Source organism: Streptococcus sp. k-402, assembly GCF_013277515.1.
In the GTDB taxonomy this organism is placed as follows: domain Bacteria; phylum Bacillota; class Bacilli; order Lactobacillales; family Streptococcaceae; genus Streptococcus.
Genome location: NZ_VMNB01000005.1, coordinates 28650 through 143992, shown reverse-complemented (window position 1 = coordinate 143992; position 115343 = coordinate 28650). Strand labels below are relative to the sequence as shown.

Annotated in this window: 116 protein-coding genes, 1 tRNA gene and 1 pseudogene (1 of these 118 only partly in view); 13 read left to right on the top strand and 105 right to left on the bottom strand. The window is 40.4% G+C overall.

Translation table 11 applies throughout. From position 1 onward, the window contains the following. The 39 genes from HT724_RS05035 to HT724_RS04840 all read right to left on the bottom strand — a co-directional run. Window positions 1–582: the 5' portion of a CTP synthase gene (locus HT724_RS05035; RefSeq protein WP_173275387.1), read on the bottom strand. It extends 1026 nt beyond the left edge of the window; only the first 582 of its 1608 coding nucleotides appear in the window; it begins with the start codon at window positions 580–582; the stop codon falls past the left edge of the window. A 236-nt stretch (window positions 583–818) separates the two neighbouring features. Next, entirely contained in the window at window positions 819–1406 is a 588-nt protein-coding gene (rpoE, locus tag HT724_RS05030) for a DNA-directed RNA polymerase subunit delta (protein WP_173275384.1), read from the bottom strand. A gap of 201 nt (window positions 1407–1607) precedes the next feature. Next, on the bottom strand, window positions 1608–3185 hold the full coding sequence (locus HT724_RS05025; RefSeq protein WP_173275381.1) for a hypothetical protein: 1578 nt from the start codon (window positions 3183–3185) through the stop codon (window positions 1608–1610). 70 nt (window positions 3186–3255) lie between these two features. After that, entirely contained in the window at window positions 3256–4476 is a 1221-nt protein-coding gene (locus tag HT724_RS05020) for a DNA cytosine methyltransferase (protein WP_173275378.1), read from the bottom strand. A 26-nt stretch (window positions 4477–4502) separates the two neighbouring features. After that, on the bottom strand, window positions 4503–5378 hold the full coding sequence (locus HT724_RS05015; RefSeq protein ID WP_049550474.1) for a DNA adenine methylase: 876 nt from the start codon (window positions 5376–5378) through the stop codon (window positions 4503–4505). A gap of 17 nt (window positions 5379–5395) precedes the next feature. Further along, window positions 5396–7081 carry an AAA family ATPase gene (locus tag HT724_RS05010; protein WP_065427104.1) on the bottom strand — a complete coding sequence of 562 codons (1686 nt, stop codon included), beginning with the start codon at window positions 7079–7081 and terminating at the stop codon, window positions 5396–5398. Window positions 7082–7151: 70 nt separating this feature from the next. Further along, a complete protein-coding gene (locus tag HT724_RS05005; RefSeq protein ID WP_173275375.1) occupies window positions 7152–9803 on the bottom strand; it encodes a valine--tRNA ligase in 2652 nt (883 codons plus the stop codon). Continuing rightward, the gene (locus tag HT724_RS05000; RefSeq protein ID WP_173275372.1) at window positions 9796–10374 is read right to left on the bottom strand and encodes an AAA family ATPase; all 579 of its coding nucleotides are present in this window, start codon (window positions 10372–10374) and stop codon (window positions 9796–9798) included. Before HT724_RS05000 ends, HT724_RS05005 begins: the two co-directional genes overlap by 8 nt. Further along, on the bottom strand, window positions 10374–11108 hold the full coding sequence (locus HT724_RS10230; RefSeq protein ID WP_345890309.1) for a GNAT family N-acetyltransferase: 735 nt from the start codon (window positions 11106–11108) through the stop codon (window positions 10374–10376). Before HT724_RS10230 ends, HT724_RS05000 begins: the two co-directional genes overlap by 1 nt. Window positions 11109–11321: 213 nt before the next feature. Beyond that, the gene (locus HT724_RS04985) at window positions 11322–12563 is read right to left on the bottom strand and encodes a hypothetical protein (protein ID WP_173275370.1); all 1242 of its coding nucleotides are present in this window, start codon (window positions 12561–12563) and stop codon (window positions 11322–11324) included. A gap of 297 nt (window positions 12564–12860) precedes the next feature. Next, window positions 12861–14291, bottom strand: a complete 1431-nt coding sequence (locus HT724_RS04980) for a beta-carotene 15,15'-monooxygenase (RefSeq protein WP_240156722.1) — start codon at window positions 14289–14291, stop codon at window positions 12861–12863. Window positions 14292–14317: 26 nt separating this feature from the next. Continuing rightward, the gene (locus HT724_RS04975) at window positions 14318–14875 is read right to left on the bottom strand and encodes a GNAT family protein (protein ID WP_173275367.1); all 558 of its coding nucleotides are present in this window, start codon (window positions 14873–14875) and stop codon (window positions 14318–14320) included. Further along, the gene (locus HT724_RS04970; RefSeq protein WP_173275364.1) at window positions 14862–15440 is read right to left on the bottom strand and encodes a flavin reductase family protein; all 579 of its coding nucleotides are present in this window, start codon (window positions 15438–15440) and stop codon (window positions 14862–14864) included. The genes HT724_RS04975 and HT724_RS04970 overlap by 14 nt, the downstream gene beginning before the upstream one ends. Before the next feature lie 283 nt (window positions 15441–15723). Beyond that, window positions 15724–16119 carry a helicase gene (locus tag HT724_RS04965; protein ID WP_173275361.1) on the bottom strand — a complete coding sequence of 132 codons (396 nt, stop codon included), beginning with the start codon at window positions 16117–16119 and terminating at the stop codon, window positions 15724–15726. Between the two features lie 95 nt (window positions 16120–16214). Next, window positions 16215–16469: a DUF1912 family protein gene (locus HT724_RS04960; protein WP_173275358.1), complete on the bottom strand. Its 255-nt coding sequence runs from the start codon at window positions 16467–16469 to the stop codon at window positions 16215–16217. A 9-nt stretch (window positions 16470–16478) separates the two neighbouring features. Next, on the bottom strand, window positions 16479–17813 hold the full coding sequence (locus tag HT724_RS04955) for a DUF438 domain-containing protein (RefSeq protein ID WP_173275355.1): 1335 nt from the start codon (window positions 17811–17813) through the stop codon (window positions 16479–16481). After that, window positions 17813–18046 carry a DUF1858 domain-containing protein gene (locus HT724_RS04950; protein WP_000368739.1) on the bottom strand — a complete coding sequence of 78 codons (234 nt, stop codon included), beginning with the start codon at window positions 18044–18046 and terminating at the stop codon, window positions 17813–17815. The genes HT724_RS04955 and HT724_RS04950 overlap by 1 nt, the downstream gene beginning before the upstream one ends. A 265-nt stretch (window positions 18047–18311) precedes the next feature. Then, a complete protein-coding gene (locus HT724_RS04945) occupies window positions 18312–18494 on the bottom strand; it encodes a hypothetical protein (RefSeq protein WP_173275352.1) in 183 nt (60 codons plus the stop codon). Window position 18495: 1 nt separating this feature from the next. After that, entirely contained in the window at window positions 18496–19275 is a 780-nt protein-coding gene (locus HT724_RS04940; protein WP_173275349.1) for a hypothetical protein, read from the bottom strand. A gap of 260 nt (window positions 19276–19535) precedes the next feature. Next, window positions 19536–20645, bottom strand: a complete 1110-nt coding sequence (locus tag HT724_RS04935; RefSeq protein WP_173275346.1) for an SPFH domain-containing protein — start codon at window positions 20643–20645, stop codon at window positions 19536–19538. A gap of 12 nt (window positions 20646–20657) precedes the next feature. After that, a complete protein-coding gene (locus HT724_RS04930) occupies window positions 20658–21215 on the bottom strand; it encodes a hypothetical protein (RefSeq protein ID WP_000386258.1) in 558 nt (185 codons plus the stop codon). A gap of 20 nt (window positions 21216–21235) precedes the next feature. Further along, window positions 21236–21739, bottom strand: coding sequence for a hypothetical protein (locus HT724_RS04925; RefSeq protein ID WP_001067003.1), 504 nt, complete (start codon window positions 21737–21739; stop codon window positions 21236–21238). A gap of 171 nt (window positions 21740–21910) precedes the next feature. Beyond that, a complete protein-coding gene (gene rbfA, locus HT724_RS04920; protein WP_001273601.1) occupies window positions 21911–22261 on the bottom strand; it encodes a 30S ribosome-binding factor RbfA in 351 nt (116 codons plus the stop codon). A 165-nt stretch (window positions 22262–22426) separates the two neighbouring features. Next, on the bottom strand, window positions 22427–25312 hold the full coding sequence (gene infB, locus HT724_RS04915; RefSeq protein WP_173275344.1) for a translation initiation factor IF-2: 2886 nt from the start codon (window positions 25310–25312) through the stop codon (window positions 22427–22429). Window positions 25313–25328: 16 nt separating this feature from the next. Beyond that, window positions 25329–25628, bottom strand: coding sequence for a YlxQ-related RNA-binding protein (locus HT724_RS04910; RefSeq protein ID WP_001041390.1), 300 nt, complete (start codon window positions 25626–25628; stop codon window positions 25329–25331). Next, window positions 25621–25914: a YlxR family protein gene (locus HT724_RS04905; protein WP_000857562.1), complete on the bottom strand. Its 294-nt coding sequence runs from the start codon at window positions 25912–25914 to the stop codon at window positions 25621–25623. Before HT724_RS04905 ends, HT724_RS04910 begins: the two co-directional genes overlap by 8 nt. 21 nt (window positions 25915–25935) lie before the next feature. Next, complete coding sequence (gene nusA / locus HT724_RS04900) at window positions 25936–27072, bottom strand: transcription termination factor NusA (RefSeq protein ID WP_173275341.1); 1137 nt, start codon at window positions 27070–27072, stop codon at window positions 25936–25938. 43 nt (window positions 27073–27115) lie between these two features. Beyond that, on the bottom strand, window positions 27116–27595 hold the full coding sequence (rimP, locus tag HT724_RS04895; RefSeq protein ID WP_173275339.1) for a ribosome maturation factor RimP: 480 nt from the start codon (window positions 27593–27595) through the stop codon (window positions 27116–27118). Window positions 27596–27720: 125 nt separating this feature from the next. Continuing rightward, entirely contained in the window at window positions 27721–28356 is a 636-nt protein-coding gene (gene trmB, locus HT724_RS04890) for a tRNA (guanosine(46)-N7)-methyltransferase TrmB (RefSeq protein WP_173275337.1), read from the bottom strand. Beyond that, window positions 28353–29147: a phosphotransferase family protein gene (locus HT724_RS04885; RefSeq protein WP_000363006.1), complete on the bottom strand. Its 795-nt coding sequence runs from the start codon at window positions 29145–29147 to the stop codon at window positions 28353–28355. The genes trmB and HT724_RS04885 overlap by 4 nt, the downstream gene beginning before the upstream one ends. Before the next feature lie 160 nt (window positions 29148–29307). Further along, window positions 29308–29919: a type II CAAX endopeptidase family protein gene (locus HT724_RS04880; protein WP_173275335.1), complete on the bottom strand. Its 612-nt coding sequence runs from the start codon at window positions 29917–29919 to the stop codon at window positions 29308–29310. 26 nt (window positions 29920–29945) lie between these two features. Further along, window positions 29946–30194, bottom strand: a complete 249-nt coding sequence (gene blpZ, locus HT724_RS04875) for an immunity protein BlpZ (RefSeq protein WP_173275332.1) — start codon at window positions 30192–30194, stop codon at window positions 29946–29948. 41 nt (window positions 30195–30235) lie between these two features. Beyond that, window positions 30236–30925 (bottom strand): CPBP family intramembrane glutamic endopeptidase, encoded by a 690-nt coding sequence (locus tag HT724_RS04870; RefSeq protein ID WP_000716527.1) that lies wholly within the window; start codon window positions 30923–30925, stop codon window positions 30236–30238. Window positions 30926–30988: 63 nt separating this feature from the next. Then, window positions 30989–31372: a hypothetical protein gene (locus tag HT724_RS04865; protein WP_000877393.1), complete on the bottom strand. Its 384-nt coding sequence runs from the start codon at window positions 31370–31372 to the stop codon at window positions 30989–30991. A gap of 82 nt (window positions 31373–31454) precedes the next feature. Then, the gene (locus HT724_RS04860; protein WP_000642960.1) at window positions 31455–31859 is read right to left on the bottom strand and encodes a hypothetical protein; all 405 of its coding nucleotides are present in this window, start codon (window positions 31857–31859) and stop codon (window positions 31455–31457) included. A 452-nt stretch (window positions 31860–32311) separates the two neighbouring features. After that, complete coding sequence (locus HT724_RS04855; protein WP_004269601.1) at window positions 32312–32431, bottom strand: PncF family bacteriocin immunity protein; 120 nt, start codon at window positions 32429–32431, stop codon at window positions 32312–32314. Window positions 32432–32720: 289 nt separating this feature from the next. Next, window positions 32721–33077 (bottom strand): hypothetical protein, encoded by a 357-nt coding sequence (locus HT724_RS04850; RefSeq protein WP_001036312.1) that lies wholly within the window; start codon window positions 33075–33077, stop codon window positions 32721–32723. A 68-nt stretch (window positions 33078–33145) separates the two neighbouring features. Then, window positions 33146–34495 (bottom strand): sensor histidine kinase, encoded by a 1350-nt coding sequence (locus tag HT724_RS04845; protein ID WP_004269600.1) that lies wholly within the window; start codon window positions 34493–34495, stop codon window positions 33146–33148. Between the two features lie 13 nt (window positions 34496–34508). After that, window positions 34509–35246, bottom strand: coding sequence for a response regulator transcription factor (locus HT724_RS04840; RefSeq protein ID WP_001219150.1), 738 nt, complete (start codon window positions 35244–35246; stop codon window positions 34509–34511). 295 nt (window positions 35247–35541) lie between these two features. On the opposite strand from HT724_RS04840, the gene HT724_RS04835 reads away from it, so the two are divergent. Next, window positions 35542–35871, top strand: coding sequence for a helicase BlpT (locus HT724_RS04835; RefSeq protein ID WP_173253706.1), 330 nt, complete (start codon window positions 35542–35544; stop codon window positions 35869–35871). Between the two features lie 61 nt (window positions 35872–35932). Here the strand turns inward: HT724_RS04835 and HT724_RS04830 are convergent, their stop codons facing one another. Both HT724_RS04830 and HT724_RS04825 read right to left on the bottom strand, forming a co-directional pair. Next, entirely contained in the window at window positions 35933–36982 is a 1050-nt protein-coding gene (locus HT724_RS04830) for an ABC transporter permease (protein WP_173253707.1), read from the bottom strand. Beyond that, a complete protein-coding gene (locus tag HT724_RS04825) occupies window positions 36979–37710 on the bottom strand; it encodes an ABC transporter ATP-binding protein (protein WP_173275329.1) in 732 nt (243 codons plus the stop codon). The genes HT724_RS04830 and HT724_RS04825 overlap by 4 nt, the downstream gene beginning before the upstream one ends. 67 nt (window positions 37711–37777) lie before the next feature. Between HT724_RS04825 and HT724_RS04820 the strand changes: the two genes are divergently transcribed. Together HT724_RS04820 and HT724_RS04815 are read left to right on the top strand one after the other, a co-directional pair. Continuing rightward, window positions 37778–38188: an HIT family protein gene (locus HT724_RS04820; protein WP_173253709.1), complete on the top strand. Its 411-nt coding sequence runs from the start codon at window positions 37778–37780 to the stop codon at window positions 38186–38188. Window positions 38189–38197: 9 nt separating this feature from the next. Beyond that, on the top strand, window positions 38198–38485 hold the full coding sequence (locus HT724_RS04815; protein ID WP_173275326.1) for a hypothetical protein: 288 nt from the start codon (window positions 38198–38200) through the stop codon (window positions 38483–38485). 279 nt (window positions 38486–38764) lie between these two features. Here the strand turns inward: HT724_RS04815 and dnaJ are convergent, their stop codons facing one another. The 12 genes from dnaJ to HT724_RS04755 all read right to left on the bottom strand — a co-directional run bounded on the left by dnaJ (window position 38765) and on the right by HT724_RS04755 (window position 50070). Beyond that, entirely contained in the window at window positions 38765–39904 is a 1140-nt protein-coding gene (gene dnaJ, locus HT724_RS04810) for a molecular chaperone DnaJ (protein WP_050275809.1), read from the bottom strand. A gap of 263 nt (window positions 39905–40167) precedes the next feature. After that, complete coding sequence (locus tag HT724_RS04805) at window positions 40168–40800, bottom strand: DJ-1/PfpI family protein (RefSeq protein ID WP_173275324.1); 633 nt, start codon at window positions 40798–40800, stop codon at window positions 40168–40170. A gap of 215 nt (window positions 40801–41015) precedes the next feature. Then, window positions 41016–42839 (bottom strand): molecular chaperone DnaK, encoded by a 1824-nt coding sequence (gene dnaK / locus HT724_RS04800; protein WP_000034661.1) that lies wholly within the window; start codon window positions 42837–42839, stop codon window positions 41016–41018. A gap of 253 nt (window positions 42840–43092) precedes the next feature. Then, window positions 43093–43617 (bottom strand): nucleotide exchange factor GrpE, encoded by a 525-nt coding sequence (grpE, locus tag HT724_RS04795; protein ID WP_000046038.1) that lies wholly within the window; start codon window positions 43615–43617, stop codon window positions 43093–43095. A gap of 26 nt (window positions 43618–43643) precedes the next feature. Then, a complete protein-coding gene (gene hrcA, locus HT724_RS04790) occupies window positions 43644–44678 on the bottom strand; it encodes a heat-inducible transcriptional repressor HrcA (protein ID WP_173275321.1) in 1035 nt (344 codons plus the stop codon). Between the two features lie 160 nt (window positions 44679–44838). Beyond that, on the bottom strand, window positions 44839–45351 hold the full coding sequence (locus HT724_RS04785) for a DUF2812 domain-containing protein (RefSeq protein ID WP_023943403.1): 513 nt from the start codon (window positions 45349–45351) through the stop codon (window positions 44839–44841). A 34-nt stretch (window positions 45352–45385) separates the two neighbouring features. Further along, entirely contained in the window at window positions 45386–45961 is a 576-nt protein-coding gene (locus tag HT724_RS04780) for a DUF2812 domain-containing protein (RefSeq protein ID WP_173275408.1), read from the bottom strand. Continuing rightward, entirely contained in the window at window positions 45961–46281 is a 321-nt protein-coding gene (locus HT724_RS04775; protein WP_173275318.1) for a PadR family transcriptional regulator, read from the bottom strand. The genes HT724_RS04780 and HT724_RS04775 overlap by 1 nt, the downstream gene beginning before the upstream one ends. A gap of 113 nt (window positions 46282–46394) precedes the next feature. Beyond that, window positions 46395–47741, bottom strand: coding sequence for a type I glutamate--ammonia ligase (glnA, locus tag HT724_RS04770; protein ID WP_001122878.1), 1347 nt, complete (start codon window positions 47739–47741; stop codon window positions 46395–46397). A 36-nt stretch (window positions 47742–47777) separates the two neighbouring features. Then, complete coding sequence (gene glnR, locus HT724_RS04765) at window positions 47778–48134, bottom strand: transcriptional repressor GlnR (RefSeq protein WP_081529909.1); 357 nt, start codon at window positions 48132–48134, stop codon at window positions 47778–47780. Window positions 48135–48210: 76 nt separating this feature from the next. After that, the gene (locus tag HT724_RS04760) at window positions 48211–48738 is read right to left on the bottom strand and encodes an aromatic acid exporter family protein (protein WP_000119915.1); all 528 of its coding nucleotides are present in this window, start codon (window positions 48736–48738) and stop codon (window positions 48211–48213) included. Window positions 48739–48873: 135 nt separating this feature from the next. After that, window positions 48874–50070 carry a phosphoglycerate kinase gene (locus HT724_RS04755; protein WP_173275315.1) on the bottom strand — a complete coding sequence of 399 codons (1197 nt, stop codon included), beginning with the start codon at window positions 50068–50070 and terminating at the stop codon, window positions 48874–48876. Window positions 50071–50309: 239 nt separating this feature from the next. Between HT724_RS04755 and HT724_RS04750 the strand changes: the two genes are divergently transcribed. Further along, the gene (locus HT724_RS04750) at window positions 50310–51941 is read left to right on the top strand and encodes a Na/Pi cotransporter family protein (RefSeq protein ID WP_173275312.1); all 1632 of its coding nucleotides are present in this window, start codon (window positions 50310–50312) and stop codon (window positions 51939–51941) included. Between the two features lie 97 nt (window positions 51942–52038). On the opposite strand, the gene HT724_RS04745 is transcribed toward HT724_RS04750, so the two are convergent. Next, window positions 52039–52335, bottom strand: a complete 297-nt coding sequence (locus HT724_RS04745; RefSeq protein ID WP_173275308.1) for a bacteriocin immunity protein — start codon at window positions 52333–52335, stop codon at window positions 52039–52041. A gap of 21 nt (window positions 52336–52356) precedes the next feature. After that, window positions 52357–53421, bottom strand: a complete 1065-nt coding sequence (gene pepA, locus HT724_RS04740; protein ID WP_173275306.1) for a glutamyl aminopeptidase — start codon at window positions 53419–53421, stop codon at window positions 52357–52359. A gap of 294 nt (window positions 53422–53715) precedes the next feature. Between pepA and galE the strand changes: the two genes are divergently transcribed. The 5 genes from galE to HT724_RS04715 all read left to right on the top strand — a co-directional run bounded on the left by galE (window position 53716) and on the right by HT724_RS04715 (window position 58573). Then, window positions 53716–54714, top strand: a complete 999-nt coding sequence (gene galE, locus HT724_RS04735; RefSeq protein WP_173275303.1) for a UDP-glucose 4-epimerase GalE — start codon at window positions 53716–53718, stop codon at window positions 54712–54714. 143 nt (window positions 54715–54857) lie between these two features. Further along, a complete protein-coding gene (locus HT724_RS04730; protein ID WP_173275300.1) occupies window positions 54858–55817 on the top strand; it encodes an ABC transporter permease in 960 nt (319 codons plus the stop codon). Beyond that, window positions 55807–56763 carry an iron chelate uptake ABC transporter family permease subunit gene (locus HT724_RS04725; RefSeq protein ID WP_173275298.1) on the top strand — a complete coding sequence of 319 codons (957 nt, stop codon included), beginning with the start codon at window positions 55807–55809 and terminating at the stop codon, window positions 56761–56763. The genes HT724_RS04730 and HT724_RS04725 overlap by 11 nt, the downstream gene beginning before the upstream one ends. Next, on the top strand, window positions 56760–57512 hold the full coding sequence (locus HT724_RS04720; RefSeq protein WP_173253197.1) for an ATP-binding cassette domain-containing protein: 753 nt from the start codon (window positions 56760–56762) through the stop codon (window positions 57510–57512). Before HT724_RS04725 ends, HT724_RS04720 begins: the two co-directional genes overlap by 4 nt. Before the next feature lie 95 nt (window positions 57513–57607). Beyond that, window positions 57608–58573 carry a siderophore ABC transporter substrate-binding protein gene (locus HT724_RS04715; protein WP_173275294.1) on the top strand — a complete coding sequence of 322 codons (966 nt, stop codon included), beginning with the start codon at window positions 57608–57610 and terminating at the stop codon, window positions 58571–58573. A 217-nt stretch (window positions 58574–58790) separates the two neighbouring features. Here the strand turns inward: HT724_RS04715 and yidD are convergent, their stop codons facing one another. The 18 genes from yidD to HT724_RS04625 form a co-directional block, all read right to left on the bottom strand. Continuing rightward, a complete protein-coding gene (gene yidD, locus HT724_RS04710; RefSeq protein ID WP_084927008.1) occupies window positions 58791–59033 on the bottom strand; it encodes a membrane protein insertion efficiency factor YidD in 243 nt (80 codons plus the stop codon). Next, a complete protein-coding gene (locus HT724_RS04705; RefSeq protein ID WP_173275292.1) occupies window positions 59033–59755 on the bottom strand; it encodes a pseudouridine synthase in 723 nt (240 codons plus the stop codon). The genes yidD and HT724_RS04705 overlap by 1 nt, the downstream gene beginning before the upstream one ends. Beyond that, entirely contained in the window at window positions 59742–60311 is a 570-nt protein-coding gene (gene scpB, locus HT724_RS04700; RefSeq protein ID WP_000105302.1) for an SMC-Scp complex subunit ScpB, read from the bottom strand. The genes HT724_RS04705 and scpB overlap by 14 nt, the downstream gene beginning before the upstream one ends. Before the next feature lie 18 nt (window positions 60312–60329). Then, a complete protein-coding gene (locus HT724_RS04695; protein WP_173275286.1) occupies window positions 60330–61058 on the bottom strand; it encodes a segregation/condensation protein A in 729 nt (242 codons plus the stop codon). Continuing rightward, entirely contained in the window at window positions 61058–61792 is a 735-nt protein-coding gene (gene xerD / locus HT724_RS04690; protein ID WP_345890307.1) for a site-specific tyrosine recombinase XerD, read from the bottom strand. The genes HT724_RS04695 and xerD overlap by 1 nt, the downstream gene beginning before the upstream one ends. Next, entirely contained in the window at window positions 61789–62250 is a 462-nt protein-coding gene (gene cbpB / locus HT724_RS04685; RefSeq protein ID WP_173275282.1) for a cyclic-di-AMP-binding protein CbpB, read from the bottom strand. The genes xerD and cbpB overlap by 4 nt, the downstream gene beginning before the upstream one ends. After that, window positions 62247–62768: a metallophosphoesterase gene (locus HT724_RS04680; protein ID WP_173275279.1), complete on the bottom strand. Its 522-nt coding sequence runs from the start codon at window positions 62766–62768 to the stop codon at window positions 62247–62249. Before HT724_RS04680 ends, cbpB begins: the two co-directional genes overlap by 4 nt. After that, the gene (locus HT724_RS04675; RefSeq protein ID WP_173275276.1) at window positions 62744–63715 is read right to left on the bottom strand and encodes a nucleoside-triphosphate diphosphatase; all 972 of its coding nucleotides are present in this window, start codon (window positions 63713–63715) and stop codon (window positions 62744–62746) included. Before HT724_RS04675 ends, HT724_RS04680 begins: the two co-directional genes overlap by 25 nt. Next, on the bottom strand, window positions 63712–64506 hold the full coding sequence (racE, locus tag HT724_RS04670; protein ID WP_000370378.1) for a glutamate racemase: 795 nt from the start codon (window positions 64504–64506) through the stop codon (window positions 63712–63714). The genes HT724_RS04675 and racE overlap by 4 nt, the downstream gene beginning before the upstream one ends. Before the next feature lie 200 nt (window positions 64507–64706). After that, entirely contained in the window at window positions 64707–64955 is a 249-nt protein-coding gene (locus tag HT724_RS04665; protein ID WP_000364990.1) for a YneF family protein, read from the bottom strand. Between the two features lie 325 nt (window positions 64956–65280). Next, window positions 65281–66084, bottom strand: a complete 804-nt coding sequence (locus HT724_RS04660; protein ID WP_173275274.1) for an ATP-binding cassette domain-containing protein — start codon at window positions 66082–66084, stop codon at window positions 65281–65283. A gap of 12 nt (window positions 66085–66096) precedes the next feature. Then, window positions 66097–66990, bottom strand: a complete 894-nt coding sequence (locus HT724_RS04655; protein WP_173275270.1) for an ABC transporter permease — start codon at window positions 66988–66990, stop codon at window positions 66097–66099. 11 nt (window positions 66991–67001) lie between these two features. Continuing rightward, window positions 67002–67979: an ABC transporter substrate-binding protein gene (locus HT724_RS04650; RefSeq protein WP_173275267.1), complete on the bottom strand. Its 978-nt coding sequence runs from the start codon at window positions 67977–67979 to the stop codon at window positions 67002–67004. Window positions 67980–68537: 558 nt separating this feature from the next. Continuing rightward, the gene (locus tag HT724_RS04645) at window positions 68538–69464 is read right to left on the bottom strand and encodes an ATP-binding cassette domain-containing protein (protein WP_042900321.1); all 927 of its coding nucleotides are present in this window, start codon (window positions 69462–69464) and stop codon (window positions 68538–68540) included. Window positions 69465–69474: 10 nt separating this feature from the next. Beyond that, window positions 69475–70542, bottom strand: a complete 1068-nt coding sequence (locus tag HT724_RS04640) for an ABC transporter ATP-binding protein (protein ID WP_000159551.1) — start codon at window positions 70540–70542, stop codon at window positions 69475–69477. An 8-nt stretch (window positions 70543–70550) separates the two neighbouring features. Continuing rightward, window positions 70551–71477, bottom strand: coding sequence for an oligopeptide ABC transporter permease OppC (gene oppC / locus HT724_RS04635; RefSeq protein WP_000103703.1), 927 nt, complete (start codon window positions 71475–71477; stop codon window positions 70551–70553). After that, window positions 71477–72973 carry an ABC transporter permease gene (locus HT724_RS04630; protein WP_173275265.1) on the bottom strand — a complete coding sequence of 499 codons (1497 nt, stop codon included), beginning with the start codon at window positions 72971–72973 and terminating at the stop codon, window positions 71477–71479. The genes oppC and HT724_RS04630 overlap by 1 nt, the downstream gene beginning before the upstream one ends. Window positions 72974–73039: 66 nt before the next feature. Then, window positions 73040–75028: a peptide ABC transporter substrate-binding protein gene (locus HT724_RS04625; RefSeq protein WP_173275262.1), complete on the bottom strand. Its 1989-nt coding sequence runs from the start codon at window positions 75026–75028 to the stop codon at window positions 73040–73042. Window positions 75029–75196: 168 nt separating this feature from the next. Here HT724_RS04625 and HT724_RS04620 point away from each other — a divergent pair. Further along, a tRNA-Cys gene (locus HT724_RS04620) sits at window positions 75197–75267 on the top strand. Between the two features lie 197 nt (window positions 75268–75464). On the opposite strand, the gene HT724_RS04615 is transcribed toward HT724_RS04620, so the two are convergent. The 11 genes from HT724_RS04615 to HT724_RS04565 form a co-directional block, all read right to left on the bottom strand. Continuing rightward, a complete protein-coding gene (locus tag HT724_RS04615) occupies window positions 75465–76796 on the bottom strand; it encodes a hemolysin family protein (RefSeq protein ID WP_173275259.1) in 1332 nt (443 codons plus the stop codon). A gap of 154 nt (window positions 76797–76950) precedes the next feature. After that, window positions 76951–77775, bottom strand: coding sequence for a DNA/RNA non-specific endonuclease (locus HT724_RS04610; protein ID WP_112445122.1), 825 nt, complete (start codon window positions 77773–77775; stop codon window positions 76951–76953). Between the two features lie 38 nt (window positions 77776–77813). Beyond that, the gene (locus tag HT724_RS04605; RefSeq protein WP_025169706.1) at window positions 77814–78002 is read right to left on the bottom strand and encodes a DNA-directed RNA polymerase subunit beta; all 189 of its coding nucleotides are present in this window, start codon (window positions 78000–78002) and stop codon (window positions 77814–77816) included. Then, window positions 77995–79278 (bottom strand): UDP-N-acetylglucosamine 1-carboxyvinyltransferase, encoded by a 1284-nt coding sequence (gene murA, locus HT724_RS04600; RefSeq protein WP_173275256.1) that lies wholly within the window; start codon window positions 79276–79278, stop codon window positions 77995–77997. Before murA ends, HT724_RS04605 begins: the two co-directional genes overlap by 8 nt. Window positions 79279–79301: 23 nt before the next feature. Beyond that, the gene (locus HT724_RS04595; protein WP_138706243.1) at window positions 79302–79532 is read right to left on the bottom strand and encodes a DUF1146 family protein; all 231 of its coding nucleotides are present in this window, start codon (window positions 79530–79532) and stop codon (window positions 79302–79304) included. Window positions 79533–79588: 56 nt separating this feature from the next. Beyond that, window positions 79589–80626 carry a SepM family pheromone-processing serine protease gene (locus HT724_RS04590; RefSeq protein ID WP_173274825.1) on the bottom strand — a complete coding sequence of 346 codons (1038 nt, stop codon included), beginning with the start codon at window positions 80624–80626 and terminating at the stop codon, window positions 79589–79591. Next, a complete protein-coding gene (coaD, locus tag HT724_RS04585) occupies window positions 80610–81098 on the bottom strand; it encodes a pantetheine-phosphate adenylyltransferase (protein ID WP_119947426.1) in 489 nt (162 codons plus the stop codon). The genes HT724_RS04590 and coaD overlap by 17 nt, the downstream gene beginning before the upstream one ends. Continuing rightward, window positions 81088–81627, bottom strand: a complete 540-nt coding sequence (gene rsmD, locus HT724_RS04580) for a 16S rRNA (guanine(966)-N(2))-methyltransferase RsmD (RefSeq protein WP_050223226.1) — start codon at window positions 81625–81627, stop codon at window positions 81088–81090. Before rsmD ends, coaD begins: the two co-directional genes overlap by 11 nt. 64 nt (window positions 81628–81691) lie before the next feature. Then, window positions 81692–82684, bottom strand: coding sequence for an aspartate--ammonia ligase (gene asnA, locus HT724_RS04575; RefSeq protein ID WP_050223227.1), 993 nt, complete (start codon window positions 82682–82684; stop codon window positions 81692–81694). A 110-nt stretch (window positions 82685–82794) separates the two neighbouring features. After that, a complete protein-coding gene (locus HT724_RS04570; protein ID WP_023933293.1) occupies window positions 82795–83478 on the bottom strand; it encodes a Bax inhibitor-1/YccA family protein in 684 nt (227 codons plus the stop codon). A 54-nt stretch (window positions 83479–83532) separates the two neighbouring features. Continuing rightward, complete coding sequence (locus HT724_RS04565; RefSeq protein WP_173275253.1) at window positions 83533–84273, bottom strand: RNA methyltransferase; 741 nt, start codon at window positions 84271–84273, stop codon at window positions 83533–83535. A gap of 33 nt (window positions 84274–84306) precedes the next feature. Between HT724_RS04565 and HT724_RS04560 the strand changes: the two genes are divergently transcribed. Both HT724_RS04560 and yidC read left to right on the top strand, forming a co-directional pair. Beyond that, window positions 84307–84585 (top strand): acylphosphatase, encoded by a 279-nt coding sequence (locus HT724_RS04560; protein ID WP_173275251.1) that lies wholly within the window; start codon window positions 84307–84309, stop codon window positions 84583–84585. A gap of 77 nt (window positions 84586–84662) precedes the next feature. Then, the gene (yidC, locus tag HT724_RS04555) at window positions 84663–85589 is read left to right on the top strand and encodes a membrane protein insertase YidC (RefSeq protein WP_173275249.1); all 927 of its coding nucleotides are present in this window, start codon (window positions 84663–84665) and stop codon (window positions 85587–85589) included. Between the two features lie 317 nt (window positions 85590–85906). Here the strand turns inward: yidC and pflA are convergent, their stop codons facing one another. From pflA to HT724_RS04455, 21 genes and pseudogenes are all read right to left on the bottom strand, one after another. Further along, window positions 85907–86701, bottom strand: coding sequence for a pyruvate formate-lyase-activating protein (gene pflA, locus HT724_RS04550; RefSeq protein WP_001288286.1), 795 nt, complete (start codon window positions 86699–86701; stop codon window positions 85907–85909). 125 nt (window positions 86702–86826) lie between these two features. After that, window positions 86827–88077 (bottom strand): diaminopimelate decarboxylase, encoded by a 1251-nt coding sequence (locus tag HT724_RS04545; RefSeq protein ID WP_173275246.1) that lies wholly within the window; start codon window positions 88075–88077, stop codon window positions 86827–86829. A 66-nt stretch (window positions 88078–88143) separates the two neighbouring features. Beyond that, window positions 88144–88971 (bottom strand): pur operon repressor, encoded by an 828-nt coding sequence (purR, locus tag HT724_RS04540; protein WP_173275243.1) that lies wholly within the window; start codon window positions 88969–88971, stop codon window positions 88144–88146. Between the two features lie 266 nt (window positions 88972–89237). Continuing rightward, on the bottom strand, window positions 89238–90179 hold the full coding sequence (locus HT724_RS04535; RefSeq protein ID WP_004260511.1) for a 3'-5' exoribonuclease YhaM family protein: 942 nt from the start codon (window positions 90177–90179) through the stop codon (window positions 89238–89240). After that, window positions 90169–91425 (bottom strand): DNA recombination protein RmuC, encoded by a 1257-nt coding sequence (locus tag HT724_RS04530; RefSeq protein ID WP_173275240.1) that lies wholly within the window; start codon window positions 91423–91425, stop codon window positions 90169–90171. Before HT724_RS04530 ends, HT724_RS04535 begins: the two co-directional genes overlap by 11 nt. A 1-nt stretch (window position 91426) precedes the next feature. After that, window positions 91427–92089 (bottom strand): thiamine diphosphokinase, encoded by a 663-nt coding sequence (locus HT724_RS04525; RefSeq protein ID WP_173275238.1) that lies wholly within the window; start codon window positions 92087–92089, stop codon window positions 91427–91429. Further along, window positions 92052–92708, bottom strand: a complete 657-nt coding sequence (gene rpe / locus HT724_RS04520; RefSeq protein ID WP_173275235.1) for a ribulose-phosphate 3-epimerase — start codon at window positions 92706–92708, stop codon at window positions 92052–92054. The genes HT724_RS04525 and rpe overlap by 38 nt, the downstream gene beginning before the upstream one ends. Window positions 92709–92718: 10 nt before the next feature. Beyond that, complete coding sequence (rsgA, locus tag HT724_RS04515) at window positions 92719–93597, bottom strand: ribosome small subunit-dependent GTPase A (protein WP_173275232.1); 879 nt, start codon at window positions 93595–93597, stop codon at window positions 92719–92721. Window position 93598: 1 nt separating this feature from the next. Next, window positions 93599–94471, bottom strand: a complete 873-nt coding sequence (gene rsmA, locus HT724_RS04510) for a 16S rRNA (adenine(1518)-N(6)/adenine(1519)-N(6))-dimethyltransferase RsmA (protein WP_173275230.1) — start codon at window positions 94469–94471, stop codon at window positions 93599–93601. A 130-nt stretch (window positions 94472–94601) separates the two neighbouring features. Beyond that, window positions 94602–94910 carry a hypothetical protein gene (locus HT724_RS04505; protein ID WP_000333264.1) on the bottom strand — a complete coding sequence of 103 codons (309 nt, stop codon included), beginning with the start codon at window positions 94908–94910 and terminating at the stop codon, window positions 94602–94604. Next, entirely contained in the window at window positions 94903–95544 is a 642-nt protein-coding gene (locus tag HT724_RS04500) for an ABC transporter ATP-binding protein (protein WP_000565526.1), read from the bottom strand. Before HT724_RS04500 ends, HT724_RS04505 begins: the two co-directional genes overlap by 8 nt. Window position 95545: 1 nt before the next feature. After that, window positions 95546–97576: a bacteriocin-associated integral membrane family protein gene (locus tag HT724_RS04495; RefSeq protein WP_173275227.1), complete on the bottom strand. Its 2031-nt coding sequence runs from the start codon at window positions 97574–97576 to the stop codon at window positions 95546–95548. Window positions 97577–97844: 268 nt separating this feature from the next. Next, window positions 97845–98744: an XRE family transcriptional regulator gene (locus HT724_RS04490; protein ID WP_173275225.1), complete on the bottom strand. Its 900-nt coding sequence runs from the start codon at window positions 98742–98744 to the stop codon at window positions 97845–97847. 71 nt (window positions 98745–98815) lie between these two features. Then, window positions 98816–99379 carry a ribonuclease M5 gene (rnmV, locus tag HT724_RS04485; RefSeq protein ID WP_173275222.1) on the bottom strand — a complete coding sequence of 188 codons (564 nt, stop codon included), beginning with the start codon at window positions 99377–99379 and terminating at the stop codon, window positions 98816–98818. 602 nt (window positions 99380–99981) lie between these two features. Then, entirely contained in the window at window positions 99982–100749 is a 768-nt protein-coding gene (locus tag HT724_RS04480; RefSeq protein WP_173275219.1) for a TatD family hydrolase, read from the bottom strand. A gap of 407 nt (window positions 100750–101156) precedes the next feature. Beyond that, the gene (locus tag HT724_RS10470) at window positions 101157–102242 is read right to left on the bottom strand and encodes a DUF1542 domain-containing protein (RefSeq protein WP_345890308.1); all 1086 of its coding nucleotides are present in this window, start codon (window positions 102240–102242) and stop codon (window positions 101157–101159) included. A 66-nt stretch (window positions 102243–102308) separates the two neighbouring features. After that, window positions 102309–109982 (bottom strand): annotated as a pseudogene (locus HT724_RS04475) (DUF1542 domain-containing protein); the annotation flags it as partial. A gap of 555 nt (window positions 109983–110537) precedes the next feature. Continuing rightward, on the bottom strand, window positions 110538–112502 hold the full coding sequence (locus HT724_RS04470) for a peptide ABC transporter substrate-binding protein (protein ID WP_173275213.1): 1965 nt from the start codon (window positions 112500–112502) through the stop codon (window positions 110538–110540). Between the two features lie 138 nt (window positions 112503–112640). Further along, window positions 112641–112775: a 50S ribosomal protein L34 gene (gene rpmH / locus HT724_RS04465; protein WP_000831905.1), complete on the bottom strand. Its 135-nt coding sequence runs from the start codon at window positions 112773–112775 to the stop codon at window positions 112641–112643. 154 nt (window positions 112776–112929) lie between these two features. Then, window positions 112930–114144: a pyridoxal phosphate-dependent aminotransferase gene (locus HT724_RS04460; protein WP_000666459.1), complete on the bottom strand. Its 1215-nt coding sequence runs from the start codon at window positions 114142–114144 to the stop codon at window positions 112930–112932. 156 nt (window positions 114145–114300) lie between these two features. Further along, on the bottom strand, window positions 114301–114594 hold the full coding sequence (locus tag HT724_RS04455; protein WP_173249703.1) for a hypothetical protein: 294 nt from the start codon (window positions 114592–114594) through the stop codon (window positions 114301–114303). A gap of 161 nt (window positions 114595–114755) precedes the next feature. Here HT724_RS04455 and HT724_RS04450 point away from each other — a divergent pair, with 161 nt between their 5' ends. Then, on the top strand, window positions 114756–115208 hold the full coding sequence (locus HT724_RS04450) for a universal stress protein (RefSeq protein WP_049524946.1): 453 nt from the start codon (window positions 114756–114758) through the stop codon (window positions 115206–115208). Window positions 115209–115343 lie beyond the last annotated feature (135 nt).

The following is a 115343-nucleotide window of genomic DNA, read 5'->3' as shown; positions in this document are numbered from 1 at the left end:
TTGAGTTGGTTTGGTTTTCATTTCACCAGCGGCCTTAAGGTAAGGAAGCAGGGTTGTATGGATGTACATAACATTATCCGCACCCACATCTGCCTTCATCTGACGAAGGGCCTCTAGGAATGGCAAGGACTCGATATCCCCAACGGTTCCACCGACCTCTGTGATAATGACATCAGAGTCAGTCGTTAAAGCGGCACGCTTGATTTTTTCTTTCAAAGCATCTGTGATATGAGGAATAACCTGAACAGTTGCCCCAAGGTATTCTCCACGACGTTCCTTACGAAGAACTTCACTGTAAATTTTACCAGTTGTCACGTTGGAATATTTATTGAGATTAATATCGATGAAACGTTCATAGTGACCCAAGTCCAAATCTGTCTCAGCTCCGTCATCTGTCACAAAAACTTCCCCGTGCTGGTAAGGGCTCATAGTTCCCGGATCGATATTGATATAAGGGTCAAACTTTTGAATGGTTACTTTGAGACCACGATTTTTCAAGAGACGGCCCAGACTCGCTGCCACAATCCCTTTCCCAATAGACGATACCACACCACCAGTTACAAAAATATATTTCGTAGACATAGATTCCTCTTTCTAAAATGCTCAAGACCTTGTTAACTACGAGGGGACATAGAAAACAAGACCCTACTAATAAGAATAATCTGGGACGACTGCACCAGATTCACAACTAAAATACAAGAAGATAACTTCTTGAAAAAACAAAAATAGCTCCCTAAGAACTAGGGAGCCCCGACCTCTAAAAGAGGTGCCCGAACAATATGATACCTAAAAATAGGATAATTGTCAATAGCTAACTTTTATTCCTCGATGTTTTCAGCATCCTCATCTGAAAACTCGTCGTCGTCTTCGTTGAGATCCACGTCTTCACCCAAGTCATCAGGAGCAATTTCGTTGATTTCTGCATCGTAAGCTTCCACTTCATTTTTCTCATCATCTGGATTTTCATCATCGTATGAAAGAGCTGGATCTGCTTCGTATGCATCTTCGTCTTCTGGATCATCTGCATTGTAGTCAATGGCATCTGAATCGCCATCCATGAAGGCATTGACGCGTTTTTTCTTAGCTTTTGGTGCTACTTCATCGTCATCATTTTCTTCAAGAGCGATGATTTCTTCGTCGATTTCGTCCACACCATACCATGAACGAAGACCCCATTTGTTGTCTCCAAGAGAGATAAAGCTACCGTCAAAGTTCAACTCTGTGTAGAACAAAGGCAAAGCTTCACGGATATCGCTGTTTGATGTTCCAAGGTAGTTTTGAATTTCGTTTACAAGATCGCTAAAATGCATCTCATGATCGCGACCACGAAGTTCCAAGATAGCACGCGCTACCTCAATCATAGATAGTTCACTTTTTTCTTGCCCAGCAAATACTTCTAATTCCAAAGCGTTTCTCCTCATTTATACTACTATCGCCAGAGCGAACAGACTCTGACCTCATTTTATCATTTACTCTTTATTTTACGATAATTTTGCAGAATAGTCAAAGGTTAAGGGGGAGAAAGTGAGTTGATTTGAACTGGGGGTAACTTCTCAAAGTAACTTCCATTTGGATGGCCAAAGTGGAAATTAGTCTAAAACGGATTTTTATTTCTTTACTACCCAGCCGATGGCATCGCTTGGTGGATTTTCAGTATCAATCCAGATAAATTCAATACCGATTTCCCCATTTTTAAACTTAGTCAAACGAATACCGTTGATTTCCAATTCATTGAGTCGTTGACCTGTCAAGACCTCTCGTTCTTTCAACTGGAAAACACCACGCAAGATCCAATTTCCAAGGATTTCTTGCTTATCAGTTGACTGAATTGCCTTTCCAGCTTCTTGATTTATATAGGCGTTAATAACATCACCAGAAGATAAAAAGCGTAGTTTAAAAGTTCTTTCTTCTTTAGATAAAGCTAATTTTTTAGTTCCAGGCTCAAAAGCCCCAAATCCAGGACCAAAGAAGTCTGGCCTTTCGTCATGAAAGTTCTTAGAGTCTGGCAGAGGAATGTAAACTTCACTAACTGGACGATAAACCAGCTGTTCAATCTCTTTGATGAGTTTTTTATTGCCAGTATTGTGGACAAAGTGAATCAAGTCCTCACGAATCGCCTTCATCTGAATTTTTTCTTCCTTGCTAGTCCACTTTTTCAAGAGGATTTCTTCTAAAGAAAAAGTCACAAAAGCTAGTTCTTCTGGAGCGAGACTGTTTTTGAATTTTTCCCGAATCTTTAAAATCCGTGGCATACGATCTTTCTTAGCTAATTTTGAACCACCATTAAAGGCATTAAAACCAGAATTTTCTTCTACATTTCCATGTTTGTCTGTGATAACCCAAGACACCGTTTCTAAGATATCGGATTGTCTCTTTTCAGCGGTCAGTAAATGAAGATTTTCAAAGAGAGAAAAAGGATCTTCGATATAATGGACATCCCAAGTATCTACCACAATGTCTTTATTATTAAAAGTCATGTGGAGCTGACTGTCAGCTGCCGTGTACTTGTAGTGGTGTTGCCCATCCGTAAATCGAAAATTAGTTGGATTATTTTTAGTAGTTGATCCTTCAATGACTAGATTATCAATATCAACTGGTAAATAAGTCGTCTCGCCAACAAAAATCCTAGGATTTTCTCCCTTTGGTGTCGGCATCAGAACGTGATAAACAGCTTCAACATTGACCGAATCTGAGTTAAAACCCTTAATTTGTGCCTTAGAAGATTCGATTCTCTGATTTCTTAAGGTCGCAATCTTTCGTGCCAACTCTTCATAGCGTTGATAGTTTTTCTTGTCTGCTGTTGCTTTATCTGCTGAGATATCTGCATGGAATTTGATATCACCCAACAATTCCGTCCAAGATTGAGAATCTTTCTTGAACTGGGCAATTTTTTGGTCTCCCGAATTAATCCCAAAAGACTTGATACCCACTAGGTATTTGTGATTTTCATCTACAACGACGGAAGCATCATAGGAGGTGTTGGCGATATCTTCTCCAACGGCATTAAAGGCTTTTTGAAAAACAGTCTCCTGAAATTTGGAGTTGACAATCGGAGCAACATAATTCTCTGTTTGTCCCTCATCTTCAGATTCTGCCTTTTGAGAGAAAGCTTGGCTCAAGCTAGCGAAGTTAGTAATTAAGGTTTTGTATTTATCTTTTTGTTCAGACTTTAGATGTTCCCACATAAGCACCCTCTTTTCTATTTTCAGTATATCAAAAGAAGATTAGTTTTTCACTAACCCTCTTATATATTCGTCAATTAATACTGTAAAATTCGAGATTTCCTCGTTTTTTAACCAATTTTAAATAATCTTCACCAGACAGAAGGGCTAAACCATCGTCATAAGACTTGATTTTTTCAAGAGCTTGATCATAGCTATCTACAAAGTCCTTAACATAGGACTGCCCTTCAAATTGTCCATTCATCTTGGTGTAGATAATGGCAATTTTTCCTGAGCGTTCAAGTTGAGATTGCCCCTGACTTTCATTTAAAGCCTTGGCAATATTTTCTGCGATACGTTTAATCACGGGCACAACAACACTGTTTCCAGCTTGCTTGTATAACTGACCATTCGAAACCTCTTCTGGGATTTTAAAGGATTTAGGATAACCTTGAACGTTAAAAGTTTCTTTCGGAGTTAGCTTACGAATCTCCCCACTGTCTGTCAGAATCAATGGAACATTATGTCCACCTGTCCCCATATTGGCTGTCAGGGTTGGGACAACGCCATTCTTATTTTCACGAACATACTGGCGACGCCATTGGTAAACCGTATCTTGACTGGTGACTTCAAATTTCAACTGGTCGTAGAAATTCTGCTTGCCTTCACGGTAGTAGTAGACCTCATCTAGCTTATCACCAAAGTTAATCACATCCTGAAGAGTAGTAATCAGCTTGATTTCCTCTGGAAATTCAAACAAGTCGTAGGCTTCCTTGGTATCAAAACCGACAATATAAATCCGCTCACGGTTTTGTGGGATATTTCCGTAGTCTTTCCCATTGAGAACCTTCCACTTGATAAAGTAGTTGTTCTCGGTCAAGGCTTCACGAATAACCTTGAAGGTATTGCCATGGTCATGACCAACCATATTCTTGACGTTTTCGATGAAAATAGCACGAGGTTTACGCCCCTCAATCATGCGAAGCAACTCAAAGAAAAGATCGCCACGATCATCATCAAAGCCCTTGCGATAACCCGCAATACTAAAGGCCTGACAAGGGAAACCTCCCATAATCACATCTACGCGCCCAGCTGGGATATCTTCCGGCTGAACATCGTGAATATCACGACCATCCAAATAGGTATCTGGATGATTTAGCTGATAAGTCTGACGCGCATACTTATCAAATTCATTGGCATACACCACTCTGAACTCGTTGGTCTGTTCAAATCCCAACTCAATTCCCCCAACACCTGAGAAGAAAGCTGCAATGTTGTACTTCTCAGGTCGGTTCGAACTTACAGAATTTGTCATGTAGTAACCTGCTTTCTAAAAGATAACTATCCTATTACTAGATTTAAATAATTCTCATCATTTATTTTTTTTAGATAATTTGAGTAAAAAATGTATTCAATTCCTTTACCAGGTCTTGCAACTGAATAATTAAGGTAATACATTTTATTTGAGTAATCTTGATACATTCTAAATATTTCGTCTGAAAGGTCATAAGTTAAAATCCAATTCTTATCTTTCATACTATTTTTTATTGTTTCAGAAAGTGATAAATGATCCTCATGATTATAAAAATTTGTATATAATCCTGGTCCTTTTTTATAATATGGTGGATCAAAAAATGTAAATGAATATTTCGTTTTACTTATGTTTCTTCTGATAAAAACTTCAGCATCAAGATTATATAATTTAATTCTTGATTTTAGACTAGCAATTTTTTTAATTTTTCTGATTAATTCTACTTTATTAAATCTACAATCCAGTTTATAATTCCCTTTTTGTGATTTTCCTCCAATAACTCCTGCTTTTAAAATTCCAGATCTATTTGTTCTGTTTAAAAATAATGTTGCAAATCCTAATTCCAAAATAGAGTTCGAATTTGATTTATTTTCATAAATATTTTTTTGAATGTACCATTCATCCATAGTTATCGGAGTTTCTTCAATTTTCTTAACCAATTCGTCAGTGTAATTTAGTACTGAATACCAAAAAGAATAAATAGCTTTATCAAAATCATTAATCATAATTTTTTGAACATCATTATTGAATAGTAACTTTAATGCAACTCCGGCACCACCGGCATATGGTTCAATGTAAGTTTTGCATTTATTTACTTTAATAAGTTCCTTAACAAAGGAATATAATTTAGTCTTTCCGCCAGGATAACGCAATGGAGAAATATTATTTGTACTTTTTTTACACATTTTTTTACCTCTCTAATTTATTCAGTAAAAATAGGTGGTGCTCCATTTTCTTGTAAAACTCTATCGATTATTGAACGTAAATCCCCTTTAAACTTAGTAATCCTATCTCTATTTTTCTTATCTTTTATCATAAAATTTCTATATTTGTTAATATTTCTAACACTTTCCGAATCTATCCAATTTTTATAAGACTTTACATTTTCATTAGAAATATTCGCAAGATCTATTGGTATTTTATATCTAGAAAACTGTTGTATAAACTGAGATTTCGGTTGAAACTTCATAAAAAATTCATCACTTTCATCCAGTGAAAGAATATAATTAACTATTTCCTTTTCAAACGGTAATTTTAAATCTGTTAAACTTGGTAATACAATAAAATTTTCGAATGTTGTAATATCTTTTAAATCGGTATCTTTAACATCAGCATCAAAAACAATTATTGATTTAGACTCTTTTAATAGAGATGCACCATTTTTAGCTAGAAACTTTAAACTTTTCCAACCTGTACCCGGATTGCTAGAGTTAGATAAGTTAGAAATGAACTCACAAATCTGAGAAGCTTTGGTACCTATAATAGATTTAACATATTTGATAGCTATTTCATCTTCACATAATATTTTTATCTTAAAGGGAAGCTTTTCATGTTCCAATTCAGAAGTTAGTGTCAATTCCTCTTTTACAAATTTATAATCTGTATTTTGATAAATCTGTAAATCTCTTGAGTATCTATTAGTAATAAAGTTTAATGCTATAATTTCTTTGTTAATAATATCTTTGTATTTTTTCAAAACAGATTCAATTAAAAATAATGAATGAGTATTTAAAATAATTTGAACATTATTCTTTCTTGACCAATCTAGCAAATACTCAAATAGGTTTAATTGAGCAATCGGATGCAAACTGGATTCAAATTCATCAATAGCTAGAAGACCAGTTAACAAATCAGAGTCAGTCTGTTTTTCCTTAACTCTTTCAAAGGATAAAAGTGTTTGAATAAAAGAGCTAAGATTATCTTCGCCAGATGAAATTGAATTTATATCATACTCAGCATCGGTGCCACCTGGCCCAATTGGATTTTTATTAATTTTACCCATCTTAGCTTCATATGTATCAAAATTTTTGAAAGAAGTTTTTCCGAAAATACTTTCATAAAATTGCGATATTTTCTTCTTTTCATTTTCATTGTACGAAACTATTTTACTATTAACATCTTTTTCTGAAAATTCAACTAAAGGAAATAGCCTTTTTAAGTTAATATATACTGTAGGTAATGTAAAAAATCCATCACCTGACCCACTCCCACTAGGAACCAATCTAAAACGATCAGAACGTTTGTACATTTTTACAGGTTCTTCTAATTTGTGAACATCATCGTCCTCTTTAATTTTCATTTTTATATTGTATAGATAATTTTTATCATCTTTTTCTAATGAAAGTTTAAATACCTCGCTAAATTCAGTGCTCATTTTCTGATCAAAAACATTTTTTTCATTAGTTTGAAATGGGTGAACAATCAATCCCATTAGTGTGGATTTCATACTTCCATTTCGTCCAGAAACAATTGTAATTTGTTTCCCCATTTTTAATTCTTGATTCTGAATCTTACGAAAATTCTTTATAAATATTCCATCAATTGATTTGATTTTTATTGCTTTATTATCTTTAATTCCCAACTCTTTTTTGGAAGAATAACTATCCATTATATAAACTCCTTCTTTTAGTTACTCTCTATTATACCAAAAAACACGGTTTACCACCGTGTTTCTGTGTTTATTTAACGAGTTTCTTCATCTCATCAATACGTGCTACGGTCGCGTCGTATTTCGCTTGGTAGTCGGCTTGTTTGTCGCGTTCTTTTTGGACGACTTCTGGTTTTGCGTTGGCTACGAAGCGTTCGTTAGAGAGTTTCTTACCAACCATATCCAGTTCTTTTTGCCATTTAGCGAGTTCCTTGTCGAGACGAGCCAATTCTTCTTCGACATTAAGGAGGTCTACCAGTGGCAGGTAGATTTCTGCTCCAGTGATGACGCTTGACATTGCGAGTTCAGGTGCAGGAATATTTGACGCGATCTCCAAGTGTTCTGGATTTGTGAAGCGTTTGATGTAGTTGACATTGCTGTTAAAGAAGGCTTCTAAGTCGCTATCGCTTGTCTTAACAAGGATGGTGATAGGCTTGCTTGGAGCAACGTTTACTTCCGCACGCGCATTACGAACGGCACGAATCAAGTCTTTGAGACTTTCGACACCAGTGTGGGCAACAAGGTCTTCAAAGGCTGGGTTGACAGTTGGGTATTCTGCTGTAACGATAGAGCCTTCTGTGATTTGTCCAAAGATTTCCTCTGTCACAAATGGCATGATTGGGTGGAGGAGACGAAGGATCTTGTCCAAAGTATAAAGGAGAACAGAACGTGTGATGACTTTCTCTTCTTCGTTGTCGCTATAAAGGACTTCCTTGGTCAACTCAACGTACCAGTCCGCAAATTCATCCCAGATGAAGTTGTAGAGGATGTGTCCAGCTACACCAAACTCAAACTTGTCAAAGTTGGCAGTAGCTTTTCCGATCGTTTCATTGAGGTTGTGGAGAATCCAGCGATCTGTGACATTTCCAGCTTCCTTGTTGATCACTTTTTCGACATTGGCAGTTGCTTGCTCAAGGGTCAAACCTTCATTGTTCATGAGGATGTAGCGAGAGATGTTCCAGATTTTGTTAATGAAGTTCCATGAAGCATCCATTTTCTCGTAAGAGAAGCGCACGTCTTGGCCTGGCGCAGAACCGTTTGAAAGGAACCAACGAAGGGCATCGGCACCGTATTTCTCGATGACATCCATCGGGTCAATCCCGTTTCCGAGAGATTTAGACATCTTGCGTCCTTGCTCGTCACGAATAAGACCGTGGATAAGCACGTTTTGGAATGGCTGACGACCAGTGAATTCCAAGGATTGGAAGATCATACGAGACACCCAGAAGAAGATGATGTCGTAACCTGTTACCAAGGTTGAAGTTGGGAAGTATCGTTTGAAATCTTCTGAGTCGACATCAGGCCAGCCCATGGTTGAGAATGGCCAAAGGGCCGAACTGAACCAAGTATCCAAGACGTCTTCGTCCTGAGTCCACCCGTCACCTTCTGGAGCTTCTTCGCCGACATATATTTCACCCTCAGCATTGTACCAAGCAGGGATTTGGTGACCCCACCAAAGCTGACGAGAGATTACCCAGTCGTGGACATTTTCCATCCATTGGAGGAAGGTATCGTTGAAACGAGGTGGGTAGAACTCTACCTTGTCCTCTGTGTCTTGGTTGGCAATAGCATTTTTCGCCAATTGGTCCATCTTGACGAACCATTGAGTAGACAAGCGTGGCTCAACCACTACACCTGTACGCTCTGAGTGTCCAACACTGTGGACACGTTTTTCAATTTTAACGAGGGCGCCGATTTCTTCCAACTTAGTAACGACTGCCTTACGAGCTTCAAAACGGTCCATACCTGCAAATTCGAAGGCCAAGTCGTTCATGGTTCCGTCATCGTTCATGACGTTAACTTGTGGCAAGTTGTGGCGTTGACCAACCAAGAAGTCGTTTGGATCATGAGCAGGTGTGATTTTCACGACACCAGTACCAAACTCAGGATCGGCGTGTTCATCACCAACGATTGGAATCAGTTTGTTAGCGATTGGAAGGATAACATTTTTACCGATCAAGTCCTTGTAGCGTGAATCTTCTGGATTGACCGCAACCGCAACGTCCCCAAACATAGTCTCAGGACGAGTTGTGGCAACTTCAAGGGCGCGTGAGCCATCTTCCAGCATGTAGTTCATATGGTAGAAGGCACCTTCGACATCCTTGTGGATAACTTCAATATCAGAAAGAGCTGTGCGAGCTGCTGGGTCCCAGTTGATGATAAACTCACCACGGTAGATCCTGCCTTTCTTGTAAAGGTCCACAAAGACCTTGCGAACAGCTTTCGACAAACCTTCATCAAGAGTGAAACGCTCGCGAGAGTAGTCTACAGAGAGACCCATCTTGCCCCATTGTTCCTTGATGGTCGTCGCATATTCGTCTTTCCATTCCCAGACTTTCTCTAGGAATTTCTCACGGCCGAGGTCATAACGGGAAATGCCCTCACCACGCAAGCGCTCCTCGACCTTAGCCTGAGTCGCAATCCCCGCGTGGTCCATACCTGGAAGCCAAAGCGTATCAAATCCTTGCATGCGTTTTTGACGGATGATGATATCTTGCAAAGTAGTATCCCAAGCGTGACCAAGGTGAAGTTTACCAGTTACGTTTGGTGGTGGAATGACGATTGAATAAGGCTTAGCCTTTTGATTGCCTGAAGGCTTGAAAACATCAGCGTCAAGCCATTTTTGGTAACGACCAGTCTCAACCTCGGCTGGATTGTATTTAGGTGAAAGTTCTTTAGACATGTGTGTGTCCTTTCTCTATTGTATTCATTTTATTTTGAATCTGCTTAGCAGCTTCTTCTGCAGACAAATTCGTATTATTTATTTTAAGGTAGTGGTGCAACTCATTCGGTTGATGTTGGGAATTTAATTGAAGGGTTTCAGCGGTCTCTAAAATTTCTCTTTCAGATATCTCAATATGTCGTTTCAAGGGCTTGTGCTTCAACCGGTTCTCCGTTTGATTTCGACGTAAACGCTCCTCAAGACTTGTTTCCAACTCAACAAACAGAATCTCTTGATGAAAGTTATCCAATAAATCCTGAATTTGTTTTAAATACATCAGCTGGTACTGATTTGAAAAATCAATTACGTCTGTTAAAATTACTGATCGCTGATTTCTTGCACTTGCTCCAAGGAAAGAAAAGGTAATTCCACGAACAAATTCCCACATCTCCTCTGTATAATTCTGATAGATTTCTAGTGCAAAATCGATGGCTTGATGGTTATAAAAGAGGGTAGAATCCGTCAGTCGAGATAGTTCTTGACCAATCGTCATTTTTCCTGAGGCCGGAGCACCAATGATGAAAAGATGCATCAAATTACCTCCCACTCACTCCTCAGCAAGCCATATCTCAAATCATCACAGCGCTTGCCTTGGGCATCTTTACGATCTCTTATGCGAGCTTCGAGGGTAAATCCAAGTTTTTCTGCGACTCGTTGACTTTGGACATTGTATCCAAAACAAGTTAGTTCAATCTTGTGAAGACCCAAATCTTTAAAGGCTAAGTCAATCAAGGCATGCGCTGCTTCTGGTACATAGCCTCGACCCCAATAGTCTGTATGCAAGGTATAGCCAAGTTCTAGCACATCATCCGCATGGCGATGGTTGAAGTCAACAGAACCAATGACTTTATCGGTTCCCTTGACGACAATCCCATAGCCAGCTGGGAGATTTTCCTTTTTATTGCGTTCGGGAAGGATATGCCCCAGATAATAAATCTCATCTTCCAAGGTCTTGACGGGTGGAAAACCTGCTGGATAAGAGACTTCTGGGAGACTGGCGTATGCATGGATATCCTCAGCATCTGCCACTGTACGAACTCGTAGGACGAGTCGTTCGGTTTCCAACCGTTCATCATCCAAAACAAAACCTTTGATGATAAATTCTTTCAAAGTCTTAGTTGCCCAAATTCTAAATTGAGTAGCCTTACTGGAATTTACTCGATAACCAACTGAAATGATAGCATCCAGATTGTAATATTCAAGTTCATGCCGGACAGCTCTATTTCCCTCTTGTTGAACCTGTGCAAATTTTGCACAAGTTGACACCTTATCTAACTCACCACTATCATAAATGTTTTTCAAGTGCTTTGTAATGACACTTCGTTCAACTCCAAAGAGCTCTGCAAGACCTTTTTGAGTCAACCAAAGATTTTCATCTTGTAAAAGGATATTTAGCTGAACATGGCCATTGGGTGTGGTATACAGGATGAAATTAGAAATTTCATTCAAGACAATTCACCTCCCCCCTTCAGTAAACAATTACTTCTCGTTTTTAAACTTTATGCCGTTTTCCTTCAACTTCTTAACGGTTACGGGACCAATTCCCTTCAAAGCGACAACTTCTTTTTCAGTCCATTTTTTGAAATCTGAAGATGTACGAATCCCATTTTCAACAAAGATGTGAACAAGATCCATCCGAATTCCCTTCATTTTTTCCTCATTCATAAAGGAGTGCCAATCGGATACCTCGGATAAACTTCTTATCATACTGGAATGAGCCGAAAATACTGGTTTACGGCGGAACTTTTCGGCCTCGTTTGTTAAAAATTTCGTTAAAATAATATTTTCTAGTAAATAATCAAACAGAGGATACAAACTAGCTTGTAACGATTCAACTGAATTTGGACAATAGCATTCTTGGTCTTCTATATCTATAACCTTGAATTGCCAATCTTCCTCTATAAAGAATTCAACAGCTTCATCATTGATTTCCACTAATTTTGCAAATAGCTGACTTGCTTCCTCAATTTTTCCTTGAGAAAAAGCAGAGATGATGGCATGAATAAGAATGGTATCATCCCGTTTCCCTTTATTTAATTCTTCACGATAGAAACGTTCAACCTTTAGTTCCTGACCAGTAATATGATACAAGGAAAGCATACAGAAGACAAAATTAGGAGGAAAACGTTCAGGTCGCTTACTCAAATATAGGTCAATCAATTCTATAGCCTTAGAATTGAAGTTCTCCATCATATAATACTCAATCAGAAACATCAGAGCAGACAGGATAGGGCGTGCTTCAAAATAATTCCAACTATTGTATCCATTCACTTTCCATTTTTCTAAAACTAGAATTTCAAAATCCAATACTTTTTTAAAAGTCGACAAATCAAAATCTTCAACTTCTGATAATAATAAATGAAAATCAGCCGCAAAATAATCTGGATTTATTTTTAAAACTTGCTTTAACAATTTATTTCGCTTCTGTGTATTCGGAGTATGCATAGCTTCTCTAAATAAAGCATGATCCTGATTCCAATCAAAAGTCCTATTTTTCAGTTGGTAATTGATTAGCTGAACATCTGGATACTCTCCGTGTTCATCAGCATATTGCATCACTGCTGTATGTAGTTCATCGAAATTTTGAATGGTCCGACGTTCTACAAAAGTTGGATTTTTGGCCATAATTTCTGTCCAGGTAGCCTCTTCTTCAGAAATAACTTTGATATCCAACTTTTGCTGGCGTTTTAATTCTTTTTTTCTATTTTTCTTTTTAGCCATCTATTTTCTCCTCTAATTCATCCTTCAATAGATTCGACTCAACTGACTTAGAAATCCTTACAGTCTCAGATACAGGCTTTATTGGAGAATTCCAGTTTCTCTGTAGCTTGTTTACTTTGAAGGTTGTACCCCAAGCCTGACCAAGGTAGAGTTTTTCCAGTTACATTTGGTGGTCGGAATCACGAACGAAAAAGATTGAGACTTTTGAACTCCTTGAGTCTTGAGAACGTCTTCATGAAGTTGTTTTGTTAACGACCAACCTAAACATAGGATGGAGTGTATTTAGGTGAAAGTTATTTAGACATTATTTTTTCTCCTTTTATGAATATTTCTTTTATATCTACGATTTATTAATATACTGTGCATATTGTCACGATACACATAATATCCATTACAGGTGTTTAAATAGAAATATTGTAATAACCAAATTATAATCTTCCCAATAACTAATGATAATATGAAACAAACGAAAATAATTATAGTTGAGGCAAATAATTCAGACATCCAATCAGCTTCGGGAGTTATAAATTCGACCAATTTCTTCTTAATCTTTAAACCCCAAATAATTTCGGTTAACTTTGGAATAATACTCAACATTAATAGAGTAAGAAAACCATATAGTTGAGTTCGATATAGGTGTCTATCCATTTTCTCAGTTCTTATTGGTTTTTTCTTATGTTTTTTTGTATCGAATTGAGAATTTATTTCTCCAATTAGACTAGGAATTAAAATTGGCAAAAACCATGTTAAAGCATTTATTAATTCATTTTCAACTTGATTAAATACTGCTAACAGTAATATACAGATTGAACCAATTAACCATGATGCTATTACTTCTTTGGTATCTTTTGCACCATGTCTAATTAGATTATAAATCATCCACCAGCATATTAAATAAAGTGCAATAAGTGAACTGAACATAAGAATGTCAGTTATTAAATCAGAATGAAAATCAATAACATTAGAAATAAAGTAATAAATATAGATATAATACCATAAAAACGAAATAATAAGCATCGTGGCATATACATTCCACAGTGTCTTTCCCTTTACGATATCTATTTTATTAACTTTTTGAAATATCTTGATTGATCCTACAGTTTTTATAACAGATAATACAAATGGTATTATTAAAACTATTACAATGCTAAACCAGTAATCCAATTGATTTTCATGTATACTATAATTATTTGAAAAATATTTATATAATTTTATTAAGGTTGATTCAACTAGATTTTTATTATAGAGAAAGTATATCAACATTCCACAAAATATTCCATCAAAAGTATTTATAAAAGCCAAGGACTCCATACTTTTAGAAAGAAAATCTTTTAACTTATGAAACTGACTTGTATAGTTAAAAACATATATCAGTAGCGATGTAAATTGGAAAAATATTAAAAATCTAAAATCATTAATAAAAAAAAGAATTAAGGACAAAAGAGAAATAATCCAATAAGAAACAACATATTCTTTATATAAAAATTTTTTAGCTAGTAATTTAAATGAAAAACTTAACGAGAATAAAAAAATAATTATTTCTAGAATAGACAATGCAGTGCTCTTGCTGAAAATCAAACTTAATAAAAAGAGGGATAGTGATAAACCTAAAGCGGAGGCAATTGATATCAAAGGTAAATAGGCAAATGTCCTCAAAAGTATTCCCCGAATTTTGGGAAAAATACCCCATAATCTATTATTAGATTTAAAATAACAAATCAACTTCATTTATTCTCTCTCATCTAATGGTTGTTTTATGTCCCCCACTCACTCCTCAGCAAGCCATATCTCAAATCATCACAACGATTGCCTTGAACATCTTTACGGTCTCGGATACGAGCTTCGAGGGTAAAACCAAGTTTTTCTGCGACACGTTGACTTTGGACGTTATAGCCAAAACAAGTCAGCTCAATCTTGTGAAGACCCAATTCTTTAAATCCTAGGTCAATCAATGCTTGCGCTGCTTCTGGTACATAACCTCGACCCCAATAGTCTGGGTGCAGGGTATAGCCAAGCTCTAGCACATCGTCCTCATGGCGGTGGTTGAAGTCAACAGAACCAATGACTTTATCGGTTCCTTTGACGACAATCCCGTAGCCAGCTGGGAGATTTTCCTTTTGATTGCGTTCGGGAAGGATATGCTCTAGATAGTAAACCTCATCTTCCAAGGTCTTGACGGGTAGAAAGCCTGCTGGGTAAGAGACTTCCGGACGACTAGCATAGTCAAAGATATCCTCAGCATCCGCTACTGTGCGGACTCGTAAAACGAGACGTTCTGTTTCCAAGCGTTCTGGCAGTTCAGTTCTTGCCATCCTTTTTCCTCGCTTTCTTAATGAAGCTTCCCATAGAACCAACTCGGTCATCTAAATAACGATAAACGCGCTGGTGACCATCCCCCATAAAGTAAGTCGGCGCAAAACGGTCATTCTTAAAATGCCCCTTGTCATCCAAAAGTTCTGGAGCAGCTAGTCGTTCGATAATCTTGGCAAAGATATGACAGATTCCATCTTCCTCGATAATCCTATCTACCTGACAATCCAAAACGACTGGACAATCCTCTAAAATCGGTGCCTCAGTTCGTTCAGAAATTTCATAATGTACTCCCAAACGTTCCAATTTCTCCTGATGACTGATAAAACCAGCCTGCTCCATCTCGAGCATGAGATTTTCATCAGGGATATTCACAGTAAATTTTTGATAATGTTTAATTTGATCTGCGACATTCTCTCTCGCAACGACTCCAACCACAATCCAATCTCCCAAGCTATAAGAGGAGCTACAGGTCGTAATATTGTGTCCAAAATTCTGATCCTGATATCCCAAAATGAAAATAGGAAAGCCATAGTAGAGTTTACTTGTTTTAAAAGATTGCTTCATGACAACCTCCTTTGACCAATATACAAAAGAAAAGCCCTGCCATCTACATGACAGGGACGAATATGCTTATCCGCGGTACCACCCAATTTCGGGCAGTTGCCCGCAACTCTCGTCTTTAAAACAAAAAGACACTTTTATTTCAATTTTTCATCCATTAGCAACTAGTTTTGACACATTTGTGGACTTCTCAGCACCGCCACTTTCTGTAAAATGCGAGATTCAAAACACCTCTAATGGCTCTATTGTAGCAAGTTTTTCACGGAATTGCAAGGGACAAGAAAGATTACTTGAACTTGATGCCATTTTCTTTCAATTTCTTAATGGTAGCTGGGCCGATTCCTTTCAAGGCAAGGAGTTCTTTTTCAGTCCAGTTTTTGAAATCTGAAGCAGACTTGATTCCTTCATCATAGAAAGTTTTGGCACGGTCAAGTGGAAGTCCACCCAAGTTTGCTGCAAAATCTTCTACAGAATTGGCTACCTTTTGTGCTTGTTCTTTGGTAGCTTCGACTGCTTGTTCAACTTTTTTAGAAACAGCCTTACCAGCTTGGCTTGCTGACTGCTCAGCACGTTTTACGACTTTTTTTGTCTCTTCTACAACCTTAGTCACAGTACTTGAAAAAGCACCTGCACGACAGAGGCTATTTCGTAATTGTTTTTTACGATTGAGTTTCTTTGACATGATAAAATCCTTTCAATAAAAAATCCCTGTTCTGACAAGGATTTAATATAAATATTCTATCAAGATTTTAGTAAAAAATCAAGAATCTATCTCATTTAATAATTTCGCTCACCAAACAAGCCATCTGGCAAATCATGGAATCCCTTGCCTGCTTTGAAGTTTTCAAACTTACCAAACAAGAACTGATAAGCATCCAGGCGACTCTCGTAGCGAATCATGGCATCTTTGGCACGTTCGTCTTGATCTTCTTCGTAGACTTTTTGGCTTTCCTTGTGCGCCATGTCGTTAATCATAATCTGGGTATTGACCCAGGCTTCAAATTCCTTCATAAATTCTTGTTCGTAACTCATTTTTTCTCCTTATTCTAATCCACGGAAATAGTCCGTGTCAATCTCACGGTAGGGCTGAATATCCTGAACATACTCCAACACACCTTGGAATTCTCCCTCTTCATCATGAACTGCCGCGTAGGTGATGTGAACAAACTTACCTCGTGACTCAGACTTGAACCACATTTCATACTTGTCTTTGCTTCCCTCACGAAGCCCCTTCATGATGGCCTTGACCTTGTCCAAGTACTTAGGTGGATGGCAGAGTTCGACATTGCGCCCAACTTGGGACGGCGTCCGTTTGAAAATCATCTCGTCAGCCGGCGTATTGTCATTGTAATACTGGAAAATATCGTCTTTATTGACAAAGGTAATCTCCATGGGGAGGTGATTGAGGATGAGATTGGCCTGCTCGACCGATAGATAGCCATTGCCAAAAGCCTGTTGACTATGGCGGTCCAGCACTGCTTCCTTTTCCTTAGGGGTAAAGGTAATGGTAAACTGGCCTTCTGGCGTATCGATAACTTGCTGAACTTGCCCTTCTGGCGTATCTGGCTGCACAGGCTCCCCTACACTCTTTTCTTCAACAAAACTTTGGCGTTCTGGTACCCATTTTTCTGACGGACGGATGATGGCATAACCGTAGGCATCGCTCTCCTCCGCAATCTGCAGCCAGTCATCCTGAGTAAAGGACTCAAGGAGAATCATGAGAAGGATGGACTCTTCCTTGAAAACCATACTTTCAAACTCTGTCGCAAAGGCTTCAAAATCTTCTTTTACACTGTGAATCGACACTTCTGGTAGTGACTTGGCTGTCGCTAAAGCTGTTTGAAAGAGTTCTCTGATCTGGTCATCCACTCCCCACATAACTTTTGGAGGCGAATCGTGACCATAGCGCTCCATGATAGGAAAGAAGAGTTCTTCTTTACGTTGGTAATGGATATCAAATTGACCTACAAGTCCCATCTGACGCACCAAACCCTTACGCATCTCCGCAAGCATTTCTTCATCTTCCATGGACTCATAGGTATCTAACAATCTCCGAATGCGAATCAAGGCCGCACGGAGGGCCAAATTTTCTTCCTTAAAGACCCGAACTGGGTGACCTGGGTGCTCGGTATCTGCAACTTCGACATCCTTAACAGCATTTTTAAAAAGATTGGCATGAACATCACAGAGTTCCATGACATCTTCAAAAGTAACACCTGAGTCTGAGTTCATCAGCTCGTGCTCCATGAGAGAAATCTCGATGGCTGAGACACCCGCAAAGGTCGCATCAAAGCGCTCCTGAACCGACTCAGGAGAGGCGCCATTGTGCAATTCTAACAAAATATCCCGTAGGATATGAATCCGTTCATCTGCCATTAGTCTAATCCAATCACTTCGTAGCCATTGGCTTCCAACGTGCGGACAATCTTGTCCATAGGGGTTCCTTCAAGCTTAGAACCCTGTTTGAGCGATACTTTGCGACCAACAGTATTACGCATCAAGGGATTGGCAAGGGGTTTAAATCCAAGCTCAACTAAGATTTCCAAGACTTCTGGATGCTTGTCCACCACTTCTGCAACAGGAATTGACACATCGATGATATTGTCCATAACGACCTCCATTGTATGTTCTAAAATGATTTTACTGCTTATATTATACCATATGGAAAGAGATTAAAAAACTAGCAGTGGAGTTCCTGCTAGTTCTCTGCGACTTGGATTACCATCTAGATAAGTTTAAAGAGCCAATCCAATATTTTAAATAATAGCTTGTAAAACAGCAATTGGACTGCAAAAGAGATGATCATCCAAAAGAATTTCACAATTCCAATAATCGGTTTGATAAAAAGAATAGCAAGAAGTCCCCAGAAAAATTTCATTCTCTCTCCTCTGGCTTGATGAGCCACCGAGCCGTATCCATTAACTTGTCGGCAATAAAAAGTTTCCCCAGACCGATAACGACATTGTCATCTTTCTTTATCGTTTTCATTACTTTTACACCTTGCACGGTCAAAAAGTAATTCCCATAAGTTTTAGCTAGAATTTTTATGAGTCCCATATTACTCTCCTTCGAGGATTTCAGCCTCTTTTCGGATTGTTTCAACATCTTCTTGATATTGAACTTCACTATAGTTGACTAGCTTGGATAATTCTTTCTGCAAGCTTTCCCCCATTGGTTTCATAGTTGCAAAGGTTAAACCACCTGAAATGATACCACCCAAGATAGGAATGAATTTTCCCATTCCTTTTGCCAGCCCTCCCTTGGTCAGATTCACACCAAATATTTTTAAGACTTTTTTCAAAATAGGGTACCAAAGCGTCTTTGTTAACGCTTTATTAGGTACTGTTTTCATTACCTGTTTGGCAATTGTTATACCACCAGCACGTAGCAAAGCAGCGGTTCCATTTACCCCCAACATGACACCTAGATAAAGCAAGAGGGTATTTTGGGCATCTTCACTCAACTCATCGCGTGAAGCCCAAAGATCCCCATATCCATAAATATAGCCTAGTTCTTGAGCTAATTTTAAAGAAAAAGCATAAAATTGAGCTACATCCGCTGGTATGGTAATTGCCATGGCAAGTCCACCTGGTAATCCAGCAACAACAGACGTTCCACTCGCTAATAAAACATGATCCCTAATACAGGCATTAGCCACTCGATCTAATATTTCTTGAGATAAGAGAGACGTTGGGCCTTGTTCTAATAAAGTAGGAATGTCCTGTGGATCCAATTCTTTGGAAAACTTATCCACTAAAAATTTCGAACGATCAACCTTAACAACAGGTAGTTTCACCACTTGTTGCAATACTTGCATAGCCAACTCTTGTTCAGCCATATACAAACTCCTTTTACTTCTGTAAGTTATATTCTATGATAGCATACTCTTTTAAAGTATTTTCAAATTCCCCTCAAAAATTTTCAAAAAATCCTTAGCAACTTATTTGTTAAAGATTTTTAATAGTCTTTGTAGAGACAGCTAAAATATTCCACTCCTACCTTTACAACATGATATTCTATCTATGAACGATAGTCTATTATTGTTTTACCTAGAATGTCCCTTGAATAGGTACTAGCTATGAACTTTCGAGTTTCATTTTATAAATCCATAATTTCTTTTTTCTTTCGATCAAATTCTTCCTGAGATAGTATCCCTGCGTCTAAAAGAGATTTTAGTTTTGTAAGGGCTTCGATTTGTTCATCTAATGATAAACTTGGTTTCATTGCTTTTTCGTCTAAAGCTTGTGCCATATTCATACCAAAAATCATCCCTGCACCATCACCTAGACCATGTTGCTCCACTCCTGATGCAATTTTTTGTTGTGCTGCAATATTAGAAGCTTTCTGCGATACATCATCATAAGCTTTTAAATTCATCTTATTTGATGAAAATTGTTTAACCAATTCCTTAGATTCTGATGAGAACTCAATATTAGCAATGGCAACTTTTACAATCTCAAATCCAAAACGTTCTTTCCAAGTCCCTGCATACTGTCCATCATTCGATACTTGGGTTGCAAGAACTGAAGCTTGTGACGGCAATTGTGAAATACGATAAGTTGTGGACAAAGAATTAAGTGCAACAATAAAAGATTGGAGAAACTCTGTCACTATTTGTGATCTAGCTTGAGCACTGTCGAAAGTATAATAAGTCACATTGGCAGGAAGAAAATTTCTGATAAATTGCTTAGCATCTGTAATTTGGATAGAAAATGTTCCAAAAGCACGTACTTCTAAATCTGTCCCATAAAACAAATCATTATACATGACTGGACCGCGAGTCCCAAATTTAATATCACGAATTTCTCTCAAATTAACAAAGCAAATCTGTTTTTGCTGATCACTTTGACCACCGAATCCAACACGATTAACAACATTGTCAAACAGTGACTTTTTCAATCCATCACCGTTAAAAACACTGCTCTCACCATTTTGGTATTCATATCCACCTGGTTCTGTAATAATTTCCTCGATACCAGATTGACTAAAGATAAAGGCAGCAGTGTTTTCTGGAATAAAAATCTTGGATCCATTCGAAATAACACCTACAGATCCCTTCGTATTGACACCCCTACCATTATTACTTTCTTGAACAATACCGGGACTTACAGCTGTATGTTCATCAAAAGCTTGAACTGTGATAATTTCTTTCCACTGATCTGCAAATGTCCCACCGATAGAATCTGTGATGGCTTTTATCAACCCCATTTAATTGCCCCCTTATAAACTCTGCTCCATATCACAATAGGCACATCTTACTGTTTGCTTCACTTGACCTGACAAAGGTGCTCCACAAAAGCTACACTTGGTTGAAATCTTTTCTGGCTCTGCATCCTTAATCCCAAGCCCTGCTTTAAAAGTGTCAAATGTATCCTTAAATGTTTCTGCTAAAACATCTGCTCCAAACAAGCTACTATCCCCCAAGGTTTCAAAATTACTTGTATCCCCTGAAATCAATTTAATAATGTTTCTAGCCCACTTGTCAGTATCCTTAGTATTATTAAATGCAAAGATAGCTTGTCCGCCATTATAATAAATTTCCAGCCGTTTCACACCATTGGTTTTGGTTACTGAAACTTGAGGTTTCCCTTCAAAAATTTTAATCTGGTTAATGGGTATGGTAACTTGGTCTTTTTTTCCTCCCCACAAACCTTTTTTGATATATATTAAGTGTAGATTCGTTAAAATTAATTCATCTGTAGACAAACCATTTTTCCCAAAACTCACATGGTCACTATTCATAACCATATATTCATGTGGCAATAATTGATAATCCATATTGAACTCCACTCTTCCTATTAAAGACTAGCTTTCCACTGCTCCACTTGTTCATGTAGATTATCACGATAATCTTTTAGAGTCTTAATCACTTCTTCTTTCCCTTGAATCGGTGCTTTCTTTAATGGACCATATTGTTTTTTCAAATCTTCCATTTCTTTTTTAGTGCTATCTTTTAGTTCTTGGATAGCAGCGCTATCTTCTAAAACAGTTCCTTTAAAGGCTTCGTCTGCTTCTGTATAGTAATTATCAATTATTTTCTCATTCATAATCAAGTAATCTTCATAGGTTTTTATAGACTCAATTGTCGTATCACTAACATCTTGTGGATTAAAATCGCTTGAACTGAGTTTTTCTTTTGCTTTGGCAAACAACCCCTTCTTTTCAGAACTACTAGATGAAGCTTCTGTTTGATTCTCACTAGAAGAGCTACTTGTTTTTTCAGAAAGAGAACTACAAGCAACTAGAGTAGAGACAGAAAGACATAGCAAAGCTAAACGACAAACTTTTTTTACATTATTCATTGATAGGATCTCCTTTTATTTATGAAATCATCATATCATATTTCCTAAAAAAAAAAAGCATTTTCTAATTAGATAACATTAAAAAATACAGAATCCCTTTCTTAAAAGAATATTTTTCCATTTCAAATTCCACCTATTTTCCCCACCAAAAAAAGAGGGTTGCCCCTCTTCTTAGTTCTTATCCAGATTGCGTAACATTTCATCAATCTTGTTTCCATATTCGATGGACTCGTCTTTGACGAAGGTCAAATCTGGGATTTTGTACAATTTCAAATTGCGACCAAGTTCACGTTTGATGGTACCAGTTGCTTTCTCAAGCCCGATTTGGGCTTTTTGATTATCTGAAGCAAGGTTACTCAAAATGGTGTAGTAAACCTTGGCAACAGACAAGTCACCCAGCATCTGAACATCTGTGATGGTCACGCCTTGGACACGCGGATCACGGACTTTCTTTTGCAAAATCTCATTGACTTCACGCTTGATTTCCATGCCCACACGATCCGTACGGAAATGATTTGCCATGATATTCCTTTCTCTACTTTGAACCAAAAGCTAGGCCAGCAGACCTAGCTATTTCTATTAGATAGAGGAACTAGAGCCATTTGAATCTAGGAAACAAGCCTTAGATAGAACTAAAGTTCATCAAGGCGCTGTTGACGACGAGTCAAATGAGCTATCGTTTCTCTATTATCTCTTGATTTCTTCCATGACATAAGCCTCAATCACATCATCAGTCTTGATATCATTGTAGCCATCGATCATCAATCCACCTTCACGACCGTTTGTAACTTCTTTAACGTCGTCTTTGTAGTGTTTCAAGCTTGCAAGTTCACCGTCATAGATAACGACACCGTCACGGATAACACGGACTTTAGAGTCACGGGTAACCTTACCGTTGATAACCATGAATCCACCGATAGTTCCCACTTTAGACACCTTGAAGGTTTCACGGATAACTGCTTCACCGATAACTTTTTCTTCAAATTCTGGATCAAGCATCCCTTTCATAGCTTCTTCCATCTCTTCGATAACCTTGTAGATAATACTGTGGAGACGGATTTCCACATCGTCAGCTTCTGCTTGTTGACGAGCTTGTGGTGTAGGGCGTACATTGAAACCAACGATAAAGGCATTTGAAGCTTCAGCAAGGGTCACGTCTGATTCGTTGATAGCACCAACCGCTGAGTGAACGATGGTAACTTTAACACCTTCCACATCGATTTTCTGAAGTGATGCAGAAAGGGCTTCAACTGAACCTTGTACATCGGCCTTGATAATAACGTTAACTGATTTGAGTTCACCAGCTTTAAGGGTATCAAAGAGGTTTTCAAGGCTGACACGTTGGGTAGCTTGACGTTGCTTCATAAGGGCACGTTTGGCACGTTCTTCACCAGCTGCACGCGCAGATTTTTCATCTTCGTAAACAGCAAAGTGGTCACCTGCCATTGGCGCTTCGTTCAAACCTGTGATTGAAACTGGTGTTGATGGCCCTGCAACCTTAACACGACGACCAAGGTCATTGGTCATGGCACGGACACGACCGAAGGTATTTCCGACAACGATTGGGTCTTGGACATTCAAGGTACCTTGTTGAACAAGAAGGGTTGCGACCGCACCTTTTCCTTTATCCAAGCGTGCTTCGATAACTGTACCGATCGCACGAACTGTTGGGTCTGCTTTAAGTTCTTGGATTTCAGCCACAAGAAGGACTGTTTCCAACAATTCTTCGATGTTTTGGTTGAATTTAGCTGAGATTTCAACAAATTCAGAATCTCCACCCCAAGCGGTTGACATGACACCATGCTCTGCCAATTCACCGATAACACGTTCTGGGTTGGCACCTGGTTTATCAATCTTGTTAATGGCTACGATGATTGGAACGTTGGCTGCTTTTGAGTGGTTGATGGCTTCAATTGTCTGAGGCATAACCCCGTCATCTGCCGCTACGACCAGGATAGTAATATCGGTAACAGATGCACCGCGCGCACGCATAGATGTAAAGGCCGCGTGTCCTGGTGTATCAAGGAAGGTAATCTTCTTGCCATTTTCCACGATTTGGTAGGCACCGATATGCTGAGTGATACCACCTGCTTCACCTGTCGCAACGCGAGAGTTACGAAGGGTATCCAAAAGAGTTGTTTTACCATGGTCAACGTGTCCCATGATGGTTACAACTGGTGGACGCTCAACCAATTCATCTTCATTGAGATAACCATCTTCGACAAAGAAACGTTCGATGTCGGCATTATCCACTTCAACCTTTTGTTTAGCTTCAATACCATAATCCACCATGAGGAGTTCGATGGTTTCTCCATCCAAGGATTGGTTTTGTGTGGCCATGACACCCATCATAAAGAGTTTCTTAACGATTTCAGCTGGTTCACGTTTGATACGTTTTGCGATTTCCGCAACGGTCATACCATCTGTATACTCAAATTCTGTTGGCAATTCATGGAATTTACGCTCTGTAACAGGTTTTGGAGTCTGATTACGGTTGTTCTTGTTATTGCCTTTTTTGTTCTTTTTGTTGTTATTCCAGTTACTATTCTTTTGATTTCTCACTTGATTTTGACTACTTCGATTCTTTTGTTGTTTTCTAGGACCATCTTCTTCGTGATCATAATCGTCACGATTTTTGTCTGGTCGAGCTTGTTTTTTACGACGTGTATCCACTGCAGGTTCTTTTTTCTCAGGGACGACTTCAACCACTGCTTGAACTTGCTGTGCTTGTTGCGCTTGTTCAGCTAACTTAGCCGCTTCTTCAAAGATTTCCTCTGGTTCCTTGCGTTTATTAGCTTGAGCCAAGGCTTCTTTAGCAGCCTGATACTGCTTGAAGCGTTCCTCGCTTGAACGTGCGTACTCTGCATTTTGCTCTGCTTTTAGGGCTGCTGCACGGGCTTTAAAGTCAACACGTGGAGCCGCTTGATTTGGACGTTTGTCCCCTTGTTGACGGCGCTCATTTCCACGATTTTGCTGACCTTGCTGTTTCTTAGCTTGGTCATTAAAGCGACGATTGTCGCGGTTGCCTTGACCTTGTTTTCCACCATTGCGACCGTCGTTTTTCTGACGGTTCCCGTTTTGTTGTTGGTCACGGTTATTGCCCTTATTTTGCTTGCGTCGTTCTGCCTGCTCTTTGGCACGGGCTTCACGCTCAGCCTTGAAATTACGGCTTTGTGGTTTAGCCGCTACTTTTTCTGTTTTCGGAGCGACTGGCTCAGCTGGTTTTGCCTCTTCCTTGGCTACAGCTGGTTTTACTGGTTCAGACTTTTCGGCTTTCTTTTCTGCACTTGCTTTTGGGGCTGCAGGTTTTGCCTCTTCCTTGGCTACAGCTGGTTTAGCTGGCTCAGATTTTTCGGCTTTCTTTTCTGTACTTGCTTTTGGTGCTGCAGGTTTTGCTTCTGCTTTCGGAGCAGCTGCAGGCTTAAAGCTGGCAGCGATTTTTGCAGCGACAGCTTCTTCCACACTTGATGAGTGGCTTTTCACATCCAAGCCCAACTCTTTTGCACGCGCTACAACTTCCTTACTTTCTTTTCCAAGTTCTTTTGCGATTTCGTACAATCTTTTCTTAGACAAATCATGTCCTCCTCTTCTATTCCATAAGAGACCTCATTTTCTTTGTAAATCCAGCATCTGTCACAGCCAAAACCTTTCTTGATTTTCCGACTGCTATGCTTAATTCCAGTGTTGAAAACACGGTTACAATTTCTACTTGATAATAATGACTTTTATCTTGAATCTTCTTGGTCAGATTGGGTCCAGCATCATGGGCTAGAAAGACCAACTTGGCCTTGCCGTCTTGAATGGCCTTGACCACCAATTCTTCACCCGATATAATCCGCCCTGCTCGCTGAGCAAGTCCCAAGAGATTGCTTATCTTTTGCTTATTCAAGTCCTAACTCTCTTCTTTTCACTTTGTGATCCACATAAGCGATCAACTCGTCATAAAAGCTTTCTTCAACTTCCATGCTAAAGCTACGGTTAAAGACCTTCTTCTTTTTCGCCTCTAGGGCTTCTGCATTGTCTAGTTTGATATAAGCGCCACGGCCATTGGCCTTGCCTGTCGGATCAATAAAGACTTGTCCTTCCTTGTTTTTGACAATGCGGAGCAAATCTCGCTTATCAATCACTTCGTTAGACACGACAGACTTGCGCAAAGGGATTTTTCTCGTTTTCATCTTTCCCTCCTCTAGCAGCTTTTATTCTTCTACAGTATCGTTTTCTGCTTCCAAATCTACCAAACCAGCTTCTTCCATGGCTTCAAATTCACTAGCAGACTTGATATCGATACGGTAACCAGTCAAGTGAGCCGCCAAGCGAACGTTTTGCCCACGACGACCGATAGCAAGAGAAAGCTTGTTATCAGGAACAACCACCAAGGCACGTTTGCTGTCGTTTTCATCAAAGATAACTTGGTCAACCTCAGCAGGAGCGATGGCATTGTAGATAAATTCAGCTGGATCTGCTACCCACTCGATAACATCAATATTTTCTTCGATTGGTACCATGCGGTCATTTTTAGCATCGTAGCGAGCTGGATGGAACTTGCTAGTAATCTTCTTGATATTAGCACCACCACGTCCAACGATTGTACCGATAGCGTCCACGTTTGGATTATGACTGCGAACGGCAACCTTAGTACGGTCACCAGCTTCACGGGCCACGCTCATGATTTCAACAGTTCCATCATAAACTTCTGGAATTTCTTGCTCCATCAAACGTTTGATCATTTCTGGATGGCTACGGCTAACAAAGACGTTGACACCGCGAGGGTTGTCTTCAACCTTGTAGACATACACTTCGATACGATCATGAGAAGCAAAAACTTCACCAGGAATTTGGTCTTGTTTTGACAATTGGGCTTCGATACTGCCAAGGTTGACATAGATAAAGCGGTTGTCAAAGCGTTCTACCGTACCAGACATGATTTCTTGTTCATGTTCTTTGTAAGTATTGTAAGTAATGGCACGTGTTTGCTTGCGCATTTTTTCCATGATGGTTTGTTTGGCAGATTGGGCTGCCACACGACCAAACTCACCTGGTGCTTCTTCAAATTTAATCTTGTCACCAAGCTCGTAAGCTGAGTTAATGGCAAGAGCATCTTTTAAGCTGATTTCCAAACGACTATCAAATACTTCATCAACCACTTCACGAACAGTATAAACTGTAAAGTCACCTGTTTTTTCGTTGAAATCAATAGCTACACTGTCTGATTGACCATAGCGTCTGCGATAAGCGGAACGAAGCGACTCTACTACTGCGTCGATGATATCTTCTTTTTTGATTCCCTTGTCTTCTTCCAAAATGCGGAAGGCCTCTAGCATTTCTTTACTCATGTTTTCTTCACTTTTGAATCCTCAAAAGCTATCCTTTCTTTTTCTATAATTTAACTGCTAAACGTGCTTTTGATACTAAACTGTATGGAATTTGGACGGTTTTCTTACGCGTCTTGTCCATATATTCCATAGTCAACTCGTCCTCTTCGAAGGCCAACAAGGTTCCTTCAAAGACCTTTTGCTTATCGATGGCTTGGTAGAGCCCGACATGGATGTATTTCCCAATCGCTCCAGCGACGGCATCCTTGGTTTTCAAAGGACGTTCCAAGCCTGGACTAGTGATTTCTAGGAAATATTGTTCTGGGAAGGGATCTGGCTTGATGGTGTCTAGGACAGGACTGATAATTTCTGTCAAGTCCGCTGTATCGTTCAAGGTAATTCCTTCAGGTTTATCTACAAAAATACTGAGAATCATGTCACTGCCAATCTTTCCATACTCGATATCCACGAGTTCGAAAGGCGCTTGGATGACAGGTTCTACAACTTCTCTGACTAATTCTATGATTGTTGCGATTGCGTCCACCTCCTCATAAGCAAGAGGCGAAGATATTTCCCCGCCTCACTTTTCATATTCTTACTCTTAGTATAGCACGTTTGCTAACTTATGTAAAGCAAAAGCACTTATACAGCCTGATTTCAGGCTTTTTCTTAAAATTCTGCCTCAACTCGGTAGATAACTTGCCCCTTGTTGGAGAATTTTTGCTCATATTCTGTCATGACATTGCCTTCAAAATCACTGGCATGTAAATCAAGCCAAACACCATTGAGCTTCATGCCATACTGAGAAAAGCTCACTAGGCTGTACTCAAACAAGCCACGGTTATCCGTCTTGAAATGAATTTCTCCATTTTCAGGCAAGATGCGCTTGAAGGTATCCAAGAAGGTTTTGTAGGTCAAACGACGCTTTTCATGGCGTTTTTTCGGCCAAGGATCTGAAAAGTTCAGATACAAGCGATCAATCTCACCGTCTTCAAAGTAGTCAGTCAAGTCAGAACCATCCACCCACAAGAGCTTGATATTAGGAACTCCAACTTCAAGCACCTTGTCCAAAGCGTAGCTCAAAACAGACTTTTGAATATCAATCCCGATATAGTTGATATCAGGGTTTTGCTTGGCCATACCTGAAACAAAGACACCCTTTCCACTTCCAACTTCCACATGAATGGGCTTGTCATTGCCAAACAAGTCCCGCCATTTCCCCTTGGCTTCCAAGGGATTGAGGACCACATACTGGGGATTTGCCTCTAGTAATTCTGTCGCCCCTTTACGATTTCTAACTCTCATCTTCTCTTTCCATACTTGTCTCGGAAGTGACGCAGGCCATGAATCTCCCGATTAACATTTTCTAAATCTTGGTTCATATAATACTTGGAAATCTGGCTCAAATAAGACAATTGACCGTACCAATACAATTTACTTAATACCGTTTGATTGTACTTGTAACCGTAGTAGGTCAACCATTCCTTCCACTGATGTTCTGGAATATAATGGCAGAGCATATGGGCCACATCAAACATGCGGTCGGTCAAGCGAACCGAATCCCAATCTACCAAATAAATCAAGCCACTATCTGTCTCAATCCAATTACTATGTCGTACATCTCCATGGACAATGGTCGCATAGTCCTCTCTAAATCCTGGAATAGTCTGACGTAAATCAGCCATCACTTCACTGATAAAATGATTTTTACGCAAAGCATCTGGAGCCGTTTCTTGCCAAGACTGTAGTAAATCTACAGGTGTTTCCATGGCATAGCCCAAACGACTCAACTGTGTCATCAACGGACGTGAGCGATGCAGACGAGTCAAAATATTGACGATTTGTTTACGATTCATATCATAGGGGGTCAATATCTTGCCTGTCAACCATTCTTGAGCACACATATCACGCCCATCTGCCAAACGGCGACTCCATAATAATTGTGGAGCAATTTGTTCTCTAGCTAGACCAGGTAGGATTGGAGAGGTGTTCATTTTTACAAAGATACGCTTCCCATCAGGATAGCTACCCATATAAGCCTTGCCACTTTTCCCAGGTATGGGAGTCAGTGTTAGCTCATTATCACCCAAATCCATTTCTTTCCTCCGTATAAAGTTTCCTTACTATTCTACTAGTTTTTGGCCTATTCGTCAACCGCTCCACACCCGATTCTCAAAGAAAAGCCTCTGGATTGGCTTGGGTATCATTATAGAAAGAAAAAGGCAAGCACCGTCTTCTGCTTACCTTTCATGATTTTTATAAATAATATAAGAGTGGCCAAGCATTGTAAAACATGTGAACTAGAGTAGAAACCCATAGGTTTTGGCTCTTTTTATAAGCAAAGCCCAGCAACAAGCCCCCAAGTAGATAAAAAATAAACGAAGGGACATTAGAAGGACCATGCATAAAAGAAAAGAGAGAGGAAGTTAGCACAAGCCCTAACCAAGAATTGTCAAAAACCGCACCTTGAAGAAGTCCTCTGAAAATGAGTTCCTCCTGGATGGGGCCAAAAACTGAGGAAGTCAAAATCAAAGACAGGGAAATTCCTCTGCTGACTTCCGCCAAGTGTTGAACTCCTGCGCCAGAAGAAATAGCAAAGAAATGAATATAAACCAGCGTCTCAAGTACACTTAGAAGAAAGATTACAATGAACAGCAAAAGTTCTTTCCTGCTTAACATCCCAAAAGAAATCATTTCAAACTTTCTAGCATAAGTAACACTCACCAAAGTTACAAGAAGACTTACAATAATCAGTGCAGGCTCATTTTGAAAAAAATCCCCATGGTTAATCGTATAAGGAACTGTAATGACGATTATTAGTACTAAAAATCCAAAGCACAAGGCATGAAATTTATCAAAAAACTCCATCAAATTATCCTCCTCAACAAACTTCCCTACAAGTCATCCTTTAACTCTAGTCTTTCCAAAACAAACCATTTGAGTAACCAAAATCCGACCACATAACCACCCCCTAAAAAGATAGCCATTAAAGATAGCATGGGGTTTAGGAAATAAAAGGCCATAACAGATACAAAGGTTAGCACAAAAACATTAAAGGTAATGGTGTCAGAAGCCAAGACCAGAATATAAGGAGTCAACCAGTCTAAGGTTTTGGAATCTAGGAAAAATAAGTGTTTATACATGGTAACCTCCTCTATGGCTGAAAAGCAAGACTTTTGTTTTTTTACCCCAAGACCCTATGTAAAAAAGTGAGCAAAAATGGTAAGTTTGCGATGATATTATTAACAATATGAATCGAATAAGAAGGATAGATACTCTTCGTATAACGTGTTAGACAGGCAAATAGACAGCCCACTGCCGTATAGACAAGAATATCTGCGAAACTTGGCAAGCTAGAAAAGTGGGGCAAGGCAAATAAGAATGACGGAAAGAGAAGATCCAGCCCCCACCTCGAATTCTTAAAGAAGGCATGTTGAAGCAGTCCTCTACACACCAATTCTTCCATCAGAGGTCCTAGTACGATTAAGGTTAGGTAAACACCAAACTCCGCAAAATTGGTCTCACTATAGGCAATAAACAAATTCCAACCTTCGTTCGTCCCCTGAACGTGTTTAGCTGTCAGATAGTTAAAACAGATAAGCACAACAGCTGCTAACACCGTCAGGACGGAATAGCTCAACCACTTTTTTCTAGGGATACGAAAGAGATAAGCATGGCCCGACCTAACCAAAATCCAAATCATCAAGCAGATAAAGAGAAGGCTGATGATGTTTCGAATCCAGATAATATTTCCTACCCAAGACGAGAACTCCCAATAATTGCTCCAAAATTGGGTCGTCCAAGACAGTCCGAAAAACAGAAACAAATAAGAAAGAATTGCACTCGTTTTGAAAAGAATAGGGTGTTTTTTCATAGAATTCCTCCTACTATCTACAAGACAGGATGGCTCGCCTTGTCAGGCTCTATTACTGCAAGATTAAGAAGACAGCTTGTTCTTTTTAAGGCTAACCTGACTACTAGATAATAGATACATTAAGGCATTAAAGACAATGAAAATATGTCCATAGAATAAAATCAACCTCGCATCCAAACCAAGATAAAGTTTGACCATCAAAAAGATGAGCAAAAGAATTTGAAACCATAAGGTTTTTCCAAAAATAAATTTAAAGCGGTTTCGAATGTCTACTTCCTTGATTTTTACCGCCACCCCTTTATTAGCAAGAAGGAAAATGCCTGCTTCAAATAATCCACTGTAGAGAACAAGCCACCCAATCGATACATTAGAGATTTGTAAAAATGTCCCTAAAAGAATATTCAACACACTACTCAAGAAAATAACAAGAAATAATCTATATTTCATTTTAAATACCTCCATTCACTTATTTCACGGACAGTTTAATAGAGCCTTCTAATCAAAGATTCTGTCAGAAGAAGAAGGCAAGCTACTTTTTATAATACTTCAAGCCCCAAATGAGCAAAAGCATGATAAGCAAGCAGAGAATAGCGCCAATATAGGCAATTAGTTGTTGGTAAGATTCTCCTGCTGTGATACCTCTATACAAACAAATGATAGACATAAAACCTGTCAAACCGATATACATAAGTTGATTGGTTCTAGGACTAACCAAATCATCATCTTCAAACTCTCTTATCCTCATCTCCCTAGTGAGGTAAACAGTAACCAAAATAGAGGCCAAGTTAATAACCACTAAAAGAAATTGGAAAACCAATGAAAAATTTAAAAACTGACGAGATAGAAATAGATAAGTAGAGACAAGCAAGGGCAACTGACCTAGGAACAATCTCGTAAGGAAGATGTTCCGTTTTTTAGCAAGAAAAGCTTTCATTTCTTTGCTCCTTTCTTTTTAGTTAAAGCAAAATAGATCACAACCGCAATCATATAGGCTATGGTATAAAATAGATGATACCAAATACTCTCCCTAAGCGGATAAAGAAGGGTAGACATGATCAGATATAGAACGAAAATAATCAGTATTTTTTTCTTCATAAAATTTCCTCCTAAATGTATGCTTTATCTTAGTTTAGCTACAACCTTTACACTGCTAGTATAGCACTCATTTTATCCTTGGAACACTCACATCATAAATGGTCATCAAAACATCTTGAATTGTAAAAAATTAAAAAAGCAAGCATGGAAAACATACTTGCCATTTACACCATATTGATACCAACTTAATTTGTAGATTTTTTATCCTGCTATCACATATCATTTTAACAGGCGAAACAATATTAAAGAAACTCCCCTGTAGATTAAACTAGCGATAAAAAATCTCTTTATCTAATTAGATCTATCTTTATTCTTCTTTGGAGATTTTAAAAATTTTTCCCTAATTAAAGAAGTAATAAAAGAAACAAACATACCAACAACAAAAACAATAAGAAAACTTTTGAAATCCATAATTACCTCCAAGTACAGCTCCTCTACATACAAGCTCAAGCCTTTAAGCAACCATAATAGCCAATTGTAACGTTGTTTTTGCATTCACGAGGAATACCTCTTTTTACTTTCGTCCTATTACAACCTTAATAAGGCTAGTATACTACTATTTTTTAAAATTTTCCATCCAAATCACAAACGGTCATCAAAACATCTTGAATTGTTAAAAATAAAAAAAGCAAGCATGAAAAACATACTTGCCCTGGGGAACTTGACAATGTGAAAATACAAAATAGAAAACTACTCACCCTCACTTCCGTATGTTCTCATATATTCTCATGATCGCAACAAGGATAGCAGCTGTTCCACTTGCCAAAGCGATAAGGGTAATGATAATGTTGAGAATTTCAGGCGTACTCCCTATTCTGTTGACAAGACGGAGTAGAGATATAACTGCCAACTGAATCAGGAGTATTGATTCTACTCTTATCAATGAAGTCAGTTGGTTTTCAACTGCATATAAAAAGACTGGTAACATAACACAGGCTATAGCAATCACAAACAGGTTGCTCCCTGTTCCTTCTCCCTTATTCACCACGGAAATCATGAGAAGATTCGATGCTATAATCAACGTAGAACAGATGATAAAAAAGGATTTCTTATTCATATAGGGTACCTCATATACTATGGCATTTTAATTGATGGCTACAGGCGGTACTTCTTTCCACAGATCTTCTAATCATCAACTGACATCGAGTGAACTGTTAAAACCTGACGAAAGACTTGATTTTGACAGGTGGTATTTAGACTGGTATTAGGATGGCTTTCCACAATTTTCATAACAGTATAGAGACCAACTCCTCTCTCTTCCCCTTTAGAACTGGCTCCAAAGGAGAAAATCTCAGAAATATCTATGCCCTCTTCTTTGATGGAATTTTCAATGATAAAGGTCTCCTGTGCTCCATTTTTTAAAAAGGCGATTGAAACATGAGGTTGACTGGCCTCTGCACTGGCTTCAATAGCATTGTCACAAAGGATGGACACAATGGTTAGAAAATCAAGTAGACTCATCCCCTCGACCTGAATCTCCTCAGGAACTTCGACATTAAAGACAATCTTCTTATCTCTAGCTTTTAGAAATTTCCCTGCTAGAAGACTTTTGAGGGCACGGTCCCGAATATTTACCAATCTGCCAAGGTCATATTTGTTGTCCTGCAATTTCTGACTAGAATCCTTTAAGACCGAGTCGTAGACCTCTTTTATCTGCTCCATATCCTCCTCTTCAATGCCCAGACGTAAACTGGTCAAGAGGTTGGTGTAGTCATGGCGAAAACTCCGGACTTCCTTGTAAAGTTCCTCTATATGCCGACTATAGCGTTCCATATCTCTGTAGCGCAAGGCCTGTTCTTGGTCCAATCTCTCATGGAGTTTGTCCTTCAAATAGGTATCTAGCTTCTTGATAATACCCATAAAAAAGAGTAGGTAAAAGACTAGGATGAGATGGCGAACAGTCGTTGATTGAATACCTTGTTCATATTCAAAGAAAGACAGACTTTGCATCACTAGATAGTAAGCCCCCATTATCCAGTTAATCGTAGTCAGGGACTTTTGAAAACCTTTATCGAGAGTCTCCCTTCTCAAACTAGTAAAATCATAGTCTAACCATTTCAAAAAGGCTAGAGAAATAAAGCAAATGAAAATTTTTATACATAACCAAATAAAAGAGCGGTCATCATACACATGCCCTTGCCCCAAAAATGGAATCACAAAATAGGAGACTACCCTGAAAAAAAGATTCACCAACATCATTGGGAAGAGACCATAAAAGAAGAGTAGTTTTTTAGGAAGCCCTCTTAACAATAAGAAAGATAAACCAATGCCGTACAAGGGTTCCATAAAATAAGTTAGGTAAGTATTTCCTACTATATAGCTAATCGTTACAAAAACAACTGCTAAAAGTAGCTTAAAAAGAAAGGACTTAAAAACTCTCTCCAGAGTTAGAACAATTCCATCCACCTTAAAAAATATAAACAATTCCAATCCAGATATCAAAAACACATATACTATCTTCCAAACTAATTCCATTCCAGCACCTCACTCAATGTAAGTTATTGATGGCCTCAGACACTTCTCTGACCTTATAACGCGCAATCATACAGCTTCCTCCATTGGGAAAGAAAAGGAGTTTCTCTTTCTTATCCAAACGAACTACATTGGCAGGATTAATGAGAAAAGAGCGATGGCACTGCAAGAGACGGGGCTCCTGCTTGAAAACCTCCTCTAAACTCGCTGTAAATTCCAACCTGTCTGTCTTGGTATAGAGAATAACACGATGGGCTCTGGGCGACGTTTCGAGATAGTAGACCTCTTTAAAAGGATACTGGAATTGAGCAAATTTTGATTTAAAGTAAAAGCAATCTTCCGCCAGACTTTTACTATCCTGACTATTGGCATAGAGGAGGGCTGTCTCGATCCGAGATTCAAACTCCTCTGCCGAAAGGGCCTTATCAATGTAGTCCAAAGCTGACACCTGGTAGCGAAAGGACAGGGGCATAAACTCCGAGTGAGTCGTCACAAAGACGATGAGAGCATAAGGATCCCTATCCCGAATCTTTCTAGCCACTTCCAGACCCTTCATCTCCTCATTTCGAATCTCAATATCCAAAAAGAATAGATGATGGGCCCCCTTCTCATGCACTTCAGCCAGCAGTTGCTCTGGTTTGCCAAAAACTTCAAAAGAGCTGGGAGTGATGTGATGTTCTTTCAAGAGTTTCTCAATGGTCGTTTCAATCCTAGTCTGTTGGGAAAAATCATCTTCTAAAACAAATATTCTCATCTTCTTACTCTCCTTGTTTCGATTTCTTCCTAAAAAGAGAATAGCAAAAATACTATGATACAAGCCAACCAAATCCTAAACAGGCCTTTAATGCTCCTGAAGGGTAGCTTGTTCCTCAAATAAGCATGATAATCTTACCACTATTTTATCATAAAATCTTAACAGTACCATTCAGGAAATTTCAAGGACAATTAAAGATTTTATGGTTGAAAAGGAGATAAAAGTGATAGACTGACAGTATCAAAACACAGTTGCTAGAAACAAGACTAGCACCCAGATTAGAGGAGGAATTCTCATGACAGATACAGACCCTATCAAAAGAGCTCAAACCTTGATTACTGACTTAAACAAAACCTACCAAGCATGCAAACAGGCAAGCGCTGACGACGTCCGCTTTCAGGAGCAATTAGACTCTATTCTTGGTTTTCTAGCCAAGGCTGAGACAGTGGATAATCGAGTCTTGATTGAACTGGAAAAATTCTACCAGACTTCCAGTCTTCTCATGGGACTCAGCGCCCTCAATCCAGATGCTCCAACTCGCGCCGCTTGGCGGGCCTATGACCGCTTCCACTTTGACCAAGTCAAGACCAAGTTGAGTCTCTACGGACCAACCATTATCCTGTAGAAAATAAAAGAAGCTGAGACAAACTGAACTCAACTTCTTTTTTAGTGTCATATAGGCAAGATTAATCCAGCATCTGACGTTTTACTTGATAAGGTAAGTACAAGACTAGTAAAACCAAACCTGCACCCAGCAAGGCTAGAAGGGCTAGTTTTTCTTGGAAGGTAATCAACCCAACAACTAATTCCACAAGTAAAACAAAACTGGTCAATCCTCGGACTACAGCCTGCAAGCCTTTTTCCTTTTGCCCCTTGTCTAGTGGAAAGAGTTGGGTCAAATACTGGTAGTCAAAGGCATGATAGAGGGCCAGCAACTGGAAGAGCAAGAGGTAGTTAAAGAGAACTACCACTGCTGTCGCAATCCAAGCTTGCTCGATAAAGACCTGCGCCAGTATGGAAAGCAAGAGCAGACGGAGACTGAGGGCAAAGAGGTCTCCATTTCGCAGATAAGAACGCAGATAGAGATTTTGCCAAATCTTCCCAGGCACCTTCTGAACAGCCTTTAGGATAAAGTCCAGATAAGCACGACGCTTGACGCTGTTTGAAAGCCCCTTGACCTGCGTAAAGAGGGCAAAGAAACGAAGCAAGACTTGCTTACGCTTGCTTTCTTGGGAAATGACATAGTCCCAGTCCAGTCCAGTTTCCGTGAAAAATTTGCTGGCCTTTTGACGAAAGAGGAAATATTTACCTACTCCCAATAAAAGCACATAGACCAGAAAAACAGGCAAGCCATAGCCCATTGCTAAAAATAAAGGCGCAAATAACAGCAAGAAAAGGGTCTGGACAAAGAGCCAAAAGACTAGGGAAATGCCAGTTTGACGCTTGAGATGGAGCTTGATTTCCTCTTCTCCAACCAAGAGAAAGAGCTTGTCTGGAGCCTCCATATAGGTGGCAATTCCTCCCCAAAGCAACAGTAAAACAGAGGTAATTCCTACAAACAAAAGGATAGGCCAATGATTTTCAGGAAAATCTTGCAAGAGTTGACTGTACTGGTAGGCTAGAAATCCCAGCAGAACAAGCAGGAACAAGACAAAGTGGTCATTGAGAACATAGCGCAGATAACCAAGACACTCCTTACGAAAAGCCTGCTTTCTCTTTAAAAACAAGTCTCTCATAGCTCCTCCTCTTTGGTCAGAGCCAAGTAAATATCATTCAAACTAGCCTCAGGCATATCAAAGGCTTCGCGCAGTTGCAGGAGATTTCCCTTGGCACGCACCTCTCCCTTGTGAAGAATGACAAAGGCATCACACATCTTCTCCGCCGAATCCAGCACGTGGGTACTCATGAGAATGGACTTGCCCTTTTGCTTTTCCACTTCCAAAAGCTGAATCAAGTCTGCAATAGCTAGCGGATCCAGACCAAGGAAGGGCTCATCCACTATGAAAAGACTTGGATCCACCACAAAAGCACAGATAATCATGACCTTCTGCTTCATCCCTTTTGAAAAATGAACAGGAAACCAGTCCAATTTCTGGTCCAGACGGAACATTTTTAACAAAGGTTCCACTCGATCAAAAGCCACTTTCTGCTCAATACCATAAGCCATAGCAACCGTTTCGATATGCTCTCTGAGGGTCAAGTCCTCATACAGGCTGGGCGTTTCTGGAATGTAGCCAATCTGCTTGCGGTAACTTGTCGCATCTTCTTGCAGGGTCAAGTCATTGATATTGATAGAGCCACTATAAGGTGTCAACAGACCGATAATCTCATTGATAGTCGTCGATTTCCCAGCACCATTGAGACCAATCAAACCGACCAACTGTCCACTTTCAACGGTAAAAGACACATCTTTCAAAACAGGAACATGAACATAGCCACCTGTCAGGTTTTTAATTTCTAACATATTTTCTCCAAATCTGGTATAATGTAGCTATATTATATCAAAATTCAATACAGTAGAGGTAGATTTTATGTCAGATTGCATTTTTTGTAAAATCATCGCAGGGGAAATTCCTGCTTCAAAAGTATATGAAGATGAGCAGGTTCTTGCCTTTCTTGATATCTCTCAAGTGACACCAGGACATACCTTGGTCGTACCTAAAAAGCACTATCGCAATCTTTTGGAAATGGATGCTACTAGCGCCAGCCAACTCTTTGCCCAAGTACCAAAAGTAGCTCAAAAAGTCATGAAAGCTACCAAGGCTACTGGTATGAATATCATTGCCAACTGTGAAGAAATCGCAGGGCAAACCGTCTTTCATACCCACGTTCACCTCGTGCCTCGCTACAGTGCGGACGATGACCTCAAGATTGATTTTATTGCCCACGAACCAGACTTTGACAAACTTGCTCAAGTCGCTGAAACTATCAAAAACGCCTAAGGAGTTGCCATGAAATTATCCAACCTACTGCTATTTGCAGGAGCTGCAGCTGGAAGTTATTTGGTCACAAAAAATCGCCAAACCATCACAGATGAAGTCTTGAATACCACTGACCGCGTTCAATCTATCAAGGATGATGTGGATATTATCCAAAACAGCCTACAAATCATTGACCAGCAAAAAGAACTCATCAAGGAATACCAAGAAGACCTGACTTACAAGTTTAAGGTCTTGGAAAAGGATATCCAGACTAGACTAGCTGTTATCAAAGAAACACAGGAAACTGAAGATAAGTAAAAAGAGCCCAACGGCTCTTTTTAAAACGTAAACAAGTTATATTTCATCAACTATACATCATAATTTAGGCAGCTCATTCACCATTTCACAACTAAATCGAAGACTTTCCGCCGTAATGAAAACACCTGAAACAGTTTGGTTTTAGGTGTCCAGAAACTTTGAGACCTAGGCTCAAAATTTAGGTACGGAACTTCGAAGAAGGTCGCTACCGTCCGTCATTACTTAAGGAAAGTCTTAAAAAATCTATAAACAAAAAAGAGCCACTCGGCTCTTTTTGCTTTATTCTCCTTCAAAGGCATCTTTAATATGGTCAAAGAAGCCCTTTTTCTTTGGATTGACTTTTAAATCACCAGCAGCTGCGAATTCTTTCAAGGCTGCTTTTTGGCGGTCGTTCAAGCCTGTCGGTGTTACGACATTAACAGTAACGTATTGGTCACCAACTGCACCACCACGAAGACTCGGAGCTCCCTTGCCACGTAAACGGAATTTCTTACCAGTCTGAGTTCCCTCTGGTATAACCAATTCAACATCACCGTGAACAGTTGGAATATCTACTGTGTCACCAAGAGCTGCTTGGACAAAGTTGAGGTTGAGATTGTAGAAGATAGTGGTTCCTTCACGTTCAAACTTATCACTAGCTTCCACAGAAACCACCACATACAAGTCACCATAAGGTCCACCGTTAAAGCCTGCTTCACCTTGACCTGCTAGGCGAATTTGTTGACCAGTTTCCACACCAGCAGGGATTTTTACATGTACACTATGGGCTTGTTTTTCATGACCTGTTCCGTGACAAGTTGTACATGGATCTTTGATTTCTTTTCCGCGACCATGACAGACATCACAGGTTACTTGGCGACGCATCATACCAAGCGGAGTCTGCGTATCGACGTTAATGACACCAGCGCCATGACAGCGTCCACAAGTAACTGGACTTGTTCCTGGTTTAGCACCTGAGCCATTACATGTACGACAGCTTGCTTCACGGTTGTACTTGACTTCTTTTTCAGCTCCAAAAATAGCTTCTTCAAAAGTCAAATTCACACGATACTGGAGGTCATCCCCCTGACGAGGAGCATTTGGATTGCGTGAAGCACCGCCTCCGCCGAAGAAACTTGAGAAGATATCTTCAAAACCACCGAAGCCTCCTGCCCCATTGAAACCGCCAGCTCCACCACCAAAGCCTCCAAAGCCACCGTTGGCTCCAGCAGCACCATATTGGTCATAGGCAGCACGTTTTTGGTCGTCACTCAAAGTCTCATAGGCTTCCTGAACTTCCTTGTACTTTTCCTCAGCACCAGGCTCCTTGTTGATATCTGGGTGGTATTTTTTCGAAAGCTTACGATAAGCCTTTTTGATCTCGTCTGCCGAAGCGTTTTTTGACACCCCCAGACGATCATAAAATTCAGTATTGTTCATACAAGATACCAAGACCGTAAAATTCGACTGAAAAATAGGAAATCTGACGCTGGAGCGATGCTCCTAGACAGATTTATCTTTTTTCCGAGAATTTAGGTCGGGTTCAATTCCCTGAACACCTTTGTTCCTTTCTATTGATATTTTGAATCAAACCTCGATTTAGGTCAGGTTCAATTCCTTTCTGTTATATTGAGTAAGAAATTTGGGAACCCGTGTTCAGTCACGAACACCTTTGTTCCTTTCTATAATTTTCATGTAAATCTTTAGAGGATGTTTTCTATACTCTGCTTCACTTCATCAAACTCTTTGTCCGATAGAGTAAATATCAAATCCTCTTCAGCATACTCGTTCTGTTCTTTAAAATAGTTGTCCGTATTCTCTGCCAACCCTAAACCGAAAATCACTTTTCTTGCAAACTCTTGATGTGCAAAACCGATAGCCGTAATGATTTGTTTATCTTGGACAAGAACTTTCGGTTGGAAATTCTCACGTGGAAGAAATTTAAAATAGTCAAAGAAGTTTTGCCAAATTCCACCTGTAAATTTCGTGTCGTTCAACAAGCCTGATTTCGCCAATAAAAGGGGCGCTGAAGAAATGGCTGCAATTAGGATATCTTGCTCATTAAGACTTCTCAAAAACGAGATCAATCTCTCATCTTGTAGAGCAGGACCTATATTTACCATTCCTGGCAAAATCACACAAGAATAATCTTCTATACGGATCTGATCCAATGTTTTCGTCGGTTGACAGGACAAACCATCCTCAGAGACCACCATCGAATTCTCAGAAGCGACATAATCAATCGTGATATCAAAAGACAGAGCTAAAGTACTTGTTAAAGCGGTTATCTCATAAAGAGAAAAATTAGGATAAATGATACAAAGTACTTTTTTCATACGCAACATCCTCTATTTTATCGAAAAACAGAGGCTGGGTTGCAACCTCTGGATTTCTTCTTATCATTACGACGCTCGAGTTTTAAAAATCAAACTAGTAATGCTAAATTGAGCACGCCCTAACCTCTTGGTGAAAAAGATAAATCTTTCTAGAAACTAAAGTTTCTACGTAAGATTTCCTATTTTCACTGTGAGGTTTTAACGGGCTTTGCATCTTATTTTTCAGTAAACTCTCCATCTACGACGTCATCGCCTGCGTTTCCTGTTGCTTGTGCGCCTTCTGCTCCTGCTTGAGCTTGTTGAGCTGCTGCAGCTTGTTCATAGAGTTTCACAGCAAGTCCTTGAGCTTTTTCGTTCAACGCTTCAAGTTTTGCTTTCATGTCGTCCAAGTTGTTGTCTTCTTGAGCTTTCTTAAGGTCATCAAGGGCAGCTTGGGCAGCATCACGTTCTGCGTCGAAACCTTTTCCTTCAGTTTCCTTGATAGTCTTTTCAGTTGCGAAGATTGCTTGGTCTACTTCGTTACGAAGGTCCACTTCTTCTTTACGTTTCTTATCTGCTTCAGCATTAGCTTCTGCATCTTTCATCATGCGGTCAATTTCTTCGTCAGTCAAGCCTGAGTTTGATTGGATGACAATTGTTTGTTCTTTTTGAGTTCCAAGGTCTTTAGCCTTAACAGAAACGATACCGTTCTTGTCAATGTCAAATGTTACTTCGATTTGAGGAATTCCACGAGGTGCAGCTGGGATATCTGTCAATTGGAAACGTCCAAGAGTCTTGTTATCTGCTGCCATTGGGCGTTCACCTTGAAGAACATGGATATCAACGGCTGGTTGGTTGTCTGCAGCAGTTGAGAAGACTTGTGATTTAGATGTTGGAATTGTTGTGTTACGGTCGATGAGTTTTGTGAAGACACCACCCATTGTTTCGATACCAAGTGACAATGGTGTTACATCAAGAAGGACAACGTCTTTAACATCACCAGTGATAACACCACCTTGGATGGCAGCACCCATAGCAACTACTTCGTCAGGGTTTACTGATTTGTTTGGTTCTTTACCAGTTTCAGCTTTAACAGCTTCTACAACGGCTGGGATACGAGTTGAACCACCAACAAGGATAACTTCGTCGATTTCTGACAAACTCAAACCTGCATCTGAAAGGGCTTGACGAACTGGAACTTTTGTACGTTCTACAAGGTCACGAGTCAAATCGTCAAATTTCGCACGAGTCAAGGTCATTTCCAAGTGAAGAGGTCCAGCTTCACCAGCAGTGATAAATGGCAAGCTGATTTGAGTTGAAGTTACACCAGAAAGGTCTTTCTTCGCTTTTTCAGCTGCATCTTTCAAACGTTGCATTGCCATCTTGTCAGTAGACAAGTCAATACCGTTTTCTTTCTTGAATTCTGCTACCAAGTGGTCGATGATTTTTTGGTCAAAGTCATCACCACCAAGTTTGTTGTCCCCTGCAGTTGACAATACATCGAAGACACCGTCACCCAATTCAAGGATAGAGACGTCAAATGTACCACCACCAAGGTCGAATACCAAGATTTTTTCTTCTTTATCAGTCTTGTCCAAACCGTAAGCAAGAGCGGCTGCAGTTGGTTCATTGACGATACGTTCTACTTCAAGACCAGCGATTTTACCAGCGTCTTTGGTTGCTTGACGTTGAGCATCGTTGAAGTAAGCTGGAACTGTGATAACTGCTTTAGTTACTTTTTCACCAAGGTAGTCTTCAGCGTAGCCTTTCAAGTATTGAAGAATCATAGCTGAAATTTCTTGTGGAGTGTATTCTTTTCCGTTAGCAGAAACTTTTTCAGAAGTTCCCATTTTAGATTTGATAGAGATGACTGTATCTGGATTTGTAACTGCTTGACGTTTTGCAGCATCACCAACGATGATTTCGCCGTTTTTGAATGAGACTACAGATGGAGTTGTGCGGTTTCCTTCTGGGTTTGCGATGATTTTGCTTTCAGTTCCTTCAAGAACTGCAACTGCTGAGTTTGTTGTACCTAAGTCAATACCGATAATTTTAGACATGTGTTTTCTCCTTAAATTTTATATTCTATTTTTCTTTTTGATACTCTTCTTAAGTGGCGGCGCCGTCAGAGCTTGACTTCGTCAATCTCTTTGACTAAACTTTGAGCCTAAGGTCTCAAAGTTTGCGCAAATAGCGCCACGGCGAAGAGTATCGTCTTTGGTTCGCTTCGCTCACTATTGCAAAGCCAAATATATTTTATCTTTCTTCATAGTTTATTGTCGTTTCGGACAAGTTTTTTTTAAGCTATCTAGCCTAGTTGTAAACCACTACCATAGCCGGTCTTAGGATGCGGTCATGGAGTTTGTAGCCTTTTTGGAAAACTTGGGCGATGGTATCTGCTGGGTGTTCATCGTCTGCTGGGAGAGTTTGGATGGCCATATGGTAGTTATGGTCAAATTCACCGTCAGCTGCAATTTCTTCGATTCCTTCTTCTTTCAAAGCGTGAATCAAGCTTTCTTGCACCATTTCCAAGCCCTTCTTCACATCATCTGTCAAACCTTCAACGGCGAGTGCACGCTCAAGGTTGTCCAAAGAAGGGAGAATTGCTTTGGCTAAGTCCTGGCTACGATAACGTTGCAAGTTTTGACGCTCTTCATTGGCACGGCGTTGGATATTTTGCATTTCTGCATGAGCGCGAAGGTATTTGTTTTCGAACTCATCTGCACGTTCATTTGCCAAGTCCAACTCTGACTTCTCAGGAGTTGTTTCTTCTACCGTTTCCACAACTTCCTCTTCTTGGACTTCTTCTACTTCTTCATTTTTTATATCTTGGGCCATTTTCGCCTCCTTTAATGATTTCAATCTTAATGTACTTCGTAATGATTACTGCTGAGGTAGCGGTAAAAATCTGTCAACTTCATAGTCAAAACACGATTGACTACATTAACTTGGTTGATTAGCTGTTGGTAATCCAGATTAACTGGACCGATAATGGCTAGAATTCCAACTCCCCGATAAGGAATTAGGAACTTGCTACTAATCACAGCTAGGTCAGCTAGACAGGACTCTTGACTGTCTGCAACACGGACATTTTGCATCTGATCTTCACGCAGTCCCTCACGAATCTCCAAGGCCACCTTTTGCGGTTGGTCAAAGAACTGATAAGCTGCCAGATTGGCAAAATTCAAGAGATTAATCTTGCCCGCCACCACAATGTTTTCGTTGAACATTTCCTTAAAGATATGTTCAAAGAGATCGATAACATTGTCCGTTGTTGTAAAGTAACGCTGGATAATCTGCGGAATCTCCGTCCGAATCTTGTAGTGAATATCTAGAACGGTGTGACCGAGGAAACGTTCCTGAATGATGCTCTTCAGTTTCAGCAAATCCTCCTGCAAGAAGTTCCTTGGAATCAGAAACTGACTGGTAACCGTTCGAGACTCGTCTAGGGTGAATACTGCCAAGGCTGTATGTTGGCCCAAAACAACGATATCAAAGGCTGTCAAACGTTGCCTGCTCGGCTCAACATCCAATGCTACTACCGTACAGCCACTCAAGTCTGTCAGTAGGTTAGCAGCCTCTTGCAGAATATCCTCCAATTTGAAGAATTCCTGATCAAAGGCTTTGACAATCTCATAAACCTCATTTTCAGCCAGTCGGTCAAAATCCAGTGAGTGTTTCACATAGTACTGAAAACCAGCAACACTTGGCATCCGACCACTTGAAGTATGAGCTTTCTCAAGCAAACCTTGCTTTTCTAAAGCCGCCATGTCATTACGAATGGTTGCACTGCTAGAGTTAATAGACTCTTGCAGGGCTTTGGATCCGACAGGTTCGTGCGTTTTGGTAAAGATGTCAATAATCAGATTTAAAATATCCTGCTGACGCTCTGTAACCATCTCATCACTCCTTTCTGTCTGATCGATTAGCACTCGATACGCTCAAGTGCTAACTCATGATTCTATTATACACCCTTAAAAGAGAATGTCAAGACAAAAACTCAAAAAATTAGCACTCTTTTATCAAGAGTGCTAAAAATCAGTCTAAAGACCTAGAACCTTACTGTTTATCTACTCGGTATGCCCTTTTAAGTCTAAAAAAACCATAGATTAGATAAGAAATCATAAGAGCATATAAAACAAAAATAATGAAGAAAGACATAGAAAGATCTTCTCTAAACGAACTCATACAAACAACAAGACCGCCTGAGAAAGCAACTGTACATGAACGAAGTCTATTTCGCATAACTTCCCATCTGAGCCCCTTACTCATATAGACTTGATCCTCTGGAAGTAAATTAGAAGACGATTTACGAAGAATCGAACAAGAACCTGCTCCTATCAATTCCCAACCTCTATTTCTAAAATCTTGCAGTTCATACTTATACTTTTTAAGAAATCTAGAATCATAGATACAGTAGATGACATCGTCTGGTTGACATTGGTCAAAATAGAACAAACCAAAACGACTCGTTCTATACCTCCAACCTTTCAAATGCATCTCATGTAAATATTCTTCTTCCTTGTCCAAATCAACAATGGTGAAAATCCGAAATTCTACTCTGCTATTCATTTTCTTACTCCAAAATTAGAAAACATGCCGGGTGTTATTTATTAGATAATTCTTTCCACTTTTGACTCAATCTCCAAAAAATATAAGAAATCTGAATCGCATGAACTATCAATAAAACACCATCTATTATAACAATCAAAAGCATTTCCCAACTGAAAGAACTACCTCCAGCGACAAACTTTGAGAAAACCGGTAGTAGAGCTAAAAAGAGAAGCAAAATAGGAAACATCCTCCTCGTTAAAATCCGTTTGACCATAGCTAACTTCCCGGCCACGTCGTTATAAATTTCAAACTCGGCATCCGACTCAATTCCAGAATGAAGTTTTCTAAAGTAGGAAAAACCATTAAAGTCTGTAATATGCTCCCAGCCACAGTCTTTAAATAATTGTAAATAGGAGGCTCTATCGGATTTTCTCATGGGATAAAAGTCCAACTGATAAGACACCTGCTCCGGTTGGCACTTTTCAAAAGTATACTTAACCGCAACTACTAAGTTAGAATAGGTTACTTCTTTGAGTTTCCAGCCCTCAGCATGCATTTTTCTAAGATATAAAGCCTCTCTATCATAATCCGCAATGGTAGCAATTCTATAAACAACCTTCTTTTCCATCATCTTCCCTCCCGACTATTTCTGTAGAGCCGTTCAATACGCTTCAATTCAATATCTAAGACTTTTCGTCCCAAGTCTGTGATCTGATAGATTTTACGCTTCTCCTCTTCTCGGACAAAGGAAATCAAACCATCCTTTTCCATTTTTGACAAGGTTCCATACATAGTCCCAGGACTAATCGAAACTTGCGAATCTGTCATCTCCTTGACCTTTTGCGTAATACTATAACCATGACCTTCCTTTTGCAGACAGAACAAGATATAAAAGCCCGTTTCCGTCATCGGAAGATAAACTCGACGAATCTTATCCGTTAATTCCATTTATAACCATCTCCTATTCAGTTCGATATATCGCACTTCGTTATATAAAATATATCACACCTCGATATAAAACGCAAGAAAAAAGATCACCCACAGGCAATCTTTCTTCTATATTAATAAAGATCTAGATAGTTATCAATTTCCCATTGTGAAACGAAGGTTGCATAACTTGCCCATTCGATTCGCTTGGCTTCAAGGAAACTAGTATAGATATGTTCTCCAAGAGCCGCTCTGACAACTTCATCTTCTGTCAAAGCTTTCAAAGCATTGTGAAGAGTTGATGGAAGATCTGTAATACCAGCTTCCTTGCGCTCTTCTGCTGTCATGATGTAGATATTTTCTTCGATAGGAGCTGGTGCTTCGATTTTATTTTCAATACCATGCAAACCAACTTCCAAAAGAACAGCCATAGCGATGTATGGGTTTGCCATCGGATCCACTGAACGCAACTCAAGACGAGTTCCCATACCACGTGAAGCAGGCACGCGCACAAGTGGCGAACGGTTACGACCAGCCCAAGCAATGTAAACAGGGGCTTCATAACCTGGAACCAAACGTTTGTATGAGTTAACCGTTGGATTCATGATAGCAGTATAGTTGTAAGCATGTTTGATCAAACCACCAAGGAAATGGTAGGCCGTTTCTGACAACTGCATTCCTTTTGGATCATTTGGATCAAAGAAGGCATTGTTTCCTTCTGCATCAAACAAGGACATATTACAGTGCATACCTGATCCAGCAATACCAAATTTTGGTTTGGCCATAAAGGTTGCGTAAAGCCCATGTTTGCGAGCAATGGTTTTAACAACAAGTTTAAAGATTTGAATCTTATCACAAGCACGGAGAACTTCATCGTACTTGAAGTCAATCTCATGCTGTCCAACCGCAACCTCGTGGTGACTCGCTTCTACTTCAAATCCCATTTTGGTCAAGACATTGACAATCTCACGACGTGTATTGTCCGCAAGGTCCGTAGGTGCCAAATCAAAGTAGCCACCCTTGTCATTCACTTCAAGTGTCGGATCTCCATTTTCATCTAGTTTAAATAGGAAGAATTCTGGCTCTGGACCAAGGTTGAAGGATTTGAATCCTACTTCTTCCATGTGACGAAGAGCACGTTTCAAATTGCCACGAGGGTCACCTGCAAATGGTTCACCTTCTGTTGTATAGACATCACAGATCAGACCTGCAACACTTCCATTTTCATCTCCCCACGGGAAGACTGTCCATGTATCCAAGTCAGGGTACAAGTACATATCTGACTCATTGATACGTACAAAACCTTCAATAGAAGATCCATCAAACATAGCCTTATTTGACAAGACCTTATCTAACTGTTCATCTGTAGCAGGAATTTCGACGTTTTTCATGGTTCCCAAAATATCTGAAAACATGAGACGAATAAAGGTAACATTTTTTTCCTCGACTTCACGACGAATATCTGCAGCTGTGATTGGCATGAGTTTTCTCCTTAATGTATGACTACTTGCGATTGCCTAACCGCGACCAAAAGGTGACTGTACTGAAGCAAAGCGACCCTGTTGGAGGAGTTCATTGTGAAGTGCACGGCGCACCTCAGTCTGACTCACCGCTTTCTTGGATTTCGCTTCACGTTCAGCATATTTTTTCTTAATGGCAGCGATATTATAACCTTCAGAGAGATAATCTTTGATTTCAAGTAGACGATCCATGTCATTCAAGGAATACATGCGACGGTTCCCTTCGTTTCGATCTGGTTTGATCAACTCTTGATCTTCATAATAACGAATCTGACGCGCCGATAGATCGGTCAACTTCATAACACTGCCGATAGGAAAAACAGCCATATTTCGGCGAAATTCTTTTTCCTTCATTTACAGTTTCCTTCTTTCTGTCTATTATAGTCTAAAAAAAGACAAACGTCAATTGATAATGTTATAAAATGTAACATTATTTTTCTTTTTTCTCTAAAAAGAGCCGAATACGATCAATATCGTAATTTACGAGAATTGCGACAAAAACTCCCATGAACGTTTCTGATACACGCGCAAACACGTACAAAATCGTTTCACCACTCGGAATCGATAAGGTAATGATTAACATAGCTGCTACACCACCTATGACACCTGCTTTGTTATTCATGGCTACATTTGTCATAATGGTTAACATGGTGCAGATTGGAACAACTACCAAGGTCACCCAAAAGGCTTCGTGGAAAAAGGTATTTAATAAGAAGAAGACCAGGGCATAGAGGCCACCGATACTATTTCCAAGAATACGCGAAGTCCCAAAATGGACACTCTTATCAAAACTCTCCCTCAGGCTAAAAACGGCTGTCAAAGCACCAATTTGAAGACCTTTCCAACCAAAAAAGCCAAAAATCAAGAGAACTAGAAAAACAGCAATACCTGTTTTAAAGGTTCGCATACCAAGTTTGAACTGGGATTTATCGAATTTATATTTTTTAAAATAACTCATAATCTAAACTTTCTATTTCCATTTTATCATAATTTGGGTAATTTTATGAGGAATAGTTGAGAGGAAGCGTTTTTATTTTGAGTAAAAGAAAAGAGGAATCTTCATCCCTCTCTTCTTTGATTCATTTATAAAATCTTATTTTTCTGTCAAGGCTGCAAGTCCTGGAAGAACTTTACCTTCGAGAAGTTCCATTGATGCTCCACCACCAGTAGAGATCCATGAGAATTTATCTGCACGTCCAAGGTTGATCGCTGCAGCAGCTGAGTCACCACCACCGATGATTGATTTAACTCCTGGTTGTTTCACGATAGCGTCCATCACACCGATTGTACCAGCTTGGAAGTCTGGGTTTTCAAATACACCCATAGGTCCGTTCCATACAACTGTTTTGGCACCAGTCAAAGCTTCGTCAAATTTAGCGATAGATTTTGGACCGATGTCAAGACCAAGGAAGCCTTCAGAAACTGCTTCACCTTCAGTGTCACGCACTTCAGTGTAGCCAGCAAATGCGTTAGCTTCTTTTGAGTCAACTGGCAAGATCAATTTACCGTTTGCTTTTTCAAGAAGAGCTTTCGCAACATCCAATTTGTCTTCTTCTACAAGTGAGTTACCGATTTCGATACCTTGTGCTTTGTAGAATGTGTAAGTCATACCACCACCGATAAGGACTTTGTCAGCTTTTTCAAGCAAGTTTTCGATAACACCGATCTTGTCTGAAACTTTTGAACCACCAAGGATTGCTACGAATGGACGTTCTGGAGTTTCAACTGCTTCTTGGATGTAAGCAATTTCGTTTTCAAGAAGGAAACCAGCAACTGCTTTTTCAACGTTTGCTGAGATACCAACGTTAGATGCGTGTGCACGGTGAGCTGTACCGAATGCATCGTTTACGAAGATACCATCTCCAAGTGATGCCCAATATTTACCAAGTTCAGGATCGTTTTTAGATTCTTTCTTGCCGTCAACATCTTCGTAACGAGTATTTTCAACCAAGAGAACTTGTCCATCTTCAAGAGCGTTAATAGCTGCTTCCAATTCAGCACCACGAGTAACACCTGGGAAAACAACGTCTTGGCCCAATTTAGCTGCCATGTCTGCTGCTACAGGAGCAAGTGATTTACCAGCTTTATCAGCTTCTTCTTTCACACGTCCAAGGTGAGAGAAAAGAATTGCACGTCCACCTTGTTCAATGATGTACTTAATAGTTGGAAGAGCTGCTGTGATACGGTTGTCGTTAGTAATTACGCCATCTTTCAATGGTACGTTGAAGTCAACACGAACGAGGACTTTTTTACCTTTCAAGTCAACGTCTTTAACAGTAAGTTTTGCCATGTTACAAAAACCCCTTTATTTATTTTATTCGAAACTATTATATCACACTTTGGAAATATAAGGAAAGATTTCACAAGATTTTTCGATATTTAATCTTCATGTCATGCTAGAGTGTATTATTTTTACTTTTTCTCACGAATTTTCTTTCTAAAATCTTAGCTTAACACTTGTTAGATTTACTTTTATCCTTTAAAATAGAATAGGAGATATTCCGCGATTATTTTTCGGAGGAAAAAGAAATGTCCATTAATTGGCAGGAAATTTTATTTCACTTTTTAGGTGGTCTGGGACTATTCTTATATAGTATCAAGACCATGGGAGACGGTTTACAACAAGCTGCTGGAGATCGCCTTCGTTTTTACATTGACAAATATACTAGTAATCCTTTCTTTGGAGTTCTGGTTGGTATTGGGATGACTGCTCTAATTCAGTCTAGTTCTGGTGTAACAGTTATCACAGTTGGCTTGGTCAGTGCCGGTCTCTTAACCTTACGTCAGGCTATCGGAATTGTCATGGGGGCTAATATCGGGACAACAGTCACATCCTTTCTTATTGGATTTAAACTAGGTGACTATGCCCTACCTATGCTCTTTATCGGTGCCGTCTGTCTCTTTTTTACGAAAAATCGGACAGTTAATAATATCGGACGCATCCTCTTTGGTGTCGGTGGTATCTTTTTTGCCCTCAATCTCATGAGCGGTGCAATGGCTCCACTCAAAGATTTACAGGTCTTTAAAGACTATATGATTGAGCTAAGTAAAAATCCTGTTTTGGGTGTCTTTGTCGGTACCGGCTTGACCTTACTGATTCAAGCTTCCTCGGCTACCATCGGGATTTTACAAAACCTCTACGCCAGCAATCTCATTGACCTGCAAGGAGCTTTGCCAGTTCTATTTGGTGACAATATCGGGACAACCATTACAGCCATCATTGCCTCTTTAGGTGCTAATATTGCAGCTAAACGGGTAGCAGGAGCTCATGTTGCCTTCAACGTTATCGGAACAGTCGTCTGCGTTATTTTTCTAGTTCCTTTTACAGCCCTGATTCATTGGTTTGAATCTACGCTAAATCTAGCACCAGAAATGACCATCGCCTTTGCTCACGGAACCTTTAATATTACCAACACCATTGTTCAATTTCCATTTATCGGAGCTCTGGCTTACTTTGTAACCAAGATTATTCCTGGAGAGGACGAGGTTGTCAAATACGAACCCTTATATCTTGATGAACATTTCATCAAACAAGCCCCATCTATCGCTCTCGGAAATGCTAAGAAAGAGCTCTTGCACTTAGGAAACTACGCTGCTAAAGCCTTTGACCTTTCCTATAAGTATATCATTGACTTGGATGAAAAAGTTGCTGAAAAAGGGCATAAAACCGAAGAAGCAATTAACACCATCGATGAGCAATTAACACGTTATCTCATTGCCCTTTCAAGCGAAGCTCTCAGTCAAAAAGAAAGCGAAGTGCTCACCAATATCCTTGATTCCTCCCGTGATTTGGAACGGATTGGGGACCACGCAGAGGCTCTACTCAATCTGACTGACTACCTTCAACGGAAAAATGTTGAATTTTCTGATGCCGCCTTGAAAGAATTAGAGGAAGTTTATCGTCAAACTAGTGACTTTATCAAAGATGCTCTGGATAGTGTGGAAAACAATGATATTGAAAAAGCACGCGGTCTTGTAGAACGTCATGAAGCAATCAATAACATAGAACGTGTTCTCAGAAAAACCCACATCAAACGCCTCAACAAGGGCGAATGTTCAACACAAGCTGGGGTCAACTTTATCGACATCATCTCACACTACACTCGTGTATCAGACCACGCTATGAACCTTGCCGAAAAGGTTTTTGCAGAACAAATCTAAGAACCAAGAAGCTATCCTGAATGAGATGGCTTTTTGCTTTTCCTAAGCAAGAATTTCTTTTCTACCATATAGAAAAATGCTTTGATCCACAATGGAATCAAAGCATTTTAAAAATCTCCCCATACATAAGCGCAGAAGCTGCGGTTCCTCTGTACTTGGCTTCTTCTCTTTTAATAAAGCGAGCCAAGTTGAGCAACTCAGGTGCCGGATGTCTGGGATTCTTGAGCAATTCACGATTGACCAGTCCTGAGAGACGAACTGCCAGCAATTGCTCATTTGTAGTAGGCAGTTTTTTAGCAGTCTCTAGGAGAGCAGCAACTAAATCTTCACTCAAATCATCTCGAGCATGATTGTAAAGATCTTTTATAAGGCTTTCTAGGTTTGGTTCTACCATCCCTACCACCTCCCTTATGGTTTAATAATTTTTAATCAAATCAACTGTTGAACGATCCAATTTCTTCACCAAGGCTTGCAAGAAAGCTTGCGCTTCTAGGAAGTCATCCATTGCATAGAGGGTTTGGTGAGAATGGATATAACGAGCGCAAACACCGATTGTTGTAGATGGGACACCACCATTTTTCAGATGAGCTGCGCCAGCATCCGTTCCGCCTTTACCACAGTAGTATTGGTACTTGATACCAGCTTCTTCAGCCGTTGTCAAAAGAAAATCCTTCATCCCTGGGAGAAGCAAGTGACCTGGATCGTAGAAACGAATCAAGGTTCCATCCCCAATCTTACCTTGGTCACCATAAACATCACCAGCAGGTGAACAGTCAACTGCTAGGAAAACTTCTGGGTCAAACTTAGTTGTGGAAGTATGAGCACCACGAAGACCAACTTCTTCTTGGACGTTAGAGCCAAGATAGAGTTCATTGCCAAGTTTTTGACCTGACAGAGCTTCTGCTAACTCGCTCACCATGAGAACTCCATAGCGATTGTCCCAAGCTTTTGAAATGATATTTTTTTCATTAGCTGTCAAGATTGCAGAACTATCTGGTACGATGGTGTCGCCAGGACGGATGCCAAAGCTTTCTGCCTCAGCCTTATCCGTAAAACCGCCATCAAAAACGATATCTGCAATAGCAGGCATGGTTGGTCCACCCTTTCCACGAGTCAAATGTGGAGGGACAGAACCCGAAATCACAGGAATTTCACGACCGTCACGAGTCAAGAGTTTGAAACGTTGGCTGCTAACCACCATAGGATTCCAACCACCGATTTCTACGACACGGAAGGTACCATCTGGCTTAATCTCACTAACCATAAAACCAACTTCATCCATATGAGAAGCGACCAAGACACGTGGCGCATCTGCAGCTTCTGAATGTTTGATACCAAAAATACCACCCAAGCCATCTGTCACCACTTCATCCACATGCGGTGTCAACTTTTCACGAAGATAGGCACGGACAGGCGCTTCATGACCTGAGATCGCAGCAAGTTCTGTTACTTCTTTGATTTTTGAAAATAATGTTGTCATTTCAGTTCCTTCTTTCTTTCATCCATTTTACCACTTTTTATAGGAGAAGGATAGCGGGAAGGTGGATTTCTAAATTAGTATCTTAGTCCTGCTCTATCTTATAAAAAGCTTGTATTTTCTTGCATGTGAGGTGAAATCTAAGAACTATTCCAAGACCAACCAAACTATTAATTCCCAAATAAAAAACAATCCAATGCTATATTTGTTCAGTTTTTTCATGAAATTTGCAGAAAATAGTTGACTTTGCCTTCTTCTTTCTTTAAAATAGTACAAAACTAGGAAAAGGAAAAAATCATGACCAAAACAATTCTTGTCACAGGTGGAGCTGGCTACATTGGCTCCCATACCGTTAAAGCTCTTTTAAATGCTGGCTATCAGGTACATGTTCTAGATAATCTCTCTACAGGAAATCGAGCGGCTGTAGATAGTCGTGCTAGCTTTAAACAACTGGATGTTTATGATTCTAGTGTCCTAAAAACTTACTTAGAAGAAAATCAGATTGATGCTGTTCTCCATTGTGCAGGTGAAATTGTTGTAAGCGAAAGTATTGAAAATCCAAGTAAATACTTCACTGCCAATGTTGCTGGTATGAACCAAGTTCTCAAAGTCTTATCTGAAGTTGGCATTCAAAAAATCATGTTCTCTTCGACTGCTTCCCTCTATGGTAATAACTGTATTGACAAGCCTGCAACTGAAGATACCCTACTCGACCCTGTCAACCCTTATGCAGAGACAAAACTGATGGGCGAACGAATGATTTACTGGATGGCCAATCGCTACGACTGGAAATATGTTATTTTCCGTTACTTTAATGTTGCTGGGGCTGAAATGGATGCTTCAAACGGTCTGCGTGTAAAAAATCCAACTCATATTATTCCCAATATCAATAAGACCGCATTGGGACAAAATGATAGCCTGAAAATATTTGGAGATGACTACGATACACGTGATGGTTCATGTATTCGAGATTACATTCATGTCTTGGATCTTGCACAGGCTCACGTTAAAGGGATGAATTACCTCTTTCAAGAAGACAGTTCTTCTCAAATCTTTAACTTAGGAACTGAAAAAGGCTATACCGTCAAAGAAATCTTTAAAACTGCTGAAGAATTACTGAATCAAAAAATCCCACACGAGATTGTTGCGCGTCGTGCTGGTGACCCAGCTAGCGTCCTAGCAGACGCCTCAAAAGCTAAACAATATCTTGATTGGAAGGCTAGCTACTCCCTTGAAGATATTATTTTATCGGATTATCATTGGCGTGTTAAAGAAGGCAAAAACATTTTGGAATAGGAAAACAGAGGAGAAAGCCTTGGCGCTCTCTCCTTGTTTTATTCATTAAATTGTCAGAAAATTTATTGACAGATTAAATAAATCATGTTACAGTAATATCCGCAGGTATCTTTCGGTACCAAATCTACATGAAAGGATAGGGTATGAAACTTTCTCATTATTTAATTGGCTTACTTCTACTCCTAGTCTTTCTCTCTATTAGCATTGGGACCAGTGATTTTTCATGGGGAAAACTCTTTGCTCTGGATCATGAAACTTGGCTTCTCTTTCAAGAGTCCCGTCTTCCAAGAACCATCAGTATTCTTCTGACTGCCTCTAGTATGAGTATGGCAGGACTTCTCATGCAGACTATCACTCAAAATCAGTTTGCTGCTCCAAGTACAGTTGGGACCACTGAAGCCGCCAAACTGGGAATGGTATTGAGCCTCTTTGTCTTTCCGTCGGCTAGTCTGACCCAAAAGATGCTCTTCGCTTTTGTTTCATCCATCGTACTTACTCTCTTCTTCCTAGCCTTTATGACCATTTTTACTATAAAGGAAAGGTGGATGTTGCCTCTGATTGGGATCATCTATAGTGGAATTATCGGTTCTGTGACAGAAGTTGTCGCCTACCGTTTCAATCTGGTTCAGAGTATGACAGCTTGGACCCAGGGCTCCTTCTCCATGATTCAGACTCATCAGTATGAATGGCTTTTCTTAGGGCTCATTATCCTGATAGCCGTTTGGAAATTATCCCAAACTTTTACCATCATGAATCTAGGAAAAGAAACCAGTGAAAGTTTGGGGATTTCTTACTCCCTACTTGAAAAACTGGCCCTCTTTCTGGTGGCGCTAACGACTAGTGTCACCATGATTACCGTGGGTGGCTTGCCATTTCTCGGAGTCATCGTTCCCAATCTTGTCCGCAAGCGCTATGGAGATAATTTGAGTCAAACCAAACTCATGGTCGCACTAGTCGGTGCCAATCTAGTTCTGGCCTGCGATATCCTATCCCGAGTTCTAATTCGGCCCTATGAACTGTCTGTCAGTCTTCTACTAGGAATCATTGGTAGCCTCGTCTTTATCCTACTTCTATGGAGAGGGGGACGAAGAGATGCAGTCTAAAAGCAAACATACCAAGCTCTTCTGGCTTCTCATTATTCTGGCCATCGGAGCTTGTCTTCTCTACTTTTGGCCCATCACTCACTTGTCATCCTTTGCTTGGAAGTTGCGTTCCCAAAAGATCATCGTTTATCTCTTGGTAGCCATCGCGACTGGGATTTCGACTATTAGTTTTCAAACCCTAACGGAAAATCGCTTCCTGACGCCTAGTATTTTAGGAATCGAATCCTTCTACGTCCTACTGCAAACTCTGCTACTGGTTTTTGAAAGTAAGTTTCTTCAACTTGGCAAGTCTCCTATCTTAGAATTCCTAATCTTACTTCTCGTCCAATCCCTCTTCTTTCTCGCCTTGCAAGGCTACTTGAAGACACTGATGAAACAAGATCTGGTCTTCATCCTGCTGATCTGTCTAGCCTTCGGAAGTCTCTTTCGAAATATCAGTACCTTCCTCCAGGTCCTAATGGATCCAAACGAATACGATAAACTGCAGAACAGTCTCTTTGCCTCCTTTCAACATCTCAATACTCCCATCCTAGCCATCGGCTCTCTGATCATCCTTGCTTTGACAATCTTTTTCTTTCGAAAAGCAGTCATTCTGGATGTCTTGCACCTACAAAGAGAAACAGCTCAGATATTGGGACTCGATGTTGAAAAAGAACAGAAAAAGCTCCTCTGGGGCATCGTACTTTTAACTTCAACGGCCACTGCCTTGGTAGGGCCTATGGCCTTCTTCGGCTTTATGCTGGTTAACCTCACCTACCTGATTGTCAAAGACTATCGGCACAAGTTGCTCTTTATCGTGGCCATTCTGGTCGGATTTATCAGTTTGACCTTGGGGCAAGCCCTCATCGAACGAGTTTTTGCGCTGGAAATTCGCATCAGTATGATTATCGAGAGCGTAGGTGGTCTCTTATTCTTTATCTTACTCTACAGGAGGGCGCGTCAGTGAAACTGGAAAACATTGACAAATCCATTCAAAAACAGGATATTTTGCAAGGCATTTCGCTTGAAGTCAGTCCTCAGAAACTGACAGCCTTCATTGGTCCAAATGGTGCTGGAAAATCGACTCTCCTCTCCATCATGAGCAGACTGACCAAGAAAGATCAGGGAATTCTCAGTATCAAAGGTCGTGAAATCGAGAGTTGGAATTCGCAAGAACTAGCCCAAGAACTGACCATCCTAAAGCAGAAGATCAATTACCAGGCAAAATTAACCGTTGAAGAACTGGTCAGCTTTGGACGTTTTCCCTACAGCCGAGGACGCCTGAGAGAAGAAGACTGGGAAAAAATTCGAGAAACTCTGAACTATCTGGAACTGATAAACTTAAAAGACCGCTACATCGATAGCCTGTCTGGAGGCCAGCTCCAGCGGGTCTTTATCGCCATGGTACTAGCCCAAGATACAGACTTTATCTTGCTAGACGAACCGCTCAACAATCTCGATATCAAGCAAAGCGTCAGCATGATGCAGATTCTCAAGCGACTGGTGGAGGAACTCGGAAAGACCATTATCATCGTCCTCCACGATATCAACATGGCCAGTCAGTATGCGGATGAAATTGTTGCCTTCAAGGACGGTCAAGTCTTTAGCAAGGGAACCACAAATCAGATCATGCAGGCTGACCTGCTCAGTCAACTTTATGAGATTCCTATCACGCTGGCTGATATCAATGGCAAAAAGATCTGTATCTATAGCTAGTAACATAGAAACTCGAGTTAGAAGAAATTTTGTCTCTTAGTCAAAAAAACCTAGAGACTCCATAAATCGTTATCACATTTTAAAAAGGAGAAATCATGAAAACATCCCTTAAACTTTATCTCGCTGCCCTAGTGGCCAGCTTCTTGCTCCTACTTGGTGCATGTAGTACAAACTCAAGCACAAGCCAGACGGAGACAAGCAGCTCTGCTCCAACAGAGGTAACCATTAAAAGTTCACTAGGTGTAGTCACACTTTCAAAAGTCCCTGAAAAGATTGTGACCTTTGACCTCGGTGCTGCGGATACTATTCGCGCTTTAGGTTTTGAAAAGAATATCGTCGGAATGCCTACAAAAACTGTTCCGACTTATCTTAAAGACCTAGCTGGAAAAGTTAAAAATGTTGGTTCTATGGTTGAGCCAGACCTAGAAGCCCTTGCTGCTCTTGAACCAGACCTAATTATCGCTTCACCACGTACCCAAAAATTCGTAGATAAGTTCAACGAAATCGCTCCGACTGTTCTCTTCCAAGCAAGCAAAGATGACTACTGGACTTCTACCAAGACTAATATCGAATCCCTAGCAAGCGCCTTCAGCGAAACAGGTACACAGAAAGCCAAGGAAGAATTGGCCAAGCTAGACAAGAGCATCCAAGAAGTCGCTACTAAAAATGAAAGCTCTGACAAAAAAGCCCTTGCTATCCTCCTCAACGAAGGAAAAATGGCTGCCTTTGGTGCCCAATCTCGTTTCTCTTTCTTGTACCAAACCTTGAAATTCAAGCCAACTGATACTCAATTTGAAGATTCTCGCCACGGACAAGAAGTCAGCTTTGAAAGTGTCAAAGAAATCAACCCTGACATCCTCTTTGTCATCAACCGTACCCTTGCCATCGGTGGGGACAACTCTAGCAACGACGGTGTCCTAGAAAATGCCCTTATCGCTGAAACACCTGCCGCTAAAAATGGTAAAATTATCCAACTCACACCAGACCTCTGGTATCTAAGCGGAGGCGGTCTTGAATCAACAAAACTCATGATTGAAGACGCACAAAAAGGCTTGAAATAAGCAACTTCAAACTCATACTCTTCGAAAATCAAATTCAAACCACGTCAACGTCGCCTTGCCGTACTCAAGTACAGCCTGCGGCTAGTTTCCTAGTTTGCTCTTTGATTTTCATTGAGTATCAACTAACATCTTTACATGATAAAACGCATCCTATCAAGCTCACTCAAACCTGATAGGATGCGTTTTTATCATTTCACTAAAATATTTTTACCTAGCCTCATTTTTCTTCTTGATTCCGTTTAAGGGAAAAATGGTCTGGGACGGGGTCCTTACCTGTTTTCGACCAAGGATGGCAACGTAAAATTCGAGCCAAGCCCATCAAAACACCCTTGAAGCCATGTTTTTCAATAGCCTCAATCATGTAGTTGGAACAAGTCGGCTCAAAGCGACAAGAGGGTGGAAAGGCTGGTGAGATAAAACGTTGGTAAAAGCGCACAGGCGCTATTAAAATTCGTTTCATTATTTCTTGGTTACAGCCATGGTGTGTAGTTGGCTGATTTCTTTTTTATTAAGACGACGGGATTCTCCTGGACGGAGTCCTGTCAAGTCTAGATGTCCGAAACGAGTTCGTGACAACTTGTCCACTTGGAGACCGACAGCTTCAAACATCTTTTTAACCTGGTGGTTACGCCCTTCATGGATGGTCAACTGCACCACAGAGCGGTTTTTGACTGGATCAACTTTGAAAATCTCATAGACAGCTGGTTTGGTTTTCTTACCATCAATCTCAAGTCCACGGGTTAAGGGGCGGAGATTATCCTTATTGGCCACACCTTTAACACGCGCGACATAAACCTTGTCAATCTCATTACGAGGGTGAATCATCTCATCCGTAAAATCCCCATCATTAGTCAAAATCAAAACTCCTGATGTATCCCAATCCAAACGACCTACAGGGTAGATGCGCTCCTTCACGTTAGGCAAGAGGTCGACAACAGTCTTACGCCCCTTGTCATCTGTCACACTGGAAATGACACCGCGTGGTTTGTTAAGCAGATAGTAAACCTTTTCTTCGTTGTAGATAGGCTGGCCTTCAACTTCGACCTTGTCGCCTGACTTGATGGTCGTTGCTAGTTCACGTACCACTTGGCCGTTAACCGTCACCAAACCTTGCTTGATCAGCTCTTCTGCTTTTCTCCTACTGGCCACACCTGCGTGGGCAATATACTTATTGATTCTCATCTTCTTCTATCCTTTCACCAAATAATTGGCTTTCTTGGGCTTGAATCTCAAGCTCATCAATCACTGGTAATTCTTCTAAATGGTTTATCCCCATGTAATCTAGGAAATAATCTGTAGTCACATAGAGGTTGGGACGACCCAACACTTCTTTTTTCCCGTCTTCTTTAATCAAGTCAAAAGCCTGCAACTTTGCCAAGGCTCCACTCGAGTTGACCCCACGGATGGCATCAATCTCTATCCGTGTGATGGGCTGTTTGTAAGCAATGATGGACAAGGTCTCAAGGGCAGCCCGAGATAAACTCTGGTTGATAGGTGCCTTAGAGTATTCCTTCAAAATCTCTGCAAATTGAGGTTTGGTCACCAATCTATAAGCGCCCCCTGTCTCAATCAGAGCCAAACTGGAATCTGGGTCCTTTTCATACTTCTGAGCTAATTTTTCTAAACTCTGTTGGATGCCTGTCGGTGGCAGAGAGAGGAGTTCAGCTAACTGGCGGACTCTAATCCCATCTTCACCCGCTACAAACAAGAGCGCTTCTATTTTTGCTAAAGTACTCATCTTTCCTCTCTATCAAGTCTAGCTTTGGGCCACTTGACTTTCTTCCTTCTTTTCCATGAGATAAATATCTCCGAAACTCTCCTCTTGCACAAGAATCAGCTCCTGGGTTTTGATTAACTCTAGGGTTGCCAAAAAGAGGGTGATGACCTCTTGGACATTCTGGGCTTCCTTAAACAAATCCTGCAAGCGCAATTGATCTCGTCCAGTCATGGACTCTTTCACGATGACCATCATATCCTCAATCTTATACTCATCCCGCAAGATAGTCGTGTGATTCTGTGCAAACTCCTCTTTTTTCTTGGCTAGGATATTTGAAAAAGCCAAAAAGAGGTCAATGGTCGTCTTGTCATGCACAAGCTCCGCATCTTCGTAAATCAATTCTGTCGGTGCTTTGGAATAGTACTGGGCCCGATCTTGGTGCTTGGCTTCCAAGTGCTCCCCCAAGAGCTTGAACTTGCGGTATTCTTCGATTTGAGAGAGAAGATCCTGCTCTAGGTCATCCTCCAAGTCTGTCACTTCTGCTACCTTTGGCAAGAGCATGCGGCTCTTGATCAACATGAGCTGACTGGCCATAACCATATACTCACCCGTCACTTCCAGACGCATAGCCTGAAGGGTTGAGACATAGGCTAGATACTGTTCGATAACTTCCGTAATAGGCACATCGTAGATATCCATCTGGTACTTAGAAACCAGGTGCAAGAGCAAGTCCAAGGGCCCTTCAAAATCTTTTAATTTAATATCCATTATCTATATTTTTCTAAGGTCAGGACTGTTTTTAATCCTAATTTTTTTGCAATTTCGTACAAATCGACCTTGTTTTCAATTTGTCGTAGAATGAACTGTTCCCGCAAGGCTTGAGCTGATAAGGATGGAAACCCTTTCTCCTTGACAAAGGACTCTAGCTGACGAAAGGCCCACTGACGAGAATAGGCTTTCCCTCCCCTTTCAAAGAGGTAGGTCTGGCCCATCAAGGGTTCCAATTCTAACAGCAAGGTCGTAGGAATGGTGACAATCCTCTGTTGGGAAGCCTTCTGGATTCGCAACACCTGAAAATCCAGATTGATATCCTCAACCTTGAGAGCTAAAATCTCACTCGGCAAGAGTCCCATTTCTAGGATTAAGAGCGCTAGCAAGCGACCCTCTGGATAATTACTTTCCTGCCAAAAAGAGTCTAGGCCTAGAATTTCTGGTTTTGCGGTCTTCTTTTCAGCTTGTTTGGCTAATTCTAAGCGGTAAAAGCTATCCACTTCTCCTTTTTGATAGAGAAAGTAGAGAAATTGGTTACAGGCCGAAATCTTTCGCTTCTGGGCGCTGATTTTTAGATTGGCTAGCTGGGCTTGGTAAATCTTGAGACTAGTCTCAGAAATCCGCTCACCTACAATGTCTAAAAATTGCTCCAGATCATACTTATAGGACTGCTTAGAATTGGTAGACAAGCCCTGCTTTTCTTCTAAAAAGTCTGAAATCCTATCTCTCATTTGCATCGAATCTCATAGTCCTTACTAAAGTCATGCAAGAGGGCATTCACTGCCTTGAGGATAGACTTGCGCGTGATAATTCCTTGGAAAATACCAGACGCATCCACAACTGGCAAGAAAGACTCATCTACCAGCTTGTGCAAGACCTCCGTAATAGTAAAATCAGGCGAGACGACCGCTACGTCCGTTCTCGTCATGTAAACAATATCCGTATCTGCCATGATTTCTTGACTCAAGTCATGCTCCATCTGGTAAGCCATAATATCTCTGAGCCCAATCGTCCCAACAAACTGTTTTTCATCTGTCACAACAGGAACACGGGTATAGGTCATCTGACTGAGCAAGAGGGTCGCATGATCCGCATTGTGGGTATCAATCAACACAGCTAGATTTTCAGCAGGAGTCAAAAAAGTTTCTTCTTGTCCCAACAAGAAAGTCTCAAACTCCTTGGCAATCATCGGCTAAACTCCTTGGATAAGCTCGGATACACCTCATGGTCTCGTGTCAAAAAGTCCACTTTAAAATAACTGTCATCAATCTCCACACGAGCATAGAGACATTCTCTGATGCTCCCACGTGGTTGACTGATGGAACCTGGATTTAGAAAGAGGGTCTTGCCTTCCATCCAAGCACTTGGCACATGCAAGTGACCATAGAGGCAAATATCGGCCTCTTCTTCCTGAGCCCAGTAGTCCAACTTTTGAAAGTTGAAATTGATATCAAACAAGTGACCATGAGTTTGGATAATCTTGGTCGAACCAAGCTCAGTCACCAAACGTTCTGGATAGCCGGCATAAAAGTCCATGTTCCCTTTAACAACACGGATGCCTTCCCAAAGGGGAGAATCAGGACGCAGTTCAGAATCACCGTTATGAAAAACGGCATCAACTTTGCCCACATAGCGATCACGGATTTCTTCCACAATCAAGCTATCTCCATGGGAATCGCTCATTACAATGATGGTTTGCTTTGCCATGATGGAAATACCTCCAAAAGTTTCTTAACGGCTAAGGCACGGTGAGATTGACTATTTTTTTCTTCAAGGGTTAATTCAGCTGAGGACTTGCCTGTCTCTCCTACAAGGAAGAGAGGGTCATAGCCAAAGCCATTTTCACCCTTAGGTTCAAAGTTAATGTAGCCAGGCCAGTCTGCTTCAACAACCAAGCTTTCCTTGTTGGGACTGGCTACGACTAGGGTTGTATGGAATTGAGCCGAGCGGTCCTTGAGTTCAAAGACCATGGCCAATTCGTGCAAGAGTTTGGCATTGTTTTCACGGTCAGTAGCTCCCACTCCTGCGAAACGAGCTGACCAGACACCTGGCAAGCCACCAAGGACATCGACTTTGAGACCTGAGTCATCTGCCAAAACCATCTTGCCCGTTAATTGAGAAATGGTTTCTGCCTTGAGACGGGCATTTTCTTCGAAGGTCATGCCTGTTTCAGCTACTTCAGGCAAGTCAGGATAGTCATTAAGATTTTCCACATCGTAGCCTAACTTATCAAAGATAGCTCGGAACTCTTTGGTCTTGCCTTCGTTTCGAGTCGCAATCAACAAGGTTTCTCTGACCTTGCTTGTCTCAAAGAATACTTCTACATCAACACCTTCTTTAGGCAATTCTACATGCAGGAGTTGCCCATTTTCAACTAAGAGAAAAGCCCCCTGACGTTGGATGACTTCCACATTTCGTCCCATTTCTTGGTTGAGGATATCTACCACAAAAGACAATAAACGGTAGAGAGAACCATAGCGTAAAACAGTAACAGAAACAGGAAAACCTCGATCCTCATCTCGAAATCTTTGGGCAAACTCCAATAGAGGAAAATCCAAATCATCATCCGTCAACGTCCGGACGCCACCAAAAATACCATAGGACCCGACATACCAGTCCTGTTCATCCTTGTATTCATAAATTTTATTTGTCATAATTCTACATGCTCCACATGAATCTCTTTTTCAAGCCATTCTTCACCAATTTGTGCAAAACTTTGGCTGCTGGCTGTTGTGTAAAAACGGTGATTAAGTGGTCCAGCATCGCGACCACGATTGATTTCAAAATAATTGAGTAAGACTGAAATGTCCCGTACGCACTCTGCCCCACTATCGATAAGTTGAACCTTGGGCCCCATAACATTTTGAATAATAGGTCTGAGAAGCGGATAATGGGTACAACCCAAAATCAGGCTATCTACCTTTCCAACCAAGGGACGTAGGGTTTCATAGACCACTTTCTTGGTGACACTGGTTGACAGGGCACCCGACTCCACCAAGGGAGCAAACTTGGGACAGGCCAAACTCTCCACCTGTAAGTCCGGATCCAAATCATGGATTTTCTGACGGTAGATGTCTGATTGTACCGTCATGGGTGTTCCAATCACTCCGATTTTCCCACCTTGGCTGGACTTGATTGCTGCCGAAGCTCCTGGCAAAATCACACCCAAGACAGGAATATCTAGTTGAGCCTTGATTTCTTCCCAGACGACCGCAGTCGCAGTATTACAAGCAATGACAATCATTTTGACATCCTTGGTCAAAAGAAAGTTGACCAACTGCCAAGTATATTCACGAATTTGCTCAGCAGGACGGGGCCCGTAAGGCGCCCGTGCCGAATCTCCAATATAGACGATTTCTTCATGGGGAAGCTGGCGCATGAGCTCGCGCACAACGGTCAAGCCCCCGACACCCGAATCCAAAAAACCAATCGGTCGATTATCCATACAGTCTTCTTTCTAGTCTTTTTTCTGATTGATAGCTCATTATGATTACTTGTCTCTATGAACTGAATGACAGCCTGATCAACAACTATCTCTCTTAATCATAATCAAATATCAATAGAATGCAAGGAAAAAGTCTCATCCCTAAACCCTTAGCTAACATAGTGAGAAGTCTGGAACTTTCATCCCAGACTTTTCCTTATTTATTTTTTCTTTTTATTGTTAGCAAGGGCTGCCTTTTGTTGGCGGATGATTTGGTGGTAAACTTGTTGTACCTTAGCTTCGCTTGGTTTTTGACCATTTGCACTCAAAAGAGTACGAACTGCTTCAGCATTCAAACGTGGGTTGTCAGCGAATTCTTTTTCAATTTGCTTACGAACCAAGTACATTCCTCCAAGAGCTCCTCCTAGAAAAGCTAGCACAATCAATACAATTGCTAATAGTAAATCCATCATTTTTCTCCTGTTTCTTTTTGAGTCTCTTTCATTATACCACAAACTAGCCACCCTGACCAGTTTGTTTTACGCTTTCAGGGAGGGAATAGACAGCAAAAAGAACCCTGCTTTTCTACGAAAGAGGGCTCCTTACTGACTTTATACTCAATGAAAATCAAATAGCAAACTAGGAAGCTAGCCGCATGCTGCTCAAAACACTGTTTTGAGGTTGCAGATAGAGCTGACGTGGTTTAAAGAGATCTTCGAAGAGTATCAATTTCATATTTCTGCCTATCCATTTGTACTAATAAAAGACTGAGACACCAGATCTCAGCCTTTTTCTTTATCCCAAAACTAATTCATCACTGACCAGACTTTGCCCACTATTTTTCTGGAAGAGATGCATGAGATCTTCAACTGTCAGATGCTTTTTCTCCTCTCCCTTAACATCCACCACTATCTTGCCTTGATAGAGCATAATGAGACGATTACCATACTCAATCGCATGGTTCATATCATGGGTAATCATCAAAGTCGTCAACTGATGGTGTTCCACAATCTTTTGCGTCAAATCCATCACCATTTGACTAGTTTTCGGGTCAAGTGCCGCAGTATGTTCATCCAAAAGCAAAAGTTTGGGTTTCACCAGAGCTGCCATGACTAGGGTCAAAGCCTGTCTTTGCCCTCCTGAGAGATATTGAGTATCCACTTTCAAGCGGTTTTCAAGGCCAATATTCAACTCTCTCAGGGCTTCTTGGAACTGGATTCTGTCCTTCTCCTTCACACCCCAGCCAAGCCCTCTCTTCTGCCCGCGTCTCAAGGCAATAGCCATATTCTCCTCAATCGTCAAACGAGAAGCTGTCCCCATCTTCGGATCTTGAAAAACACGGGCGATATCCTTGGCTCTCTTTCTTACACTCAGATTTTTAATGGATTTGCCTGCCAGTAGAAGGTCCCCTTCATCCACCGATAGATTGCCAGCCAAGATATTCATCAAAGTGGATTTCCCTGCTCCATTTCCACCGATAACAGAGATAAAATCTCCCTCTTCAACTTCTAAATCTAATCCTTTGAGGACATGGTTCTCATTGACCGTCCCTGCTTCAAATGTTTTGTGAATATTTTCAAGTGTTAACAAACTTACCATAACTTTCTCCTCCTATTCATTTCTCAATTTCAGACCACGAATCTTTGATCTCTTTTGCAATTCTGGTGCAAATAAAACCAAGGCGAGCAAGATTGCATTAAAGAGACGAACTAAGTTTTGATCTAGATTTGGAATTTCATAGATATTTAAAATAATCAAACGGTATACAATAGCACCGATTCCGATGGATAACAAGCGACCTCCAATGGTCAAGTCGTGAATCAAGACTTCCGCAATAATCACTGCACTCAAACCAACAACAATGGTTCCTGTCCCAGAAGTCACATCTGAAAATCCATCATTTTGGGCAAACAAGGAACCACATAGGGCAATCAAGCCGTTTGAAATCATGTAACCAACAATCTTCATGGTGTCTACATTGACCCCATTGGCCTCACTCATCGGAATATTGTCTCCAGTCGAACGCAAGACCAAGCCAATCTCTGTTTTCATCAAAAGAGTCAAGACCAAACAAACAAGTAAGAGACAGGCCAAACTGAATGAGAAAACAGCTTCTTCAGTTGTCAGCCCTAAGCTCGCCAATTGTTTAAAGACAGTTGAAGAATCTCCCAAGGAAAGATTGGGCACGCTTCCCATGATTTTAATATTGATTGAATAAAGCCCTGTCAAGGTCACAATACCTGTCAAGAGAGCTGGAATTTTCATCTTGGTGTGGAGCATTCCTGATACCAGACCTGCTACCATACCTGCCAGCAAAGCAAGTACGGTCGCAATCCAAGGATTTGTCCCTGCCTGTATCTGTGATACAACGACTGCTGCCCCCAGAGGAAAGGCTCCCTCAGCAGTCATATCCGCAATATCCAAAATACGGAAAGTCAAGTAGACCCCAATAGCCATAATCGACCACAACAAACCTTCTGATAAACTAGATAATACAAAATTCATCTTAAATCTCCTTATTCCTTGCTTTCTAACTTACTAATATCAATTCCCAATGCATCTGCCATTTCTTGATTGGTATGCAATTCCAGTTTTTCAGGCAACTCAACTGCTATATTTTCTGGCTTCTCACCCTTTAAGACACGAACCAGCATGCGAGCTGTCTGTCTTCCCAATTCTTCATAATTGGTTCCGTAGTTATACAAGCCACCAACCGCAACCATTTCTGTTGAACCACCAAATACTGGAACCTTGTGTTTAATAGAAACCTGCTTGACTGTTTCCATGGTTGATGAAATGATATTATCCGTTGGTACAAAAACCATATCCACCTCTGCCATCAAGCTTTCTGCAGCAGCCTTGACGTTATTACTGTCCAAGATTGTTTTTTCAACAACGGTAAAGCCTTTTTCTTCCAGAAGGCGCTTAGCTTCATCCTTTTGGACAACCGAGTTTGGCTCGCTCTGAGTATAGAGGATTCCAATCGTTTTAGCTTTTGGCAACACTTTCTTTATCAAATTGATTTGGGTTGAAATGGCATCTGATGACTGATCGCTTGTCCCAGTTACATTGCCCCCAGGATGCTCTCTTGACTCAACTAACTTGGCACTGACAGGATCTGTTACCGCTGAAAAGATAACAGGTGTCGTTTGTGTTGTATTGGCCAAGCTCTGAGCAGAAGGCGTTGCGATAGCTAGAACGACATCACTAGATTCTGCTAGTTGCTGGGAAATCGTTTTTAGATTTCGTTGTTCTCCCTGTGCATTTTGCAAATCAATCTCAATATTTTTCCCTTCAATATAGCCTTGCTTGGCCAGTTCATCCACAAATCCTTCTCTAGTAGCGTCTAAGGACTGGTGGGTAATAAATTGCGAAATACCGATACGAAACACATCTTTTTTCTTATCTGCCTTCAACTGATGCAAACTAATCAGAGAGGTCAAGAGAATCCCCACTACCAAGAGGGGGGCTAGTAATTTTCGAACAACTTTCATAATGAAACTCCTTCTCAGAAAAGATAATACTCAATGAAAATCAAAGAGCAAACTAGGAAACTAGCCGCAGGCTGTACTTGAGTACGGCAAGGCGACGTTGACGTGGTTTGAATTTGATTTTCGAAGAGTATAAAACAAAAAACCGCCTAGATAATACCTAAACGGATGCTTGAAATAATCTAACAAGTTATAACTTAGCTAGTCCATTTAGATATTCATCTATATGGACCATAATCAAAAATCTTAGCCACATAGATACAAACAAATTGCTTGAACTGTTTGCATCCATGGTGACATGTCTACAAACACTATCTAAAGTAGCTAAAGTAAAAGTTTTGATTCATCGTTACAGCTTGTTTCTTATTCATTTCTTTTTCTGCTTTCTTTTTTGATGTTTCCTATCTTACCACCTTTTTCATCACCTGTCAAGAATATTTCAGAATATTTTAAAATTTTTCGAAAATTCTTTCAGGATGCTTTCAAAGTTTTTCAAATCAGTCCAACAAAAAAAGGTTTATAATTTCCATAAAAATTGACATGGAAATTATAAAACCATTATTAGTTTAATCCTTGTTGATAACGCGCCAATTCGGCTTGGTTAGCCCAAACATAGTGACCTGGACGGATTTCAACCATAGACGGCTTATCAGTCTCATAGTCGTGTTGACTTGGATCATAAACCTTCAAGACCTTCTTACGTTCCAAGATTGGATCTGGAATTGGTACCGCTGAAAGTAAGGCTTGAGTATATGGGTGAATTGGATTGTTAAACAATTCTTCTGTCTCTGCAACCTCTACAATAACACCCTTGTAAATAACTGCGATACGATCTGAAATAAAGCGAACGACCGACAAATCATGGGCGATAAAGAGATAGGTCAAACCGAGCTCTTTTTGGAATTTTTTAAGCAAGTTCAAGACTTGGGCACGTACAGAAACGTCCAAGGCTGAAATGGGCTCATCCGCAATAACAAAATCTGGTTGCATGACCAAGGCACGGGCAATACCGATACGTTGACGTTGACCACCTGAGAACTCATGAGGGTAACGAGTCAAGTGCTCAGCAAGAAGCCCCACTTCACGGATAATATTTTTAACTTTCTCTTTACGTTCTTCTTCATCTTTGAACAGATGATGATTGTAAAGACCTTCAGAAATAATATAATCAACAGTCGCACGTTCATTCAAACTTGCCGCAGGGTCTTGGAAAATCATCTGGATACGACGAATCAATTCTGCAGCTTGTTCACGCGATTTCTTACCATTAATCTTTTGACCTTCAAAAATGATATCTCCATTACTTGTATCATTGAGACCGATTATCGCACGACCAATAGTTGTTTTCCCACTACCGGACTCACCTACAAGCGAGAAAGTTTCTCCCTTGTTGATAAAGAAGTTAGCATTTTTAACTGCGACAAACTTCTTACTTCCTTCACCGAAGGAAATTTCTAAATCTTTGATTTCTACTAATTTTTCAGACATTTCCTTCCTCCTAGTCTTCCAGATGGGCAAATCCCATTTTTTCACGGATCTTATCGTGGAGATTTGCAATCACAGCTGGTTTTTCTACTTTTGGAGCATCCTCATGAAGAAGCCAAGTTTTAGCCCAATGTGTCTCTGATACTGAGAATTGAGGAGCTTTTTGTTCGAAGTCAATCTGCATTGCATAGTCAGAGCGCAAGGCAAAGGCATCCCCTTTCAGGTCAGTATAAAGCGACGGAGGTGTTCCTGGGATTGAGTAAAGATCCCCTTTATCATCAGCAAGCTGAGGCAAGCTAGACAAGAGACTCCATGTATATGGATGGCGAGGGTCATAGAAGACTTCCTCAACAGTTCCATACTCAACGATTTCTCCTGCATACATAACCGCTACCTTATCCGCAATACTTGCTACCACACCAAGGTCGTGGGTGATAAAGATTGTTGTAAAATGATACTCGTTTTGTAAAGATTTCAGCAAATCAATAATCTGAGCTTGAATAGTCACATCCAAGGCAGTTGTTGGCTCATCACAGATCAAGACATCAGGTCGGCAGGCAAGGGCAATCGCAATAACGATACGTTGACGCATTCCTCCAGAATATTGGAATGGGTATTCATCAAAACGTCTATCTGCATCTGGAATCCCAACCTTATTCATGTAGTCAATGGCCAATTCTTTCGCTTCTTTGGCTGTTTTTCCTTGGTGTTTTACAATAACTTCTGTAATCTGACTACCAATTGTTTTAATTGGGTCCAAACTAGTCATTGGATCTTGGAAGATAGTCGCAATCTTAGCACCACGAATTTGTTCCCAATCTTTGTGAGAAGATAGAGCTGTCAAATCTTGACCACGGTAGTCAATACTACCTTGGGCAATGCGACCATTTTCTTCGAGCATACCTGTGAAGGTCTTTGTCAAAACAGATTTTCCTGATCCTGACTCACCTACCAAGGCTAATACTTCTCCTTCAACTAGTTCAAGGGAAACGCCGCGAATGGCTGTCAATACTTTGTCACGAACGTCAAATTCCACGACAATATCGCGAGCAGTCAAAATTACATTTTTTTCTTTTGTCATTTCTACTCCTATCTATGTGTACGTGGATCACTAGCATCCGCTAAGTTTTGACCAACTACGAAAAGGGACAAGGATACCAAGACAAGAGTTGTCAATGGAATCCAGAACAAGTAAGCATTAGTTGTTACGTTTTGTGAATAATCTGAAATCAAACGACCCAAACTTGGTACGGTAATCGGTAATCCAAGACCGAAGAATGACAAGAAGGCTTCGTATGAGATAAAGCTTGGAAGCATTTGGGTCATGGTTGTCACAATAACAGATACCAATTGTGGCATAATGTTTTTGGCAACAATCTTCAAGGTCGGTGTTCCCAAAGTACGTGACGCCAAGTTGTATTCCAAATCACGATAACGCAAGATTTGCACACGGATCATGAAGGCAATTCCAATCCATGTTGTTACACTCATGGCAAAAATCAGATTCCAGAATCCAGCTCCGATTGAGTAAGTCAAGACAATGACAATCAAAAGAGATGGGATGTTTGAGATGACGTTATAAACTTCCATCATCACGCGGTCAACTGATTTTGAAATACCCCAAATACCACCGACAAAAACACCGATAACCAAGTTAATCACTGTCGCAATCACAGAAATGAGGATAGAGTTACGAGCTCCGAACCAGACACCGTCAAAGAGAGATTTACCGTTACTGTCAGTACCGAACCAATGCTCAGCATTTGGCTTGATATAACGAGCACTAAAGTCGTTTACCTTGCTGACATCATTGAAATCAAACTTAGAAAACATTGGGTAGATGAAACTCATCAAAATGATGGCTACTAAGATTCCCAACATGACTACAGTTGATTTTTTCTTCATAAATTGTCTAAACACTGACTTCCAGTAAGAATATGCTGGCGCATCAATAGTTTCAGAGGCAAAATCGTCACGTTTTACAAACTGAAATTTTTCTTTATCGATTGTAGACATTATTTGCCTCCTTTCTCAGTCAATTTAATACGTGGGTCAATAATGGTCATCCAAATATCTCCTAAAAGAAGGGAGAAGATAGAAATACATGTAAAGATGAAGACAAGACCAACGACCATAGAGTTATTAGATGCTTTTACAGAGTCAATCAACATTTTACCCATACCTGGGAAGGCAAAGACTGTTTCAGTAAGGGTTGCACCACCGATAACCCCAATAACGGCACCAGGAATTCCTGAAACCAGCGGAACCATGGCATTTTTGAAGATGTGTTTGTTTGAAATTTCTTTTTCAGACAAACCTTTTGCACGAGCAAAACGAACAAAGTCTTGAGATTGCAAGTCAATCATGTAACGACGAATCCAAATAGCTGTACCAGGAGCACCCAACAAACCAAGGATGACTGCTGGTAAAACGTAAGAACGCCAATCTCCAGCCCCTAAGATAGGGAATGAATCTGGTAAACCAATTGAGGAACCAAGCAATCGAACAATATAAACAAGGGCGATTGTTGGAAGTGCCATCAAGAAGGTCAAAGCCCCTGTTGAGAAGCTATCGATCCAAGTGTTCTTGAAGCGAGCCATGGCTGAACCAAGTGGCACGGCAATCGCATAAGAAATCACCAAACCAATCAAACCAGCAATAGCAGAGCTGACAATCATAGATGGATATTGGTAATTACTTTCAGTCGCTGTATAAGGATCATCTTTCCCATAGCTAGCTACTTCACGAGAGTCAGCCTGACTAGGTGACTTGTAGGTTCTCGAGTAAATATTTACAGAAGACGTTTTCTTACCTGTTGGGAACTGAACTTGAGCAGTTTTGGTTTGTCCTTGACCTTGAGTAATAACCTGAAGAACTGGTGTATTAGCATAGGTTGGGTAAGAGTCACCTAAATTGATATTCACAAAATTTTGATGCACAAATGGGAACTGACTGTTGAAGTACAAGAGATATTTATGTTTAGTACCCGAACCGACCAATGACCAACCGATAGCTGGATCATTTTCGAAACGAAGGTAACGTTTCAAGTCTGGATTTTCAGGGTCTTGAATTTTATTTGTATGGTCAATGTCAATCAAGTTAACATAGAAGTGAAAAACACGTTCAAAAATTGGAATTTCACGAGTAGCATAGAATTGACCACTTTCAGTAAATTCTCCCAAAGTCCAACCATGACCTAATTGATTGATGTACTTTTCATAAATAGCTTTATTGGTCGCATTTGCCTCTACTGTTACAGAAGAATCCATGCTACTTGCCTTTTCTTGCAACTCCTTAGTATCGTAATACTCAATGTAGCCCATACGCTCAAACACAGTATTTTCATAGTTATCACGTTTATCAGCCGTTGTCGCAATTTTATTATAGTTAGGATCCTGCTTGAAAATCAATTTTCGAGGAACCAAGGTATAGATAATCGTGTAGGTCAAAGTCGTTACTAAGAAAATCGAAACCAATGACCGCAAAACACGCATAAAAATATATTTTTTCATATTATTTCCTTTAAAAATCCCAAAAGAACCTTCTCCTCATGGAGAGAAAGTTCTATTAGAAATTATTTACTTCACATGACTTGCCAATTCTTTTTGAGCTTTCTCATTTGATTCAGCTTTTTCTTTCAACCATTTTTCACGAGCTTTTTCATACTCTTCTTTGGTGATTGCTTTTTCACCAACTTCAGTGTACTTCAAGTATCCTGAATTTTCACCTTTAAGACCAGATTCAGAATATGATGAGCTAAATGGTAGAACTTTTGAAACATATGAAACGGCTGTTTCTTTAGGAGAAGCCATTACTGGAATTGTCAAAGCATTGTCAGTCAACCAAGCTTGTGCTACCGCGTATTTTTCATAACGTTTTTGAACATCTTGGTTTTCGCTGTTTGCATCATCAAGTAATTTTCCATAGTCAGCTAAAGCAAGTTTGCTTACTACTGATGCATCCGTGTTTTGGTCAATACCAAGGTAAAGGCGAGTGTTTCCTCCCTTGATGACAAACTGATCTAAGAAAGTAGAAGGATCTTGATAGTCAGGGTTCCATCCTAGCAAGGTGTGGATATCCCAATCTTGCTCTTTAGCTGTTGGAGCACTAAATGAAATTGGTAAAGCTTCTGCTTGAGTCATTTGTTGCAAGTCTACAACAACATTATCTGAGCCCAATACTTTTTCAATTGATTGCTTCAATGATTGAACACGGTTTACAACCGCTGTTGATTCTTGGATAACCAAGGCATCCAAGTGGATTGGGAATTCAACACCTTCAGCTTGTAGGCTTGATTTAGCTTTAGCAAAGACTTCTTTAGCTTTTTCTTCATTGTAAAGGCCATTTTGAGAATCTGCTAGAGATACGTTTGACCAAGTAGAAGAATTTGTCTTAGCCAAGCTATCTTGTACCAATTCACCAAATGTTTTCTTACCAACTTGAAGATTATATGGTGCAAATGTATTACGGATGGCTACCGCCGCTCCATCAGTACCATTTGTTTGAGCTGAGTAAGAATTGCGATCGACTGCAAAGTTCAAGGCTTGACGGAATTCCTTATTTAGCAAAGCTTTTTGAGTAGATGTCTTTTGGGCATCACTTGTCTTAGCAGTGTGGTTATAGGTTGTACGGCCATAGTTCAAGCTGACAGTTGCAACACCCGCACCTGGTTCATTAAAGTAAATGTTATCTTTGAAATCAGCTGCATATTTTTCATATGTAGAACTTGTAGGGAAGATACGAGCCTTGCTATATTGACCATCAGAAAAACCTTTGGCAATTACATCTTGATCCTTACCATCCCAGAAAGTGAACTTAACGTTCTCAATTTTTACATTTTCTTTATCCCAGTAAGCATCATTTTTAGCCATCTCGATAGATGATTTAGGAGTTACAGCCTTCAAGACAAATGGACCGTTATAAAGAATAGAGTTAGCATCTGTTGGAGAACCAAAACCTTCCCCTTTTGAAGCTAAGAATTCTTCATTAACTGGCATCAAAACACCACTAGTGGTCTTGTCATTCCAGAAAGTTTCTGGCTGGTTCAAGGTATACTCTAGTGTTTGGTCATCGAGTGCTTTTACTCCGACGGTTGAAAAATCGCTTGTTTCACCCTTAATATATGCTTCTAATCCCTTAATAGAAGAGCTAACGATTGAAAGTCCTTTTGATTTCCCATCTACCGCATGTTTCAAACCAGTAACGAAGTCTTTAGCAGTGACAGGAGCGTACTCTTCTCCCTCTGCTGTCACCCATTTAGCATCCTTACGGATTTTATAGGTATACGTCAAACCATCTTTTGAAACTGTCCATGATTCAGCAATAGAAGGAACCAGATTACCATATTTATCGTTAGCCAACAAACCATCTACAGCATTTGTTGTGATGAATGATGTTGAATCGATATTGCTGACGATATAATCCAAGGTTTCTGGATCTGTTTGATAAACATATTGGTAATCTTTTGCTAGTTTCGCATTATTTGAACTAGTGTTTGAACACGCAGCTAGAACTCCTGACGCTAATAAGGTAGCTCCTGCTACAGCAAGCACTTGACTTTTTTTCATTTCTTCACTCCTCGTAATAAAGTATAGGTTATTATCGATTATACCATAGATTTTAAGATGTTTCAAGAAAAATAAACGAATTTTCAGAATATTTAGGCTTATTCATACAAAAAATCTAAAAAAACTATTGACTGAGAATGATTTTCAAGGTATAATAATAAACGTTAAGGCGGTATAGCCAAGTGGTAAGGCACGGCTCTGCAAAAGCTTGATCGTCGGTTCAAATCCGTCTACCGCCTTCTATAACTTGATTTATCAAGTTTCATTTAAATAGAAAGCCCAATTTAAAGGGCTTTTTTCTTTTTCCTCGAATAAATACGTATAACTTTAAAAAACTTTTGGGGCGAGTTTGGGTCAAAGTTCTTTCCATGACATAATTCCCTCATGAAATCAACTGAAAAAAGCTTCGTCACGCATGGTGACAAAAGCCTCTAGTTTACTCTGTTTCTTCTTCTATTTCGACTTCGGTAATTTGGACTTTTACCTTGGTAACACGTCCATTTTTCACTTTATCATTGGTTAAGATAAGTTGTTTATTTTGGCTGACCAATTCATAGCTGAGTTTCTCAGTCGTCGGAATGGTTCCAACTCCTGTCAAATAATAACCAGCGATGGTATCAACGTCATCACTTTCCAGTTCAACATCAAAGTAATTATTGAAATCATTGAGGGTCATAGTTCCTTGAACAATGTAGGTATCCTCGCCAATCTGATGAACATCTATTGCTGCCTTGTCCGTTTCATCATCAATTTCACCAACAATTTCCTCTAAAAGGTCTTCCAAGGTCACCAAACCAGCCATACCGCCGTATTCATCCAGTAAGATTGCCATTTGTCTTTGGGTGTTTCGCAATTCTTTTAGCAAGTCATCCACAAAAATAGTTTCAGGTACAAAAAGTGGATCTTGTAAGATTTTCTTCCATACAATGTTATCAAAACCGTCCACAAAACCAGCCTTAAGGAGACTCTTAGTGTGAATGATTCCAATCACATTGTCCTTATCCCCATCGTAAACTGGTATACGGGAAAAGTTTTGTTTTAAAATACTTTGGATAATGGCTTGACTATCATCCTGAATATCCACCATAAAGGCATCCGTTCGAGGAACCATAACCTCTCGTGCCATCAGTTCATCGAGCGAAAAGACACCTTGTAGCATCTCAATCTCATCAGCATCCAATGTTTCTTCACTATTTGTCAGCATATAGGCAATTTCATCACGGGTCATCTTTTCATCCGCATCATCGAATGACATAGGAGTCAAATGGCTCAAGAAATTGGTCGAAGCAGCTAAAAGCCAAACAAAAGGACTGACTAGTTTTCCGATCCCAATGATAACCGGCGCTGTACGAATGGCCAAGGCATCCTTTAGATTAAGAGCGATTCTCTTAGGATATAATTCCCCAAAAACGATGGAAATATAGGTCAAAAATGCCAAGGATAGAAAAGTTGCCACGGCTTGTGCTGTTTCGCCATTCCCAAGCCAAGAGGCAATCACACGTCCTAGAGTATCAGCTAAACTCGCCCCTGATAAGATTGTAATCAGGGTGATTCCTACCTGAATGGTTGATAAAAAGTGGTTAGGATTTTCTAGTACCTTCAGCAGGCGGATGTAGCGTCTGTCTCCTTCTTCCGCCTTTTGTTCAACTCGGGCACGATTAAGAGAAACCATGGCCATTTCTGTGGCTGAGAAAAAGGCATTTAATATCGTCAAGATAAACAATAAAACAAATTGTAGCAACAAATTCTGACTACTTGGGTCTTCCATAGTTCTTCTCCTAAAATAGTATCTTATCCTTTATTATATCACAAAATCTAGTCCAGTACATATTATTTTTTATCAGTGTCTATTCTAGTTCTACTTAAATTGTCCAGAAAAGAACTCCTATATCCACAAGTGACATAGGAGTTTATTTCATATTTTACTGAGTTACAGTTACTTCTCCAGTTCGGTAATCCAGTTGAAGTCCCTTTTGAACATTGGGAACTAGAACATTGAATTCCAATTCTCCATCCGAAGACTTGGCTTCAATCTGTGAAGCTGAAGGAACTAAATCCTCGTTTGAAGCGTAGTAAAGGGTTACACGGTAACGGACACGCTTGTTTTTATCCAAGGCTTTACGCACCTTACTTTCATAGTAGTTTTGACCAGTCGAATCCTCGGCCTGCGCCTGATTTGCCCAGGCTGTCTGAACAGCAATGTTTTTAGGATTGCTTGTCGAGGCATCAAAACCATCCAAACCACCGATTAAGGCATAGCCTAACAAGTGACCTCTATCGACTGCATGGGTATAAGAGCCCTTTAGATTCTTGACCTGATGCCAACCTGGTGGAGTCCAAGAAGTCGAACCATTCCCGGTTTCTTCACGATTCTTGTACTGGCGAGTAGCCTTAGACAAGAGGGCATTAGCTACGGTTGGCACTGTTTCCTTGCCCACTGTCTTTGTCTTATTATCAGCGTAGGGCTTACTTGAAACCTTGGCATTTAGGTTTGTTTTATTACCATTGACGATAAAAGCACCAGCCCCGTTCCACTCCAGACTCCCTTTTATTTGGCTTTTGACTGCGTCTGTTAAGACACTTTCCGCCAATTCTTGACCAGGCGCGTCTGGTGATTGACTTTTCTGACTCATTTTTGTCTTAGCAGCCTGATTTCCTAGTTCAGTCTGCTTAATATAGTAGCTCCCCGCAGATAAGAGCAATAACACTAGCAAACCAATCAGTGTCTGTCTTGTTTTTTTGTTCATATTTCTCCTTATCTTTAGAAAAAGGCTGGTCTCCCAGCCTAATTTCCTGTAAATTTATGAATCAATTCCTGCCATTTTGCTGGAGACAGGATAGCCCACGGATCTTGACCCTTGCCCAAGATTCCATAACCGACCATTAAACCGATTCCTAGGGCTAGAACGCCTAAAATCAGTACTATGATGACTAAAAGTAAACGCTTGACTACGTAGCTTGATTTCTTATTCATCTTCATCACTTGCCTCAATCCGCTGAATCTTAGCACCTAACTGCGCCAATTTCTCATGGAAACGGTAGTAGCCTCTATCCAAGTGAACCAATTTACCAACTACAGTTTCTCCCTGTGCTACCAAACCTGTCAAAATCAAGGCTGCACTGGCACGAAGGTCAGTAGAAAGAACTTCCGCTCCCTGCAAAGGTTGCCCACCAACAATACGAGCTGTATCACGGATAATCTCCGAGTGTAAGCCCATACGACGCATTTCTTCTAGGTGTTGGAAACGATTTTCGAAAACTGTCTCCACCATGGTTGATTCGCCTTTTGCAACTGTCATCAAGGCTGTAAATTGAGCCTGCATATCTGTTGGAAATCCTGGGTGGGGCAAGGTTTTCACATGGACAGCTTTTAGATTTTCTAGTTGAGAGCGAACGCGAATTCCTTCCGTCTCCTCCGTCACTTCCACTCCCATTTCAAGCAATTTGGCAATCAAGGGACGGTTGTGCTCCCAAACAGCGTCTTTAATCAAGACATCACCACCAGTCATGGCAGCAGCTACCATAAAGGTTCCTGCTTCGATACGGTCTTGGACTACATTGTGAGTCGTACCATGAAGTTTCTCAACACCAGTAATGGTAATGGTCTCTGTACCAGCACCCTTAACCTTGGCTCCCATTTCATTGAGGAGAATGGCTAGGTCCACAATCTCAGGCTCACGCGCAACATTTTCAATCACTGTCACCCCATCAGCTAGAGTTGCAGCCATCATCAAGTTCTGCGTAGCACCAACACTTGGAAAGTCCATATAGATATGGGCACCGTGTAAGCGATCAGCCTTGGCTTCGATGTAACCAGCTGTCTGGCTAATCTTAGCCCCCATAGCTTCCAGACCTTTCAAATGAAGATCAATAGGACGGCTACCAATCGTACAACCACCTGGCATGGATACCTTAGCATGACCTACACGGGCAAGAATTGGTCCCAAGACAACGATGGAGGCGCGCATCTTGCTGACATACTTATAAGGGGCTTCCTCAGTGATGTCGCCAGTAGCATCCACCTCGACAAGATGAGCCTCCTCATCAAAGTCAACCTTGGCATTCAAACCACCAACCACCTGATTCATAATAAAGACATCCGACAAGATCGGTACATTCTGTAAGACTGTCTTTCCTTCACTTGCTAGAATAGTCGCTGCCAACAAGGGCAAGACTGCATTCTTTGCTCCTTCAATCGTAACACTTCCTACCAGACGATTATCGCCACCTTGAACCACAATTTTGTCCATACTCGTTTCCTTTACTCTTGATTTTATAATAATCCTCTAAGCGCTTCTTGCCACAACTGATACAGGCTGATAAAGAAAGAACTCAGGATGTAGCCCATGACAATGCTAAAAAAGGCTACTAATAAACGAACTTTTCCTGTATTCTCAGCTGTCACTTTTAAAACCTTTTCCCATCTAACAAGATTCTTTAAAAGGTAAAAACTCACATAAATAAAGAGCATGTGACTGCTTAGAGTGAATAATAATTGAACCATTTGACTATTATACCATCTTCTCTGTTTGTGCGCTAGTTTGGAAACTTAACTTAAAACTAGGGGTTGTTTTTCAAGTAATCAATTGCATCTTGTAAGGTTTTAACTGGCACGATTTTCATATCTGTCTTGATTGTTTTAGCTGCTTCTAGGGCTGTTTGGTAGTTGTTTTTCGCATTCGGATGCGCTTTTTGTTCTTCTTCGCTAACAGGGTTATCAGGGGCAAAGAAAATAGCAGCACCTGCCCTAGCCGAAGCTACAACCTTTTTATCAATACCTCCAATGTCCCCCACATTCCCATCACGGTCAATGGTTCCTGTACCGGCAACAATACGACCATTACGAAGACCTGGGTGAGCTATTTGAGTATAGATAGCTAGACTAAACATGAGACCAGCACTTGGGCCGCCAATACCAGCTGTTGAAAAGCTAATTGGGATATTGCTGATTACCTCTGTACGATCAATCAAGCCGATTCCAATCCCATTTTTTCCATTTTCCAAGCTGATAATCTTTCCTTCTGCAGACTTGGTTTGCCCATCCTCTTCATAGGTGACCTTGACGGAGTCCCCTAATTTTTGAGAACTGACGTAATCAATCAAGTCTTTGGAACTATCAAAGGTCTGATCATTGACTGCTGTGACCGTATCAGAGATATTGAGAATCCCTTTAAAGGTTGAATTATCCGTCACATTCAAGACATAAACCCCAAAGTACTTGAGTTCGATATCCTTACCAGCTGTTTTTAGACCTTGATACTTGGCCATATTTTGTGATGTTTGCATGTAGAATTGATTGATTCGCATAAATTCTACATCTGAAGAACCACCTGTAGTCTCCTGAGCACTACGAATATCTGTAAAAGGCGTCAACCAAGCATAAACCATATGGGCTAAAGTGGCATGCTGGACACCAACCGTAACGAAGTGATAGGCCCCAGCCGCCTGATCTTCTGTGTCATTTACTTTAAGGACTTGGCGAATATCTTCCGAACCACCTGGAACCTCTATATAGTAGGGCAAGGGCACCACAAATGCCAAGAAAGTCGCTATCAAGGCCGCAATGACATATAAGGGCCATCTAATCTTTTTTTTCATTTCTTATTTCCTCCAAAATACTCTCAGGAACATAGCAGGCAATATCCTGACCAAACTTCAATAGTTCTCTAACACCTGATGAACTGAGATAGAGATGTTCAGGTCTGCTATGTAAATAAATGGTCTCTATATCAGGAGACAGCTGATGGTTGTAGTAATCAAAACTGGCTTCATATTGCAAATCCGCTGCATTCCTCAAACCACGCACTAGGCAAGTAGCCCCCAGTCTTTTCGCAACATCAACTACCAATTCATCATGAGAAGAGACGACTTCAACATTCCCCAAATCTTCCAAAGCCTTTTCTAATCCCCGTTTACGATTTTCGATAGGGAGAAATCCTTGTTTGTGGGGATTAAAAAAAATACCAACATAGAGCTTATCAAAAAGTCTGCTCGCCCGTTCAATCATATCCAGATGCCCATTTGTCATCGGATCAAATGAGCCTGTGAATAAGCCAATCTTATCTGACATAGACTGTCACCTTACTAATTCCATAAATCTTTTCCTTCCAGATACCCAGGCAGGCAATTTCTTCTGGAAGTTCAACGGCCTTATCCGTCTCACACACAACCATGACATCTTCAGAAAAAAGCTCTCTCTCAGCCATTTTTTCAATATCTGCTACCATTTGTTCCTTGGCATAAGGAGGGTCTAAGAAAATAAGGTCAAATTCCCCAGATACCTGCTCCAATGCCCTTTCTGCATCCATCTTGAGGAGTTGAAATTTTCCAACATCCTTGGTCATCTGGATATTTTCAGCCACGATGGTCTGAGCCTTACGGTCTCGCTCCACCAAAACAGAGCTGGACATGCCACGCGATACTGCTTCGATAGATAAACCACCACTACCTGCATAAAGGTCCAAGACTCGTCCCCCTTCAAAGTAGGGACCAATCATGTTAAAAATGGCTCCCCTAACCTTATCTGAAGTAGGTCTTGTCGTCTTGCCCTCTAGTGTCTTGAGGGGACGTCCCCCATAGATTCCTGATACGATTTTCATACTGTTTATTATACCAAATTATAGACAAAAAGAGAAAGAAAACCGAACCTTGCGGTTCGATTCTCTACAAAATATTTTCGTAAGTATCGCGGACTTCTTGAGGCCAAACACTTGTTTGCACTTCTCCGATGTGTCTCTTGCGAAGTAGGAACATGGCCATACGAGATTGTCCAATTCCTCCACCGATTGTCAATGGGAATAGGCCATTCAATAGAGCCTTGTGCCATTCCAATTCCAAGCGGTCTTCATCACCTGTGATGGCAACCTGACGGCGAAGGGTTTCTTCATCTACACGAATCCCCATAGAAGACAACTCAAAGGCTCCACCCAGAGATTCATTCCAGACAAGAATATCACCATTTAGACCCTTGTAGCCATTTTCAGACTCGCTTGTCCAGTCATCATAGTCTGGTGCACGTCCATCGTGCGGTTTACCATCTGGCAACTCGCCACCGATACCAATCAAAAAGACGGCTCCAAATTCTTTACAAATCGCATTTTCACGTTCTTTCGGTGTCAAGTCTGGGTAGCGTTCTACCAATTCTTCTGTATGAATAAAGGTGATTTGTTTTGGCAAGATAGACTCGATGTCATAACGGGCTTCAACAGCTAGCTCAGTCAGGCGAATAGCCTTATAAATCTTCTCAACTGTTTCTTTTAGATAAACGATGTTACGCTTACCATTTGGGATAACCTTCTCCCAGTCCCACTGGTCAACATAAACAGAGTGGGTTGCATCCAAGGAATCCTCATCTGGACGAAGGGCCTTCATGTGGACAAAGAGACCCTCTCCTTCACCAAAGCCAAAACGAGCCAAGGTGTGGCGTTTCCATTTAGCAAGGGAGTGCACCACTTCATAAGTAGCATCAGGGATTTGGAGAACCTTGACCGATACGGCATTCTCCACACCTGATAAGTTGTCCTGCATCCCATCACCGACCCTACTCAAGATAGGACCTTGAACTTCGACAACTTCTAACTTATCTTTCAAATACTGGGTAAAAGTATTTTTGACAAAGGAAATTTCTTCTTGTTGGTGAATAAAACTTTTCTTCATAGGCTACTCCTCAAAAATTAGTTAAAAACATTATACACCTATTTCCAAGAAAAGAAAAGAGAAAATTTAAAAAAATCAGTGTCACTCAAAACACTGATTTTATAGACCTTTTAATCATTACGACCAAAGATACGTAAAATACTTAGGAAGAGATTGATAAAATCAAGATAGATACTGAGAGCCATTGACACCACCCAGCCTGTCGCTACACGACCTTGCGATTGTTCATAGACAAGGCGAATTTTTTGGTTATCCCAAGCAATCAGTCCTGAGAAAACCAAGACCATGGCTACGCTAATCATATAATCAAAGAAACCACTAGACAAGAAAATATTGACTATCATAGCAATAATCAAACCGATCAGAGCCGCCATCATAGCTCGACCAAGACCGCTCAAATCTTTCTTGGTGAAGATACCAACTGCAGCCATGACAAAGAAGAGAAGGGCGCTCGATACAAAGGCAGATAAAACTGTACCCGGAGTATAGAAGGCTACCACAAAACTAAGGGTAAAACCGTTTAAAACAGAGTATAGCAAAAATACTGGAAGAGCAGCTGGACTATTTCTTGAAGCCATGCTACTGGCAACGAAAACCAAGGCCAATTCTGCAAAGGTTGCAATGGTCAACCAGAGACGCCCCTGCATCAAAAAGTAAAGCAACTGAGACTGAAAGACCGTCAACATAAGGCCTGATACCAAAGCAGATAGTCCGATTCCCAGACCAACAAAGGCATATACCTTAGCGTAAAATTGATTGAGACCTACACGGTCATGTATAATAGTGTGATTCATCTTTTCTCCTTTTCTATGAACATCTTTCCTTGATTATAACAAAAAAAGTTAAAATTAGCTTAAATGGAAAATCAAAATACCAGCTGCAACGGCAACATTCAAACTCTCCGCCTGCCCCTTCATGCTAATATGGACCAACTGGTCTGCACTTTCAGCCATAAGGGGACTAATTCCTTGGCCCTCATTTCCCATGACTAGTACAAAATTTTCTATAGGAGGCAGTTCTCTGTAATCAACAGAATCTTTAGATAGGGTGGTTGCCAGCACTGGGATAGCTGCTTCCTTAGCTTCCTCGAGAAGCGCTTGGCTCGACATCCGGTAAATAGGCAGATGAAAATGACTGCCTTGCATGGAACGTAAGGTCTTGAGACTGTAGATATCTGCCGATTTATCCGAAACAATTACTCCAGTAAAACCTGCTGCATCCGCAGTCCGAATGATAGTTCCTACATTACCAGGATCTTGCACATCTTCCAAAAACAAGAACTTGCCCTGACTCAAATCAGCTTGTCCTACTTCTTCTTTTTGAACCACCGCAACGATTCCCTGTGGAGTCTGAGAATCCGCCAAATCTAGTAAAATATCCTCTGACACCCAGATAGTTTGCGGAAAAGCAGCTAACTGATTTCGGTAACTTTCTAGGGCAAAGATTTTCTCAATCGTCACTCCAGCTTGGACAGCTTCTTCAAACAAGTGCCAGCCTTCAATCAAATAGGCAGACTTGCGGTATTTTTTTTGGTGTAATTTCTTGGCATTTTTTACCACAGAATTGGCTTTTGAGCTTATAATAGTCATAGAAATATTATAACACAATCAAAGGGGTTTGGTATGCAAAAGGTTAGAATGATTGCCCAAGGTAGGGTACAGGGAGTCGGCTTTCGTTGGGGTGTTTACAGCTTGGCACTTGAAATTGGTGGCATCACAGGTCGGGTATGGAATAACGACGATGGCACAGTGGAAATCTTAGCCCAAGCAGACTCATCTGCTATCATGGCAAAATTTATCCAAGAAATCCGAAAAGGACCCACACATTTTTCAAAAGTCAGCTACTTAGATGTCAAACTAAGTAACTTTCCTCCTTACCCTGACTTTAAAATCGCAAATTAGGTCTCTAGAACTATTGTATATTTTGTAAAAAAACAGTAGAATAGAAAGGTATAATTTTTAAAGAAGGAATAAAAACAGTGAAATCTATTAAACGTTTTGCACTCTCGGCTATGGGAGTGTCTATGTTGCTTGTCTTGACTGGCTGTGTTAGCGTCGATAAAGCCACAGGTCAGCCAATAGGATTTATTTGGAATACTATCGGAGCGCCTATGGCTGAAGCTATCAAGTACTTCGCTACTGATCAAGGTCTAGGCTTTGGTGTCGCTATCATCATCGTAACCATTATCGTGCGCTTGATTATCTTGCCACTTGGTATCTACCAATCATGGAAGGCAACGCTTCACTCTGAAAAGATGAATGCCCTCAAGCACGTCCTTGAGCCACACCAAACTCGTCTCAAAGAAGCAACTACTCAAGAAGAAAAACTCGAAGCCCAACAAGCTCTCTTTGCCGCTCAAAAAGAGCATGGCATCAGCATGTTTGGTGGTGTAGGATGTTTCCCTATCCTCCTTCAAATGCCTTTCTTCTCTGCTATCTACTTTGCTGCCCAACATACTGAAGGTGTTGCTCAAGCAAGCTACCTAGGAATTCCTCTAGGTTCTCCAAGTATGATTTTGGTTGCCTTCGCTGGTGTCCTTTACTATCTTCAATCGCTCCTTTCACTTCACGGAGTAGAAGATGAAATGCAAAGAGAACAAATTAAAAAAATGATTTACATGAGCCCACTCATGATCGTCGTCTTCTCCCTCTTCTCACCAGCCAGTGTTACACTTTACTGGGTTGTCGGTGGTTTCATGATGATTCTCCAACAGTTTATCGTCAACTATATCGTTCGTCCAAAACTTCGCAAAAAAGTCCGTGAAGAACTGGCGAAGAATCCACCAAAAGCAAGTGCTTTCTCTACACCAAGTGGACGAAAAGACGTTACCCCTGAACAACCAACTGCTATCACAAGCAAGAAAAAACACAAAAATCGCAACGCTGGAAAACAACGTTCGAGATAAGAAGAAAAAGGCTTAGCTAGTTTGCTAAGTCTTTTTTGCAAGTCATACTCTTCAAAAATCTCTTCAAACCACGTCAGCTTCGCCTTGCCGTACGTATGGTTACTGACTTCGTCAGTTCTATTCACAACCTCAAAACAGTGCTTTGAGCTAACTTCGTCAGTTCTATTCACAACCTCAAAACAGTGTTTTGAGCTAACTTCGTCAGTTCTATCTACAACCTCAAAACCATGTTTTGAGCAGCCTGCGGCTAGCTTCCTAGTTTGCTCTTTGATTTTCATTGAGTATCAAAAGCCCGATGTTTCCATCAGGCTTCTTTTTTATCCATGTACACGTTTCATATAGTCTTGATAACTTTCGGTATCCATGAGTTTTTTAGCGTTCTTGACGCGATCTGCTGTTGGTGGTTTGACTCCTTCGAGTGAGTATGGGATTCCCAATTCACGCCATTTGAACTCACCCATGGTGTGATAAGGAAGGATTTCAAACTTATCAACATTTTTGAGGGTCTTGACGAACTTCCCAAGTTCAATCAAGTCATCGTCTCTGTCTGTCAAACCTGGAACTAGCACGTGGCGAATCCAGACAGGTTTTCCAATATCTGATAGATACTGGGCACAGGCCAGAATGTTTTTATTGGTTTGGCTAGTGACAATCTTGTGCTGTTCTTCGTTGATTTCCTTGATATCCAAGAGAACCAAGTCAGTGACAGCCATGAGTTTGTCAAATTTTTCAAGGTAACGTGGTTTATTACGGAAAGGAAGGGCACAGGTATCCAAGGTACAGTGGATTCCGTGTTCTTTGGCCTTGGTAAAGAGAGCAATCAGGAAATCAATCTGCAAGAGGGCTTCTCCTCCACTGACTGTAATACCACCCTTATTTCCCCAGAAACCGCGGTAGCGCAAGGCCTCTGTCAAGACATCATCTACCGTCCGTTCACGTGATTTATTGGACTCCATAGCCCAAGTATCTGGGTTGTGACAGTACTGGCAACGCATGTGACAGCCCTGCAAAAAGACAATAAAGCGAATCCCAGGCCCATCTACTGACCCAAAGCTTTCTGTCGAATGCACCATTCCTGTCACTTGTCCATAATCAATTGTTTCTTCAGACATATCGTTACCTTCCTTGAAAACGTTTTATAGTTTTATTATATCACGACTTGAAGGAAAAACAAGATTTTTGCCTATTTTTTAGAAAGCAATCTGTTTTTCAATTTCATTTTCAATCTATTCTCAGATTATTCTTCAAAATCAAAGCCATACAAGGTTGCAAAATAGTCCTCAGGGCGCTCTGCACGGCGGATTTTGCGCACTTTGCCTTCTTCAGTATAGAGGATTTCCGCAGAACGAAGTTTGGCATTGTACTGGTAGCCCATTGAAAAACCGTGGGCACCTGTATCATGAATTACCAGCAAATCACCGATTTCTGTATGAGGCAGTTCGCGATTCACTGCAAATTTATCATTGTTTTCGCAGAGTGAACCGACCACATCTACCACCTCAGATGCTCCTTCTGGACGAGTCATGTTGGTAATATGGTGGTAGGCTCCGTACATGGCTGGACGCATAAGGTTAACCGCTGAAGCATCCACGCCCAGATAAGTACGGTAAGTTTTTTTCTTATGAGTAACTCTTGTGACTAAAGCACCGTGAGGGGCTAACATAAAGCGACCCAATTCTGTGAAAATCTTGACCTGACCAAGACCAGATGGCGTAAGAACCTCTTCATAAACCTTACGAACTCCCTCACCAATCAAGGCGATGTCATTTGGTTCCTGATATGGACGATAGTTAACACCAATACCACCAGAAAGATTGATAAAGTCTAGTGAAATACCCAACTTTTCCTTGATTTCAACGGCCAATTCAAAAAGCTGACGCGCCAACTCTGGATAATAGAGATGAGTCACCGTATTAGATGCTAGGAAGGAGTGAATTCCAAAAGTTTTGGCGCCTTTTTCCTTCAAGATGGCAAAAGCTTTAAAGAGCTGGTCCTTAGTCATTCCAAACTTGGCCTCACCAGGATTGTCCATAATGTCTGTTCCCAATTCAAAAACACCACCAGGATTGTAACGACAAGAGATGATTTCTGGAATGCCTGCTGCACGCTCTAGATGTTCAATATCTTCAAAAGCATCCAAGTTAATGGTCGCACCTAATTCACGCGCATAGGCATATTCCTTGTCTGGCGTGTTGTTAGAAGAGAACATGATCTCAGAACCAGGGAAATTCAGTTTATGACTCATCAAAAGCTCCACATAACTAGAGCAGTCCACACCGCAACCTTCCTCTTGGAGAATTTTCAAAATAGCTGGAGTTGGAGTAGCCTTAACTGCAAAATATTCCTTAAAGCCCTTGTTCCACGAAAATGCTTGGTTGACGGCTCTTGCCTTTTCACGAATTCCCTTCTCATCATACAAGTGAAAGGGAGTCGGGAACTCGGCAACAATCGCTTCTAAGTCTTCTTTATTGATAAATGGTGTTTTCATAAGTTTCCTTCTATTCTATTTGCAAAGAAAGGCTGGAACTATCGTTCCAACCTTTAGTTCTATCTCTTATTTATCTTCGTCAAAGATATTACCAACCTCAACATCGATGGCTTGGTTCTTGACATCAATATTGGTTACCTTCAAGAGTGACTTGTAGTCAAACTGCTTTTCACGTTCTTCTTGGGCATTGTCCGCAAAGACCGCTACACCTGCCAGTTCTGAGTCGAACTCTCGCAAGAGACTGATCATCCCATTGACAGTTCCGCCGCCTTTCAAGAAGTCATCCACAATCAAGACACGGCTGCCTGCCCTGAGACTGCGTTTTGAAAGGAACATTTTCTCAATGCGGTCTCCACTTGAACCGGATACATAGTTGACGCTGACAGTTGAACCTTCGGTAATTTTCAGGTCACGGCGCACAATGACAAAGGGAACATTGAGGACATTGGCAACTGCATTTGCAAGTGGAACCCCCTTAGTCGCTACTGTCATAACCGCGTCAATTTTTTGGTCCATAAAGCTCTTGGCAATAATGCGACCAATATTTTTCAAGATGGCTGGTGTGCTAAGCAAATCGGACAGGTAGATATAACCACCTGGCAAGATACGGTCACTTTCTGACAACTTGGCACGCAAGTCCTCAACCATTTCCTTGGCATCATGGCTTGAGATTGATGGTGTGAAAATGACACCACCACCAGCACCAGTTACTGTCTGGATATGACCGATTTCAATTTCCTCAAAGGCGCGTTTGATAATGACGATATCCTCTGAGATAGATGATTTAGCAGATTCATACTTTTCAGCAAAAGTATTGAGACTAGTTAGTTTATAAGGATGATTAATCAAATAGTTGGAAATGACAACCATCCGATCACTTCTTCTTAATTTCATTTCTATTTCCTATTCCATTTTTATTCAAAAAATCAAAAAGCAAACTAGAAAGCTGGTCGCTGGTGATTCAAAACACTGTTTTGAGATTGTCGATAGAACTGACAAATCCTGTAATATACCTGCATATATACATACGACAAGGCGATACTACCCTAGTTTGAAGAGATTTTCGAAGAGTATTCATTTTTGTCTTTTACTTATTATACCATATTCACATAAAAAAACGAACATTCTTGTTCTAAAAAATGCTCATTTTTCTTAAATTATTAATCTAAATCTGGTTTATAGAAGGAACGATTGTCCATAGCGAAGATTTTATTGGTCATCTCTCCCTTATCCACCAAAGCCAGAGCTGTTGACATCATCATCATGCTAGCATCCAGATTGTCAATCATATGGATAATCTCTGCTTCCATAATGCGTGGACGGACTGGACTTCCATACTCAAGTAAGCCGTGGTGACTGAGGATGACGTGACGAAGCAAAACGACTTCTTCCTTGGTATCATCAATGCCAAGTTCCATAACTGTCTTGGTAATTTCGCTATCAATCAAAGCAATATGCCCAAGGAGATTGCCTCGCACTGTGTACTCGGTCTGGTCTGGTCCCGTCAACTCGATGACTTTAGCTAAGTCATGTAGCATAATACCCGCATAGAGCAGACTCTTATTGAGCTGAGGATAGACTTCGCTAATAGCATCTGCCAAACGCACCATGGTTGCAGTGTGGAAAGCCAAACCCGTTTCAAAGGCATGGTGGTTGGTCTTGGCAGCTGGATAGGAGTAAAATTCCTTATCATACTTAGTATAGAGCTTTCGGACAATCCGTTGCCAGACAGGATTTTCAATTTTGAAAATCATTTGCGACATATAGTCACGGATTTCCTTGACATCAACTGGCGACTTGACCTTGAAATCAGCTGGATCATTGGGTTCACCGGGTTGAGGCAAGCGTAGAGTGATTTGATTGACCTGTGGAGTGTTGTTATAAACTTCTCGGCGCCCTTTCATGTGGACAACCTTACCTGCGGTAAAGGCCTCAACGTTATGAGGTTGGGCATCCCAGAGTTTCCCTTCAATCTCGCCACTATCATCTTGGAAGGTAAAGGCTAAGTAGTTTTTCCCAGCTCGAGTTTGCCTCAGGTCAGCTGATTTGATTAGGTAAAAACCTTCAAACAGCTCATCTTTTTTCATGTGACTAATCTTCATATTCTTCCTCATTTTCTTGGAAATGGAGTAGATCAAGCGCAGGCTCACCTTCTGATAACTCAATGTGACGGAGCGTCCGCTCGATAGCTGTAGTGCGACGGTTTAATAATTCATCAATATTGCCAGAAGCATGTTGGAGATGTTTTTGTGCCTTGACCAGAATACCACCAAACTTGCCAAATTCGGTCTTGACGCTGGCAAGAGTCTTGCTGATATGGTCGGCACTCTTTTGGATATTGAGAGTCTTGAAGCCAACCGATAGGGAGTTGAGCAAAGCTGATAGGGTACTTGGACCTGCAACAATAATCTGCTCCTCCCGTCTCAAATCATCAAAGAAGACCGGATTGCGGACAATTTCTGAGTAGAGACCTTCTGTCGGAACAAACAAAACTCCAAAATTGGTAGTCCGAGGCGGTGCTATGTACTTGCTCTTGATATCCTTGGCAAAGCGCTTGACACTTGCTAGGAGTGACTTGCGACAGCGTTCAATCTCGTCCCTATCACCTGCTTCATAGGCTTCTTCTAGGCGGTAATAATCTGCTAGTGGAAACTTAGAGTCAATTGGCAGGTAGACGTATTCCTGGTCGCCTTGACCAGGTAACTTGATAGCATACTCCACTCGTTCACTAGAGTTTTCAACCGTTGCATATTCTCGTTCGTACTGGGCAGGAGTCATGATGTCTTCGATGATTTGCCCCAGTTGCAATTCGCCCAGAATCCCTCGCGTTTTGGTTCCAGAGAGAACCTTGTTGAGGGCTCCGACATCACGGGCAACAGTCTGCATTTCTCCAAGGCCACGATTGACCGACTCCAGTTGTTTGGAAACTGTCTCAAAGGAAGCCTGCAAGCGCGTCTGCAAGGTCTTTTCTAGTTTTTCCTCGACTGTCTGGCGCATTTGTTCCAAACGTTGCTCATTTGATTCCTGCAGGGCTTGGAGACGTTGGTCGGTCTTGTCTCTGGTTTGGAGGAGATTCTCAGTCATTTCTTGACGGACTTGCGTCAGACCTTGGTGCAATTCCATTCGAACTTCTTGCAAACGGTCGCTGACAGCCACTTCCAAATCTTTTTGATCTAACTGACTGGCTTGTCTGGCTTGTTCAAAGCGGTAATCCAACTGGTCTGACAAGTGATCTGCCTGATCCTCCAAGATCTTGGTCAGATGTTTTTCCTGCTTATCCTGTCTTTGCCAAATCAGAAAAAGTCCAGCTAGGTTGGCAATCAATAATAGAACAAGTAAACTTTCCATCCTACCTCCTGTCCTTGCTATGCAGCACGACCACATAGCCATCTGGGCAAGTCACCGACACTTCCCTATCTATATATTCGTTAGAAGCGTACACTTTTTTAAAGAAAAAATTTTCCTCTGTCAACTCATACTTGGCTCCAAGAATGGTCAGCTGGCTATCCCGAACCGGCATAAAAGCTAGATAGTCGTAGTCTGAACGGGGTTCAAGCTGACTGGTCCCTTCTGGACAATAGGCAATCAAATTTTGCCCATCCTCAATTTCTATCTGGCGCATATAAGGTGCCAACCTGGGATTGCTAGGCAGAAAGACATTGGCCAGCATATGATCAATACGACCACCCAAGGCACCGAAAATAGTGACCTCAGCCTGAGGATTTTTCTCAAAGATGGTTAAGAGAGCCAATTCCAAATCGGTATCATCTTTTTCTGGTCGGGCTTGGACAAAATGTTGGGCACATTTTTGAATCACCTGTCGCTCTTCTTCCGTCACAGAATCAAAATCCCCAACTGCTAGAGCAAGAGGTAGTTTTTCCTCCAAGACCCAGAGCGAGCCTCGATCCACACCGACAAAAGCATCAAAATCTGTCCGATAATGACCGCGGTCTCCGCCTGCAAAAACGGCAACACTAGTCCAGTTGTTTTCTGAGAGTTTGTACTCGCTCATTGACATCTCCCTTAAAGACATAGGAACCTGCTACAAAAACGGTCGCACCAGCTTCTTTGGCTAGAGCAATAGTTTTATCATCAATCCCGCCATCCACTTCTATTTCAAAGTTCAAGCCTTTTTCCTTACGAAGTGCAACCAACTCACGAACCTTATCCATGGTCTCTGGTAGAAAGGCTTGCCCACCGAAGCCTGGGTTCACTGTCATGACTAAAACTTGGTCAACTAGGTGAAGAACGTGCTTAATGGCTTCAACAGGCGTACCAGGATTTATAACGACTGAAGGTTTAACACCGAGTGAACGAATTTTTTGAAGGGCACCATGAATATGAGGCGTTGCTTCCACATGGATGCTGATGATATCCGCACCTGCACGCGCAAAGTCTTCCAGATGGTGTTCAGGATTGGCTACCATCAAGTGGCAATCGAAAACCATCTTACTATGGGGACGCAGAGCTTCGACCACACCTGCACCAAAACTGATTTGCGGCACAAAGTGACCGTCCATAATATCAATATGGGCATACTCTGCCCCAGTTGCTTCTAGGCGTTTGATTTCACGTTCAAAGTTGGCATAATCTGCTGCCAGAATTGACGGAGCAATCTTGTATTGAGACATAGGTTTCTCCTTATTTTGGAATTTTTTTGCTGACTTTTTTATAAGTTTCTCTGCGATTTTCAATCTCACTGAGGAATTGCAGGTAGTTGTCAAAACGGAAGGGCGCAATGGTACCTTCTTCAACTGCTGGCTTGACAGCACAAGACGGCTCATGGGTATGGGTACAAGTGCGGAATTTGCAGTCTCGACTGACAGTAGCAATCTCTGGAAAGGCCTGATTGAGGTCTTCAGCCGTTGACACTTCATAGTCCAAGGATGAAAAGCCTGGTGTGTCTGCGATTTTACCCCCATTGAGGTTGTAAAAACTAACAGCTCGAGTGGTATGACGACCGCGACCCAGACTATCAGAGATTTCTCCCGTTTCAAGATTAAGGTCTGGTGCGATTTTATTGAGAAGAGTTGATTTCCCAACACCCGTCTGCCCCATAAAAACTGTAATCTTACCTGTTAACAAGGGCAAAAGTTCCTCCTTACTGGTCACAAAATCATAACCAATAGCACCATAGATTTGTTGGTAAAAATCCAATTCTGACCTATCTTCCAATAAATCCATTTTGGAAATATAGACGATGGGATGGATACCCTTGTGTTCCAAAAGAACCAAGAAACGATCCAGCAAATTGCTGTTGAAGTCCGGTTCCTTGACGGACATGATTACCACAGCTTGATCGATATTGACAATGGGCGGACGGACCAGACTGTTTTTCCGTTCATGAATTTTGAGAATATAGCCTTCTGAATTTTCCTCGGCAGAGAAATCGACCCAGTCCCCAACGTAAGGGGTATGCCCTTTTTTACGGAAATTCCCACGCGCGCGTGTTTGATAAACCTGGTCCTCACTCTCTACATAGTAGAACCCTGCCAAGGCTTTAATGATTTGTCCCTGCATCTTAGAGTCCTTGTCCTTTAAGTGCATCTGCTAGGCTGGCAAATTCTGCCAAGCTGAGAGCTTCCCCACGCACACTTGGTGACAAGCCTGCTTGGTCCAAAGCCCTGGTCAGCTTGTCCTTGACCTCTTCAGTCTTGCCAAAGTAACCTGTCAAGTTGTTCCACAAGGTCTTGCGACGATGAGTAAAACTAGCCTTGGAAACCTTAAAGAAGAAGTTCTCGTCTCCCACTGCTACAGCTGGCTCTGGACGACGCACCATTTTCAAGATGGCTGAATCCACATTTGGCGCTGGCACAAAAACCGTACGAGGTACGATAAAGGCAACCTTGGCTGTCATATAATACTGAACCGCAATTGACAAGCTACCGTAAGCCTTGGTGTTAGGTTGAGCGGAAATGCGGTCAGCTACCTCTTTTTGCATCATGACGACAAACTCACTAAAAGGAATGCCACTTTCAATCAAGTGCATGAGAATAGGCGTAGTGATGTAGTAGGGTAAGTTAGCCACTACCTTGATTGGCAGGTCAGGATTTTTAAAATTTTGGATATGCTGCGCCAAATCAACCTTGAGAATGTCCTCGTTGACTACGGTCACATTGTCAAAATCACGCAAGGTATCTGCTAGGATTGGCACCAAACGATGGTCAATTTCAAAAGCCATGACCTCTGCTGCACGCTCAGCCAGAAACTCCGTCAAGGCACCAATACCTGGGCCAATTTCGATGACATTAACCTGGTCATCAATCTCAGCCGTATCCACGATTTTTTGAAGAATATTGGTATCCGTCAAGAAATTTTGCCCGAAGGACTTTTTAAAGGTAAAACCGTGACGCTCCAGCACTGCCTTGGTCACGCTATAATCTGCAATTCTCATCTATTCTCTTTTCTATTATCTGTTACTACTATTGTAACACATTCCCCTTGTATTTTGGGGGTGAAAATCATACCAAAAAACTATCTTTCCTCATGAAGAAAGATAGTCTTGGAAATCTTTAAAGGTGGACTTAGCGGTTCTCTCGAAACATACGTTCAAAAAAATCAGCTTCTTGATAACTTCGATTTTCAGGTAGGGTCAAATCTACATCCTCCTCCACATCGTCCACTGTCAATTCAACCGTTTGAGGTAAATTTTTCAAACGATAATGCTTTTGCCTTTGCCCTTCAATACTAGCAAAATCAAGCAAATAGCCATTCACTCGGATTTGAACTAAAAGAAGATGATTGGTCATGTTTTCCATGATGAGAATATCTTCTAAACCACCTCTGGCACTCGGATAATCAGATACCCTGCGAATACGAATTTTTTCACACATGAGCAAGTTCCCTCATATCAATGATTTCATCGGCCTTATTCCAGACTAGGGGATTATGGGTCGCAATGATGATCATTCGATTTTCATCTTTCAAATCCACCAAGAGATTCATAACCTCCTCTGAATTTTCAGGATCAAGAGCTGCTGTTGGTTCATCTGCCAAAATCAAGGGTGGATTTTTCAAAATAGTCTTAGCAAGGGCAACTCGTTGGGCCTCTCCTCCAGATAAAGTATAAATTTTTTGTTCTAAATCCAAATACCCTAGATTAACTTTTTCTAAAGCCTCCACTTGCCTTTCCAAACGTTCTACTTTTGAGATTTTCTGACCAACAAAGCCCAAATCCAAATTCTCTTTGATTGATTGGTTTTCTAAAAGGCCAAAATTTTGAAAGAGATAGCCCATCTGGTCTCGAAAATACTCACGAGTGGGAATTGTTTTTAAATCTTTCCCCTGATAGAGAACCCTTCCTCCATCTATCTTTTCTAGTTTGCCTAAGATATTCAGCAGCGTCGTCTTTCCGCTTCCACTCTTCCCGATTAAAGCATAAACCTTGCCCTTCTCCAGCTTGAGATTTAAACCAGAGAAAATCGCGCGGTCATTAAACTTCTTTTCCAATCCTTGAATATCAATCATCTTATTTTCCTTTCAATACTGCCATGCTACCAGCTTCTTCTTTTTTATCCTGCCTTACTAAAATCAAGAAGGCGTTAAGAGTAAATAAAGCTACAACTAGAGCGCTAATCAAAGCATCTCCTGTCAAAATACTAGATAGGACTAGGCCAAGCAAGAGAACTCCTCCTTGCGCCAGTAAATACTTGCCATGAAGCTCATAGATTGTCATACCAGAAAGACGTTTAATCATTATCTCCCGTCTGAACTGCTCAAAATAGAGAAGACTCATGGAATCAAATAACAAGATAGCCGTAGACAGGGTCAAAATCGTCCCAATAAGGAGAGAGTAAAACTCCACCCGTTTGTCATTTAGTACCTTGGCAAAAAATAGCTGGCTTTTTACCAAGTAAGAGACCTTGTGATACAGACCTTGCTCTTTTAGAGCGGTAATGCTGTCTCCATATCGATCTAGTTTCAAGGCACTATTAGCCGTAGTTCCCCACAACATCCCTGCAACAGGTCTTGTTCCAGTCGCTTGCGGCGTTAGAACTACAATAATCGGATCTTTTAGGTACTGACGTGTTGTCTTGTACCCATCATTATAGAGGAAACGTTCCTGTCCTGTTTCTGTAAAAGCTAGCCTTAACTGTGGAAGGTAGTGTTTCTGACTCGTCGCCTCTACACTTTCAGATGAAAATCTTTGCAGGTAATCTGTAAACAATCCTTGGTAGTAGGCAGACTGCTCTCGCAAGCTCTCAGGCAAAATCAGCCCAAACTCTCCCTCAGACAAGTTTTGCATCTTGTCCATAAACTCTGAAGAAACGGTAATCTTTTCTTCTATCAGATAGCGCGGTGAGACATAGATAACATTCCCTGACGGTGTGTAGTCACTGAGACGATTGCCATCTAGGTCCACTTCTGCTCCATCTGAGAAATTGTCAACATTGCTCATAATATAAAAAGAGTCTGTATTGGCTAACCGTTCTTCAGTAAATGTCTGCCACTCACGATTATCCTTACGCATTCCTTCTTCATCGGCAAATGCACTAGACCAACCAAAGGATAGACGGTAACGGTCTGAGGACTGGCTCCATTTATCGCTTGCCTTCTCCATTTCCTGCATTTCACGGTAGTGGGGTAGGAGAGCAGTCGCACTCGATCCGACCACCAGTACGGCTAAAAGTTGCCCCACCATCATCAATGTCAGCATACGTTTGAGAGGGAGTTTCCCTTTCAATAGATCCACCAGACTATTTTCCTGTAAACCAAATAGATACACGACACTTAGTAAGGTAGAAATCCCTGCCAAGGTCAATCCATAAAGTAGAAGAGCAATGATGACCAGTTGCACCGTTGCCATAAATAAGGCACCTTGATACCAGAGAATCCCCAATCCCAAAAGACTGGATAGCAGCACTGAGCAGATAAGCTGTCTCACATCTTCTAACACTGGTCTAAGAGCCACCCCAAACAAGCTCTCACCAGCGATTAAGCGAATCCCTGCCTGACGAAGAGACTTGATCCGATAAATCAGGGTCAGACTCATAAAAGTCAGCAGAAAAATAGCTAGACTCAGTAGCCCCATTGGGGTAGCAGCCAAGAGGACGACCATCGAAAATGCCTCCGTTCTATTCGAGACAACACCATTATAACCAAGTTCTTGCAGGGCGGTCTGTAAGCTCACTCCATCCAAACTTCCTGATACAATCAAGTAAGACCCTAATAAATCACTCGTTTCTGCACTCTCCTTGGAGGAAATGGTCAAACCTTCTGGAAGCTCTCCCTGACCATAAGTGGCATAGGTAAAGCGTGTTTCTCCAGCTTCATTTGGCTCAACAATCCGACGAGCGATGAGACTATTGTGCTCTACCGCCAAGTGACTCAAAGCCTCTGTCAGTTTTTCTCGATCAGCTACTGATTGGTCTAGCCCAGTACCCATCACATCAACAGAGGGATAGTTACCAAATAAAATCTCTTCTCGATGATCAACGGAATTTATCACCATATAAAGCGATACCAATACCATTGAAATCAAAATAAATAAGCGTTTCATCATTTCCTCCAAAAAGTTACTTGGTCACTTAGTGAGAAGATGACCACAGTCACTGCGATGTTAAGAAGTTTATTAAGTTCTTTCTACTAGCAACATCTTCAAATATATTATATCCGTTTTTTCAAGAACTATCAAGGACGTCAATGTCCTTAAAATCTAACTATTTCATATTATTTTTGGCTCATATCTAAAAAAACAGCTCTAAAAACGAACTTTAGAACTGTTTTAATACTAGAACAAGGACATTTTTGTCATTGTTTCACGATATTTATAAATATTTTTTTACATCCTCTTGCCATTCCTCTGTCAATTTCTTTACTAGAAATTCATCTCCAATTAGCTTCGCAAATGTTTTAGAAGACTGATAAAATGATTCAGCTAAACTAAAATCTCTTTCTACTCTTAATGCTTGCTTCCACAAAAACATAAATACAAGAGGTTTCTTCTGATAATCTTGAGTTTTATCCATAATTTCTTGTAAACACGATAGATAATCATTAAAACAATCAGTTACTCCTACCTTTTCAAGACAACACATTCCTGAAATAAGAGTATCTCTAATTATAAAGTAATTCTCTATTTGAGTTATCTTCTTCTGTCCCAAAAGCAAGAACATTAGCTTTTCGATTTGATTTATAAATTTGGCAAGATCTTTTCTAATGAGCATTTGATAAAAAAACAAACGAATCAACAACATATCATTTATTGAATAAGCTTCTTTTTCTATAATCTGAGGCATATGTTCCTCAAGTATTAACTCTGCATATTCAGGCCTTCTAGTTCTAGAAGTATCTAAACACGCCTGCAATACTTCACATGCTAATTGTTCTTCTTTAGGAAGATTATCAAAGTATGTTTTATAAATCTCTTCCAAACACGCTTCTTTCTTATCGTACTCCTCTTCTTTACCATAGATTGGTTCACGTAAAATCTGGTATTTCAATTCTAAATAAGCAGGAGGAAGAGCAGAAAAATCCGGCATAAGGCTATAAGCTGGAACTCCTAACCGGCGAGCAATATAGTCTAACTTGGGCAAACTCGGTTGCGAAGCTCCACTTTCAATTCGCGACAGTTGACGAACCGTCAGTTCTTGCTCATCTCCACAAAAATCTGGACGACTAATTCCTTTTTCTATCCGAATCTCTTTAATTTTTTGACCAATTAACATCAGACACCTCCTCTTCTACCTGCTTCGAAAAATACTGTGAAACTTAAAAAATTGTAACGGCTACATCTTTCCTACTCATAAGATTTCATAGCTTTTTCCACTTCTGCCAAGGTAACCCCAAACAACTCTAAGCGTTTGAGGAGTTGCTTGCCGTTGGAATAGCCAATTCGGAGAGCCTCTCCTAGATATTCTCGTCGCTTACGGCTGTCTGCCCCTGCTAGAAAACCAAGGCGAATCAAGTCGCTACGACTGATGTCAAACTGGCTCTCATATTCAAATTGTTCTGTCACCTGAGCCAGCGCTGTTTTCAGGTCTTCATAGCTGGCATGTTCTATTCCCAGAGAACGCCCCTTGGTTTTGGACTTGGGAACAGCTTCATCTCGTTTGAGGAAGGCATGCTGAACTGTTGGAATGGCCGTCATAATCATGCGACGAATCCGCTCCCCATTAAAATCTGGGTCTGTAAAGACAATGACTCCATGACGTTGATGCAGGCGCTGAATCCGCTCTATATCCTGGTCATTGATAGCAGAACCTCGTGTCTCATAGGTTTCTACATCGAAGTAACGTTTGAGATTGGCCGTATCATCGCGACCTTCAACCACGAGGACTTGAGAAATTTTCATTTTTTTCATATTACTAGTTGTCATCCTCAAATTTAGACAGCTTAATTCGCAAACAAACAGTATAGGTCACTATCCACAGAATAAGCAAATACACAATATTCACAACGATTTGTGTCTCTTCTTTGTATGCCAACATATACGGTGCTAAATTGCTTGCTAAATTTTTAATACAATCTTCAAAATAATTGAGGAAACCCAATATATTCAGTAAGCTCAGTACGTCAATAATATTTTTGATTACATCCCAAAATTTTAGCAAGGTAATTAGAGGCAAATACCAAAGTATTATATATACCATAGTTATTGGATAACTCTTCATGATTTTAAAAAATTCACTTGATAGCACCCTAAAGAAAAAAGCATCACTCCCACATAAATCATTGCGCTCTTTGTAACCAAATAGAAATTTTTTTACAGTTAAAACATTGCTACATTTATAGGTGTACCAATAAATACTAATCCATATCAGTGTAATAATAGTTAATATTGGTTTTATCAAATCTCCAATAATAAACGATATAAACCACAACATGGCATATATCAATACTAACAATAGATTAGCTATTAAAGTTGAGTTGTTCTTTATTAAGTTCTTTATTAAGTTCAATAATCTATTCAATTTTAAATATCCTTTCTGCATTTGCAGTTGTTACCGCCGCTAACTCTTCTGCCGTCATCCCACGCAAGCCAGCGATAAAGTCCACTACATAGCGAGTGTAGGCTGTTTTGTTTTCGCGACCACGTTTAGGAACAGGAGCCAAGTAGGGAGCATCCGTCTCCACCAAAAGCTTGTCCAAAGGTAACTCTTTAGCCACTTCTTGGATATCAGTTGCCTTCTTAAAAGTCACCACTCCTGAGAAGGAAATGGTCATGCCAAGTTCGACAAACTTCTCTGCCCATTCAAGAGACCCTGAGAAAGAATGCATAATGCCACCTCGAGGGCCAACTCCCTCGCTCTTGATAATCTCATAGGTATCTTCCAGCGCATCACGGGTGTGGACAACAAAAGGCAAATCCAAGTCCTTAGATAACTGAATCTGACGGCGAAAAACCTGCTCCTGCACCTCTTTGGGCGCTGTCATCCAATGGTAGTCCAAACCAATCTCACCTAAAGCAACAACCTTGGGATGCTTGAGCTTATCAAGCAGGTAGTCTTCAATCTCCTCCGTATAAGTCCCTGCTTCTGTCGGATGCCAACCGATTGTCGCATAGAGCTGGTCATACTCATCTACCAACTCCAAGGCACGCTCAATCGTTGGTTGATCAAAACCAACAATATTCATCTGTGTCACACCCATCTCAGCAGCCAAGCTAATTTCTTCTGCCTCACGACCTGCAAATTCTTCTACATTCAAGTGTGTATGTGTATCAAAAATCATCTCTTCTAACCTCGTTTTCTATCTACTATTATACCAAAAAAGAGGAGGGGCACCCAATTTTTCGGTTTCCCTCCTCTCTTCAATAGAGCTATTCTGCTAGCTTTTCTATCCGATATTGCCCATCTTCTATTCCACAGTTAGAGACGGAAGAGATTGGCTAGATTGATAGAACATCCCTATTCATCTAATACTCTTCGAAAATCAAATTCAAACCGTGTCAACGTCGCCTTGCCGTACTCAAGTACAGCCTACGGCTAGTTTCCTAGTTTGCTCTTTGATTTTCATTGAGTATAAAGTATGTGATTATCTTGGGTTCTCTCTTCTCTCACCCATCACTAGGATTGATGATTTCTCCAAATCCCCCTTATAATCTCACTTTAAGTAGAGAATAGAATTTTCTAGCTGTCCTATTTTCTACGTCTAGCCTTTCTTCCTAGCAAAGCAAAACCACTGGTTGCCGCCACTAAACCAAGACTAGCAAGCGCTGCACTTGATGCTGAACCTGTGTTAGGTAATTGTTTTCTAGCAGGTGACTGGTAGGTAACATCTTGCATTGTTCCTGCAGTTGCTTGCGGTGCACTTGTTGCCTGAGGAGCAGCATTAGGAGCCACTGGTCTCTTAGGAACTGTAACCATGGCGATGGCTTGCACTCCAATCGTTTCTGCTTCCTTCACATCTTCCACAGTTTTCGCATTCTCAATCTCTTTGAGAGCTGCTTGTTTTTCTGCTTCCACTCTTGCTAAAAGTTCTGCTTGTTCTTTATCAGAAAGCGGTGAGCCTTTGATTTCATCCTGCTTGTCCTTGGCAGCTTTTTCAATGACATTTTTAGCTGATTCTTTTTCAGTAGCTAATTGCTTAGAAGCTTGTGATTGAGCTGGGGTTTGTGAACCTGTGTGAGCTTGTCCGCCTGCCTGGCTACCACCGCCTGCATTCGCATTAGCATCTGAGCTTCCAGTATTGCCTCCATTATCTCCACCTGGTGTAGTTTCTGGCTTATACTCTGGTGTAGTTTCTTGAGTTACAGATTTACCTTTCGCAGATTGTTGAACTGTATCTTTTCCTAGAATCGTCACTACTGAACCATCTGGGAATGTGATTGTTACTGTACCATCTCCAGCTACATTGATTGTCGCTCCGTCTAATGCTGAACCATTTGCTTGTAAAATAGCAACCTTAACTTTTTCTTTTTCTTCATCTGTTAAATGAGTTATATCTTTTACATCTACTCTTTGAGCAGGCGCTTTAACAGTTGATTTTTCAGCAGTCGGTTTAGTGCTATCTTGTGCTTTTGGATCTTGTGCTACCAATTGATTTCCTGGAATTGTAATAGCTGAACCATCTTTAAAGACGATTGTCGCTGTGCCATCTCCAGCTACTTCAACTTTAACATCGCTTCCGAATCCATTTGCATCTACTACAGCTTTTTTAACAGCTTCTTTTTCTGCATCTGTTAATCTTGTAGCTTCTGCTACTTTTGTAGGGTTAGCTGGGATGATTACTTTTGTCTTCTCAGCGATTGTTGGTTGCTCTTGTGTTGGAGTTTCCTCTTTTTGAACTACTAGACTGGTTCCTGGAATTGTATTGACTGAACCATCTGAGTATGTCAATGTCGCTGTTCCGTCTTTAGATACCTTAACATCTGTCGCAGTTGGATTTGCTTGTTTCACTTTCGTAGCTACTGCAGCTTGTTCCTCAGGTGTTAAGCTGTGAGCATTTCCAACTTCTGTAGTTGCTGGCACCACTGCTGGATTTTGCGCGGCTTGTGTTGAAGCTTCATTGTCAGTATCTTTGGCTACTACTAGACTGGTTCCTGGAATTGTGTTTACTGAACCATCTCCATATGTTAGCGTTGCTGTTCCATCTTTAGATACCTTAACATCTGTCGCCGCTGGATTTGCTTCTTTGACCTTAGCTGCTACAGTATCTTGCTCCGTCTGTGTCAAGTTGTGAGTATTTTCAACAGGTACAAAGTTTCCTGGAACTTGCGCCGGATTCTTCTCTGCATCTGTCTGAACTTTTGGAGTTTCTTGTTTGCTTCCTTTTTCAACAAGTTTATCCCCTGTTATTGTGTCTACAGATTTATCTGGATAGGTGATGACTACTGTTCCATCAGGTCTTACTTCTACCGTAGTTCCTGCTGGGAAGTTGTTCGCTTCTTCAACCGCTTTTTTAACCGCAGCTTGTTCTTCTGGTGTTAACTTCGTAGTATTTCCTACTTGTGTTTTTCCTGGGATAACCGGCTCGGTTCTTGACGCGATTGTTCCTGTCTCTTTGTTAGCTGGCGCTACTAATTTATCTTTAGAAATCGTATCGCTTGAACCATCTTTATATGTGATAACAGCTGTTCCATCTGATTTTACTTCTACTGTTGTTCCATCTGGGAATGTGTTAGCTCCTTCGATGTTTTGACGAACTTGTTCTCTTTCTTCATCTGAAAGTTTTGCTGGATTTTCCACTTCCACTTTGTTTTCAGGAACTTTCGGCTCGAATTTAGATGCAATAGAGCCCTCTGGTTGAACTTCATTTATCTTATGAATACCAGCTTCTTTCGCCGCGTTGATTTCATCTTTAGATTGACCTTTGTTGATGTCTTCAATCGCTTTATCTTTGGCCTTATTGATTTCTTCGATAGCTTTTTGTTTCGCTTCGTCTGATAAATCTTTATTGTTCTTGATTTCGTCAATACGTTTTTGAGCTTCTTCTAGTATTTCAGCTTTTGCTTTCGCTTTTTCTTCATCAAGGTTTGTTACATCTGGTTTCTTAACTTCTGTATCTGCTTTTGGATTATATTTTTCAATATTTTCTTTAGCTTGATCTGCGATTTGTTTAGCTGTTCCTGCTGATGATGCGTCGTCAATAGCTTTGTTAGCTTCATCTTTAGCTTTATTGATTGCTTCTTCAGCTTTTTGTTTTTGCTCTTCAGTTAAACCTGGATCCTTCTTGATTTCAGTAATTTTAGCTTTAGCAGCTTCTTCTACTTGTTTTTTAGCATCTTCTTTCGCCTTAGCAAGATCGTTGTCTTTATCAGCTGTTCCTAAGGAATCAACTACTTCTACTGGTACTTTTACAGTTATTTTAGTTCCATCAGCTAGTGTTACTTCCACTTCTGCTTCTTTAGTTCCTGTTTCAGTTGTAGTTGGTGTAGAAATAACTTTCGCTGTTAGTCCATCAGCTAGTGCTAATTGTTTTAGGATGTCTTCGTCAGTTAAGTCTTTACCTTTTTCTACAGTTACTTTTCCGGATACTAAAGCAGTTTGTAAGTCTAACTCTGGTTTAAAGATACTTGTAGATTGCCCTTTAGCAGTTTGTACTACTACATCTTCTTTTGGTAGATTTCCGTTTGGAGTCTCAACATTTCCTTGATCATCAACCTTGACATCGTCCTTGTTTAAGCCTGGATTTGCTTCAACAATAGCTTTCTTAACATCTTCTTTTTCTTTGTCTGTTAAGTTATTCGAATCTTTAACTCCTACAGGTGTGACAGGTTTCTTCAAAGCTGGTGTTACTACATCTTTTGCTGGTAAATTACCTTGCGGTGTTTCAACATTGCCTTGACCATCAACCTTAACATCATCCTTGTTTAAGCCTGGATTTGCAGCTACAACAGCATCCTTAACAGCGTCTTTTTCTGTATCTGTTAAGTTTTTAGGATCTTTAACTTCTACAGGTGTAACAGGTTTCTTCAAGGCTGGAGTTACAACTTCTCCTGCTAGTAAATTACCTCTTGGCGTTTCAACATTGCCTTGACCATCAACCTTGACATCGTCCTTGTTTAAGCCTGGATTTGCAGCTACAACAGCATCCTTAACAGCGTCTTTTTCTGCTTCTGTTAAGCTATGGACATCTTTAACAGGGACAAGTTTTGTCGGTTTCTTCAAGGCTGGTGTCACTACATCCTCTGCTGGTAAATTACCTTTTGGTGTCTCAACATTGCCTTGATCATCAACCTTAATATCTTTATCTGTTAAACCTGGATTATTTTTAATAATCTCTTCTACAATCTTAGATTTCTCTGGGTCTGTCAGTTTAGATGGGTTGACAACTTCAACTGGGGTTGTTGGTTTCTTCAAGCTAGAAGTTACAACATCTTTTGCCGGTAAGTTACCTTGTGGTGTTGTGACATTTCCTTGATCATCGACTTTGACTTTATCTTCAGTTAAACCTGGATTTGCCTCTACAATAGCTTTCTTAACCGCTTCTTTTTCTTTAACTGTTAGGCTATTTGGATTTTCTACTTCAACAAGTTTATTTGGTTTATTTAAAACTGTTGTGACAACATCTTCTTTTGGTAGATTTCCTTTTGGAGTTTTAACATTTCCTTGGTTATCTACTGTAACATCACCTTTGTTTAAACCTGGATTTGCAGCTGCGACAGCATCCCTAATGTCCTCTTTTTCTTTTTCTGTTAAAGCATTAGGATTTCCAACTACAACTGGTGTTGTTGGTTTGTTCAGGGCTGGAGTTACTACATCTTTTGCAAGTAATTTATCGCCATCCTTAGTTGTTACATTACCTTTATCATCGACTGTAATATCATCTTTGTTTAGACCAGGATTTGCGTTGGCTACAGCTTCTTTCACTTTTTCCTTTTCATCATTTGTTAAATGATTTGGATCAGCCACTACGACTGGTGTCGCTGGTTTGTTTAATGCTTGAACAACAACTTTTTCTGCTTCCAAGTAACCTTTAGGAGAAGCTACATCTCCCTTATCACTCACATAGACTTCAGATTCTTCTAATGAAGGGTTAGTCGCCACAATCGCTTTTTTAACAGCTTCTTTCTCTTCATCTGTCAAATGATTGATATCTGTGACCTTAACTCTTTCTTTTGGTGGAGTTAACTTTCTCTTAGCTGTTTCTGTAATATCTTGTGGAGTATGAACAGCAGCAATTTCCTGTCTACCTTTTTCTGTTGCCGATGCTATAGCTTCTGGTGAAGTTGCATTGTTGATGTTTTCTTCGTGTTTTGCTTTCAGTTCATCAACTTGTTTCTTCAATGCTTCTTTTTCTTTTTTAGATAATGCATTGTCTTCATCAATTTCTGCCTTTTCAGCATCTGCTGCTTTTGTTAGGTCAGCTTTTGCTTTTTCCTGATCAGTTGCTTTTCTTACAGGTACTTCGATTTCGTCTTTTGATCCGTCACCATAAGTAACTTCTACTACAACTACTTTCTTACCTTCATTTGCACCTGTTCCATTCACAATTTTTCCGTCATTTTTGACTTGTTTGTCTGTCGGTTGTGGTTGGTCTTTTGGTACTTCTACAGCATCTGTAATAGCTTTTTTATCTGCTTCTGCTACTTTAGGAGCGTTAGATGGGTCAACACTTACTGGAACTCCTCCTGCTTCAGTTACTGAATCTTTTACATTTGGAGTTGCTTGCTCAGCATTAGTTTTATGAACAGCATCAATTGCTTTCTTACCTGCTTCTGTTGCTTTCGCTACTTCATCAGTTGTTCCAGCTTTATCGATGTTAGACTCTGCAGCTTTCTTAGCTTCATCGACTTTTGCTTTTTCAGCTTTCTTCTGATCTTCTGTTAAGGTCTTGTCTGATTCGATTTCTGCTTTTTCTTTGTTAGCTGCTTCTGTTAAGTCAGATTTCGCTTGCTCTTTGGCTTTGTCTAACTCTGTTTGGTGAACTTCAGCAATTGCTTTCTTACCGTCTTCTGTTGCTTTTGTTACATCTTCTGGCGTTGTCGCTTTATCGATATTTTTTTCTTGTTCTTCCTTAACTTTATCAACTTTGTCTTTTTCAGTTTTCTTTTGATCTTCTGTTAAGTTTTTGTCTGCTTCAATTTCTGCTTTTTCTTTGTTAGCTGCTTCTGTTAAGTCAGATTTCGCTTTTTCTTTAGCTTTGTCTAATGCTTTTTCTGCTTCAGTTTTCACTTCTACAGTCTTAGATGCAGGCAGTTCATTTTGTGATTTGTCAGAGTACGTTACAGTTACTTTCCCTGTATTGTCTACTGAAATTTGAGCATCTGTTAAGTTTGTGTTTGCTTTCTTAACTGCTGCTTTAACGGCTGCTTTTTCATCTTCTGATAAATTAGACACATCATTAACTTTTACTTTTTCTGGATCATTTAGTGGAGATTTCGCAGCATCAGTTCCTTCTACTGGTACATCAACTGTTCTTGTAATACCATCGTGAGTGACTGTTACTGGTACAACTTTCTTATCGCCTTTTTCTGCAATAGCTCCATATTCTACAACATAAGTATTGTCTAACGCTTTACCGTTTGCTGTTACTTGAGCTTTTACTGCATCTTTATCAGCTTGTCCTTTTAGGCTTTCTCCAACTTTTGGTACAACAGAGATTTTTGCAGCTCCATCTTTCACTCCTAAAGTGAAGTCTTCTGCTTTACCTGATAAAGCTAAACGTGCTTGTTTTAGTGTTTCTAGTGCATTATCTACGTCTGTTTGTGTTGCATCTTGCTTATCATACACTTTTTGAGCATTTGCTAAAGCATCATCGTAAGCTTTTTTCTTAGCGGCATCTGTCTCTTTAGCATAAGCTGGTGATTTTTTAACCGCATCATCTGTGTTCAAGTCAAGTTCTGCTTTCAAAGCATCTTTCGATACAGGGACAGCTACATCTTCTCCTGTTAACCCTTTAATTGCTTTTGCTAAATTGTCAATTAAAGTAGCTACTTCTGATGTACCAGCTGCATTTTCTGGCTCAGCTGTATTCTTATCAGCTACTTTTGAAGCTGCGTCTTTTGCGTTATCGAATGCAGTTTTCTTATCTTGAGGAACATTAGGATTTGTATATTTATCAGAGGCTTTTACTTTTTCGGCTTCTGCTACTAATTTTTGTAGAGAATCCATCTTAGAATCTAAACCTTGAGCAATTGACACAATATTATCAACTTCAGCTTTGTTTCCTGCAGCATCAACCTGTGTTTTCAATTCTGCTTTTTGTGCAGCATTTAAGTGTTCAAGCGCATCAATTTTTGCTTTTGCTGTATCACGATACGCTTTTACTTCTGCATCTTTCACAATATCTTCTAATTGGTCTCTTGTTGTTGCTGCATCAATTTGTTTCTTATACTCATCTCTTTGAGCATCTGTTAGACCAGGAACTTGATCAATTTTCTTCTTATACTCATCTTTTAAAGCATCTGTTTTAGCTTTTTCAGCATCATGAGCTTTTTTAGATTTTTGATTTAGCGCATCTTCAATTACTTTAGCAATTGCTTCCTGTGTAGTAGCATTTTGAATTTGTTCTTTATACTGAGCTGCTGTTGGATTTTCTAAATATCCTGCTTGCCCACCATTTTTATCGATTTCATCAATGATCGCTTTTGCTTTTTCTTTTGTTTTTTCTAATGCTTTGTCTAAAATTTTATCGACAAGACCTTTTGTATGTTCAATAGGAGTAGCAGTTCCTTCAGTTGGGTCTGTCATTACTACTGCCGATACTTGATCTACTAGTTCTTTTTTCTCTGCTGTTGTTAAGTAAGGATTGTTATTAATTTTTTCCTTCACTTCACGTTTTTTAGCTTCTAATGCTTTTTCATTACTTGAATTTTGTGCAATAGCATTATTTACCACGGTATTTAAATCATCTTGTGATTTTTTCGATGCTAATTCAGTTTTGAAATTTTGTTTTTCTTTTGGAGATAAATAAGTTAAATTATCAATTGCCGCTTCAGCATCCTTTTTAGCTAAATCTAGAGCACTAGTTCCTTCTTTATAATAAAGATCTGAAGTTGGGATAGTATATAAACCTGAATTACCAGCATCTCTTGATAACATGACTGTTGAACTATTTTTTCTAGTTCCAATATATGTACCTATATTTTTTCCATTAACACTATTTTCATCATAAGCAAACCAGGTAATACCTGTATTTTCTTCTGTTGTCCCCTCTGAATAATCAATATCTTCTTTGGTGCTATGACCTTTTAATCTTGATACCCCAAGTCCATTTGCTTCTAAAAATGACTTAATAGCACGTTTCTTTTCTTCTTCCGTTATACTATTTATATCTTTTACAGCTATTGGTTTAATATCATACTCATATCCATTACCTACTTTATGCGTATTCGTTTCCGTTACTTTATAAACAAGCGATGTTCCTGGAATAACGTCTTCAGTATTGTCAGAATAAATAATTGTCGCTTTTCCATCATCGCCTATAAGAATAGATTCTGTTTTATCTTCATTCTTAAGGTTCTCTATTAATTTATTTTTCCCTGTTCTCGCTACCGAAGTTACAGTCTCTTTATTTGCCTCCCAAAGTCTTTCCCTAACATTCTTTTTTTCCTCTTCGGTGAGTTTATTGGTATCTTTTACTGCGACACGTGTTGGAACAGATGGCTCAAAAATTTCATTTAATTTATATAAAGTTGGAACTGGCGCTAACACTGTTTTATAATGTTGCATCATTCGAGCGATACCAACCCTAAAACCTGCTCCAAATTCTAAAGTGCTACGATTATTACCAAGGGTTGGATCTGCAACTTCATATACAGCTGTTATCGTTGCTCTATCAATACCTGCACGTTCCCAATCGACATACATCGTTTTTGTGTTTGTACGGAAGCTTTCATAAATAGCTTGTTCATATGGATCATCTGAAATTCTTTCCCCAATATGATACCAAAACTTATTCGCAAAACTTCCGCTATACTCTCTATGATTTTCTCCTGTAGTATCATTATATGATTCCCACTTAGTATCATCCCCACGAAAATCTAAGTCTCGATAAGCCCTATTAATATCATCCTTTGTTTGGAATCGTGAGTTAACCGAATTAGATAGCGAAGTAAATTTCTGGCTACCTTCCCATGTTTTCATTACATACACTGGGTTTCCGTCATTTTTCTTTAAAGTAATTTCTTTAGGCTCTTTTAATCCTATTGGCGTCGTGAACCAAAAACGAGCACGGTGTCCACCATATCCAGCAACACGCTCGCCATCAGCTCCACCATTATAGGTATAAGTTACTTTAACAAATGGATTTTCTCGAGTGTATTCTGACCAGTCTACATCGATTCCAATTTCTTTGTCTACATTTACTTTTGATCCGATTTCAATACCGTCTGCACTTTCAGGAGTTTCTCCAGAATTAGAATATAACGATACAATACCGTCTTCGCCATTTAATTGTTTAAATGCCGCATCTACAATGTTCGGATTTATAGCAGCCCCAACTAAAGATGCCCCTATCAAACACGACGCTGCTCCAAAGCTAAACTTTCTAATCGAAAATTTTTCTACACGCTGCCACATCTGCTTGGAGCGTTTCTGCGTTCTCTTATACTTCATTCTTTGATCTCCATTTTTTATTTTTATTTCTTCTTATTCAAAAAGCTGATGCACTATAATAAAACTTTATTATAATATATCTACTTTAGGTGATAAGAATATACGTACATTATAGCATAAAATCCCCCCCCCGTCCACTTTTAGCCTCATTTTTACTTTAATTAAAATATATAGAAATTTACCCTATTTGGTATCGTTTTGTCACTAATCCCTTATACAGATTTATAAATTTTAATCGATTCTCATTCAAAAACATAAAACAAGTCATTCTAGCTATCTGAAGCCCTATCCACTCCATTTACTTCATCAAAAACAAAAAATAAAGAAAAGACCCTACCAGAACCAAAATTGTCTAGCAAGGTCTTTTTCTAAATCCAGTCACTATGCTTATACTCTTCGAAAATCAAATTCAAACCACGTCAGCTTCATCTTGCCGTACTCAAGTACAGCCTGTGGCTAGCTTTCTAGTTTGCTCTTTGATTTTCATTGAGTATTAACTAAAAAGCATGACTAGAAATTTTATTGAATATGGTTAGCCAAATCTTCCTGAGCTTTTTTATTTGACTCAGCTTTTTCTTTTAGCCATTTTTCATAGAGTTCCTGGTACTGTTTCGCAGTTACTGGCTCTTTTTGCAGTTCAACATATTTGTAGTTATCAGCATCTCCTTTGTGCCCAACGAACGAGAAGGCTCCTGTGAACGGTACAGTCTTACGGAAGATTGGGTTGGCTCCACCACTTTGAACTGGTAGGAAGAGGGCGCTGTCAGTCAACCAAGCTTGGACTTCAGCAAATTTTTCATAACGAGCCTGAGTATTTTCAACTTCGCTATCTGCTTCATCTAGTAACTTCTTATAAGCAGAAAGTCCAATTTTTTCTTTTACTTCATTATCTTTTCCAGCAGTCAACCCAATATTGTTAAGCTGTGAACCTGACTCTGGATCCAAGATATCAAGATAAGTTTTCGGATCTGAGTAATCTCCGCTCCAACCTGAAATATCAATGTCATAGTCCTTTTGTTCAGCTGTATCTGCAAAGAATGTAGCTTGATCCTTCTCGTCTGGAGAAAGTTGAATCACGTCAATCACAACGTTGTCCGTCCCAAGGGTTTCTTCCACTGTCTGCTTAAAGGAACTTGCTTGTTGCACATCTAACTTAGCCGTCTGGTCAACCGGCATATCCAAATGAATTGGGAAGGTCACGCCTTCTGCTTGCAAGGTTTCTTTAGCTTTAGCAAATGCTACTTTGGCTTTTTCAGGATTCAAAAAGGCAGGTTGCGCATCATTCAAATTGATATTCGACCACTCTGTACCATAGTTAATAATCTTTTCATTGACAACATCTCCAAAGTTTTTACCACCGATTTGGACAAAATCACTTGGGATAAGCGTGTTACGCAAGATACGGTCTGCTCCATCTTCACCATTTGTCTGCGCTGCATAAGCATGACGATCAAAGGCAAAGTTGACAGCCTGACGGAAATCCTTATTTTGCATGGCCGCAAGCGAGTCTGTCTTTTCCTTATCAGACTGTTTCATGGTTTGCTTGTAGCTTTGACGATTAACGTTAAAAAGATAATAGAAGGTAATTGAGTTTTGTGGTGTGTAGGTGATTTTATCCTCATTCCCTTTTTTCAACTGATCAAACACTGAACTTGTCGGGAAGATACGACCGTCCGAGTAGTTCCCTTCCAAAAATCCTCTCGCTAAACTATCTTGATCAGAACCGTCAAAGAAAGAAAGCTTCACTTTCTCAATTTTGACCTTGTCCTTATCCCAGTAATTAGGGTTTTTATCAAATTCAATCAAAGATTTTGATGAGAAAGATTTAAACAAGTAAGGACCATTTGACAAGATACTGGATGGTGTTACACTTCCAAAGTCATCTCCCTTAGATTTCAAAAAAGCTTCATTTACAGGACTCAAAATGCCCCCAGTAGTCTTAGAATTCCAGTAAGATTCCGGCTTATTCAAAGTATATTGAAGAGTATAGTCATCCACTGCTTTAACTCCAACAGTCTCAAAGTCAGATGTTTCCCCCTCAACGTAGTCTGCGAGGCCCTTGATAGAGTCTTGAACCAAGTACAAGTTTTCAGCCTTTTTATCAGCTGCATACTTGAGACCTGTCACAAAGTCATGAGCCGTTACATCCGCATACTCTTCGCCCTCTGAAGTGTACCATTTCGCCCCCTGACGGATTTTATAAGTGTAGGTCAAACCATCTTTTGATACCGTCCATGACTCAGCCATAGATGGAATGAGATTACCGTACTTATCATTTTCTAACAAGCCATCAATCAGGTTGGTCGTGATACTTGAAGTAGAACCACGTGTTGAAGTAATGTAGTCCAAGGTATCAGGATTACTAGTAAATACATAAGAGTAGGTTTTCTCAGCATTACTTGATTGGGAAGACCCACATGCCGCTAGAGCTAGACCTGCTGTCAAAGCCATAGCTCCAAAAAGCATAACTTTTGATTTCTTCATGATTATTCTCCATTTTTTACAGTATGTGAAATATTATACACCATTTGAGCAAAAATATAAAGCCTTTTTGAACTTTTTTACAAAAATAAAAATCAGTAGACTCGAGTTCCTACTGATTTTTGATATGGTTCGTTTGGATTATGCAGCCAAAACTTTGCGTCCTTTACGACGACGAGCTGCCAATACGCGACGACCGTTTTTAGTTGACATACGGTTACGGAATCCGTGTTTGCGCGCACGACGAAGTTTACTTGGTTGATAAGTACGTTTCACGATGAATACCTCCTCATAGATTTTGTATTCGTTTAGCCGGCTATAAAGTGATCAGTTACTAAACATACTTTACTATTCTATCTGATTCTTTCACTTTTGTCAATAGCTCAAGGCAAATGTTTACTGCTTTTTGGCGCTTTTTCTGATGTAAGCCCTATCTACGATACTGTTTCAAGAAACGAGTCATCTTTTCTTGGATTTGGGCTAGTTCATCAACACGAGGAAGGTAAACGATACGGAAGTGGTCTGGTTCTTTCCAGTTAAAGCCTCGACCATGAACCAAGAGAACCTTTTCCTGCTTCAAGAAATCAAGGACAAACTGCTCATCATCATCGATACGGTACATATTGCGGTCGATTTTAGGGAAGATATAGAGTCCCGCCTTGGGTTTAACCGCAGACAAACCTGGAATCTCTTGAATGGCATTATAAATGAAATTTCTTTGCTCGTAAATTCGTCCACCAGGAAGGAGCAATTCATCGACTGATTGGTGGCCACCCAAGGAAGTTTGTACGACTTGCTGAGCCAAAACGTTAGAGCAAAGACGCATATTGGATAGCATATTGAGCCCTTCTATATAGCCTTTAACATGTGTCTTAGGACCAGATAGGACCATCCAACCCACACGGAAACCAGCAATACGGTGGGATTTTGATAGACCATTCATGCTGACACAGAAAACATCTGGTGCCAAGCTCGCCACAGGCGTATGCACATGTCCATCCATGACCATGCGGTCATAGATTTCATCCGCAAAGATAATCAAATCGTTTTGACGGGCAATCTCAATAATCTCCAGCAAGAGTTCCTTAGGATAAAGGGCTCCAGTTGGATTGTTTGGATTGATAAGGACGATTGCCTTGGTATTGGAAGTGATTTTTGACTTGATATCGTCAATATCTGGATACCATTCTGCAGCTTCATCACAGATATAGTGAACGGCATTTCCTCCAGCTAGGCTGACAGCGGCTGTCCAGAGAGGATAGTCTGGCATTGGGACCAAGACTTCATCTCCGTTGTCCAAAAGCCCCTGCATGGACATGACAATCAGCTCACTGACACCGTTTCCAAGGTAAATATCATCAATATCTACGTTTGGAAATTTCTTCAATTGGCAATACTGCATGATGGCCTTACGGGCTGAGAAAATCCCTTTGGAGTCAGAATACCCTTCACTATCACGCGCATTCATAATCAAGTCATGAATGACCTCGTCTGGCGCTGTAAAGCCAAATTCTGCTGGATTTCCTGTATTCAGACGTAAAATCTTTTCTCCGTTTGCTCGCATCCGCATGGCTTCTTCCAAAACAGGACCACGGATATCATAAGCAACATGCTCTAACTTACTAGACTTGTTATATTCTTTCATCTTGTTTCCTCAATTCATCGAGATAGTAACATTATACCACTAGAAAGACAATGCGACAAGTTTGCTGAAATGTGTTACTAAAATCCTACAGAAGAAAAGCCTCGCTAAAAGCGAGGTCAAGACAGGGGAGATAGCAGGTGTTTTGCCAAAAAAACATCACATACCAAAAGATAATCCTAGAAAAAGCAAGCCTAAAAAGGAGTCATAGAGAAGATTGAACATGAGGAAAAGCCCCCATATCATCAAGTAACCCCAACGGCCACTTCGTTTTGCAACTAGGAATAAGATTAGATGGTAGAGTAGATGAAAGACTAAAAAGCCGATAAAACCTGGATAAAGAAGCGGAATCAGCTTCTCTAATTGCCAGATCATGATTACTTCTACCAAGACTGAAACTAGGATAATTCCATAATAAAGGAAATTTGATTTTTGAAAAGAGTTTTTCATCATTCTCCCTCCCTTCACTTCTTTCCTGCTATCCTTTCTTTTATTTTATCATATATTTATATAGATTTTAAGCACTAACATTCTTTTGAAAAATACTTTTTTTGCTTTACTTCTATAGTGAAAAGGTTTACAATTATAGTAAGGAAATTTCAGGAGGTTTCATTATGGCACAACGTTACCAAAATATCATGGTCGCAATCGATGGTTCTAAGGAAGCAGACTTGGCTTTTGTCAAGGGAGTTCATTCTGCTCTACGAAACGACGCTAAACTTACCATCGCCCATGTCATTGACACACGCGCTCTCCAAAGCGTATCCACCTTTGATGCTGAAGTTTACGAACAACTCCAAGTCGACGCTGAAAGTCTGATGAAAGAGTACGAAAAACGTGCTAAAGATGCTGGTGTGGCAGATGTTCATATCGTCATTGAAATGGGAAATCCAAAGACCCTACTAGCACGTACTATTCCAGATGCTGAGGAAGTGGACCTCATTCTAGTTGGCGCAACTGGTCTCAACGCCTTTGAACGCCTCTTGGTCGGCTCTTCATCTGAATACATTCTCCGCCATGCTAAGGTCGATTTGCTGGTTGTGAGAGAACAAGAAAAAACCTTATAATTACAAAGAAAAGGAGCTCAGCGCTCCTTTTTGTTTACTATTTATACTCTTCGAAAATCTCTTCAAACCACGTCAACGTCGCCTTGCCGTAGGTATGTTACTGACTTCGTCAGTTTCATCTGCAACCTCAAAACA

Coding starts and splice junctions, on each gene's coding strand:
- HT724_RS04500 (WP_000565526.1), bottom strand. CDS start 95,544: ATGATTGATATTCAAGGATTGGAAAAGAAGTTTAATGACCGCGCGATT.
- HT724_RS04835 (WP_173253706.1), top strand. CDS start 35,542: ATGACAGATACAGACCCTATCAAAAGAGCTCAAACCTTGATTACTGAC.
- cbpB (WP_173275282.1), bottom strand. CDS start 62,250: ATGATTGCCAAGGAGTTTGAGACTTTCTTGTTGGGACAAGAAGAAACT.
- HT724_RS04595 (WP_138706243.1), bottom strand. CDS start 79,532: ATGGTTCAATTATTATTCACTCTAAGCAGTCACATGCTCTTTATTTAT.
- HT724_RS04505 (WP_000333264.1), bottom strand. CDS start 94,910: ATGTGTGAAAAAATTCGTATTCGCAGGGTATCTGATTATCCGAGTGCC.
- dnaK (WP_000034661.1), bottom strand. CDS start 42,839: ATGTCTAAAATTATCGGTATTGACTTAGGTACAACAAACTCAGCAGTT.
- HT724_RS04590 (WP_173274825.1), bottom strand. CDS start 80,626: ATGAAAAAAAAGATTAGATGGCCCTTATATGTCATTGCGGCCTTGATA.
- HT724_RS04780 (WP_173275408.1), bottom strand. CDS start 45,961: ATGGAAAAGAAGGTTGTTTATAGAATTGCTACCATTGCGGATTATGAT.
- HT724_RS04750 (WP_173275312.1), top strand. CDS start 50,310: ATGTCCATTAATTGGCAGGAAATTTTATTTCACTTTTTAGGTGGTCTG.
- HT724_RS04965 (WP_173275361.1), bottom strand. CDS start 16,119: ATGTCAAAGAAACTCAATCGTAAAAAACAATTACGAAATAGCCTCTGT.
- HT724_RS04925 (WP_001067003.1), bottom strand. CDS start 21,739: ATGAATAATGTAAAAAAAGTTTGTCGTTTAGCTTTGCTATGTCTTTCT.
- HT724_RS04650 (WP_173275267.1), bottom strand. CDS start 67,979: ATGAAAGTTGTTCGAAAATTACTAGCCCCCCTCTTGGTAGTGGGGATT.
- HT724_RS04675 (WP_173275276.1), bottom strand. CDS start 63,715: ATGACAAATAAAATTTATGAATACAAGGATGAACAGGACTGGTATGTC.
- HT724_RS04805 (WP_173275324.1), bottom strand. CDS start 40,800: ATGAAAAAAGTACTTTGTATCATTTATCCTAATTTTTCTCTTTATGAG.
- HT724_RS04945 (WP_173275352.1), bottom strand. CDS start 18,494: ATGGGACTCATAAAAATTCTAGCTAAAACTTATGGGAATTACTTTTTG.
- hrcA (WP_173275321.1), bottom strand. CDS start 44,678: ATGGTTACAGAGCGTCAGCAGGATATTTTAAATCTGATTATTGACATC.
- HT724_RS04610 (WP_112445122.1), bottom strand. CDS start 77,775: ATGAACAAAAAAACAAGACAGACACTGATTGGTTTGCTAGTGTTATTG.
- HT724_RS05020 (WP_173275378.1), bottom strand. CDS start 4,476: ATGACAAATTCTGTAAGTTCGAACCGACCTGAGAAGTACAACATTGCA.
- purR (WP_173275243.1), bottom strand. CDS start 88,971: ATGAAATTAAGAAGAAGTGATCGGATGGTTGTCATTTCCAACTATTTG.
- yidD (WP_084927008.1), bottom strand. CDS start 59,033: ATGAAACGAATTTTAATAGCGCCTGTGCGCTTTTACCAACGTTTTATC.
- glnR (WP_081529909.1), bottom strand. CDS start 48,134: ATGAAGGAAAAAGAATTTCGCCGAAATATGGCTGTTTTTCCTATCGGC.
- HT724_RS04955 (WP_173275355.1), bottom strand. CDS start 17,813: ATGGCAGATGAACGGATTCATATCCTACGGGATATTTTGTTAGAATTG.
- oppC (WP_000103703.1), bottom strand. CDS start 71,477: ATGTCTACAATCGATAAAGAAAAATTTCAGTTTGTAAAACGTGACGAT.
- HT724_RS04830 (WP_173253707.1), bottom strand. CDS start 36,982: ATGAGAGACTTGTTTTTAAAGAGAAAGCAGGCTTTTCGTAAGGAGTGT.
- HT724_RS04665 (WP_000364990.1), bottom strand. CDS start 64,955: ATGGATTTACTATTAGCAATTGTATTGATTGTGCTAGCTTTTCTAGGA.
- HT724_RS04855 (WP_004269601.1), bottom strand. CDS start 32,431: ATGGATTTCAAAAGTTTTCTTATTGTTTTTGTTGTTGGTATGTTTGTT.
- pepA (WP_173275306.1), bottom strand. CDS start 53,421: ATGACAACATTATTTTCAAAAATCAAAGAAGTAACAGAACTTGCTGCG.
- HT724_RS05015 (WP_049550474.1), bottom strand. CDS start 5,378: ATGTGTAAAAAAAGTACAAATAATATTTCTCCATTGCGTTATCCTGGC.
- HT724_RS04725 (WP_173275298.1), top strand. CDS start 55,807: ATGCAGTCTAAAAGCAAACATACCAAGCTCTTCTGGCTTCTCATTATT.
- HT724_RS04905 (WP_000857562.1), bottom strand. CDS start 25,914: ATGAAAACGAGAAAAATCCCTTTGCGCAAGTCTGTCGTGTCTAACGAA.
- HT724_RS04745 (WP_173275308.1), bottom strand. CDS start 52,335: ATGGTAGAACCAAACCTAGAAAGCCTTATAAAAGATCTTTACAATCAT.
- HT724_RS04640 (WP_000159551.1), bottom strand. CDS start 70,542: ATGACAAAAGAAAAAAATGTAATTTTGACTGCTCGCGATATTGTCGTG.
- HT724_RS04820 (WP_173253709.1), top strand. CDS start 37,778: ATGTCAGATTGCATTTTTTGTAAAATCATCGCAGGGGAAATTCCTGCT.
- HT724_RS04935 (WP_173275346.1), bottom strand. CDS start 20,645: ATGGGGTTGATAAAAGCCATCACAGATTCTATCGGTGGGACATTTGCA.
- HT724_RS04840 (WP_001219150.1), bottom strand. CDS start 35,246: ATGAGAATATTTGTTTTAGAAGATGATTTTTCCCAACAGACTAGGATT.
- HT724_RS04975 (WP_173275367.1), bottom strand. CDS start 14,875: ATGGCAAGAACTGAACTGCCAGAACGCTTGGAAACAGAACGTCTCGTT.
- HT724_RS04815 (WP_173275326.1), top strand. CDS start 38,198: ATGAAATTATCCAACCTACTGCTATTTGCAGGAGCTGCAGCTGGAAGT.
- HT724_RS04880 (WP_173275335.1), bottom strand. CDS start 29,919: ATGGAGTTTTTTGATAAATTTCATGCCTTGTGCTTTGGATTTTTAGTA.
- HT724_RS04565 (WP_173275253.1), bottom strand. CDS start 84,273: ATGACTATTATAAGCTCAAAAGCCAATTCTGTGGTAAAAAATGCCAAG.
- HT724_RS04630 (WP_173275265.1), bottom strand. CDS start 72,973: ATGAAAAAATATATTTTTATGCGTGTTTTGCGGTCATTGGTTTCGATT.
- HT724_RS04625 (WP_173275262.1), bottom strand. CDS start 75,028: ATGAAAAAAAGTCAAGTGCTTGCTGTAGCAGGAGCTACCTTATTAGCG.
- HT724_RS04680 (WP_173275279.1), bottom strand. CDS start 62,768: ATGGCAAAGCAAACCATCATTGTAATGAGCGATTCCCATGGAGATAGC.
- HT724_RS04480 (WP_173275219.1), bottom strand. CDS start 100,749: ATGATTTTTGATACACATACACACTTGAATGTAGAAGAATTTGCAGGT.
- HT724_RS04660 (WP_173275274.1), bottom strand. CDS start 66,084: ATGGTAAGTTTGTTAACACTTGAAAATATTCACAAAACATTTGAAGCA.
- nusA (WP_173275341.1), bottom strand. CDS start 27,072: ATGAGTAAAGAAATGCTAGAGGCCTTCCGCATTTTGGAAGAAGACAAG.
- murA (WP_173275256.1), bottom strand. CDS start 79,278: ATGGACAAAATTGTGGTTCAAGGTGGCGATAATCGTCTGGTAGGAAGT.
- HT724_RS05005 (WP_173275375.1), bottom strand. CDS start 9,803: ATGTCTAAAGAACTTTCACCTAAATACAATCCAGCCGAGGTTGAGACT.
- HT724_RS04705 (WP_173275292.1), bottom strand. CDS start 59,755: ATGAGAATCAATAAGTATATTGCCCACGCAGGTGTGGCCAGTAGGAGA.
- HT724_RS04490 (WP_173275225.1), bottom strand. CDS start 98,744: ATGTTAATTGGTCAAAAAATTAAAGAGATTCGGATAGAAAAAGGAATT.
- HT724_RS04525 (WP_173275238.1), bottom strand. CDS start 92,089: ATGAGCGAGTACAAACTCTCAGAAAACAACTGGACTAGTGTTGCCGTT.
- HT724_RS04860 (WP_000642960.1), bottom strand. CDS start 31,859: ATGAAAGCTTTTCTTGCTAAAAAACGGAACATCTTCCTTACGAGATTG.
- HT724_RS04980 (WP_240156722.1), bottom strand. CDS start 14,291: ATGAAGTTGATTTGTTATTTTAAATCTAATAATAGATTATGGGGTATT.
- rsgA (WP_173275232.1), bottom strand. CDS start 93,597: ATGCAGGGACAAATCATTAAAGCCTTGGCAGGGTTCTACTATGTAGAG.
- HT724_RS04930 (WP_000386258.1), bottom strand. CDS start 21,215: ATGGATTATCAATTATTGCCACATGAATATATGGTTATGAATAGTGAC.
- HT724_RS04535 (WP_004260511.1), bottom strand. CDS start 90,179: ATGAAGATTAGTCACATGAAAAAAGATGAGCTGTTTGAAGGTTTTTAC.
- pflA (WP_001288286.1), bottom strand. CDS start 86,701: ATGTCTGAAGAAACAATTGATTATGGACAAGTGACAGGAATGGTGCAT.
- HT724_RS04825 (WP_173275329.1), bottom strand. CDS start 37,710: ATGTTAGAAATTAAAAACCTGACAGGTGGCTATGTTCATGTTCCTGTT.
- HT724_RS04455 (WP_173249703.1), bottom strand. CDS start 114,594: ATGATGAAAAACTCTTTTCAAAAATCAAATTTCCTTTATTATGGAATT.
- HT724_RS04570 (WP_023933293.1), bottom strand. CDS start 83,478: ATGAATCACACTATTATACATGACCGTGTAGGTCTCAATCAATTTTAC.
- HT724_RS04715 (WP_173275294.1), top strand. CDS start 57,608: ATGAAAACATCCCTTAAACTTTATCTCGCTGCCCTAGTGGCCAGCTTC.
- blpZ (WP_173275332.1), bottom strand. CDS start 30,194: ATGTATAAACACTTATTTTTCCTAGATTCCAAAACCTTAGACTGGTTG.
- HT724_RS05010 (WP_065427104.1), bottom strand. CDS start 7,081: ATGGATAGTTATTCTTCCAAAAAAGAGTTGGGAATTAAAGATAATAAA.
- HT724_RS04960 (WP_173275358.1), bottom strand. CDS start 16,469: ATGAGTTACGAACAAGAATTTATGAAGGAATTTGAAGCCTGGGTCAAT.
- HT724_RS04940 (WP_173275349.1), bottom strand. CDS start 19,275: ATGGCTGAACAAGAGTTGGCTATGCAAGTATTGCAACAAGTGGTGAAA.
- HT724_RS04850 (WP_001036312.1), bottom strand. CDS start 33,077: ATGAATAAGAAATCCTTTTTTATCATCTGTTCTACGTTGATTATAGCA.
- HT724_RS04695 (WP_173275286.1), bottom strand. CDS start 61,058: ATGGATATTAAATTAAAAGATTTTGAAGGGCCCTTGGACTTGCTCTTG.
- HT724_RS04545 (WP_173275246.1), bottom strand. CDS start 88,077: ATGAAAACACCATTTATCAATAAAGAAGACTTAGAAGCGATTGTTGCC.
- asnA (WP_050223227.1), bottom strand. CDS start 82,684: ATGAAGAAAAGTTTTATTCACCAACAAGAAGAAATTTCCTTTGTCAAA.
- HT724_RS04970 (WP_173275364.1), bottom strand. CDS start 15,440: ATGAAGCAATCTTTTAAAACAAGTAAACTCTACTATGGCTTTCCTATT.
- HT724_RS05000 (WP_173275372.1), bottom strand. CDS start 10,374: ATGCATCTTTTCATCATTGGTGCTCCGGCCTCAGGAAAAATGACGATT.
- HT724_RS04470 (WP_173275213.1), bottom strand. CDS start 112,502: ATGAAGAAATCAAAAGTTATGCTTTTTGGAGCTATGGCTTTGACAGCA.
- HT724_RS04885 (WP_000363006.1), bottom strand. CDS start 29,147: ATGGATTTGGGTGATAATGAGCTAACACTGACTCCCATACCTGGGAAA.
- HT724_RS04645 (WP_042900321.1), bottom strand. CDS start 69,464: ATGTCTGAAAAATTAGTAGAAATCAAAGATTTAGAAATTTCCTTCGGT.
- HT724_RS05025 (WP_173275381.1), bottom strand. CDS start 3,185: ATGTGGGAACATCTAAAGTCTGAACAAAAAGATAAATACAAAACCTTA.
- HT724_RS04950 (WP_000368739.1), bottom strand. CDS start 18,046: ATGGACAATATCATCGATGTGTCAATTCCTGTTGCAGAAGTGGTGGAC.
- HT724_RS04785 (WP_023943403.1), bottom strand. CDS start 45,351: ATGAATAGCAGAGTAGAATTTCGGATTTTCACCATTGTTGATTTGGAC.
- HT724_RS04450 (WP_049524946.1), top strand. CDS start 114,756: ATGGCACAACGTTACCAAAATATCATGGTCGCAATCGATGGTTCTAAG.
- trmB (WP_173275337.1), bottom strand. CDS start 28,356: ATGAGAGTTAGAAATCGTAAAGGGGCGACAGAATTACTAGAGGCAAAT.
- dnaJ (WP_050275809.1), bottom strand. CDS start 39,904: ATGAACAATACTGAATTTTATGATCGTCTGGGGGTGTCAAAAAACGCT.
- scpB (WP_000105302.1), bottom strand. CDS start 60,311: ATGAGTACTTTAGCAAAAATAGAAGCGCTCTTGTTTGTAGCGGGTGAA.
- coaD (WP_119947426.1), bottom strand. CDS start 81,098: ATGTCAGATAAGATTGGCTTATTCACAGGCTCATTTGATCCGATGACA.
- HT724_RS04985 (WP_173275370.1), bottom strand. CDS start 12,563: ATGGCTAAAAAGAAAAATAGAAAAAAAGAATTAAAACGCCAGCAAAAG.
- rsmA (WP_173275230.1), bottom strand. CDS start 94,471: ATGAGAATTGCAGATTATAGCGTGACCAAGGCAGTGCTGGAGCGTCAC.
- grpE (WP_000046038.1), bottom strand. CDS start 43,617: ATGGCCCAAGATATAAAAAATGAAGAAGTAGAAGAAGTCCAAGAAGAG.
- rpe (WP_173275235.1), bottom strand. CDS start 92,708: ATGTCTCAATACAAGATTGCTCCGTCAATTCTGGCAGCAGATTATGCC.
- HT724_RS04845 (WP_004269600.1), bottom strand. CDS start 34,495: ATGGAATTAGTTTGGAAGATAGTATATGTGTTTTTGATATCTGGATTG.
- HT724_RS04755 (WP_173275315.1), bottom strand. CDS start 50,070: ATGGCAAAACTTACTGTTAAAGACGTTGACTTGAAAGGTAAAAAAGTC.
- xerD (WP_345890307.1), bottom strand. CDS start 61,792: ATGAGAGATAGGATTTCAGACTTTTTAGAAGAAAAGCAGGGCTTGTCT.
- HT724_RS04730 (WP_173275300.1), top strand. CDS start 54,858: ATGAAACTTTCTCATTATTTAATTGGCTTACTTCTACTCCTAGTCTTT.
- HT724_RS04615 (WP_173275259.1), bottom strand. CDS start 76,796: ATGGAAGACCCAAGTAGTCAGAATTTGTTGCTACAATTTGTTTTATTG.
- HT724_RS04605 (WP_025169706.1), bottom strand. CDS start 78,002: ATGAATAAGAAATCAAGCTACGTAGTCAAGCGTTTACTTTTAGTCATC.
- HT724_RS04655 (WP_173275270.1), bottom strand. CDS start 66,990: ATGAATTTTGTATTATCTAGTTTATCAGAAGGTTTGTTGTGGTCGATT.
- HT724_RS04775 (WP_173275318.1), bottom strand. CDS start 46,281: ATGGAATTAACGGATAAGATTCGTCGAGTTTATCTTCCGATGACGGAA.
- rbfA (WP_001273601.1), bottom strand. CDS start 22,261: ATGGCAAATCATTTCCGTACGGATCGTGTGGGCATGGAAATCAAGCGT.
- HT724_RS04870 (WP_000716527.1), bottom strand. CDS start 30,925: ATGAAAAAACACCCTATTCTTTTCAAAACGAGTGCAATTCTTTCTTAT.
- HT724_RS04460 (WP_000666459.1), bottom strand. CDS start 114,144: ATGAAAGAATATAACAAGTCTAGTAAGTTAGAGCATGTTGCTTATGAT.
- HT724_RS04530 (WP_173275240.1), bottom strand. CDS start 91,425: ATGGAAAGTTTACTTGTTCTATTATTGATTGCCAACCTAGCTGGACTT.
- rnmV (WP_173275222.1), bottom strand. CDS start 99,379: ATGAAAAAAATGAAAATTTCTCAAGTCCTCGTGGTTGAAGGTCGCGAT.
- glnA (WP_001122878.1), bottom strand. CDS start 47,741: ATGCCAATCACAGCTGCAGATATTCGTCGTGAAGTCGAGGAAAAAAAT.
- racE (WP_000370378.1), bottom strand. CDS start 64,506: ATGGATAATCGACCGATTGGTTTTTTGGATTCGGGTGTCGGGGGCTTG.
- galE (WP_173275303.1), top strand. CDS start 53,716: ATGACCAAAACAATTCTTGTCACAGGTGGAGCTGGCTACATTGGCTCC.
- HT724_RS04760 (WP_000119915.1), bottom strand. CDS start 48,738: ATGAGTTATTTTAAAAAATATAAATTCGATAAATCCCAGTTCAAACTT.
- HT724_RS04865 (WP_000877393.1), bottom strand. CDS start 31,372: ATGAAATATAGATTATTTCTTGTTATTTTCTTGAGTAGTGTGTTGAAT.
- HT724_RS04495 (WP_173275227.1), bottom strand. CDS start 97,576: ATGAAACGCTTATTTATTTTGATTTCAATGGTATTGGTATCGCTTTAT.
- HT724_RS04560 (WP_173275251.1), top strand. CDS start 84,307: ATGCAAAAGGTTAGAATGATTGCCCAAGGTAGGGTACAGGGAGTCGGC.
- rsmD (WP_050223226.1), bottom strand. CDS start 81,627: ATGAAAATCGTATCAGGAATCTATGGGGGACGTCCCCTCAAGACACTA.